Source organism: Dyadobacter sp. BE31 (assembly GCF_031457695.1).
Taxonomy (GTDB): domain Bacteria; phylum Bacteroidota; class Bacteroidia; order Cytophagales; family Spirosomataceae; genus Dyadobacter.
Genome location: NZ_JAVDXA010000005.1, coordinates 1 through 115,343, shown reverse-complemented (window position 1 = coordinate 115,343; position 115,343 = coordinate 1). Strand labels below are relative to the sequence as shown.

Sequence of the window (115,343 nt, the reverse complement as noted above, 5' to 3'; positions counted from 1 at the left end):
ATATCGCTTTCAGCTCCCTTGCCTGCCACCAATGCGGGACCGTTTTCACCGCCTTTCATCAGTAATGCGAGCTCATCCATGCGCAAATCGCCCTTTTTCTTGCTTGCATTATGGCATTGTGTACAGCGCGCTTCGAGGATCGGCTGGACAATATCTTTATAAACAACAGCCTGCTGCACATCGGTAATAGGCTTGATTTCCTTCGCTTTTTCTTCGATAGGATCCATTCCCGCGAGGCTGCGGAAGGGTTCGGGCGTGTACTGCGTGAGGTAACCGCCTCCGTGCGTCAGCGAACCGCCGTCGTGGCCGGCTGTCATGGTCAGCAACACCGACACAGCGAATGCAGGCAGGTAAACGACTTTCCCAAACGATATCTTCCCGGCTAGCCGGTCCGATTTGACAAGCCACGCTACCCAGGCAAATACCGCTACACCAATGCCTTTCCACATATGTGCACCAAGCAGATCTTCGTCATAGCCACCGCCCAGCGACAGCAAGTAACCCGCAATGCAGGCAAAAGTGGCGCTCACCGCCGACCAGAACAGCACAAAAACTACGGTGGATTCACTCACGGAAATCTTGCCGGTCCTGCGGCCGATCTCGATAAGGGCCGCGATCAGCAAAAAACCAATGGGTAAATGCACCAACACAGGATGAAACCGCCCGATAAACAGTGCCCAGGGCGATGCTTGAAGAAGAGGAATGAGCATACCGGAAATCAACATTAAGGGATTAGGATTATTCAAAAATCAATGTATTACAACCTGAAAACCTCCGGGCATGGAACCGCCACGGGAGAGTTATCAGCGTTTACTTCCATGATGTCGGCCATATGATCCCACCATTTTTTCATGATGGGGAGCGCGGGGAGGCTGGCGGTTGTGTCGTTGGCGCCCAGTTTTTGAAATGCAAAAAGTGCAAGTGTGGCTTCGTCGAGGAAAATATAGTATTCCGCAATTCCGGCTTCTTTCAAAAGCTGGCTCAGTTCCGGCCATATTTCGTCGTGCCTCTTCTTGTATTCTGCTTCAAATCCGGGTTTGAGCTGCATCCGGAATGCCTTAACTGTTTCCTCCGCCATAGTTTGTTTTAAATACTGCTAAAAAAATGCGACTAGTTATGCGATCACTTGTTTCACAACTTTACCTTCGGTGTCTGTCAGCCTGAAATTCCTTCCCTGGAACGGATAGGTGAATTTCTCGTGGTCGAAGCCCATTAAATGCAGGATGGTTGCCTGCAAATCATGCACGTGGACGCGATCTTTCACGCCATAATAGCCCAGTTCATCGGTCTCGCCATGGCTGTAACCTTGCTTCACGCCGCCGCCCGCCATCCACATCGTGTAGGCTTCCAGGTGATGGTCGCGGCCCATATAGGGCATTACCACACCATTACGGTTCTCCTGCATGGGCGTCCTACCGAATTCCGCGCCGAATATGACCAGCGTTTCTTCCAGTAATCCGCGCATTTTCAGGTCTTTGATCAATGCCGCAATGGGCTTATCGGAAATCTGGCATTTGGAACGCAGCCCGCCCTCTACATTATCGGTCGCGTTGGTTCCGTGTCCGTCCCAGCCCCAGTCGAAAAGCTGCACAAATCGCACGTCGTTTTCAATGAGTTTCCGGGCAAGCAGACAGTTCATACCAAAGCTTCCTTCTCCGGCTTTTACTCCATACATATCCAGAATAAATTGCGGCTCCTTGGCCACATCCATTACCTCGGGCACCGACATCTGCATTCGGAACGCCATTTCATACTGGCTGATCCTCGTCAAGATCTCCGGATCCTGTACTTCCTCGTAAGTTTGCCGGTTAATTTCGTTGATCGCGTCGATCGTTTTCTTACGGATGTTACGGTTCATTCCGTTCGGATCGGTCACGTACAGAACCGGGTCGCCGCCAGTACGGCATTGCACACCCTGGTAAACCGAGGGCAGGAATCCGCTCCCGTACACACTTTTTCCCGCATCGGGCTGACGCCCCCCGGAAGCCAGCACGATAAAACCAGGCAAATTCCGGTTTTCGGAACCCAGGCCATACACCGCCCATGCACCCAGACTCGGGCGCCCCAACCGCGGACTACCCGTATGCAGGAGCAGCTGCGCAGGCGCGTGGTTGAACTGGTCGGTGTGCATCGCTTTCAGGAAGGTGATCTCGTCGGCGACGGTCTGCAAATAGGGCAGATAATCCGACAGCCAGGCGCCGGATTGGCCATATTGTGCAAATTTCCCCTGCGGCCCGAGCATTTTAGGCACTCCCTGGATGAATGCAAACTTCTTGCCTTCCAGAAATTCGGCAGGGCAGTCTTTCCCGTGGTATTTGACAAGCTCGGGCTTGTAGTCGAAAAGTTCGAGCTGCGACGGCGCGCCGGCCATGTGGATGTAAATCACCCGCTTGGCTTTCGGAGCAAATTGCGGAATACCGCTCCCTGCGATCGATTCCGAAGCCCCTGCCGCATCACCGGCCTTCGACGAGCCGCAGGAGCCCAGCAGCGAGCCCAGCCCCAATGCACCCAACCCAAAGCCAGCCGATTGCAAAAAGTGGCGGCGCGTCTGCCGCTGCACGTCGGCATATTGTAGTTCTTTCAGTAGTTTCTCCATTGCAAACTTGGTTACCTTGCCCCCCAGGGTTGAAACCCTGGGTTAGGAATATGGTTACGGGCCGATGGCCCTTTCTTTGCTTTTTTTTAACTTTTTTCTTTTTAAGCCGTCGACTGAAGTCGACGGTAGTAGATAGGTTCTTCCTGTACCCTTCTCGTCAGGCGAATCGCCTGCTTTCCTTTTATTCAATTCGCCTAAGGTACCTCCCCTGACTCTCAATCTAATACCGTTGACTTCAGTCAACGGAAAAAGGCCGAGTCCGAAGTCGGGCCCTAGGCCGGTCCGAAGTCGGTCCTAACGCCGGAGCCGAACCCGTACCGGGTACCGTCTACGCAGTTCTACTCTTTCGTCACTACGTTATCCAGATTCAGCAATACGTTCGCTGAAACCGTCAAGGCGGCCAGTTCAGGGGACTTTTCTTTTCCGTAAACTAAAATACTGTCCACTTCCGAAGGCTTTTGCCGGTACTCCTTGAGTGCATCTTGGTATACTTTCATGAGCACATTCAGGCTCTTCTGTTCAATGGGTTTGAATGTGAGCAAACGGTAACCCTCTTTGAGCTGCTGCTCGGGCGTCTTACCGCGAGTCTTCATTTTAGAAGCCAGTTTTTCAGCCGCTTCCAGGTATACCGGGTCATTCAGCGTTACCAATGCCTGCAATGGGGTGTTGGTGATGATTCGTCTCGACTGGCAAAATTCCCGGCTCGGCGCGTCGAAGGTCGTCATCGATGGATATGGGGCCGTTCTTTTCCAATAAGTATAGACTCCCCGGCGGTACTTGTCTTCTCCTTCGCTTACTACCCAGCTCTCGCCGCTGTATGGCGACTGCCAGATTTTGTCAGGCTGCGGCGGCATTACGCTCGGGCCGTACATTTTACCGGAAATAAGTCCGCTGCACGCAAGGGCCTGATCGCGCACCTGTTCGGCGCTCAGGCGTACGCGAGGCCCGCGCGAGAGCCACACGTTGTAAGGGTCTTTCTCTTTCCGGTGTCCATCGGAACGGGAATCCTGCCGGTAGGTGGCCGACATTACAATTGTTTTCAGCAATTTTTTGACACTCCATTTATAATCATCCATAAATGAAACCGCCAGCCAGTCGAGCAACTCGGGGTGAGAAGGTTCAGCGCCTTGCGAGCCGAAATCCTCCACCGTTTCCACAATTCCTCTCCCGAAAAGTTGCTCCCAGAAGCGGTTCACGATAACGCGCCCGGTCAATGCATTATCTCGGCTCACGATCCATTTGGCGAGGCCAAGCCGGTCGCGGGAAGCGTCTTTGGGCAACGGCGAGAGCAGTTTAGGCACATCGGGTTTCACTTCGGGCCCTTTCACCATCCAGTTACCCCGGACAAATACATTGGTTTTCCGTGCAAAATCGCCTTTCCCTTCCCAAAGTACGGGCATACTTTCGGTCGGTCGCGTCAATGCGGTGGCGTAGTCGGCCACAATCTGCTCATAGCCGGGCTGGCCCGCTCCCGGTAACGCTTTCTGAAATGCCGCCCACGATATGCGTACCCATTCTTCGGGTGCCTTGGAGCTATTTAGTGAAAGGTAAATATCATGTTTTCCACTCGTTTTCAGAATCGGAGCTACGATTACGGTGTCGCGGGTCGGCACTTTGATCGTCGAAAGTACCGGACCATCGAGCTTATCCAAATGCAAAGTCAATACCGCATTTTCGGCCCTTGTACCGATATTCATCAGTACATTGTCGGCGCCGGTAAGGTTTACTTGCGGAATGCGCGCATTGCCTTTGTCTTTCACACCATAATAGGAAATCACCAGCACGGTGGACTGGTCGCCTTTCACGAAGTTGTGTGCATTGATTTTCGGCTCCACCACCTTCATGAACTGTGTTTTGGCTTCCAGGTCTTTCGGATCGTATTTCCGCACCCATTCTTTCACCCGTTCGAAACGGAGGGAATCTTCTCCTTTATAAAACCGCAGCTTAGGCCATTCGTCCCACACATCCTCGTCGCGGGAGTTGTTGAAGAACGCCGCGTATTTGTAATATTCGTCGTGCGGAATGGGGTCATAAGGGTGGCTGTGGCATTGTATACAGGCAAATGTAGTCCCCTGCCAGACCTCCCAGGTAGTATTCACCCGGTCGATCAATGCAGCTGTACGAAACTCTTCGTCGTCGGTTCCGCCCTCATTGTTCGTCATCGTATTCCGGTGAAAACCGGTAGCTATCACGTTTTGCTCCACGGGAAAGCCGTCTTTCTTTTCCGGCAACAGATCCCCAGCCAACTGTTCGATCGTGAAGCGGTCGAATGGCTTGTCCTCATTGAAGGATTTGACTACGTAATCGCGGTAACGCCACATGGTGCGCCCGCCGTCGCTTTCGTAGCCCTTCGTGTCGGCATAACGTGCGAGGTCCATCCACATCGACGTCCATTTCTCTCCGTAAGCCGGAGATTTGAGCAACCTATCCACCACCTTTTCGTAAGCGTCGGGCGATTTGTCGTTCTCGAAATCCCGCACTTCTTTTTCTGTCGGGGGCAAGCCGGTGATATCGAGGCTTACACGCCGAAGTAACGTGGCGCGGTCGGCCTCCGGGGAGGTTTTCAGGCCTTCATCTTTCAGCTTTCTGGCAACGAAATGGTCGATTTCGTTCTTGGCCCATGCCTTATCCCCTGTATTCAGTAAGCCAAACAGGTTCGAAAAGGTATTCAGGGACGGCACATCCGGCCTTTCTATCTTTTTATAGGCCCAATGCGTTTCCCATTTCGCGCCCTCATTGATCCATTGTTTCAGAATACCGATTTCCTTTTCATTCAGCGGCGTGCCGTTTTTCGGCATTTTCTCGTCGGGATCGTCCGTCAGGATGCGCCGGATCATCTCGCTGGCATCCGCATCGCCGCGCACGACGGGTATTTTACCCGATTTCCCCGGTTCCAGCATTTCGTGCTCGAACAGAAAACTCACGTCACCGGCCTTTTTCACGCCGCCGTGACAGCCCATGCAATGCTTGTTAAGGATCGGCTTTACATCCGCATTGTAATCCACCTTCCCGCCCCACGGAACGCCGCCCGACAAAAAGTACATTACCGGCGCAGCTACCACCACTAAACCGATCAAAAATCTGGTATGCATTGGTTTAACTTTAAATAATTATTTCAACAAGAATTACAAAAATACCAAGAGGTTTATCAATACGATAATAATTGTTTATACAAACTTGAAAAGATGTTTATACAAACTCGGAAAAAGATTGATACGCCATTCAAAATGAACACTAAATATAACCCAAAAACCCCGTCGCGACACGACTTAATGAACAGGCAGCATATTTGAGTTATCCTGCTGATTTCATGGCTAAAAGACTGAATTTAATCAAAATTACCCACTAAATCAGGCCGGCGACAGGGCATTGGTTACTGCCAAATGGCGTTCTGCTTCACATTGGGGTTGCCCAGCAGTTCTTTTTGCGGCAGCGGCAGTACGTAGTCACGTTCCTTGGGCACGCGGTCGAGCTTGTATTTCTCTGCAAAATGCTTGATTTCCTTGCCCAGGTAATCTACCGGACCTCCGAGTTTGCTTTTCCGGCGCAGCTCCGGATACATTACCTGCTCAAAAACAAACTCCTGCATACGCTCGTGAATGATCGCATCGCGCAAGGCCGATTGGTTGAGGCCTTTCAATGCGGCCAGTCCGGCACGGGTACGCACCTTGTTGATCGACGCGAATGCATCGCCCTGCCCGCTTTCATTGCAGGCTTCCGAGTGCCCGAGCAGAATATCCGCCAAACGAATGTAAATCGTGTTTTTCTCCGTGGAAGCATTGCTTTTGTCGAGCTCGACGATCTTTGCCGCCCATGCCTTTCCAAAGATCATCTGCGCCGGGTCGTTAGGATTCGCGTCCGATTTCACTACCCCGCCGAAGCGCGACAGGTTATAATCGGCCTTTTCGCTCCAATGCACGATCGGATAGGCGCCGTTGATTTTCCCGAAACGGCCCGTTGGGTAACTTTCGATAAACGTTCCGGCAATGCGTTTATCTTTTGGATCATAGCTCGCGCGGAATTCCTGCGTAGCGCTGATCCAGCTCCATCCTGATCCGCCCAGTTCGCTCGGGAAATCTTCCGGGTTAAAGTGCATCGAATGTACATTGTATTCGCTTGGGTTGGCTGTGGCCGAAACCTGCGCTTCGAAGATCCTTTCTCCCTGGTTTTCATGGGCAAGATCAAAATTGTGGGAGAAATCGGTAAACAGCGTGAGGCCACTGTTGTTAATGATATCCTCGCCCGTAGCCTTCGCCTCCGCCCATTTTTCATCCCAAAGCTGGGTTTTCATGAGAATCGATTTCGCAGCCCATTTGGTTGCGCGGCCAATATCTGCGCCGGTGTAGCTGGCCGGCAACAATTCTGCCGCCGCCTTGGAATCCGCATAAATCTGTGCGATCACAGCAGCCTTTCCTCCCGAATTAGAGGGCAATTCCGAGATATTCTGCGTCGATTTAGTCGTCAGCGGCACATTGTCGAAATAGCTCAGCAGGCTGTAATAATAGAATGCTCGCAAAAACAATGCTTCCCCTTTCACTCGCTTGATCAACGCTTCGTTCGCCGGATCTTGCATAGCATCAGCTATTTCGATGATCGCATTTGCCCGGTTAATGGACCGGTAGCAAGTTCCCCAGTAAGCCTCGATGTATTCGTCGGCCGGGCTTACGTTGCCCAATTGGTATTGCAGCGGCCCTTTCTCCCATCCAACCTGGTAACCCACCAGACATTCAAATACATAACGGTCGTAAAAGAATCCGAAACCTCCCGAATTCAGGTCGTCGTAAACCGCATTCACACCCAATACCAATTCCGCCGCTGATTTGTAAAACGTATCGGGATTGATGAAATCGGGTTTCTCCTTCAAATCCGAGCAGCCTGCCACAGCGAAAAATATTGCGGAAAGACCCGTCAATCTGATTTTATATAAAAATGACTTTTTCATAACAAACTGATTTTCAATTTGAAATATTAAATACCAAGATTAACGCCCACTGTGAACATGCGCGATCGCGGATAGGCATCGTAATCGTCGCCACGGTTCAGGTTGTTCTGGCCCTGGTTGTTCACTTCGGGGTCGAAACCTTTGTATTTCGTGATCAGGAAGAGGTTCTGCCCGCTCACATACACACGCGCGCTGCGTATGTAGGCGCTCTTGACCGGGACCGTATACCCGAGCGAGAGATTCTGCAGGCGCACGAACGAACCGTCCTGAATGAAGAATGACGACCGGCGGAAAGAAATGAAATCGCGGCGGCCATCAATTACCGGGCGCGGCGCATTCGGGTTTTCAGGTGTCCAGGAGTCTGTCAGGATATTTCCGATCTGGTTAATTTTCTGCACGCCGTCACCCATTTCGGATTGTTGCAGGTTGCGGACCTTGTTGCCATGCACGCCGCGAAAGAACACCGCGAGGTCAAAGCCCTTGTATTTCAGGGTGGTATTGAATCCCCAGGTCAGTTTCGGATTCGGATCGCCGATGATCTTGAAATCGTCGGTAGTGTATTTACCATCACCGTTTACGTCTTCATATTTGGGATAACCCGCTTTGGCTGAATAGCTTTTGCCTTCCTCGTCGGATTGGAACAGACCGATGTAATTGTATCCGCTCCAAACGCCGATCGGGTTGCCGCCCTGCACCCAGCTGCCGAGCACACCAAGGTGCCCGCTGGTGCTGTTGGAAAAGAATGGTGTACTCATGCCCAAATCGAGGATCTTGTTGCGCAGGACAGATACATTACCACTCACATCCCAGGTGAATGCACTGGTACTGATTAGCTTATAATTAGCCGAAAATTCAAGTCCCTTGTTACTCAGCGAACCGGAATTGAGCATAATGGTGCTGAAACCCGTGCTTTGCGGAATGGAAACGTCGAGCAGCAGGTCGGTGGTTTTGTTTTTAAATGCGTCGATTGTCAGGCTGAGGCGGTTGTTCAGCAATGCGAAATCCAGACCGACATTGAGCATCGAGGTGCTCTCCCATTTCAAATCCGAGTTCGGAATGCGGTTTGGTGCATAGCCCGAAACGAGCGCGGGTACTCCTCCGAAAACGTAATTGTAAGGCACCAATCCAGCTACCGAACGGTAAACGGGGATTTGCGAATTACCCGTCAGACCATAGCTCGCGCGGATTTTGAAATCGTCAAAAACCTTCCCTAACCCCGAATTTTTGAAAAAATCCTCATTCACTACACGCCAACCGATCGCCGCCGATGGGAAGGTAGCCCATTTATTATTCGGCCCGAATTTGGACGAGCCATCGCGACGGAGCGTCACCGTAAACAGGTAGCGGTCTTTCAAATTGTAATTCACCCGTCCCAGCATCGACATCAACTCCCATTCAACCCGACCCGAAGTGGGTACCAGCGGCCGGCTGCCGTTTTGCATATTCACCGCGTCGATATCGTCGGAAGGAAGCCCGCGGGTAGCATTAGCTTCGAAATAATTGATTTCCTTTTGGTAGGTATAACCCAAGGTCACATCGAGGTAATGTCCTTTGGCAATTTCTTTATTGTAGGTTAAAATATTCTCATTCAGGATGTTATTGGAATTTCGGTTCGCTTTCTGCAACTCGCGTCCGTTCTGGCGTCCGATGTAAGTGAAGTTGTTATAGAAAGTCGTACGGCGTGCATTCACGATGTCGAGTCCGAGACTCGTGCGGAATTTCAAACCTTCCAGAATGTTCACGTTCAGCGCCGAAGTACCGAAAAGGCGGTTGGTAAAATCCTTGTCATAACCCTCCACGGCTTCGGCCAATGGGTTGGTCATGAAACGCTGGTCGTAGCTTGCATACTGGTAACCGCCGTTCTGATCGTAAACCGGGCCGGTAGGATCGAGGCCCAATGCCGTAATAACGATACCGCCCGGTCCGCCGCGGTCGGTAGGTACATTGCTGCTGCCCGACCGGTTGAACGACCAACTGTTGCTCAGCGTAGCCTTCCCTTTGAGGAAATCGTTATCCAGGTTCATCCGGAAACCGTATCGGTTGAAGTCCGTATTTTTAATGATCCCCTTGTTATTCAAATAATTACCTACAAATGCATACCGCATTCCCTTAGTGCCGCCGGTAAACGAAAGCTGGTGGTTGGACAGCCCGCCGGTACGCGAAATTACGTCCCACCAGTCGGTACCTTGGCCGATTTGCGCGATCTGCGCGTCGGTATAGCGCGGGTTACCGCCCTGGCTGCGTTCCAGCATATTAATGTAACGTGCATAATCGGCTCCGTTGAGCACATCCACCTGGCGCGCGATGGTCTGGAATGAGTACGAACCGTCATAATCCACACGGCTCTGGCCTTCCTTACCGCGTTTGGTCGTAATCAAAATTACGCCATTCGCCCCGCGGGAACCGTAAATGGAGGTCGCCGAGGCGTCTTTTAGTATTTCAATGGATTCAATTTCGTTGGGGTTAATCGTCGCCATCGCGTTGGTAGGCTGACGGTTGCCGCTGGTGCCCAATGCGCCGTTGTCGGGATAAATGGGGAAGCCATCGATCACATAAAGTGGCTCGCTACCACTGTTGATGGAGTTGGCACCACGCACACGGATGGAAATACCCCCACCCGGCGCGCCCGAGGTTTGCGTTACTTGCACGCCTGGCGCCCGCGACTGGATCGCCTGATCCACCGACGTAACCGGCATTTCGCGGATCGCATCGCCCTTAATGCTCGCCACCGAGCCCGTCAGATCGCTTTTGCGCACCGAACCATAACCCACCACCACCACTTCTTCAAGCGATTGGTTGTCGGGCAGCAATGTCACATTCAGGGTTGTTTGACCACCCAGAGCCACCTCCTGCGGCTTGTAGCCCACAAAACTGAAAACCAGCACGGCGCTCTGTTCGGCCACATCGATGGCAAATGCACCGTCCTGATCGGTAGTAGTACCTTTTTGCGTGCCTTTGATGATCACGCTCACGCCGGGCAGGCCCGCATTGTTCTCATCGATCACCTTGCCTTTGACCTGCGCTACGGCCGGGCTGGCAATTTTTTCAGCCGCCTCGGGCTGCTGCGGTTCGGTTACAGCGCCGGTTTCGGCCGTCAGCAAAATGCGGCCTGCCGTTAGTTCATAAGCAATATGCAGTGGATCGAGCAGTGTACTCAGCGCAGTCGACAGCTTCTGCCGGTTGATATGCACATCGATGGTCCGCTCGGCGCGGATATTCTTCTGGCTGTACGCAAACTTCACGTCGGCCTGTCCCTCGATCTCACGCAGGACATTTCTCAGTTCGGCATTCTGTGCATGAATCGTCACCATTCTCTCCATGATCTCCTGCGCCCGCCCCTCGCTCGCAGCGTGGGTGAGCGTCGTGAAAACCACTGCAAAAAGGATTTGGGCAAATGTTATTTTCATGACCATGCATAGTGATGCACACCATTTTAACTGTTGGGTTTTTTGCATATTTTTGAAGGTTCTATTTGTGAAAAACAGGACATCCGCCAGCTTACCGTCTGTCCAGGATCTCGTAAGCAGGCATTTCCGAAGCCGGTAGTGGTGGTACACTATCGGTTTCTTTGTTTTAGGTCGGTGGGGTAGCTTTTATAGTTCCATAGTTAAGGGTTTAGGATTAGGAAAGACTTAGTCACAGCCGCGGCCGTTGATCAGAATGCGTGTTCCTTTCACTTCGTAATCGGCGCCATTGGATTTGCAAACGAGCGCCAGCTTGTCGTACAGCTGCATGTCGGTGAGGTCTCCGGTGAAAGAGCAATGGGCGATGCGGTCATTCGCGAAGACGATCTCTATCCCATAGGTTTCCTGCAATGCGGCTGCTATTTTTTCCAGTTTTTCGTCATTGAAAATCATTTTTGCCTCCTCAGCAACTTGCGACGTTTTCACGGGTTCGGGCACGAGACCGGTCATCAGGTGGCGGCTTTCGGCAAAATAGGTTACCCGTTGGTTCGGCGTGAGCACCACACCATTATCCTGATTGTCAACAGAATCCCCCTCGCTGAATGCCTCCCGGTTTTCAAATACCGACACTTTCCCGGTCACAACTTCCACTTCCAGCGCCTTGTCCTTCGCATTGTTTTTGATCCTGAAACTGGTTCCAAGCACGCGGGTGATGATTTTGCCGCTGTATACGAGGAAAGGCTGGTCGGGATTGCGGGTAATCTCAAAGAATGCATTACCTGTAAGCTGCACCGTGCGCTTGTCGCCTGCGAATGACGCCGGGAACACGATTTTTGCCCCCGGTTCGAGGGTTACTGTACTGCGGTCGCTCAGTGTAAGGCGCTTCGGAACGTCGGTCGTGTTTTCTTCGGTGATCAGACGGCTTTGGGGCGCTTGTACAAACATTTTTTCCTGCATCATACCCGGCTTACGGGCATCCTTACCCAGAAATGCCCAGAAACCGATCACCAGCAGCACCGCCGCAGCCGTGGCGATATATACCGTAGCCCTGCGCCACCACTGCCTCACCACAGCCGGCTCTGCATAATCCAGGGCGGACGGTCCCGCGCCGGATGTTTCCATGGCCAGTTTAGCCAGCATTCGCTCCTCCATTTCACGTTTTTCCTGGTCGCTGAGCACCGCCATTCCGTCGGCGTTGAGGCTTTCATACCACCGGTGAATTTTCAGCTTTTCTTCTTTCGTGCAGTTCCCTTCCCGGTATTTCAGGAGCAGGGCTTGCCATTCCTTGTTGTTCATTGATGTTTCAATCAGGTCTTCGAAATGATAAGCCGAAGAAATGGCACCATTCCCTAAATAGATTCAGAAAATATTTGAATTATACAATTAGAAATGCGCTCCGGATGGAAAGTCCTTGGAAAAAGATAATGAGGGGAGGATGGAGGAAAGGGAAAATGGAGGAAGGGGAACTTTGCTTTCTATGCGCGGGGTACTAGATCAATCCGGAGGCGGCGAGGAGCAGGACCATCACTTCTTTCAAATGCGTCCGCACTACCCGTACCGATTTGGTAAGATGGTATTCGACCGCCTTCTCGGATAGCCCGAAACGGGTGGCGATGCGGGCTACGGGCCAATATTCAAGCTTATGGAGGCGAAAGATCTCTCGGGTCTTTTCCGGTAAAATGTGCAGGCACTCGTCGATTACCCGCAGCAGCTCATCCAATGCAAGCTGGTTTTCAGTATTCAAATCCTGCATGCCTTCGAATGGGCCGTAGTCGTCGAGGTACTCGAACGTCCGGCCTTTGGTGCGGATGTAGTCGATAACCTCATAGCGAACAGCGGAAAAGAGGTAGTAATTGAGATTTTCGATCCGCAGGGTATCCCGTTCCCGCCAGAGCCGCAGAAAAATGTCCTGCACGATCTCTTCGGCCGCTTCCTTGTTGCGGAGCTTGCGGTATGCAACCAGGAACATATCGTACCAATAGGCCTTGTAAACCGCCGTAAATGCTTCCGCATCCCCATTTTGCAATGCGAGAAGCAGGTGGCCGGCCTTGTCGTTATCCACCATTACAGCTTGTTTTTGTTTGGGATCGGGAAACAGGAATCTGGCAAAGTTATATTATTTGTTTTTATTATCCAGTAAAACAAATTTTCACTTTGCAGGCCCCGCATTGTACTTTCACTTGAAATTCAACAAATATCCCGTCAAATCCGCCAGATCCTGCTCATTCAGGCCCAATGCGGTGGGCTCGGGCATCAACGACGAAGGCATTTTTTCACGCGTTTTGATCTGATCCGCCTTAATCGTGTGCTGCTGGCCAGCTGCGTCTTTTAACACGACATTCGCGCCGTCACTCATGAGGAAGCCGAAGTAGGTATCACCCTTTTTGGTCACGATCGTATAGCTTTCATAACCGAAAACCATGCTCGCCGACGGATTCACTATGGCATCGAGCAGCCCGGCTTTATCGAATTTTTTGTGAATGGTGGTCAAATCCGGCCCGATTTCGGCACCGGTTTTCCCATGCTTATGACAGGCGGCACAAGTTGTCGAGAAGATTTTCTCGCCGTGTGCCGGATCCGCATGCATTCTCGATATAAAATCCGTTTTCAAAACTTTACCATTTCTCGGGAAAAACTGGCTCGCGACCACACGCACGTTCTGATCGGGGTTTTTGAAAATAATCTCGCTCACCGATTTGGCAATCGTGTCGGGCAACTGGCCCTGCACGCGCATATCCACGAGGATATTGCCTCCATCTTTGTCCTGGGCCATCTGTCGGGCCGTTTCAATGCGTTGTGGCATCGGCTGCGTTTTGTCGGTGACAGTCTTTTTCAGGTCGATCATGCGCTTGTAGGCTGGTGTCATTACCTGTGCCGTGGCTTGTTCCCAGTTCATCAGATCGGCCCAGTCGTTGCTTTTGCGGAAGTTGATCCAGTAGGAAGCCTGCGAAGCCACATCCGGCAAAGTGGATTTGGATAGTGCGATCATCGCCTCGGCCGCTTTTTTGTCTTTGATAAAGCCTATGGCCGTCAATGCCCTGCGCCGTTCGGACTCCGAAACTTTGGCCGAACCCGCCCGTACTTTCAATTCCCCCACCGCTGAAACCGGGTGCAGGCGCCATGCGAGGCCCGCGCGCTGCGGTTTCCAGTTCGTCGGATCGGCTTTGAATGCCTCCCGCACATAGGCGTACACCTGAGCCTCCTTTCCGTCTGCCGCAGTCCCGATCGCTTCCAGCATCCAGGGGTCTTTGCCGTCGTAGTTTTTAATGAGGTTTGAAATACTGCCCATTGCCTGGTCATAGGGAACATCCCGCAATGCTATTCCCACTTCACGGCGTACCGACGGGTCGGCGTCTTTGGACATTTGTTCCAAATAAGGACGCACCTTGCCGGTCGATTTTAATGCACGAAAAGCCGTCAGCCGGTGCATGGCATTGGCGGAGCTAAGCAATTTGACTACCTCTGCATTGCCCTGCTCCCCCAACTGCGCCAAAAGCCAGATCGCCCGCGCCTGATGATATGGATTTTCGGATGCCAGCAATGGTTTAACTTCCGGCACTGCTTCTGCGCCTTTTGTCCTTAATCCTTCAAATCCTAATGCACGAACATTGATAGCAGGGTTTTTCAATGCGTTAACAAGGCCCGTGGTCGTCGTGAAATCCAGCTTTGGGGTAGTTAATTTCTTGCCTTTCGGCGTAATGCGGTAAATGCGCCCATAGCCCTTTTTATCCTTCATGGCATGGCCGCCTACGACGGGATCATACCAGTCGGCGATGTAAATGGCCCCATCCGGCCCCACGGCCACATCCGACGGCCTGAACCATTTGCGGTAATCCTGGTCGGTTTCATACCATTCGTACCGCTCCGAAACTTTCGGGAAAGAGCTGATCAGATCCTGGCGTTTCAATTCAAAACCAGCTCCGTGCGGCTTAGGCTGGTAGGCAAATATCACATTGCGCCCCGCTTCGCAGCTTAACAATGTGCCGCGATAGTTTTTACCTAATTCATCTCCTTCATAAAACACGATTCCCGTGGGGGAACCTGCGCCTGAATTGTCTCCGGCCGGCATTACACCCGGGTCCTCCTGGTGCCAATGCGTGGCGAAAATATCCTGTCCGGGGCGGCGATCTGCCTGCCAGTAGCGGGTACCATCAGCCGAAAAATAGCCTGCATTGCCATTTTCCTGCAAAAACGAAACCCGGCAGGTGATTACCTGGTCGTCGTTATCGTTCTGCCACATATTGCCGTAGCTGTCCAGGCAGACCTCGTAGCTGTTGCGGAAGTTGTGACCAAGTACTTTCAAGCCGGTACCATCCGGATTTATGCGTAATGCAAGCCCTCCGACCCAAATCCGGCCGTCGTCCGACTTCTGGTTGCCTTCGTTCTTCTTGTTATAGGGCGTCCCGCCAACGTAAAGGCTTCCGCTCCGCAATGTCCAGCCACTCTTGTCGGTGACGTTATGCGGTCCTGCATTACCGGTATTGAAATAATACATCCCATCCGGCCCGACGATCAGCGAATGCAACGAATGGTCGTGGTCGAAACCGCCGAAGCCCGTCAGGAAAACCTCTCGCTTGTCTGGTTTATCGTCACCATTCGTGTCTGTGTAAACGAGCAGGTTAGGCGCGCAGGAGACGATGGTTTTGTTGCCAATGACCGCAATGCCCAGAGGCGCCGTCAGCAACGAATCTTCCACATATACTTTGGAAGATTCCGCCTTACCGTCTCCGTCCTTGTCTTCCAGGATCATCACCCGGTCACCTTTTTGCTTATGGCTGAGACGCTCGGCGGGTTTGGTATTGAAATCCCTGTAATTGACCGCCTCCGTGATCCATACGCGGCCCTTGGCGTCGATATCCATGTTGGTCGGGTTGTAGAACATCGGCGCTTCGGCCCACAATGTGGCTTCCAGATCATCGGGCACGTACAGGCGCGAGGAATCATCAGCCACAGCAACTGGCGAGACAGACTGTCTCGGCGAGTTCTGTCCGCTTGGGATTAGAACAATGCTGAAAGCGGAAGCCAACAGGGCACTTCCTGCTAAAATAGTTGCCCTGCGGAGCGGTAATGCACTGGTAATGTACATAGTATTGAAATAAAGGGAGCAAAGGGACAAAAGGGAGGAAGGAGGATGGAGGAAAGGGAGGAGGAAAGAAATCGTCCTCCTCCCTTTCCTCCTTTACTCCCAACTTCTAGGTTAGAAATAGCTTTTTGAGGTAACTGAGATTATGCTGGTAACATGGGATAATCTCAGCGCCTTGCGGCGTGGCACCTTCGATCTGCATCCAGCCTTCATACCCGATGTCCTTCACCGCTTTGGCAACACGCGGCCAGTCGAGCGGGCCCTCGCCGAGGCGCTGGCCGTTTTCTTTCATATGGATTTCGCAGATCAGGTCCCTACCAAGCATCGGTATTTCCCTGAAAATATCATGACCGGCGTCGGTCGAATTGCGGAAATCGTAATACACCTTCACTGCCTTCGAGCCGACTGCATGGATAATATCCAAGTGCTCCTGCCCGCTCAGCCACGACTCGATACCCAGGGTTATGCCCTGTTTTTCGGCGTGTGGGGCTACTTTTTTCAGTCGCTCAATCACCGCTTTTTTACCGGTATCGTCATTTCGCAAATCGCCCTCTGAAAAGAATGCCAGCAAAATCACCTTTACGCCCAATGCCTTTGCCGCGTCGACGCTGTTCCAGACCCATTCTTCCGTTTTCGGCTGCGATTTATATGGCACGCGGTTCAGCTCGCCGATCGCCAGGCTCGACACCTTCACACCCGTGCGTGCGGACGCGTCGCGGATCGTCTGCAAGGTTTCCGGCACCGAGAGGCCCTTTTCATCCTTTCCGGTGTTATAGCTCACCTGAATCCCCTGCAAACCGATCTGCTTCGCCCGTTCGAATGCTTCCGGGCTCAGCAGCCGTCCTACCGACCAGTCACAAGCGCCGATCTGGAATTTCGGTGCCGTCACATAGCCGGTTTTTAGCGCATTATTCTCGTCAAATGCCGCCGATGCCAGCAGCAGCGCACTGCTTTTGAGCATTTCCCGCCGGTTAAGCACCAAACCATCTATCATTACAGTCAGATTTTGAAATACTTAAAGAATATCTTCAAAAATGTCTGTGATTTGGTTTCTACTTATACTGCGGGTAACGTTACCGGCTGAATGCGTCCTCAATATGCCGGATGTCCGTCGAACCATCGGGTAATCTGAGGATCGAAACAATGTCGAAACGAACGTCATTTTCCCAATCGGCGTCGAAAATATACTGCTCGGCGGCGCGCATGATCAGCTTTGCCTTGGTCGCATTCACAAACTCTTCGGGCATCCCGAATGCTGTGCCAGTGCGTGTTTTTACCTCGACGAAAATCAGCAGATCGTCTTTTGAGACTATCAGATCGATCTCGGACTGCCAGCTGCGGTAATTTTTAGCAATGATTTTAAAGCCCTTTTCGAGCAGGAAGGATGCCGCGGTGGTTTCACCCCAGCGGCCGAGGTCGTTGTGTTGTGCCATAGTGTGTTTTAGTGTATATTATAATTCTGGTCAAGCTCGGTCAGGAGCTGTTTCAACGCTGCAATTTGAATGGAATCCTGTTCACTTTTGTCATAAATTGTCAGAAGATCCACCGATTTATTCGTTACGTGAACATACGTGATAACACGCGCTCCGCCCGACTTTCCTTTTCCTTTTGATTTGATGGAAAGCCTTAATTTGTAACAACCCTGGCCCAGTGGAATCCCCTGCGTCGGATTTAATTCTAAAGAGTGTATTAACTGAAAAACCTCTTTTGACAGAGAAGGGTACTTTTTCAAAAGTCGTTTAACCTCTGATTCAAACCTTCGCGTCGTTCTGACAAAGTAACTCATCCAGGAACTCTTTTGCGTCCCTGGTTTCCAATTTTCCCTGTTCGATTAATTCTATATCGTCAACAACCTCAATTGCTTCGTCCAAAATTTTGAAGTGGATCGGCAAAAGTGGCTTGAATTTGACATACGGAAGTTTTCGAAGCATCTTCATGAAGAGTTCCGCTTTTTCGTCCTTAATATCCAGTAAAACCTTCATAACCACAGAATTTAGTTGCACTAACAAATTTAACGAACATTTAGCTAATAAATTAGCGTTGTGAAACCAGGACATGTGTGTACAATATGTTTCATGAACCGGGTCCTGCCGGTCTGAACATTTAGACGTCACAAATACGAATTGGTAACACCCTCGTCCCCAAAATTTTTTCAACATTGAAATGAATACCCTGATCAATAAAAAAGTACGGTTCCGGGATCTCGGCCTGATCGACTACCAGGAGGCATGGGATTACCAGGAGAAAATTTTTGCCGAGACGCTGGCGATTAAGACACAAAACCGGGGCCTGGATGTGGATAACCAGCAACTGACGCCAAATTTCCTGCTTTTTTGCCAACACCCTCATGTGTATACGTTGGGGAAAAGCGGCAAGCCGGACCATTTATTGCTGGCGGAGGATGATTTGGCCGCCAAGCAGGCGAAATACTACAAAATCAACCGGGGTGGAGATATTACTTACCACGGACCGGGCCAAATCGTAGGCTATCCGATCCTGGATCTCGACAATTTCTTTACGGACATCCATGTGTACATGCGTACGCTCGAAGAGGCGATTATTCTTACATTAGCGGAATACGATGTGCAAGCGGGACGCATTGCCGGATTAACAGGCGTTTGGATTGATTTTGAGGAGCAGAAAAATCCGAGAAAGATCTGCGCGCTGGGCGTGAAGGCGAGCCGCTGGGTGACAATGCACGGTTTTGCGCTGAACGTCAATACAGATTTGTCGTATTTCGGGAATATCGTGCCGTGCGGGATCGATGATAAGGCCGTGACGTCGCTGGCCGCGGAGCTTGGTAGGGAAATAGATTTGGAAGAAGTTTCAGTAAAATTAAAAAACCATCTGGCGCATTTGTTCAGCATGGAATGGGAAGTAGCGTAATGAAGAAGGATATTATTTTTCACCCTGTGAAGGGAATACAAGTTGCGATTGTGCGGAGTACCAACGACTTGAACGCCGAGGAATGGAACGTGATCGTGATTAACCGCAACGACGAACCGGTAACTAGCGTTTTTGTAACTTCAAAAGGTTATAGCAACAGCGAGTCAGGGACCAATACCGACCAACGGACGTCCACATTAAGGCATTTCTTCCCGGAGATTCCTTCCGGCGGTCACGTGGTGGTGGAGCCGATTATGCCTGATGTTTTTCATTTGAATAATGAATTCTGGGTAAGTTATTTTATTGGCAGTCAGATTTTTGACAAGAAATTCATTTTCGTCCCCGACAGCATCGTCGAGGAGAACATGATGACGATCGATCCACTTGGACTTGAAGGCGTTTTGCACGAATAACGCCTGGGTTGAGTTGTGACGTTTGTGCCTCAGGTCAGGGAGTCAAGTGTTGTCACGGAGTCAGGTATTGTTAGGAAGTTAAGTCTGTTGGTGAGCCGGGTGTTGTTCCTTGATTGCCGGGTTCGGCAATTAGATAAGTAAAGGGGTCTGTTTGGTAAAAGACATAGGAATAGCGGAATAGCGAATTGCAAGTCTTGATATTTTCAATCATCTTGAAAATCAATATAGAACCGCTCCTTCTTAATTCTTACTGGCAAGCCCTGACTACAAATGACAACTCTTGACCAAAAATGACCATTCCTGACAATAGCTGACACCTCCAAACATCACACACTATGACCGAAGATTTTAAACGCCGCGCCAAAAATTTACTGCTCCTCGACATTGAAACCGTTTGTTCGCACCTGAGCTATGACGAACTTCCTGAGCGAATGCAGAAACTTTGGGACAAGAAGGCGCTGACGCTCAAAAAAGGCGAGGATACGACCACGAATGCCGCGTTTTTTTATGACCGCGGTGCCATTTACGCCGAGTTTGGAAAGATCATCTGCATTGCGTTCGGCGCATACTATTGGAACGAAAAAGATGAGATTGCGTTTAAGATGAGTAGCTTCGCCGGAGACGACGAAGTACAGTTGCTGCTGCAATTCAAGGCGCTGATTGAAAAATACCCCGCCGAACAGTTGATCCTCTGCGCCCACAACGGCAAAGAATTCGACTTCCCGTTCATTTGCCGACGGATGCTGATCCACCGCATCGAAATCCCCAAAGCATTACAGATTACGGGTAAAAAGCCCTGGGAACTTCTCCACCAGGACACGATGGATCTGTGGAAATTCGGTGACTACAAAAGCTACACCTCGCTCGATTTGCTCGCCGCCGTTTTTGATATTCCCGGAAGTAAAAACGAAATGAGTGGCGACCAGGTAACAAAGGTTTACTACGAAGAAAATGATCTGGCTAAAATTTCGCGATATTGCAGAGAGGACGTAGTAGTGCTGGCACAATTGTATTTGCGGCTGCATTGCCTTGACCAAGTGCCGGAACAAAATATTGTACGACCAGAATAGTCGGCGGTCGGCGGTCGGCGGTCGGCGGTCGGCGGTCAAAAACAGCAGCCCGACACAGGCGTTCCGCATAGCGCGGGACATTTTTATACATTGAATACATGAGAGATAAAAAAAGTAAAAAGAAACCGCAACCCGAAAGAAGAGAGGCCGCTACGCCTCATCATATCGTTTCTTACATAGATAATTTAAAGGCCGATATAGCCGCGTTCTTCGATTTGAATGCCGAGCATGCATTCCGGCCATTTGATGTGCACGACCATTTCGGGGTGCACGACAAAAAAGTCCGGATACTTTTCAACGAGATCCTGCACGAGCTGGAACAGGATGGCCGGCTGGTTTACCATAAAAATGGCACCTACACCGCCGTTCCGCTCAAAACGAAACCGACCGGGCTCACAGGTCGTGTCGACCGCGTCAATAAGGGCTTCGCGTTCGTCGTGATCGATGGTCGCGACGACGACATCTATGTGGACGTGGAATTGCTGAATGGTGCCTGGGACGGTGATATCGTGCAGATACAGCCGCTTTCGCGTAACACGCGTAATTCGCGCTCCCGCGGCGACTCCGGCCGCAACCGGACTGAGGGGCGTGTTACCGAAATCGTCGAGCGCTCGAATGCGGAGATTGTCGGTATTATTGAAATTAATCCGCGCTTCGCGGTCGTACAGCCCGATAACAAGAAACTTTTCGACCCGATTTTCCTGGAACCTGACGAAGTAGGCGAGGCACGCCACGGTGACAAGGTTATTGTAAAAGTGAAAGAATGGCCCACGCGCAGGAGCCAGGCGGAGGGAGAAATCGTGTCCGTGCTCGGAAAAGCAGGTAACAACGACGTTGAAATGCACGCGATCCTGGCCGAGTTTGGATTGCCTTACCATTTCCCTGAAATGGTGGAAGCCGAGGCACAGAAAATCCCCGATAAAATTGCCAAAAAGGATATCGCCAAACGCCGAGACATCCGCGATGTACTCACGTTCACGATCGACCCTGTCGATGCGAAGGACTTTGATGATGCATTGTCGGTTCGCTACCTCGATGAAGACGTGGTGGAAGTAGGCGTGCATATTGCCGATGTTTCGCATTATGTATTGCCCGGCACCGAGCTTGAAAAAGAGGCATTTCGCCGCGCCACTTCCGTCTACCTGGTAGACAGGACGGTGCCGATGCTACCCGAAAAGTTGTCGAATAACCTTTGCTCGCTGCGCCCGAATGAGGATAGGCTGGCGTTTTCGGCCATTTTTGAGATTACTTCAAAAGGTAAGTTGCTGAAAGAATGGTTTGGAAGAACCGTCATCCATTCCGACCGGCGCTTTACCTACGAAGAAGCACAAGCGGTACTTGATTCCGGCGAAGGCGATTTTCCGAAAGAGCTGGATACGCTGAACAAACTGGCGAAAGTTTTCCGGAAAGAACGTTTCAAAAAGGGCGCTATCAATTTCGAAACACCGGAAGTACGCTTCCGCCTCGACCCGGAAGGCCGTCCGCTAGGCATTTATACCAAGGAACGCCACGATTCGAATAAGCTGATCGAGGAATTTATGCTGCTCGCTAACAAGCGCGTGGCAGAATATGTGTACTCGCTGTCGAAAGGTGAAGACAAAAACACGATGGTGTACCGCATTCACGAAGCGCCCGACCCCGATCGCTTGCAAACCTTCGCCAATTTCGTAGCCAAACTGGGCCTGAAACTGGAAGTGGAAGAAGAAAGCAAGATCGCCAAATCGATGAACGCGATGCTGGCGAAAGTGGAAGGGAAGCCTGAGCAAAATCTGATCGAATCGCTCGCGGTGCGTACGATGGCCAAAGCCCGGTACAGCACCGCAGACCTTGGGCACTTTGGGTTGGCGTTCAGGCGGTATTCGCATTTCACCTCGCCCATTCGACGTTATCCCGACGTGATGGCGCACAGGCTGTTGCAGCATTATCTCGACGGCGGCAGCAACGTCGATAGTGAGCAATATGAGCTTGCCTCGAAGCATTCTTCCGAACGCGAACGACTTGCTGCCGAAGCAGAAAGGGCTTCGATCAAATACAAGCAGGTCGAGTTTATGAGTATGATGGATCCGGAGAAGGAATTTGATGGCATCATTACCGGGGTAACGGAGTTCGGTATTTTCGTGGAGATCACAGAGACTGCTTCCGAAGGATTAATCCGCATGACCGACCTTGGCGACGATTACTACGAGCTCGATAAGGATAACTACCGCATTATCGGCCAGCATACCAAGAAGATTTACACATTTGGCGACGCCGTGAAGGTGAAAGTGAAAGAGACTAACCTCGCGCGCCGGAGTATGGATTTGTACCTCGCCGGAACCAAGCCGGGTCGTCGGAGCGAATTCAGCCGCCCAAGTTTTGACCGGGATAACGATCGCCGACCGCGGGAGCGCAAGCCGAAGGAGCCGAGGGGTTCCGGGCGCGTGAAGCGGGGCAGTGGCGGTACCGGGGGTGGAAGCTCGGCTAAGGTGAAGCGGCGGAGGCGGTAGCTGTTACTTTTTTGATTTTTTACGTCTAAATGGGATAACCAATCCTATTTCAGATGGAAATCGTTTATAAAGAGGAATCTTACACCGTTGTTGGCAAATGCATTGAGGTGCATAAAGAGCTAGGCCATGGCTTTCTTGAAATTGTTTACAAGGATGCGCTGGAAATACTTTTTCGGCAAGGAGGCATTTTTTACGAACGGGAGAAAGAATACCCGGTGTTTTTCAGAGGGATTCTACTACCGCACAAGTTCTTCGCCGACTTCGTTGTATTTGACAAAATTATTCTTGAAGTCAAATGTGTGTCCTGCCTTACCGATGAACACATTGCTCAAACTTTGAATTATCTGAAAGTCTCCGGAAACAAGCTGGGGCTTTTGGTGAATTTTGGACGCGGGAAATTAGAATACAAGCGACTTTTGCTTTAATAGAATGCCACGAAGGCACGAATATCCACGAATGCGCTTCGTGTTTAATTCGTGCCTTCGTGGCATTCAAAATAAACGAAGCTACCGATGACCCCAAAACTAAGTATTCTACTACTCACATTGTTAATTTCATTTTCAACCTTCGCCCAAAAACCCGCCGACAAAGAAGAATGGCAATCGCTCTTCAACGGCAAGGACCTCACGGGCTGGGATGTGAAGATCGCAGGGCACAAGGTGAATGATAATTACAAAAACACGTTTCTGGTAGAGGATAATATGATCCGCGTGAATTACAAGGAGTATGACAAGTTCACGACTGAATACGGCCATATGTACTACAACAAGCCCTATTCACACTATAAAATCAGACTTCAATACCGCTTCACCGGCAACCAGGTACCTGGCGGAGCGTCCTGGAATGTGCGGAATAGCGGCATTATGCTGCATTCGCAGTCCGCAGCCAGCCTGGGCCTCGACCAGGATTTCCCAATTTCGTTGGAAATGCAGTACCTCGGCGGCCTCAATGCAGGCGAACGTAACACGGGTAACCTCTGCACGCCCGGCACTATCGTCGATATCGACGGCAAACTAGCCGAAGCGCATTGCATTGATTCCAACTCCAAAACCTATAATGGCGACCAATGGGTGGATGCTGAGGCTATCGTGCTTGGCGATTCGATCGTTTACCATATGATCGGCGGCGATACGGTGCTGGTTTACACCAATCCGCGCATTGGTGGCGGTTATGTCGGCAAAAATCACACGTTCAAGGACGGTAAAGTGGGTAACGAGGCCGAATGGATCAAAAAGGATGGTACGAAGCTTGGCAGCGGCTATATTGCATTGCAAGCGGAAAGCCACCCGATCGATTTCCGGAATATCGAATTGCTCAACCTGAAAGGCTGTATGGACCCGAAAGCGACGAACTATAAGTCGTATTACGTAGCAGCCGACAACTCAACTTGTAAGTATAAAAAGAAATAACCGGCGTCACGAGGGCAATAAAACCTGATTGATTTTCGGTTTTTTATATTTTTGCAGGAATGGACGGTTCGTCTGAATCGTCCATTCTTCGTTTATAAATCAGCCTTTGTGCTAATGAAAAACACCATTACCCGGTTTGTACTGCTCGTGGTTGTCCTGGCCGGGATCAACTGGCTGGCTTCGTCTTTCTTTTTTCGGTGGGACCTTACCGAGGATAAGCGGTATAGCATTTCCGACGCTACGAAACAGCTTTTGGGAAGTCTGGAACGAGACGTGATCGTGAATGTGTACCTCTCCGGCGACTTTCCAGCGGGCTTCGAACGCCTCGAAAGCGCCACGCGGGAGACGTTGGAAGAGTTTAAAACCTACGCCAACGGCCACCTGATCGTCAACTACTCCGACCCATCCGACGCTACCAGCGAAGAGCAGCGCCAGAAGCAATACATGAGCCTGATTGACCGCGGGCTGAATCCTACCAATGTTTTCGCGAACGAGGATGGCAAACGCACCGAAAAAATCATTTTTCCTGGTGTGATCGTGCAGGCGGATACGCTGTCGGTGCCGGTGCAGCTCTTGAAAGGGAATAAAGCAAGTACCCCGGAGGAACAATTGAACCAATCCTACGAGGGCGTCGAGTTTGAACTGGCGTCGGCGATACGCGTACTGGCGAACCCGCAGCGCAAAAAAGTAGGGTTTGTCGTAAGCCATACGAAAATTTCCCCCGCCCGTTTGAGCGATATTATCGCGACGATTCAGCAGAGCTACGATGTATTTCTAGACATGAACAACCCGGAATCCTATGAAGGGCTCGACGCATTGATCGTTATGAAACCCGACAGCGCGTTTTCCGAGGATGAAAAATACAAGCTCGATCAATATGTGGTTGGCGGTGGCAAAGCGTTGTTTTTTGTAGATGGAGCCAAGGTCGACAGCGTGAGCCTCGACGGCAATTACGCCCAGCCGCTCGATCTGAACCTTGGTGATTTGTTTTTCAAATGGGGTATCAGACTGAATACCAATCTTGTAAAAGACCTGAACTGCGCGCAAATCCTGCTGAATGTGGGTAATGTAGGTGACAATCCTGAGATTCGCCCGATGCCCTGGCGCTTTTTTCCGCTGCTGAATAATTTCGGAACGCATACCGTAACCCGTAACCTGAATGCGGTTTACACAAGGTTTTTGAGCTCGATCGACACCGTCGGCGGGGCGAATACTATTGCCAAAACGCCTTTGCTAATGACCTCGCCTTACACGCAGCTCGTGAATGCGCCTGCACTCGTGGGTTATAACGAAGCACGTAAGGATCCACAGCCTTCGGAATACCGTTCGGGTATCAAACTGGCTGGGATATTGCTCGAAGGATCATTCAATTCGCTGTTTCAAAACCGCATTCTGCCCGGTGATCCGCGCGCTGCAAAGTTCAAGGCCAGTGGTAGTGCCGGTAAGGTGATTATCTGCTCCGATGGCGACCTCATCGTGAACGATTATGATTATAAAAGGAATGCTCCCCTACCGCTCGGTTACGACCGTGTGACTAAGCAGACGTTCGGCAACAAGGATTTCGTGCTCCACGCGCTGGATTATATGACCGACGCCAATGGTTTGATCAATGCACGCGGTAAACAGATCGCGATCCGGGCTTTGGATAAAATCCAGATTCAGGAAAACAGGAAGTTCTGGCAGGCGCTCAATTTGATGCTGCCGGTAGTACTAATCGGCCTTTTCGGCGCCGCGAGGTATTACCTTCGAATCAGAAAATTTGGGTGACAACGCGGCTGGCGCTTCCGTAATTTTTTATACTTTTGTTCCCTACAAAAAAGTTTTTCCGGAATCTTCCGCATATAAATCTATCAACTAAACACTTACGTCACGAATTATGAAGTTTGTCGTTTCGTCATCAGTTCTACTCAAACAGCTGTCAGCTATAAACGGTGTCGTTTCAACGAACCCAATTGTGCCAATTCTTGAAAATTTCCTCCTTACGTTGGAAGGAAATTCACTGACCGTGACTGCATCCGACCTTCAAACCGTAATGATTACGGAAATTGAAGTAGAATCATCTGAAAAAGGAGCTATTGCCATTCCCGCAAAGTTGCTGCTCGACACCCTCCGTGGCCTGCCCGAGCAACCGATTACCTTGCAGGTGAATGCTGAAACATTTGGTACCGAAATTATCTCAGACAACGGCCGTTACAAGCTTTCGGGCGAAAACCCGATCGATTTCCCCAAGACACCGGTTGTGAATCGCGGCCAATCCGTGGATTTCTCTTCCGTCGCGTTGGGATCGGCTATTTCTAACACATTATTCGCGACCAGCACCGACGATCTTCGCCCGGCTATGACGGGGGTATTCGTGCAAATGGGAGCCGAAAGCGCGACATTCGTTGCTACCGACGGCCACCGCCTCGTGCGCTACCGTCGTACCGATATCAAATCGGACATCGATACGTCGATGATTATCCAACGCAAGGCGTTGAACCTGCTGAAAAGCTGTCTGCCTTCGGACGATGTTCCTGTGAAGGCGGAGTTCACATCTTCGAATGCGTTTTTCAGCTTCGGCAATATCCGTATGATTTGCCGGTTGATCGATGAGCGTTTCCCCGATTACGAAAACGCGATCCCGACCAACAACCCGAATACGCTTACCATTAACCGTCTGGAAATTCTCAGCTCGCTGAGACGTATTTCGATCTATTCCAACAGGACTACCCACCAGGTGCGCATGAAAATGGCGCTGAACGACCTGGTCATCTCCGCGGAAGACCTCGACTATTCGAACGAAGCGAACGAACGCCTGATGTGCGAATACAATGGCGATGATATGGAGATCGGTTTCAATGCGAAGTTCCTGATCGAAGTACTCGGTAACCTTTCGAGCAAAACCATCACCTTCGAACTCTCCGCTCCAAACCGCGCCGGACTCATTATTCCGGTAGATCAGGAGGAAAACGAAGATATCCTGATGCTGGTAATGCCGGTAATGCTGAACACCTACGTTTAGGAATCAACCAAATACGATATTTCAAAGTCCGACGAATGCCGGACTTTTTTTTGTTTTACAATCTCCTCAAAAACAATATATTAGTCGCCACTTAGCGTTTATTACGAAAAAAATCGTAGTAAGGACTTGCAAGTACGATTTTTTTCGTAGACATTTGGTACGAAGATTATCGTAATTAACTAATAGCATGTATATCAAGCCCACCGACTCCGAACTCGAGATCCTGAACTACCTCTGGCAGGCAGGCCCAAGTACCGTCCGTGCCGTGCATGATGCCCTTTCCGAAACCAAGGACGTTGGCTACACCACCACCTTGAAACTCATGCAGATCATGCATGACAAAGGGCTGCTCTACCGCACGGAGCAAGGACGGTCGCACATTTACGTTGCACTTCTCGGCAAAGAGGAGACGCAGCAGAATTTGGTAGGTAAAATGGTTGAGACCCTCTTTCAGGGCTCCGCTGCGCAAATGGTGATGCAGGCGCTGGGGAATCACACCACCTCCAAGGAAGAACTGGATGAAATTCGCGAGTTATTAAATAACCTGGAAAACAATCGTTAGCCATGAAATTCTTCTCAAATCTGTTACCTGGTCCGGCCGTCTCCGCATTTGGCTGGACACTCATCCACTCCATCTGGCAGGGAACACTGCTGATGCTGGTCGCTGTTGCCGCATTCTATTTTTTGAGAAAAAAATCAGCCAACACGCGCTACGTGGCGGGTGTTGGCTTCCTTTTCGCACAGGTGGTCGCATCTGTTGGCACATTCATTTACTATTATCCTAAAACCACCAGCGCGGTTTCCAATGCAAAGGCGTTGGCGCGTTACACCGCATTATCCGCATCCCGCACGTGGGCGGAGGTCTCCCGCGACCTGCCGATCACATTTAAAATACAAATGTGGCTGACCGCCCATTTGCATGAACTGGTCATTTGCTGGCTCATCGGCTCGGGTATTCTCCTGCTGCGCTTCGCCGGTGGCTGGATATTCACCGAAAGGCTTCGGATCAACGCCAAAATCGTCATGGACAAAGAGTGGCGGGCGAGATTTGGGGTGATCACTGCCAAAATGAATATCTCCAAAGCCGTAGAGTTCCGCGAAACCGCCAAAGTACTCACACCGATGGTGATAGGTACATTCAGCCCGGTAGTACTGATCCCCATCGGCCTACTTTCAGGATTTTCCACCGCGCAGGTCGAGGCGATCCTCGCACACGAGCTTGCGCACATCCGCAGGAACGACTACCTGATTAATATGCTGCAATCGTTCGTGGAAGTGATCTTTTTCTTCCATCCGGCGATCTGGTGGCTGTCCGAAAAAGTGCGCGCCGAACGCGAGCATTGCTGCGACGACATTGCATTAGCCGTTTGCGGCGACAAAATGTCCCTCGCCCATGCTCTGGTGAAAGTGGCCGAATGGCAGGCAACGCCTGGATTAGCTATGGCTTTTGCTTCTAAAAAACCCTTGCTACTGCATCGTGTACAGCGTGTTTTAGGTTTAAATCCAAAACCTGTGCGCACATTTTCGAGCCTTCCTGCCATGATTTTCGCTATCGGACTGGTAATCGGCATTTCAGCTTATGCTGTGGCCCAAAAGGTTGAAAAGGATAAAGAAAGGAAGGCCGCCAAACACATGACCGTGAAAAAGCGGAAACCGTCGAAAACAGATATCCGCATGGAGCATGAAATGGACGAAATGGCGGAAGTAACTGTCGACGAAGACATTCTGGAAGATGTTCAAGCAGAACTGGCCGATGTGCGTATCGATATCGAAGCCCCTGAAATGGAGGAATTCGGGCAGACAGGTAATGATACTTTGGACAAAAAGCTCTGGGATCTTAGTCACAAAATCAGGGCAATGGAGGACGATTTGAAACCCTACCATGCCAGATTGCAGGAACTACACCGCGAGAGAGAAAAATACCTGTTTGAAATAGAACGTTTTCAACGCGAAATCGAGAAAATTGAGTGGAAAAAACGCCGTGCGGAAGAATTGAGATCCGATTTGATGGAAAAAAGGTCCGTCATTTTCAATCAGGATGGAAAGGAATCGAAGCTCAGCGATGCGGAGTTAGACAAGCAGCTTGCCGATTTTGAACAACAAATTAAAACTCAGGAACAAGCTATTTCGGAGTTCAATAACCAGATTTCCAACACGACAAAAGAAGTGCTGAAAGCAGAAGAACCCGAGCGGAAAGTTCAAAGTGAAATCGAGGAGGTTAATTACAAAATCAGCGAGCTCGGGATGAGTATCGGGCGAGAAAACGCGATGTATATGAAAATGCGAGGCCTGGAAGAGCCTCCGCGTGCGCCGCGCGTCGCACGCAGCAGTCGTCTACGACGTGGAGGAACGCCCCCTCCTCCCCCACCTGCTCCAATTGCAGCACCGGCCAAGGTAGTTCCAGCCGTCCCTGCGAAACCCGCACCAGCTCCTAAGCCACCGCTTCCGCCGAAGAAGGCGCTCAAAGATTAGGCAAAAAGGGCAGCGACTGAATCGCTGCCCTTTTCATTTGTATATATCGAAATCGTTACTCCACTTCAATCACGACATCGTCGCTCATCGGATGCGTCACGCAGGTGAGGATAAACCCTTCCTTAATCTCCGCTTCCGACAGCGCATCCTCCTCATCCATTTGTACTTTCCCGGACGTGCACCGGCCCATACACGCGGTACACATGCCCGCCTGGCACGAATAGGGTAAGTCGATATCCATATTTAATGCGGCTTCGAGCACGGTTTCATGCGGTTTTACGGGTAGCTTATATTCTGTTCCTTCATAAAAGAGCGTGATTTCTCGCGTTTTGGGTGAATCGTCGTCTTCCGCTTCCGGCTCCACAGTCACCTCGCCGGGTTTCGCGGTAGTGGCCGTCGCAAAACTCTCCTTCCGGATCTTGCTTTCCGGCACCGCCAGAATCGATAGTGCACGATGCGCTTCTTCCATCATATCCTCAGGCCCGCACAGGAAATACTCCGCTTCCTTTTTATCAAGTGTAGGAAGCTTTTCAATGATTTTGAGGACATGGCTTTTGTTCAACCGGCCCGTTTCACCTTCCCAACCTTCATTTGGCTGGCTTAATGTATGTACAACCGTGAAGCGCTTGCCGTATTTAGCCTCCAAAGCCGCGATTTTGTCTTTGAAAATTATGCTGTCCTCTTTCCGGCTTCCGTAAATCAGGAAAACCTCGCTTTCCGGTTCCACCATCAACACGGATTTCAGAATTGAAAACAGCGGCGTAATGCCACTGCCGGCACCGATAAATACAACCTGGCGCGTCTGATCATCGGCTTGTTTCGGAAAGAAATGGCCCATGGGCTCCAAGGCCTCCACAACATCGCCCTCTTTCAATGTGTCGAGCAGCAAATTCGAGGCATAGCCGCCCGGTACCCGCTTAATCGTAATCGCCAGCGATACATCGGTGTAAGGCGAACTCGACATCGAATACGACCTTCTGACTTTTTTATCCTCAAAAGGCAGCAACAAAGTCAGGAACTGCCCCGGCCGGTACTGAACGACTTCATTGATCGGGTGCCAGAAATGGATGGTCGCAGCTTCCTCCGTCTCTTTTTCTATTTCCTTTACTTTTAAAAAATAATATTTGCTCATTGTCGGCGGTCGGCCGTCAGCGGTCAGCTTTCGGCCCGTTTACTTAAATTTTAATGGTGTGCGTTGTCGATTATCTGCAACACAAAAGCCTCACAGGTAACACCCATGAGGCTTTTATGATTTCATTTTGATATTATTTCAAAGTCGCAACCGCGTCTTTGATACGTTTTACGGCTTCTTCCAGTGCTTCGTCAGCTGCGGCGGTCGAGATACGGATACAGTTTGGAGCACCGAAACCTGAACCTGCTACGGTTGAAACATAAGATTTGTTCAAAATCCAGTTAGCGAAATCATCGGAATCCTTGATTAGCGTCTCGCCATCCGATTTTCCGAAGTAATAGCTCACATCCGGGAATGCGTAGAATGCGCCTTGTGGTACATTCACTTTGAAACCCGGAATGTCTTTCAGCAAACCTACCACGAGGTCACGACGACGGTGGTATGCTTTCGCCATTTCGATAGAAGGCTCTTTCGGGCCGTTGAATGCAGCCGTTGCCGCCTTCTGCGCGATAGAGTTGGTTCCCGAAGTAACCTGGCCTTGCAGTTTTTCAACGCCGTCAGCGATCCATTTAGCCGCCGCGATGAAACCGATCCGCCAGCCTGTCATGGCATAACCTTTCGCAACACCGTTCACAGTGATCACGCGGTCTTTCAATGCAGGAATAGAACCGATGCTGAAATGGCCTTCCTCGGTAAAGTTGATGTATTCGTAGATTTCGTCAGCCAGCACGTAAACACCTTCGTGTTTTTCGAGCACCGCCGCGATTTCTCTCAATTCTTTTTCTGAATAAACAGCGCCGGTCGGGTTGTTCGGCGAAGCGTACATGACCACTTTCGTGCGTGGTGTGATAGCAGCCTCCAATTGTGCGGCAGTTACTTTGAAATCGTTTTCGAAAGCACCGTCAACGATCACCGACTTACCTTCCGCGAGCTTCACCATTTCGGAATAGCTCACCCAGTAAGGCGCGAAAATCACCACCTCGTCGCCCGGATTAACCAGAACCTGGATCACGTTCGCGAGTGAATGCTTGGCACCGGTCGAAACCACGATATTTTCGGGTTTCCAATCTATATTATTGTCGCGCTTTAACTTATCAGCAATGGCCTTTCGCAGATCAGGGTAACCTGCTACGGGTGAGTAACCATGAAAACCATCGTCGATGGCTTTTTTAGCGGCCTCGCAAATGTGTGCGGGCGTCTTAAAATCTGGCTCGCCAACGCTCAGACTGATCACTTTATGGCCTTGTGCGGCCAGTTCACGGGCCATTTTGGTCATCGCCAGCGTCGAAGATTCTTCGAGGGCGTTGATCCGGTCGGCCAACCGGGTTTGCTCTGCTACTGCGGACATTGCAACGTTTTAATTAAGTTAAAGAAGGTACTGCGAACTGTATCAACAAATTGCCCGCAAAGGTACGGCTTTTTTAACAGTTGCATTGTATTATGTTGAGAAAGATTTATCGGCAATGCATTACTTAGCAGTCGGCGCGCCATATTTACTTGAAATCACCTCATCAACAACGATATTTGTTTATGGACACACCAATTACCATTGAAGAAATCATTTTCCTGGCCAATGTGCCGGAAAATCTGCATGCCGCATTCCTGCGTATAGCAAACGGCCTGCACGAGCGCGCCAAATACCCGAAAGAGAAGGTATTGCTGATGCTCGTCAAAATGCTGAATGACCCTAAGAAATATGCCTATTCTAAAAATAAAGTCACTAATCTGGCCAAGACCGTTTTTGACCTCAGAAAAGCCGGTACTGAAATTTCCCTGACAGAAGACGGCAAGGAATTGCTTGTAAATGAAGAAGCTCTACTGACTTTGGATGAAAAAGAACCGCAGCAAAAGAACACCTTCAACCTGCGGGAGGATAAGCTGCATTACGCCGTTTTCGGGAAAGAGCACATTGAAGAAGCCGCATTACTGCAAATGGAAACAGCCGTTAGCTTACCCATATCGGTCGCTGGCGCATTAATGCCCGACGCGCACCAGGGCTACGGATTACCCATCGGCGGCGTGCTCGCCACGGAAGCCGACAAAGTGATCCCTTACGCCGTAGGGGTCGACATTGCGTGCCGCATGTGCATGTCCGTTTTCGACATTCCCACCGATTACCTGAAACGCGAGCCGCATTTCCTGAAAAAGATCCTGACTGAAAACACCAAATTCGGCATGGGTGGTGAAACCGTGCGGAAATACGACGAAAGCATTATGGACCAGCCCGAATGGGAAGCCACCAAAACGATCCGGTCTTTGAAAGACAAGGCCTACCGGCAGCTGGGCACTTCCGGCACCGGTAACCACTTTGTGGAATGGGGCATTGTAGAAGTATTTGAAAACGACCCGCTTTTGAATTTACCCAAAGGCGAATACCTTTCGCTACTCTCGCATTCCGGCTCCCGCGGCTTCGGCGGGACCGTCGCCAATTACTACTCCAAACTGGCCATGCAAAAGACGGTGCTTCCCAAGCAAGCCGCACACCTCGCCTGGCTGGACCTCAACACCGAAGAAGGCCAGGAGTACTGGATCGCGATGAACCTCGCAGGCGATTACGCCTCAGCCAACCACCACGAAATCCACAACAAAATGGCCAAATCGCTGGGTGAAAAGCCGCTGAAAATCATCGAAAACCACCACAATTTCGCCTGGAAAGAGCAATTGGCAGACGGCCGTGAAGTAATCGTCCACCGCAAAGGCGCCACGCCCGCCGGCACCGACGAACTCGGTATTATCCCCGGCTCGATGAGTCAGCCGGGCTACGTAATCCGCGGTAAAGCCAATGCTGAGTCCCTCAACTCCGCCTCACACGGTGCCGGGCGTGTGATGTCGCGCACGAAGGCATTCTCCACCACCACGCGGAGCCAGATGAACAAAATCCTCCAAGACAATGGTATTCAGCTCATTGGTGGAGACCTGGACGAATCGCCAATGGTTTACAAGAATATTGATGATGTGATTGCGGCGCAATCGGAGCTCGTAACGGTACTGGCTAAGTTTTCGCCTAAGATTGTGCGGATGGCGGATGCGAATCGGAAGGAAGGGCGGGAGGATTGAGAGAATAATTTGTTATCTTTCGTAAAAGAAGATCAGTATGAATGTGCTGAGATTGATTGAAAAACCTCAAAATGGACAATTAAAAATATCTTTACCGGAAACATTTTCAGATGATCCGGTAGAGGTAATTATACGCCCATTGGTGCAGCCTGAAATTGACGCGGAATCAAGACTCAAAATTGCTCAACAATACCTCAAAAGATCAAAACCAACCAATTTTGACTTAGGAGATTTGGACCCACATGAGCAATAACCATCGAAAAATTTTCATCGACAGTTCCATTCTGGTAGAATTTGAAAAGCAAACCAAAACCGATTTGCTCCTCCAACTTATGAGCGATAAGGCTTTAAATCTATTCGTGAATTGTACAGTTCTTAGCGAGTACACTTACTACCTACTCGCAATCGAAGGAGGAAAATCGCCCAGAGCGATAAAAGAGGATGAAAATATTGGAGCCATATTAATAAGGAACAATCCGGAACCGTTTCTTTCAACTTTTCAAATGGTCGCTTTGAGGCCCGAAGTAACGACAACTTTCTTGGAGATGATGTCGAAATATAACCTGCTGCCAAACGACGCATTGATTCTCGCTGACTGTAAATTGAATTCCATCGATACACTTGCCACCTACGACATAGAGGATTTTTCACTGGCTTGCGATCAAGAGGGTATTCAGCTTGTCAGCTCGATATCAGATTTATCTCTTAGTTAAAACACCTCCCCCAAATTCACAAACAACCCCCTGGACCCATCCATTCCGAACCCATAATCAATCGCAATATTAGCCCCCGAGGTCTTATTCACCTTAATGCGAATGCCTAATCCTCCGGCAGGTGCAATGCGCCGGAAGCTTTTCGAAGGCCAGTCGGAAACACTCTGGGCATTGGCGAATAGCACCCCTCCGAAAAGCCCGTTTTTGGTTAATGCAAAACGGTATTCGGATTCAAAATAGAGCAAGTTGGTACTACGGAAGCGGCCCTGGATGTAGCCCCGGCCAATATTGGTGGTAGGGTCCCAACCGGTGGCAGGGAGGTCGAGGTAGGGAGGCTTACCGATAGTGAGCCAGTTGTAATTCCAGAATGCGAGCGTGTTCTGGCTGCCTTGCGGAAAGTTGAAATAGCGACGGACGTCGATCACTACGGCTTGCCAGTTGTTGGTGCTGCCCAGCGCAGTCATATTCGGGCGGAACTGTACATTGCTGTAAAAGCCTTTCAGTGGGTTAATGGAGTTCGTCCGGCTGTCGTAGGCAACCGTCACCAGCGGTCCCACCGACGACGATTTGTGGCCCAATCCATAATCCTTAATATCCTGGTTCAGCTTCTCCTCCTTGTTTGTCTGCATGATTTGCCACCTTTTATCGTAGGCAAAACCCAGCCCGACGAAAAACGACTTGCCTATTTTCTTCAAAACTGTCTGATGCAATCGCAAATGTTTGTATTTCAGGCCCGTAGCATCGCTTATTTTGGAATCCATACCCAATCCATAGGTGTCTTGCGGATATTTGAAAAAACGCCAGTCGACCACAAAGTTGTAGTTGTTATGCCGTGTCCAGATGTTGGCCTGGACAGGGATCGTCATTTGTTTGTATTCGGTGTAAATGAAATTGGTGGTAATGCTTGAAATGTTGGTCGTTTTGGGGTTGCTGGTGTAGAATGCGATGTTCGCATTGAGCGAGCCTGTGAGCCCGGACGAGAGCGTGTACCCACCCGCAGGCACGAGCGAGAAAATCGGCTTGCCGGAGCGGATCTTCGGAACGCGTACCGAATCCGACTTGTCCTTCGATTTCCACTTTCTGAGCACGTCGATCAGGTCCTTTTGCACCACCTTTTGGGCTGAATCGGCAGTGGCCACGGTATCCAGGCCAGCGGCCTGGGTTGCAATTACATAATTTCCGGCTTGCAAACCATTCACGGTCAGCATAATGAGCGCAGTTATTATGTAAAAAGCCTTAATCACTGGGTCGGGTTTGTTAAGTACATTCCTAGTAATATATATTAAAATAGTACCCGCCACAAAAAAAGCCACCGGCTTCTCGCGAAACCGGTGGCTTTGTACCACTAAATGTGGTTATTATGCCAAAGCAGCTTTCAAATTTTCGTCGATAGCTTCCAGGAACTCTTCTGTGTACAGGTAGTGCTCACCGTGTTTCACATCGTTTCCGTAGATACCCACAGCCAAATCCTTGGTCATTTTTCCGCTTTCCACAGTCTCAATACACACTTTTTCAAGCGCTTCCGAGAAGTCGATCAACGGCTGGTTGTTATCCAGTTTACCACGGAACGCCAAACCACGGGTCCATGCGAAGATGGAAGCGATTGGGTTCGTCGAAGTTGGCTTCCCTTTCTGGTGCTCGCGGTAGTGACGGGTTACTGTTCCGTGTGCAGCCTCGGCCTCCATGGTTTTGCCATCCGGTGTAACCAATGTAGAGGTCATCAGACCCAATGAACCGAAACCTTGCGCAACGGTATCCGACTGAACGTCACCGTCGTAGTTTTTACAAGCCCACACGAAGTTACCTTCCCATTTCAATGCAGAAGCTACCATGTCGTCGATCAGACGGTGCTCGTAATGTACTTTTCCTTTGTATTCGTTTTCGTACACTTCCTGGAAGATGTCCTTGAAGCGGCCGTCGTATTTTTTAAGGATTGTATTTTTGGTAGAAAGGTACAGAGGCCATCCTTTGTCCAAAGCCACGTTGAAGCATGAACGTGCAAAGCCGCGGATCGACTCGTCGATGTTGTACATACCCATCGCTACACCGGCACCTTTGAATTGGTACACTTCGTGCTCGATTACCTGTCCGTCTTCACCTTCGAATTTGATGGTCAGTTTACCTTTTCCAGGTACTACAAAGTCGGTAGCGCGGTATTGGTCACCAAATGCGTGACGACCTACGATAATTGGCGCCGTCCAGTTAGTAACCAGGCGAGGCACATTGCTCATTACGATCGGCTCACGGAACACGGTACCATCAAGGATGTTACGGATCGTTCCGTTTGGCGATTTCCACATTTGTTTCAGACCGAATTCTTCAACACGTGCTTCGTCAGGTGTGATAGTCGCACATTTGATACCCACGCCGTACTCTTTGATAGCGTTGGCAGCATCGATAGTCACCTGGTCATTGGTCTCGTCGCGGTACTCGATACCCAAGTCGTAGTATTTGATATCTACGTCAATGTAAGGGAGGATCAGTTTTTCCTTGATAAATTTCCAGATGATGCGGGTCATTTCATCGCCATCCAGTTCTACGACGGGATTGTCAACTTTAATTTTGCTCATGTCTTAAATTCTATACAATAGTTAAAGATTTTGAAATCAGACCGTGAAAGTACGAACAATAGAATAAAAAGGCGAAATTTCCTCCGATTACATCCCCAAAAAGAAGACAGTACCCGATGAAAAAGGCCGCATTGCGCAAGGAATTTTTACAAAGAAGAAAGGATGCCGACGAGCGCCGGCTGATCGAAAAAAACGCCCTGATCGTGCTGAATCTTGAAAAATATCTCCACAGCAAGGCTTTCGGAACTCTGCATACCTTCCTACCGCAGCTCAATGCACGCGAGACCGATACGTTCGGGATTATCGATATGTTAAGAAAATCGTTTCCCGCAATGTGCATCGCCGCGCCATACATTATCCCCGGCACGCGTGAAATGGAGCATTATCTGCTGACACCACACACACATTTAGTGATTAATCAATGGCGGATCCCAGAGCCTGATCCTTTGACCTCCGAAAAAATTCTCCCGGACTCAATCGACATTGTGCTGGTCCCGCTCCTTGCGTTTGATCGTCGAGGTTACCGCGTGGGTTATGGCGGCGGCTATTATGACCGTTTCTTACCTCAAACGCGCCCTGATTGCATCAAGATGGGTCTTTCGCTATTCGAGGAGGTGGATGAAATAGAGGATACTGATGAATACGACATCCCCCTTGATGCATGCATTACGCCTGGGCGAGTGTACAATTTCCGTGATCAATAGGCAAAAGTATTAGAGCCTGAAAAGCCTAGTAAGCAACTCTGAAATGTGGGCTTTGATCGTTCCTTCCTGAATTTTAATGCATTAATGCTTGATTTTCCGGTATCATTCTAAAAAACTGCGTAAATTTGCGGCACTTTTCGCGAAGCGGCGTGAGTCGTTCGCAAGGAGTAAATCATATTCTATCCATTTTTAATCTTAATGCAAGAATGAAAATCGCAGTAGTAGGCGCTACCGGTCTGGTGGGCGGCGAAATCCTCAAAGTGCTCGAAGAGCGTAATTTCCCGGTGACGGAGCTTTTGGCCGTCGCATCTGAAAGGTCTGTTGGTAAGGAAGTTACATTCAAGGGTAAACAGATAAAGGTGATCGGCTTCGAGGATGCGATTGCTGCCAAACCGGAGATCGCGATCTTCTCGGCCGGCGGTAGCACTTCATTGGAACTCGCACCAAGATTCGCGGAAGCAGGTATCACAGTTGTGGATAACTCTTCGGCCTGGCGTATGGACCCAACCAAAAAACTGGTTGTTCCGGAAATCAATGCAGGTGAATTGACGAAAGAAGACAAAATCATCGCCAACCCGAACTGCTCGACTATCCAAATGGTAGTGGTTCTGAACCCGTTGCACAAAAAATATAAAATTAAGCGTGTGGTTGTTTCCACTTACCAATCGGTAACAGGAACTGGTAAAGCAGCCGTAGACCAATTGTTCTCGGAGCGCGCCGGCGATCACAGCAAAGGCAAAGTGTACCCGCACCAGATCGACCTGAACGTGCTTCCGCACATCGACGTGTTCCTCGATAACGGTTATACCAAAGAGGAGATGAAGATGACCAACGAAACGAAGAAGATCATGAGCGACGACAGCATTGCGGTAACCGCAACCACCGTTCGTATCCCAACGATCGGCGGTCACTCTGAGGCTGTTAACATCGAGTTCGAAAACGAATACGACCTCGACGAAGTACGCCAGATCCTGAGCGAAACCGAAGGCGTAATCGTACAGGACGATCCAAAAAATGCATTGTACCCAATGCCGTTGACGGCTCACGGCAAAGACGAGACTTTCGTAGGCCGTATCCGTCGCGACGAATCTCAGCCTAAAACACTGAATCTGTGGATCGTAGCGGATAACTTGCGTAAAGGAGCTGCTACCAATGCAGTTCAAATCGCGGAGTTCCTGGCGAAACACGACCTCGTAGGTGTAGCTGCGGAAGCCTAGTAATAAAAATGAAAAGAGCCGCGACGCGGCTCTTTTCATTTTTATACTAATCCAAAAGTCCCTACCTGTCAACCTCTCCCATTACGACATCAATAGAACCAATCACAGCGACAAGGTCCGCGAGCAACGCGCCTTTTGATATTTCACCAATTACCGAAAGGTTATTGAATGAGCAAGCCCGTGCCTTGCAGCGAACGGGGATATCGGAGCGGCCGTCGGTACGGAAATAGAAGCCTAGCTCACCCTTCGGATTCTCCGCGCGAACGTAGAAGTCCATCGCTTTGGGCCGTATTTTCTTGGGAACAATGGCTTGCGGGTCGAAATCGCGGGTTCTTTTATGATCCCCCTGCAATTGTACGAGGCTCTGCTCAATGATTTTCACCGACTCCCAGCATTCCACAACTCGCACCCAGGTACGATCCCAGCAATCGCCTGTTTTACCCAGTTTTCCTTCGCCGATAGGTATTTCAAAGTCCAGCTCCGGATAAACGGAGTAGCCATCTACTTTTCTCAAATCATATCTCAAACCCGAACCGCGGAGCATTGGGCCGGTGCAACCATAATTAATGGCCACGTCCAGCGGCAGCACGCCTACATTGGCAGTTCTTTGAATAAATATTTTGTTGTCCACCACGAGCTGCTGCAATTCCGTCAACTTAGGTTTCAAATATTTAACAAACTCCCCGCAACGCTCTTCGAAACCGACCGGTAAATCGTAAAACAATCCCCCTATCCATATATAATTGTACAACATCCGCGCTCCGCACGTCCATTCGAGCAAGCGCAGAATTTGTTCGCGGTCACGCATCATCCACAGGAAGGGTGTATATGCGCCTATGTCCATCGCATACGTGCCCAGCGCGACGAAGTGCGAGGCCAGGCGGTTCAGCTCAGCCACCACGACGCGGATGTATTCGATACGTTTGGGAATATCGTTTTCAATGCCCAGCATTCGCTCCACTCCCATTACGTAGGCATGCTCCGAGTTCATCGCAGCCACGTAATCCATGCGGTCTACATATGGAATGATCTGATTGAATGGCAATGACTCGGCGTGCTTCTCAAAGCACCGGTGCAAATAGCCCAAATGCGGCACTACATCGATCACCACCTCGCCATCGGTCACCACTTCGAGTCGCAATACACCGTGCGTCGACGGGTGCTGCGGTCCCATATTGAGCACCATCTCCTCCGTACGAAGATTTTCGGAGTTGTATTTCGTAGGCGCCGAAGCAATAAAATGCTCGGGTTTATATTCGTATTGGATAGAATTGCTCATACCTAAAACCTGACTAGCTTCTGATCGTGTACTTCCACACGCAACGGACCGATCGGCCGGCCTTCGTTGTGCAGCCGATCCACCGCCGTAACATAATAAACATATCTTTTGCCCGATTCGGCCGTCATATCCACGAATTTCTCTCCTTCGTAGCACATGCCGAGAATGCGGCGCGGGTCATGGGCAGTCGCTTTTTCGTCGGGCGGGAAGCGGTAAATGACGTAGTACCAAGCCTTGTCGCCATCGGCAGCTTCATCAGGCTGCTCCCAGGTGAGTTCGATACCCCGCGAAAGCAACGTGGCTTTCAGGCTTTTCGGAGACAATGGAGGAACTTTATCCTTCCATGGCATCGTCGGGATCAATGCAGGATATTTGAAAAGGTCCCTTCTCAACGAATCCACAAAACCGAGGCTGTTGGCCCGTAACGATCTAGAACTGAAAAAAATCGACCCATCGGCCTCGCTATCGCGGAAGTAGCGGACCTGGTTAGGTATTTCGGCAGGATTCGACCAATGCGAGTCCCTATCCTTATACCCGACGCGGTAGGCGCCCATGCCTATATATAAATGTCTGTCGAATCGGTTTTCGGTCCACCAGTCTACGAGGTTTTTATAAGGTACCCTGTTGAAGCCCGATGAGAAGTATACCTGGGGCGCAATGTAATCGATCCAGCCTTCCTTCACCCAGCGGCGGCTGTCGGCAAAAAGGTCATCATAGGATGCCAGCGCCCCGAAAGTTTTCGAGCCCTCCGCATCGCGGTCCTTATTACGCCACACGCCAAACGGGCTGATCCCGAATTTAAGCCGTGGATTCAATGCTTCCAGTGCTTCATGAATCTGTTTTACCAACAAATCCACATTATGGCGGCGCCAGTCGGCCTTGTTGGTGTAGCCGTCGGAGTATTTCCGGAACGTAGCGTCGTCCTGGATCACCTGGCCGGGCGCGGCGTATGGATAAAAATAGTCGTCGAAATGAATGCCGTCGACATCATAGTTCTTTGCGACGTTGACGGTCATGTCGGTAATGAACTTCCGGACTTCGGGAATGCCGAAATCGAAGAGCTTATAGCCGTCGTATGTCAGAATCCACTCAGGATGCAGCCGGCTGATATTCTCGGCCGAAACACTTTTCGAAGATTTATGTACCAGGCGGTTGAGGTTCAGCCAGGCATGAAATTCGAGGCCTCGCTTGTGCGCCTCGGTGATCATGAAGTCGAGCGGGTCCCACATAGGCTCGGGTTTGCGCCCCTGCACGCCCGTGAGCCACTCCGACCACGGTTCGGGGCTTTTGGCATAGAATGCATCCCCTGCTGCGCGTACCTGCACGAACACCGCATTCATTCCTACCCGCTTGTGAAAATCAAGCAGCTCGGAGAATTCCTCCTGCTGCTCCTCGGGGAGAAGGGTCTTACTGCTTGGCCAATCAATATTGTCGACAGTGGCAATCCAGACCGCTCTAAATTCTCTCTTCGGGGGCAGATTACTCTCTGTTTCCGCGCTCTGAGCCATGCAACTTTCCAGCAAAAACGTGATAATAACGAAGGAAAGCGCAACAATTTTAATTTTTTTCACTATCTGACCAATGCAAAATGTTAATCCAACCAAAGTAACGTATTTTGGAACAAAGTTAGCCGACAACCGTCTTAATTTCGAGCAATAACGCTTTGATTTGGATCGGTATATGAAAATAGGGGCCAACGCCCTTTTCTTGACTTAGTTATATTTTGACGCTGGAATGATGTTTTAAACCGGCTTTTCGGTTGTGTGCGCAAACATTCAAGTGTTGTAATTCTGAATTATTTTTCTGCATATTTATTGTGTAATAACAAGGATTTTTGTGACATAACCGGAAGCAGAATCTCTTTAAAATACCCTAGTAACGCTTAAACTGTACCCTAATTGGAACCATTTGTCAAAACCACTAAGAAAAACGTCCTGTTCGAAGTTGCATGGGAGGTTTGTAATCAAGTTGGAGGGATATATACCGTAATAAGGACCAAGGTGCCCGCCATGGTTGAGAAATGGGAAGAGAACTATTTTCTCCTTGGGCCTTATTTCGAAAAGAAAGCGTCTTCCGAATTTGAAATGATTCACGATCTCGAAGATTCGCCGGCCGGGCGCGTCGTCAAGAGAATGCGTGATATGGGTTTCGCGGTGTATTATGGCTACTGGCTCGTAACCGGGAAGCCCCGGGTGGTGCTGTTCGATGTCGACAGCATTATGAACCAGCTCGATGCGATCAAATTTAACCTTTGGGAAAAAAACCGGATCCCGACGATCAATGTCGAACACCTTGTCAACCAGACGCTTTGCTTCGGCGAGCTGGTACGTATATTCCTGAAAGAATACGCGGAAGAGAATGCCAAACGGGAAGAGATCTCGGCGCAATTCCACGAGTGGATGGCAAGTACCGGGCTCCCGGAACTGAAACGGGAGAATGTCAAAATCGCCATGACGTTCACGACGCACGCGACCATGCTGGGCCGTTACCTGGCGCAGAATGTATCTGGTTTTTATAACAAGCTACCTTTCTTCGACTGGGAGCAGGAAGCTAAAAACTACGGTATCCTCGCGCAATGCTCGATCGAGCGCCAGGCCGCGTTGAATGCGCATGTGCTCACGACCGTAAGCGACGTCACCGCCCGCGAATGCGAGGTGTTCCTCGGCCGCATGCCCGACCTCGTTACCCCGAACGGCCTCAACGTAGTGCGTTTCCAGGCCGTGCACGAGTTCCAAAACCTGCACTTGAAGCATAAGGAGCGCATTCACGAGTTTGTAATGGGGCATTTCTTTCCCAGCTACTCTTTCGATCTCGACAAGACGCTGTATTTCTTCACGTCGGGCCGTTATGAGTATTCCAACAAAGGTTACGACCTCACGCTGGAAGCCCTCGCTCGCCTAAACTGGAAAATGGTGCAGGCCAATATGGACATGACGGTGGTGATGTTCATTGTAACCAAACAACCCTATACGTCGGTCAATCCGGATGTTTTGCAATCGCGCGCGGTGCTGAATGAGTTACAGGAAACTTGTACGGCCATTGAGAAAGAAGTCGGGGAAAAGCTTTTCCTCGCCACCGCATCCGGGGCCGATCACAAAATGCCCGATTTGAACGAGTTTGTGGATGAGTACTGGCGCTTGCGTTTGAGAAGGACTATCCAAAGCTGGAAAACCGACAAACTCCCGGCATTTGTCACGCACGACCTCAAACAGGAAGACGGTATTACCGATTTCTGCAAGCGTGCGAACCTGGTCAACAACGAGCGCGACCGCGTCAAAATCGTCTACCACCCGGATTTCATCGCTTCGACCAACCCACTATTTGGTCTCGATTACGGGCAATTTGTTCGTGGTTGCCATTTGGGTGTCTTCCCGAGCTACTACGAGCCATGGGGCTACACTCCGCTCGAATGCGTTGTCCGTGGCGTTCCGACAGTCACCAGCGACCTGTCAGGCTTCGGCGACTACATCATGCAAATCATGCGTGACTACGAAAACCGGGGCATTTACGTCATCAACCGCAAATCCCAGACCTTCTCGCAAGCCGCCGATCAGCTCGCCGATATTCTTTTCAAATTCGTGAGAATGCAGCGCCGCGACCGCATTATGCAGCGCAACCGCGTCGAGAACATCTCAGATGTGTTTGACTGGATGAATCTGCGATCGTATTATGACACGGCGCATGATCTGGCCGCGAAGCGGCGGAAGCCTTAAGTTGGAGACATTTAACAATATAGCCCATCGAAAAAATCGGTGGGCTTTTTACTTTAACAGCCTTTTCAAGTGTTCCGTCAACGTACCAATGCTACAAACCATTACATTCTCCCGCATGTTATAATCCTCCGCGGATGGTGTTACTACCAGCAATGGCGGGCTACCGAGGTCGTCCTGAGCCAACGTATTGCCTCTGCTCAATACCGGGCTGTTGGTGTATTTGATCTCGACCGCGACTTTGACATTATTACCTTTTACCAATACCAAATCCAGTTCGGCGCCATCTTGCGTGCGGTAGAAATAGGGCTGAATATTGTACGGCAGGCCGGCAATCACTTGTTGTATGACATAACCTTCCCACGAGTTGCCCAACAGTATATTCCCTGCCAATTCTTCCGGGTCCGTAATTCCGGCCAGAGAATGAAGCATTCCGCTGTCGCGAATGTACAGCTTTGGTGTTTTGACCAGTCTTTTACTGATATTCACAAACCATGGTTGCAGCCTTCGGATTAAAAAAGCATTTTCAAGGTAACCCAGGTAGTTTTGAACCGTTGGAACACTTAATTTGAGCGAATTGCCCAGCTGCGACACATTCAGTAGACTCCCATGCACGCTTACGAGCATGTTCATGAGCAGGCGCATACCACGAGGGTTTGCCGGAATGCCCAATAGCGGTAGGTCTCTTTCGAGATAAGTACTAATGAAGTCCCCCATTTTTCGAAAAGCGGAATTGTCAGACACTGCTTGCAACACATCGGGAAAGCCGCCACGCAGCCAATGTTCACGATAAGAAACCTGTTCTTTCACTTCCTCGAACATCAACGGGTGTAATTCCAGGTAAGATATGCGCCCGGCCAATGTTTCCGAGCTGTTTTTAAGTAAGTCGGGCGAGGCAGAGCCAAGTAAAACGAATCTCCCCGGAACGCGCTTTTTATCGATCAATGATCTTAGCAAGGGAAAAAGGGAAGGCATGCGCTGAATTTCATCGATAATGATGGTAGATTCCTCCCTTTCTCCAAGATATAGTTCGGCATCCCGTAATCTGTTGAGGTCGGTGTCCGATTCCAAGTCAAGGTAAATGCTGGGATGGGGAAAGTGAGTAGCTAGCTGTCTGACAAGCGTTGTTTTGCCAACCTGCCTGGGGCCGAGCAAGGCTATCGCCGGCGTATCCGACACTAACTCTACTACTTCCTTTTCGATGGTCCTGGGGAACATAATTCAAAATTAATCCCGTTATTTTAAAGCTCGATTTAAAAATACCGGTATTAATTGGAAAATCCTAGTGTTGATTTACCTGATAAAACAATCCTTAACCACCACCTCCTTGCATTCCTGAAATTTTTCAACACCTTCACCTCGCAATTTTTACCAATAACCAATTACAATGAATTACATCGAACTGGATTTGAAAGTGGATCCCGAGTTTTCGGAGATATTAATGGCAGAGCTGGGCGAGGCGGGGTTTGAATCGTTTGTCGAAACCGACGAAGGATTACTCGCCTATATTCAGGAGGCGGATTTTGACGAGCAGGCAATCCACGATTTAACAGCCAAATACCTGGATTTAACGACAATAGCCGCAACCTGGAAATCGTTAGAAAGGAGAAACTGGAACGAGGAATGGGAGAAAAGCTACGAGCCGATCGAGGTAGGTGACCAGGTACGCGTGCGGGCGACATTTCACGAGCCCGATCCCTCTTTTACATACGATTTGCTGATCCAACCCAAAATGTCGTTCGGCACAGGGCATCACGAAACGACGTGGCTGGTCATGAATGAGCAACTTCGCCTGCCGCATGAGCGTCTTTCGATCATGGATGTGGGTTGCGGGACGGGAATCCTGGCAATTCTGGCGCACAAGCTGGGCGCTTCGCACCTGCTGGGCTTCGATATCGACGAATGGGCCGTGGAGAACACCCGCGAGAATTTCGCAATGAATGGGCTTCCCGCCGAGTCGGAGGTATTTCAGGGGACAATCCAGGATGTACCGGATGAGAAAATTTTCGGAGGTGTCCTGGCCAATATCAACCGGAATATCCTGCTGGCGGAAATTCCAACCTATGTAAAGCATCTGGAACCAGGCGGCTGGCTTGTCACCAGCGGATTTTATGAAACAGATCAGGCTGATATTGAAAAATGTGCCGCGGAAAACGGCTTGAAAAAGCTCCGCTCCAATACGCGCAACCAATGGGCAACCGTTGTTTTTGAAAAAATTAAATAGTCCACTAGCTAATTGCTGAAAGCTAACAGCTACAAACCATGAAGATATTTCGCTTTGCTATACTGCTTTACCTGCTGACTTTTATCGGAAAAAACGCAACTGCACAAGGTGTCAAACTGTCGGACGACCCCGCACAGTTTATGCCGCAGCTCCGGAAAATCATGGATGGCAGCCGGAACCCGCAATTCATTCGGTCGGCGGCCCAGCTGGATAGCGTCTGGATGTCGGGGATTAATGCACAACAGCAGGCGAAATTCATCGGGATTGTCAAGACGCAGGTGGCAAAAGGACAAAAAGGAGGGCCGCTGTTGGCATTGCTTATCCGAAATACACATGCGCTGGCCAAAAAATCGCCGGATAAGCTGGATGGTTTCCTGGATGTAGCAACCAATGCCGGGGAGCAATACGACGCGAAAACCTTCCAAAAGGTACTTCAAACCAGCCTTCCGATTACCGAAAGCAACAAATTGTACGCCAGCAATTATAATACGCTCTATTTACTGGGCGGGAATTTCAAATACAGGTTCGATACGAAAGCCGACACGACCGTAGCCAAGGAAACACAGGCCGCCAACGACGGCTGGGATACGCCCGTGGATTCCAACTTCGTGATCGCACCTACGAAACCTGCCCCGCTGCCGGTGATCGCAGGACCGCTGATGGATCTTGAAAATGCCACTTTTGCGATGGTTGCCGGCGGTGATTCGGTCGTTTTCGGACCGGCAAATGGTAGCGTCTCGCTCCGCGATGGCGTGTTTGTGGGTAAAAGCGGCAAATTTACCTGGCAAACCGCAGGTGATTCGACTATTTATGCAGACCTCGACGCCTTTTCTTTCAATATAAACCATCCTAAACTGGTTGCCGAAAACAGTACCCTGCATTCGGACAATTACCTGGCGGCACCGGTGAAAGGAACGGTGGAGTACCGGGGAGTGAAACGCATCAAAGGGCAACCGGCACAATATCCGCGCTTCGTTTCGAATGATATCGATGCCAAGCTGAAAGAAGTCCGCAAGAATATCGAATATAAAGGCGGTTATTCCCTCATTGGTTTGGACCGGTATAGCTCCGCTCTGAACGACAAATACTCTACCATTAAAGTCAAATACCAGGAGAAACCTGCATTCACAGCGCGCAGCAAGCGTTTTGCGCTCAAAGACTCCGTTTTTACGGCCAATTTTGCGTTGTATTCCATGCCGCTGGGTGGTGATTCACTAATCCACCCGGGCGTTACATTCAAATATAATGATGACGAAGGGCTGGTAAGGCTCGGCCGCATGGACAAAACCGACTACGGTCCGCTTCCCTACCGCGATTCGTACCACAAAATGAACATCTGGTCGCAGGCCATGCGCTGGCGTTTCCCGACCGATAAGGTAGAATTTTTGCGGATTAATGGTAAAACAGAGGTGCCGGTCCGACTCGAATCTTTCGATTATTTCAAAAAAGAACGTTTCAGGGAAATCAATAAGGAGTTTGGCTTTCAGCCGCTGATTATGGCCGCGAATTATGCCCAAACAACCAAAAAAACGTCATTCCTTCCGGAAGAACTGGCAACAAAATTCAAGCAGAACCCGACGATCATCCGCAATGCATTGCAGAGGCTCACGCTCGACGACTATTTCATTTACAATAAGGAAACAGACGAATACGCATTGAGTAAAAAGGGCGTGATGTACGTCCTGGCAAACTTGGACAAAGCCGATTATGACAATTTTCAGGTAAGCGGCCAATTTGCAGCCAACGACGAAGTTGCCAACGCGACGATTTACCTGCCCGATACCATGCTCACAGTGCTGGGCGTTTCGAGATTCATCGTCAGCGATTCGTTGAAAATATATGCTGTTCCTTCCGACAAGAAGGTGGTCATCGGTAAGAACCGCAATTTTACGCTCAACGGGCAAATGGTGGCATCCAACTACCAGTTCCGCGGCCAGAATATCAAATTCGACTATAACCAGTTTTTCGTGAATGTAGCACCATCCGATTCAATCACGTTTACGCCGCGCGATAAGTTTGCGAAAGGCCAGAAAGGCGAAGTCGGCGGGCATGTGAAGTACGAAAAAGGCGGTACATTCTACCTCAGCGACCCGAAAAACAAATCGGGGATCCAGAAAGGCATTAAAAAATCACCGAGACTCGTCGTGCCCGACGGTATGATCGTGTACTTCGACCAGCCCGAACGAGGGACGGTACTCTACCCACGGGAAGTTTTTTTCAAGATTCCCAAGATCGACATGGATGGCCTCGACCAGCGCGACGTGATTTTCGAGGGGACATTTAATTCCAACGGCATTATTCCGCCTATCCAGACCATCCTGAAAAGCATGCCGGATAACTCGCTCGGTTTCGACTACAAACCGCCGGTTACCGACATGAAACTGTACGAAGGCAAAGCATTGGCCAAGTTTACGGATACGCTCACAATGGATAACTCCGGCTTGCATTCGAAGGCTATTTTGAAATACCTCTCGGCCACAATGCCCGCTAAAAATGTACTACTAACCGCTGATTCATTGATGGCTACCGGAGAAACAGCGAGCATTAAGGAAGCCACCATCGGCAAGGGTTATTTCCCTGCCGTTGCGCTGAAAGATTATGCGCTGAAATGGTACCCAAATGCAGATAGCATGTTTATCAGCACCACCGGCAAGTCTTTTGCATTCCACCAGGGTACTACCAACCTCGAAGGAAGTTTACTCCTTCGCTCGACGGGTTTGTACGGTAATGGAAAATTGAAACGCGCTGATTCAGAGCTTACTTCTCCTGATATCAAGTTTAATAAGGACGGGTTTCTGGCTAACAAATCCGCATTTGCAATCAATAGCGCGGATGTGAAGTCGACTAAAAAGCTGCTCACCGGCAACAATGTCAACGTCGATTTCAACTTCAAAACCGGCATTGCCAACTTCGTGACCGATGAATCGGGCTTTGGAAATGACTCTTCGGGTATGCAAATCCCAACCGCTTCCTACCAGACCCTCATCGGAAGCGCGAAATGGGATATGACCAAAAAGACGATCCTGATGAAAGGTTTGGGTGAAACCTCCTCTTACACCTCCACCGATCCCGATCAGGAGGGCCTGACTTTTAACGGCTCCGAGGCCATCTACGACATTGAAAAAGTGACTTTGAATATCCGGGGCGTCCCTTTCATTCAAACTGCCGACGTGAAAATTATCCCGGACCGCGGCATGGTGGCCGTGGATAGCAAAGGTAAAATCGTTCCGCTCAAAAAGGCCCGCATTGAGATCGATACGCTGAATGTCTCGCACCACCTGCGCGACGCCGACATCCGTATCGACTCCCGCAACCACTTTGAAGGCTCGGCCACTTACCAGTACATTACCGCCCGAAAGGATACATTCAATATCAAAATGCAGAATTTCGAGCTCGTGGAAGTGGGGGCGGGCGAGGAAGGCAAGCGCAAACCGAAGGATAAGGCAACCACGCCCGGCATTAAGTACTACACCACCGCCCGCGCAGACATTAAGGAGGCCGAAAATCTCTTCCTTTCGCCTCGCATTCAATACAAAGGAGCGATTAATCTCGTCGCTTATGAGCCTTCGCTGAAACTGGATGGTTTTGTAAAACCGGTGATCAAGTTCCGGAAGGACTTCCAGAGCTCGTGGATCGTGTACCAGGATTCTCCGGGCGAATCGGTCTCCATTAAAATCAATAAAGACCTTAAGAACGAGCACGAGATCCCGCTTTCGGTCGGGTTGCATTATAATGAAGCGAAGGGTATGTACATGAGCTTTCTGTCTCCGAAGGATTCGGACGGGGACGAGGACATTTACCAGGCACAGGGTAACCTGAGCTACGACGAGGACAAAAAAGCTTTCCGCGTGAACCCGCCGCCGGGTGCCGACGGCCTCATCGACGAGGGCAATGCACTGACTTTCGATGACAAAACCGGCCTCGCTACTTTCGCAGGGCCTTTTAAATTGATGCAGGCCAACTGGCTGCAAACCGTCGGCAGTGCCGAAGTGCAGGTGGATAGCTCAAAATTCCGTTTCAACACGATGTTGCTTTTTAACGCGCCTGCATTGACGCCGATCGCACCAACGCTTGCCGCTAAAATTGTGGAAACGAATCTCGCAGAATCCAACAGCACAGCGGCTGATGACGACCCTGATCAGCTGAACCGTAAACTGTCCGCATTGATCGGCCCAAAGGGTGTCGATGCTTATATGAAGCTGACAGCCGGCGGCTATAAGCCGATTTTCGAAGCCTCGCCGTTGCTGGATATGCCAATGGTGCTTTCAAATGTGAACCTGCATTGGTCGCCTGTACATAACGCGTACTACTCGCAGGGGCCTATCGGCGTGTCGCATTTCGGGCGCAACAATATTAATGCGCAAATGACCGGCGTGCTGGAACTTCGCCGTGGCGTGGAAGGCGACGAGTTTAGTCTTTATTTGGAAGCGTCCCCGGACGTATGGTATTATTTTGACCTAAAAGCAGGTGAGCTGGGAGTCGTTTCTTCGATGCTGGATTTCAATGACGAGATCGTCGCGAAGTCTAAGAATGTGAAATCCAAGGACATGACGCTCGTGAGCATTGGAACTGAAGAGAAGGAAATGTTTGTTAACCGCTTCGACGATTTCTATCAGCCTGCCCTTAAGAAAGCGAAGCTCGTGAAAACTGCGAAGAAGAAGGCAGCACCATCCCAAGCCGAAGAAAAGAAGAAAAAAGCAGAACCGACAGAAGGATTCTGATGTGATTGGCAGCATTCACAATAGTTTCTGCTAATTTTTGAAAAATAGTATACTGAAATGTAGTTTTACACCACATTCGCTTGTAAAATCCTCCAACTATCGTATTTTTGAGAAAAACTTTTTGTAATTTAAATTTATCTTTGAATAGTACAAAATGAGTGTTGCCTTATTAATAGTTGCGATTGTTGCTGCTTATTTGCTGGGTTCCATCCCAAGTTCAGTCTGGTACGGCATTGGGTATTTTGGAATAGATGTCAGGAAACACGGCAGCGGTAACGCGGGTGCCACCAACACGTTCCGGGTATTAGGCAAACGCGCTGGGACTGTTGTAATGCTCATTGACGTACTGAAAGGCTGGACGGCCACTTGCCTCGCTTCCATGCTTTTTTATATGAACGAAATCGGCGAAACCGAGCTCCTGATGTACAAGATCATCTTCGGAATCATCGCTATTATCGGCCATATCTTCCCTATTTTCGTGAATTTCAAAGGCGGTAAAGGCATTGCCACGCTGCTCGGAATGGTACTCGCCATTCACCCCGAGCTGGCTTCCGTTTGTATTACCATATTTATTCTGACACTAATAGCATCTCAGTACGTATCGCTGAGCTCGATCCTCGCGACGCTGGCGTTCCCGGTACTTTCCTGGACAGGCGCCTTCGGGCACCCTGAGCCATTGCTGGTTGTTTTCGGATTTACGATGTTTATCCTGGTTGTTTTTACACACCAGAAAAACATTGTCCGCCTGCTCAACGGCAATGAGAACCGCGTCAACATTTTCGCGAGATCGAAAGCGCGCAGCTGATATTCGTAATCTAACCCTTGTTAATCCTAACCCCTGAGGCATAACCTTAGGGGTTATTTTTTTAACTTGACCGCCGATTCAGTAAAGACTAAAAACAACCATTCAATGCAAGAATATATTGAAAAGAACCGCGACCGTTTTTTGAACGAATTGCTCGATTTGCTTCGTATTCCATCGGTAAGCGCCGATTCGAAGTTTAAACCCGACATGCTCAAAGCCGCGGAATATGTACGCGACCGCATTGCCGAAGCCGGTGCCGACCGTGCTGAAATTTACGAAACCGAGGGCCATCCGGTCGTTTACGGTGAAAAAATAGTCGATCCTGCATTACCGACGGTGCTCGTTTACGGGCATTACGATGTGCAGCCGGCAGATCCCTACGAACTCTGGAACTCGCCCCCATTCGAGCCGGTGATCAAGAACGACCGCATTTACGCGCGCGGGGCTTGCGACGACAAGGGGCAGTTTTATATGCATATTAAAGCGCTGGAAATTATGCTTGCCACGGGCACGCTCGCGTGTAATGTGAAGGTGATGATTGAAGGAGAAGAAGAAATTGGGTCTTCGAATCTTGGGACATTTGTCCGAAAATACAAGGAAATGCTGCAATGCGATACGATCCTTATTTCCGACACAAGTATCATCGCCAACGACGTTCCATCCATTGAAACCGGTCTGCGTGGGCTGACATATGTCGAAGTAGAAGTGGTAGGTGCCAATCGTGACCTGCATTCGGGTGTGTATGGGGGTGGCGTAGCGAATCCGATCAATGTCCTTTGCGAAATGATCGCATCGCTAAAAGACGAGCACGGCCACATTACCATTCCGGGCTTCTACGATAAAGTGCAGGAATTGAGCGCCTCTGAGCGCGCGGCACTGAACGCGGCACCATTTGATCTGGAAGAATATAAAAAAGACCTCGCTATCGACGATGTCGCTGGCGAAAGAGGTTACACGACCATCGAAAGAACCTCCGTACGCCCTACTTTGGATGTAAACGGCATCTGGGGCGGCTATATCGGCGAAGGCGCCAAAACTGTGCTGCCATCGAAAGCGCACGCTAAGATCTCCATGCGCCTCGTGCCTCACCAGAACGACGACGAGATTTGTGAAATTTTCACGAAACATTTCGAGTCGATCGCGCCGGCATCTGTGAAAGTAAAAGTAGTGCCGCACCACGGCGGTTTGCCCTACGTAACACCAACCGACTCGGTAGAGTACCGCGCGGCTGAACTGGCCATGGAGGAATCATTTGGCAAGAAACCAATCCCTACCCGCGGCGGCGGCAGTATTCCTATTGTCGCGCTTTTCGAGCAGGAATTGGGCTGCAAGAGCATTCTGATGGGCTTCGGGCTGGATATCGACGCGCTGCATTCGCCGAACGAGAGCTATGGGCTGTTTAATTATTATAAAGGTATCGAAACGATTCCCCTGTTTTTCAAACATTATGCGGAATTGAAAAAACCGATATAGATTTCTTACGGTGCGCTGCACCTACAAATCTCGCGGCGCTCTGCGCCTTAACGTAGAGGTGCAGAGCACCGTAAGATTTGTAGTAGGTGCAGCGCACCGTAAGATTTGTCGTTAATATTACCGTTTTCTCCGCTGCTCCCGCTTCATCTTCTTTAAATTCGCGATCGCGGCCTTCGCTTCCTTATCCTGGCTCGACTTTTTATCGGCCCGGTCGTCGGCGAGCTTATAATAGCGGAGGGCCTCATCGTAATCCTTTTTATGCTCAGCGATTTTGCCCAAACCGAGCAGCGAGGAAACATAATATCCTGCATTCAGCGAATTGGTCTGCGTTGAATAGTCTATCGCCTTCTTGTAATACTCACTGGCCGCGTCATAATTGCGGTGGTAATTCATATTATAGTAAGCCAACACATAAGCCGCATTCCGCCCGCTCACGCCTTCATAGCCCGGCATTCCCTGACTGATTTTTGTAATGATATTTTGCGCAGCCTGCTCTGCTTCGGCCATTTTGCCGGTCACAAATGCCGTTCGGCAAAAATACCGCTCGAAATAGGGATTGTTCGGGAACGTCTGCCACATGTATTTGGCCATTTCGTACGCCTTGCTGTACTCGTTTTCCATGCTATAAATCTGCAAAAGGAAATAACGTGCCTCGACCCGCGTGTAAAATGCATTGTTGCCCACCTTTTCCAGCTGCTGCTCGCCCAGCTTCTTGTTGCCTTTCGGGAAAAGCGCCAGGATCGGTTTCAGGATCGGGTATTCCTTGGGAACCCATTCGGCATAATAGTTATAAAGGCCGTCGCCGAACAGCAATTCCGGCGAGAGGTCACCATTACCCTTGCATTGTTCGAAATATTTCAATGATTTTTTCCCTGCAAAAGCTGCTTTTGCCCAACTCTCACGCTCGGCATAGAGCCTTCCTTTGAATGCGTAGGCGGCGGCGAGGAAGAATGCAGGTTCAATTTTATTTTCCTGATCGTCGTACAACTCTTCTGCGAGCGTAATGGTCGAATCCATCTGCGCGAGAAAGGTCTTATCGTACGCTTCGTTTTCTGTGTTCGGTACAATTTTCCACCATTCGGCCAGGCCCATCAAAAAATGAGGCATAGGATGTTTGGGGTACCGGTATTTGAGCCACCGGAACTCTACATCCGCTTCGTAGAACTGATAATTGTACAATTTATTGATCGCCTCGGTCGACTCAATCTGCACCCCGGGATTTTGGAGGACCATCGCATACTTCTTGTCCAGCTCGGCCGAAGAATATAATTGCGCGGTCGCAATGTGGCTTGTAATTACAGTTAAGCAGCAGAATATGATTATGTTAACAACTGATCTTCTCATAGCAGGGGTAAATCTGTCCTATTAACGCCGGATTTATATTTTGCGTTTGTCAGCGGCCCGGTTTTTAAAAAAAGAGTTAATATTGATCCTCAGAGTATTTAACACGCTCCGGCGCCCGGATTCCAATAAACATTTTGTCATCTGTTGGAACTTGATTCGCAGTTCAAAATTATGATTAACATTCTGGATAAAACATTTGTCCCTTTTATTTCGCGTGAAACGATCGAAAAACGCATTGCTGAGTTAGCCGCCGGCATTAATTCCGATTACGCGGATTCGTGTCCTGTATTTATCATCGTCCTGAACGGGGCGTTTTTGTTCGCAAGCGAGCTGGTCAAAAATGTTTCGCTGTCCTGCGAGATCAATTTCATACGACTTTCTTCCTATTCCCAAACCTCCTCCACGGGCTCGGTGCGGGAGATTATCGGGATGGACGCCAGCATTGCGGGTCGCGATGTGATCATCATCGAAGATATCGTCGATACGGGCCTTACCATGTCGCAGCTGATCACAAAAGTGAGGACTATGTCGCCCAAATCCGTTGAAATCGCTACTTTGCTGCACAAGCCCGAAGCATTGAAAACGCCGGTAGACATGCGTTATGTAGGCTTCGAAATCGAAAATAAATTTGTGGTTGGCTACGGCCTCGACTACGACGGCATCGGGCGTAATCTCGACGCGATCTACGTTCTCGCCTGATCCCTCTTTTTTCAACAACGTTCTAAATTTCCACCCTTTATGCTTATCCAATTCTTTGGCGCCGCACGCACCGTAACCGGAAGCAAGCACCTCATTACCACCGAAAAAGGAACGAAAATATTACTCGACTGCGGCCTTTTCCAGGGCATCCAGACCGACGAATTCAACCAGGAGTTTGGTTTCAAACCCGCCGATGTCGATTACGTGATCCTTTCGCACGCGCACATCGACCACTCGGGCCTGCTCCCGCGCCTGGTGCGCAAGGGCTTCAAGGGGCCTATTTACTGTACCGCCGCCACCGCCGACCTTTGCCGCATTATGCTGCTCGACAGTGCCCATATTCAGGAAAAGGACTTGGAACGCATCAACAAGCGTCGCAAAAAGCAGGGTCGGCCGCTGCTTGAAGAGCTGTACAACGCCGAGGATGCCGCGCACGCATTGTCACTTTTCAAAACCGTGCGGTACGGGCAGACGTTCTTTTTGGGAGAAGACAACGAAGTATCCGTAATCCTGACCGACGCCGCGCATTTGCTAGGCAGCGCCGCCGTACATTTGAGCATTCCCGACGGGGGCACATTCAAACAGGTGACGTTTACCGGCGACATTGGCCGCCCCGAGGACCGCATACTGCGCAAGCCCGAAGAGTTTCCGCAGGCCGATTATATCATCTGCGAATCGACTTACGGCGACCGGCTCCACGAAAAGGAGATCGATATGCACGCCCATTTGCTGCGTATCGTGCAGGAGACGTGCATTCACCGCCGCGGCAAGCTCATTATACCCGCCTTCGCGATCGACCGCACGCAGGAGCTTATTTACGCCCTTGATCAGCTTTCGAGCGCCGGACAGCTCCCGCAAATCCCGGTTTACATCGACAGCCCGCTCGCGATCCGTGCCACAGCCATTATGAAGGAACACGACGAATGTTTCAATCCCGAAATCCTCGAATACATTGAAAAGGACGGCGACGCATTCGCATTCCCGTATCTCAATTATATATCCGACGTGCAGGATTCCATCGCGCTCAACGAGCGCCACGAGCCCTGCATTATCATTTCAGCCTCTGGAATGGCCGAAGCCGGGCGCATTAAGCACCATATCGCCAACAATATCGGCGATCCTAACTCGACCATCCTCCTCGTAGGTTATGCATCCGCGAACACCCTTGCCGGCGCATTGAAGCGGGGCGACAAGCAAGTGAACATTTTCGGCGAGCGCTTCGAAGTCAAATGCCGCGTCGAAACCATGGACTCTTTCTCCGGCCACGGCGATTACAACGAAATGCTGGAATTTCTTTCCTGCCAGAAGCCCGAACGCGTGAAGGAAGTGTTCCTTGTCCATGGCGAGTACGAGACGCAAGTCGCATTCAAATTGAAGCTGGAAAAGGCCGGATACCGCAAAATCCACATTCCGGCGCTATATGAAGGGGTAAAAATTTAAATTTTTCAGATTTTTTCGCCTTTTGAAACCCGAAACGCTTGTAAAGTCCAAAACAAGATTACTATCTTTGCGCACCGATTTCAGGCCGAAGTGGTGAAACTGGTAGACACGCACGTTTCAGGGGCGTGAGGGAGCAATCCTGTGCGGGTTCGAGTCCCGCCTTCGGCACAAAACGCTGTTTCTGCTATCAGGAACGGCGTTTTTGCTTTTCGGGACAAAAAAGTCTCGGGGGAGCGTTTAATTTATTGGATCAAAATATCCCTGCATTTAAAATAATCCATTCTTTCTACTGGCAATTTTCCCCGTTTTGCCTTCACTGCCGAGATAAACTCATCGCATTGTATCCGTGACATTTTCCCAGATTTAAGCGCTTGGCATAAAAAATCCATCGTGGTAAGATAAGTAATCTTGAAGGCCTCACAGTAATCCTTGATGTCACGAAGGTTACTGCTTGCCAGAATATTATTTCTGTATCGGGCGACCGCCATACAAGCGCTTTCACCTACGCCCCTGTTTCTACGTAACCTAAAAAATTCTTTCTTGATATTAACATCTGATTCCGGAAAGGCCATTTTTCCGATTAGTTTGAGGTTAAGTAGATTATCCACTTCCCGCTTCCGATTTGGAAACCTCTCCAATTCGGCATAAACCTGGTCCAGAACTCTAATCGGGTAAGGAAAAATGTGCGGAAGTGTGAGAATGTACCCCCCTACCAAAAAATGGGACACAACATCCGCATCGATCAGGATCAACTTTTCATTCCGCTTCATCTCCTTGTAAGTCGATGTCTGAAAGGTTGAAGCCTAAATCTTCCATAACTGAGTAATAATGGCTTTCCGAGATTAATTCATTATCAAAGAGCTCGTTAGCAAGCGAAGCATAATCCCCTACCACGGATTCGGCGGCACTTTTAGTATACAAATAGGGAGAATAACCATAGCGGTGCGCAGTGGCCTTCACCGATTTTTGGAATTGCTCCTTCTCTTCCTCATGCATGAAACCGAGTTCTTGCAACCGGATAAGCAGAAATTCCCGCGAACATTCAAACAAGTTCTCAATACGCAAAATCGTGGCTAAACTCACATTTCGGTGCTCCAATTCCTGCAACGGTATCCTTGTCTTCAACGCTTCGGCCGGAAGCAGAAAATGCGCCGCAAATATATCTGCATTGTACTCCTCGGGATCTTTTTTGTCGAAACTCCCAACTTTGCAAACGCGCGTCTCGAAATGCTCCTGAACATAAAGATGGTAGAGTTCGTGGCAAATCGTGAAGTTCTGCCGACCAACTGGCATGTCTGAATTGACCATCATAAACCGAAAGACCTCATTATCATTCTGAATCTTGATGGCCATTCCCGAAAACTTTGCACTCATTGGCCTGAACAACGCCACGACGCCCATTTCGAACAGGAGCTTTTTTAATGGAATAGGTTCAAAACTCTGGTAATTCCAAAGCTTTCTCAGCAACAATGCTCGCTGTTCAAGAACCTGAATTTTCTCCCTTTTTTGCTTCATTGGCTTGGGCGAGGTTTTTCATGCTGATGTAATTTTTAACAATCTTCCTAAACTGCGCAATTTGCTCCAAGTCGGTGTTAAGCAGGTCGTCCGCTCTAAAAGCAAAGGCGGTGTTGGCCGTATGATGTGAAGCATTTTCTTCAAACAAATCATATGCATCCACCCCGAAGAGCGATGCCAGTTTCTCGATAGTAAGCACGGGTACCGCCCGGCCTCCTCCTTCATAATAGCTAATCAACGGAGTAGTAACACCCAGAAAATCAGCTAACTCTTGCTGGCTCATAGATAGCCGCTCCCGAAATTGCCGGATGTTACCTCCTACGATGCGATCTTCGTCCGCCATATCTTTTTTGTTACAAAAATATAGCAAATAATCTCGTTTGTCAAAAATGTTAACAATGTGCATCGCTGAAATTTCGAATGTTAGACACTGGCCTTTGCATGCCACGAATGTTAAGATATCAGCAATATCAAAGCCATGAAAGTCATTTGACAGACTAGTTATCAATGGTCCGGTATCATTTATCAACGAACAGAATATTTTGAAATTCACCTCTCAATATTCCCCAATACTGGCAGTGTGCGCCACAACGATCCGTTTACTAACACTAATATTGAATTATGCGGTAAACACAAGTAGAATCGAAGCTCAACCTCCTTAAAAAATATCATTGATAAAAACCCTTCATTATCATGGACTTTAAAGATCAGATCAAACAATTTAGCGAGCGTGTATCTAAATTAAAGGATAACATCCACACCGAAGAGGCCACAAAGAATGCCTTTATTATGCCATTCTTACAGATTTTAGGATACGACGTATTTAATCCAATGGAAGTTGTTCCGGAATTTATATGCGATATCGGAATTAAAAAAGGGGAAAAAATAGATTATGCAATATTCCGGGATGGTGCTCCAATTGTCCTCGTAGAATGTAAGCATTGGAAACAAAAACTGGATGTCCACGACGGACAACTACTCCGCTATTTCCATGTGTCGAAAGCAAAGTTCTCCATGTTAACCAATGGATTGATTTTCAGATTCTACACTGATCTTGTTGAGCCCAACAAGATGGATGAAAAGCCTTTTCTGGAATTCAACATTGAAGAAATAAAGGACGGGCAAATAGAACAACTGAAGGAGTTTCATAAGGCATATTTCGATGTAGACAATATTTATCAATCAGCAAGTGAACTGAAATACATCAATGAGATTCGGCAATTAGTAAATCAGGAATTTCATGAACCCAACGATGAGTTTGTGAAATATTTTGCCAGACAGGTCTATCCATCTGTCGTAACATCCAAAGTTCTTGAAGCATTTCGCGTTTTAGTTAAACGGACAATTACAAACATCATAAACGACACCATTAACGATCGCTTGAAATCGGCTATCAGCAAGCCCGACTCTCCAATTCAAGAAGAACCGACACCTGTTGTTCTTTCTGCCGGAGCTAATACACAGGAGCGAGAAATTGTTACGACACAGGAAGAGCTCGAAGGATTTTATATAGTAAGATCACTATTACGCCAAAAAGTACCTTCCAGCCGCATTACTCACCGAGACGCACTCTCTTATTTTGCGATTTTCTTGGATGACAATAACAGGAAACCGCTTTGCCGCCTCTACCTCAACAATTCGAAAAAATACATTGGGATATTTGATTCCGAAAAAAAGGAATCAAAAGTTGAGATCCAGACAATCGATGATATCTATAAGTTCGGAAGCGAGCTAGATAGTACCATTGAAATATATTTAGATACTAAGAAGTAACTGTGAAAAAACAGGGCTAAAAGCCGTTTGGAAGTTTCAATTTGTATTTCAAACATCGAATTAAACACTTTGGAAAGTGCTAATCTATACGGTTGCATTCATCCAAAAATCCTGGGAATATTCGTATTCCTTTTAATCCGATGTAATATGAAAAAGCTTGGAAGATTTACCCTGTTATGGCGCGGGTGCGGCGAAAGTCCCCCGGACGCACACATCGTGAGCGTAAGGACGCCTTAGACAGGGCTCCACTTCAATCCTTTTAATTACGATGTACACACCTATCACCAACGAATCCCCGGATTCGTCACGCCTGGTGCATTACGGCCAGTTAGTTCAGGATTTACTTTCTCAAACCAGCCCGGATGAATGGATCGGCGACCTTTGGTCTATTTACAGCGGGTATTTTGTCCTGATTACACAGCAAATCCGTCGCTAATAACCCTCCCGGTTTTGCCAGGGCTCAGCTACTTTTACAACAGTAATGGCACCTGCCATCATCCTCGGTTGAGTAGCCCGTTTTCATCTTAAATAACACAATCACCATGGAAACCATCAAACAAATCACGCTCGATAGCGAATGCGCGGTCATCACGGCGAATCGTGTAATGCTCTCGGATTCGACATTCAACGACGTAAATATGAGTAACATATCGATTACCGACGCCAACCTGAGCGATTTGAAGATCGAAGGGGCGCAGTTGGGCGGGGCGGTGTTTGAGAACATCGGTATGTGCCCGCCGGATCACCCGATGTACGACCCGGATGCGGAACAGCGCCCTTTGCATTTCGAACACTGCGATCTCCACAAGAGCAAATTTGTGAATTGCGACCTCCGCGGTGTGGAGCTTTCAGGTTGTAATATAGAAGGGTTACGGATTAACGGGATACTCATTTCGGAATTACTGACAAGCAGGAGCTAGTCAAACCAGCTCCTGCCTGGTACACCGGAATCAGCGTGTGCGGATTATTTTAAACTGCCGCCGCTCTCCGCCGAGATCCAGTTGAATGATGTAATGACCTTCTTCAAGCAGCGATTTTTTCAAATCCATGCTTGCTTCGCCGTTTTTCACGTTGAACGCTTCACTGCGCAGTACTTTACCGGATGCATTTACGAGCGTCATTTTACCCGCTTTGCCTTCATAACCCGGCAGTGAAATTTTGAAGTGGTCCACCACCGGGTTTGGATATACGTAAGCCACATTTCCGCCGTCCAATTGTACACTTAGGATTTTACTGAATGCATAGCTTCCGTCCTCATCCACCATTTTCAACCGGTAATAGGTTTGTCCGTCGTTACTGGTCGATGGGTGACCGTCGGTGAGCGTGTAGCTATCAATACCTTCTTCAAAATCCACTTTCCCGAAAGCACCAAACTGCTTCGCATCGGCCGCTCGCTCGATTTCGAAATGGCTGAAATTGACTGCATCGGCGATTTGCCAATCGAGTTTTACAGCTTTTCCTTCGGGTTTAGCATTGAATGCGACCAGGCGAACAGGCAACGGCACATCAACCGTTTGCAGGACAAAGCCACTGAAACCCTGGGTATCGAAGCTCACTTCCCAACGTTTGAAGATGTCGTTCCAGACAATGTCATTATCGGCAGGATCTATGATTGTGGAGACAGCTGACGGATAGCTTCCCGGCAAACCGGTGCCGTCACTGCTGGTACCTGCATATTTCCCCACGCGGAGGTTCGCCTTGCCGGAAGCGTCACCTGCATTGGCAGGGAGGTTCAGCGCACTGCCGGGCGCGGCATTGAATACACTAAAATCATCTTGCGAAAAATACAACGTTATGCGTCCTGTGGCAGTTGCGGCATTCTGCTGCGGCGTAATTTCGTAATGGCGCGCCACAAATGCGTTGCCGCCATACGTGGGAACACTGGTTTCCAACCACGCTTTGGCGCTCACGTTCCCGGTAAGCGGGCTCGCACCTTTCGATTCGACGGTAGCGATAATGCGGCAGCCGGTCCCGCCCATGATCGAGGCAGTCTGCGAAGGATTGATTGCCGCGGAGCCGGTGTCGGAGTTTTTGGAAAGGAAAGGCGCTCCCGTAGGATAGTACAGCACTATTTTCCCGGAAAATACTACGATGAGATAATCATACACGTCATTGTATTCGCTTCGCCAGCTGCCAATAACGCTGTTACAATCATTGATTTCTCCCGCGACGCCAGTCAGGCCATTTCCCCATGTCACCGCACCCGCCTGGCTGTACTCTCGCGAATTAACGTAGTAATCACCATTTGGAAGTTTCACTATCCCGTCGATACCGATGCGGTCGCTGGCATAAGTCCCAACCAGGGAATTCGCGCTGCTCACAGCACCACTAATCCCGGTTGTCCCGTTTGCAAACGTAAGTGCGCCGGCATACTGGGCTGTACCGTTCCATGCGTTGCTGCTTACCACATAATTGCCATTCGCGAGAGGAAATACATAATTACCCACGAAGTCATTGGGATGAGTCCCGTAAAGAGAATTACCGGCATCAGGGCTTCCTGTTCGTCCCGTTGTTCCATCCGCCCAGGTTGCCAGGCCAGCCATTTCCACTCCATTAAAATTGTTGACATGACTTTGTATCACATAATTGCCGTTCGTCAATGCGGTCGTATAGAATGAGGCTATGTTATCGTCCTGTTTCGTCCCAATGAATGAATTGGCCGCAGTTACTTCCCCCACCCGGCCGGTAGCTCCATCACACCACGTCGCGGCACCTACTCTTAGTTTAGCTCCATCACTCCAAAGCGGACTGGTCACCACATAATTGCCATTCGTAAGCGCCCTCGCTCCCAAATGCCCCACGCGGTCCATCGCAACTGTTCCTACCAATGAATTAGCCGGGCTTACTGCTCCTGTGATTCCGGTAGCCCCATTGCCCCAGGTAACCGCCCCGGCCCATTTCAGGCCATTCCGGTTCCAGTTATGGCTTATTACCACATAATTGCCATTCGTAAGTGGCACCACAGTTTCCAGCGGCCCCATACTTTCCAGTGAGAAGATCTGCCAGGTAACCGGCTGCGATCCTCCGACATAATCGGTACCGTCGGTCCCCACGAGTGAGTTCGAACTGCTTACCAGTCCGAAAGTACCAGTCGAGCCGTTGCCCCAGGTTACGGCACCCGCATTCTCGGCTGCGCCATTTTTCCAGAACGGGCTGCTTGTCACATAGTTTCCATTCGAAAGTGCGACGGGTTTGAAAATCCCTACCTTATCCTTGGCACTACCCCCTATCAACGAATTGGCGGCACTGGCCACCCCTACACGCCCGGTTGTGCCACTGCACCAGGTTATGGCGCCCGCGCTGTCGAGAGCCGCATTCTTCCAGGCCGGGCTGCTCACTACATAATTGCCGTTAGTGAGGGCTGTCAGCCGCGGGGTATCATCATCCAAACCGCCGCCGCCCAGCCGCTCGTTGGCCGTGGCACCCACGAGCGAATTGGCCGTTCCCACCACGCCTGTACGCCCCGTGGAGCCGTCACACCAGGTAACTGCGCCCACATTTTGCACCCCGCCATTGTCCCACGAGGGAGACGGGACTACGTAATTACCATTGGGCAAAGCCAATACCGGGCTCCATCCCACATAATCCCCGGTACTGTTGCCTACCAGTGAGTTGGCGGCGCTCACGACGCCTACGAGGCCGGTGTTGCCATTACACCATGTAACAGCACCCAATGTGTTCTTTCCTGCATTCCGCCAGCTGTATGTTCTAACCACGTAATGCCCGTTGGATAATATGGTAATCCCATTGACTCCCACCTGGTCCGAGGCCGTATTTCCGATTAGCGAATTTGAAGCATTGACCACCCCGTTGAGGCCGGTAACACCGTTTACCCAGGTTACTGCCCCTACATACGCCTTGCCGCCATCGCTCCAATTGTCGCTCACCACCACGAAATTTCCGTTGGGTAATGCAAAAATCTTCCGTCCGATCAGGTCTCCGGCTTTTTCACCTTTGAGTGTGCTGATCACCTCCAAAGTATTCCCGTCGTAAAGCAATACAATCCCAATATTGGATTTCCCTGGCTCGTCGTAACCCTGGCTGGATATCACAAAATTCCCATTGGTAAGAACCGTCGTAACAAACGAACTGACTCCTGTGGGAAGCTGAATTTCCCTGGTCTGGGCGTGGGCTTGAATGGAAATAGTTCCGGCAAGAAGGCCCGAAAGGGCGAAACTTAACAATTTTCTCATACAGCGTCGTTGATCAGTATTGGGTATTTGCGAGAATGGAAGTTGGCCGGTCAGCAGGAGCGCAACCAGCGGGATGAATCGCAGATTAATTTTCATAGCGTCGTGTATCAAGTTTTAAAAGCAGGTACATAAACGATATGTAACTGCTTAATGCCTTGACGAAGATATGATAATTCCGCTCAGTTCCCTCAGTTGTAAAACGATAGGTTCTGCCGATAATTTAACGGTAACGTCCGGCACTATTTACACAAATTTACCAAGCTCAAAACCGTACGCTCAATCCACCACTAAATACCCCTTTATACCCATAACCCAACTCCATATATACACCCACCTTATCACCTATCCGCAATCCGGCGGGCGTCACCTGGAACGTGTAGCCGAATTCGGTTTCGGTCTGTACTTCATAAAAGCTTTTACGTTTGACAAAAAAACCGACACCCGCCGTGCCATAAAATTGAAATGCACGCTGTTTTGCCCAGTATACAGTTGCCTCACCAGCGCTGGTTAGCGAACGTCGTTTCCAGCGGTCGTTAATGGCAAAATCGGGTATCCATCGGTCCGGCGACGGGTTGTATACCGAAGTTCCGCCTACTGCCAGCCTTTCCGAAAGATTGTACTTATAGCTCAGCGACCAGGCTGCACCCGGGACCGTCACTTCTTCTGGATCGTTGATCAACGCACTGATTAAAAGTATAATAGCATCCGAAAAAGCATTTTCCGAAGCCATCATCCCGCCTCCGGCATTTAGTTCGCTTTTTCCTTTATCCTGTGATTCTGCCGGCGTGGGCACGCAGCATAATATTCCTGACAAAATGAACATTTTAATCAAAGGGGTTTTCATAGCGAGTAGTTTTTTGTCCTGCTCAAATTAACTTCACGACTATTATTTTATACCTTGTCCAAAGACATCAATTAGGCATGTCGTACGACAAGATTTCGCATTGTCGTATAACATGCATCGGCATCCATTTTCATTTCAATTATACAAATGCGACTCTCCGAAGAATTAAAACCGTTATATCATTTACTGGAAGCCTCCAAATTCATGGTTTCGGAGGAAATCAGGGAGAAGTTTCAGCGAAACCTGAAAAGGTTTATGATTCCAAAAGGACGCGTGCTGGTCGATTTGGGACAGGTTAGTCCGTCTTTGTATTTTATTGAAAAAGGGATCATGCGTACGTATTATCTGCGCGGGTCCGAGGATATTACTTCGCTGCTGGTCTCGGAAGGCGATATCGTTTGCATTGCGGAAAGTTTTTTATTGCAAAAGCTTTCAAACGAAGTTTTGGAAACCCTGGAAGACACTACCGTTTATGCGATTTCCTATGATTCATACCGGAAACTGGTGGAAGAAGATGCTTACATGGGCAAGCTGGCGGTGAAGCTCCTGGAACAACACCTCATTAATTTTACGGATAAGGTGAAAGTCTTCAAATATCTGTCGGTTGAAGAGCGCATCGCGTATTATATTGCTCAGCCGTCGTCACTTTTCCGCCGCATTCCCGATCATTACATTGCAACTTACCTCGGCACTACGCCGGCCACATTCAGCCGCTGCCTGAAAACCATGCAATTCGACAAAACCCGCCCTTGACACCACCGCTGTGAGTGCGTATTTTGCATAAAGTTTGCATCCACAACTCCCCCAAAAACCTACCGCCATGGCCGATTATTCCGTCAAACTGCTCGCCAAAAAGCCTGTTACACATAATGTAAATGCCTATACGGTGGAGAAGCCGGCGGGTTTCACCTATACGCCCGGCCAGGCGACGGATTTCTCGATACAAAAAGACCCGTGGACGACAGAAAAGCGGCCCTTCACTTTTACATCGCTGCCTTCCGCGGATACGCTCGAATTCACGATCAAGTCTTATACCGACCATGATGGCGTAACGAATGCATTGACGAAAGTCCAGCCGGGCGACCATTTCGAGATCAGCGACGCCTGGGGCGCCATCGAATACAAGGGCGAAGGCGTATTTCTCGCGGGAGGTGCCGGCATCACGCCGTTTCTGGCGATTTTCAGGGATTTGTATTCCAAAGGAGAGGTCGGGGCGAACCAACTTTTCTTCTCCAACCGTACTACGGCCGACATTATCCTCAAAGAAGAGCTTGAAAAGATGCTGGGCGACCATTTCTTTAACCTTATCTCAGGCGAAAATGCAGAAGGTTACTACCACGGCCGCATCGACAAGGCTTTCCTGCAAAAACACATCACCCATTTCGACCAGCCGTTCTACGTCTGCGGGCCGGATGCATTCACGGAATCGATACTGAAAGCATTAGAAGAACTGGGTGCGAAGGCTGAGACATTGGTATTTGAAAAGTAAACCCTGCCCGTAGTCAGATATAACCGAATGTTTCCAGTTCGGCATAGGTGTCTTTGAGCAGCACGCTCCGTCCTACGGGCACGATCAGGTACGTTTCATCCGCGAGGCCGAGTACTTCTTCATAGGCATGGTCTGAAATGAGAATGCCTTTCCGGGCCTTTTGTTCCAGAATTACCTTTTCCATTTGCTCTACATTGATGGGTGAGAGCGCCGCAAAAGGCTCATCCAGCAATGTAAATGCGACTGGCATCAGCAAAACGAGCAACGTTCCGACCAGCCGACGGCTACCGGTCGATAAATCACCTATCCGGGTGCGTCCATATTGTTCGAGGCTTTCAAAATGGTGGCATAATGCCATAAAATCGACATCATACAACCTACACACGTCGCTCACGCGCAGGCTCGCGGGTAGAAACGGATGCTGAGGCAGGTAGCTGATTAGTCCGGGATGTTGGTACGGATGTGAAAAATAGTCACGATCAACCCTCACGGACTGGCTCTGTCCGCGGAGCGTTCCAAACATCATCTGCATCAGGCTGGATTTCCCGGTCCCGTTACGGCCCAACAACCCGGTAATATGGCCGGTTTGCAGCTTAATGTAAATATTTTGAAGAATTTTTTGTCCCTCATATTCCAGCCACATGCTGTCCGCTTCGAGAATACGGCTGTTCATCTTACTAATCGGCAGATAATTGGATGGCAGCCATTGACAAAGCGAAGAGGACAAAATCTGTGATGAAAGCCGAGGTGAAAAGCTGTCGTCCGGAAAGATTTGCGTTAGCATAAAAGAAAAACAGATGTGCATACCGGCGACGCAAAACGTAAATGGTGATGCCTTGCAGGAAACATTTGAAAAGGATCAGCGCAGGTATTAATACGTACAGATCACGGCCTGTCGGCCGCCGTAATGCAAACCACGCGATCATTGGAATAGCCCACAGATAGAATCCAAACGAACGGTAAAAGATGGCTAACAGATGCAGTTTTGTCTTCATTCAGAGCACCTTAACGATTGATATTCGCTAAAATAATAGCCGACTTTCCAATTCATTCGGGTTTAAGGATTTTTAACAACTTCCCTAGCAAGTGATTTTCAAAATCACCGGTTTTTCCATACAACCATTTCAACGCAAAAATGCCTCTTTAAGCACCAGGCCCATTACTTCTGTCTGCATGAAATACCTTTTACCGCTGCTTCTGATCCTGCTGAAAATGTCAGCTGCGGCTGCGCAGGACACGATTCGCGTGACTTACAGCGAAGAATTTGACACACTGACTGTCCGCCAGAAGTTTATCGACCGCTATGATAATGTATTCATGACACGCGTTCCTACGAAACACATTGTCAAGGCGGGGTACCGCACTTCCGACATCAGGGGTATTGGCATCGGAATCGATATCAGTTATGAATATAAGCTGTTCCCTGCCCTTTCTCTGGAAGCCACCTTGCGTGGCCAGACGAATGCACCGAACGATGCCATTTATAGCCACACATTTGTCAAACCATGGCGCGGTTACACATGGCTCGGCGCAAAAGCCCGCTGGTATTACACCATGCCCGGGAGGATTCGAAAAGGGCTCAATGCAAACAATTTCAGCGGGGCTTACCTGGCAATGTCTTACGAACAACCGTTGAAATCGACACGCAAGTGGGAGATTAATCCATACAAGCGGGTGATAGGAATTACACCTGGCTTTCAGAGCCGCTTTCTGAATTGGGGACATATCGATGTTTCGTTCGGGGCCTATTACATCGAGCCGGGGCCGAGCCAGGCATCGAGGCACCCTCTGTTTCCAGACGAAAGCAAGTCCGACTTCAAACAAAATGTTATTTTTTCAACTCAAATGACTGTTGGAATTGCACTCGGGGACTGGAAACGCTCCCGGCCGTCACAATTATGTGAAATGCTGCTGTGCGATGAAGAGGTTCACAATCAATGGAAGGTACGCTTTCCGGAATTAAGCATTGGCTTAAATCACAGGTCATTACGTGCAGGCATTGCACGGGAAGCCAAGTTTGGCAAAAGCCCCTTTTCCCTGGACATAAATGCTAATGCCGAATTTTACGATAAGTCGCCGGACGGCATACGTGGATTTTCAATCAGAGCGGGCCTGCAAGCGCGGTACTATTTTTTACAGCGTATGCAAATCCGACATGGCAGGTCAGGCGATAATCTCTCCGGCTTCTACGTCGCATTCGAAGCCGCAAGTGTTCGTACGAAGTATAAAAGTTATGCGTACGGCCACCAAATGAATAAACGATACTGGTCATTTTCACCATCGATTGGTTTTCAGCAACGACTGTTTAAGCATATTTATGTAGATACAAACGTCGGTTATAATGTAATCCCGACGGCCGTAGAATACCCTTATGATGCACTTCACCGGCGCTATTCTGCAAAACTCGCGCTCGGCTTCTCATTCTAATTATCCGAATTGACATCGTCAGTACCATTTTCAAATATTTTAACGAAATATAAGTTTGATAACTAAATTTTAGTTATACCTTTGGATCATGGAACCGATTACCCATTCTGAAGAAAACATCATGCGCATTCTCTGGGAGCTTGGAGAAGGCGTTGTCCATGACATTATTGAAAAATTGCCTGAGCCGAAGCCGCCTTATACCACGGTGTCGTCGATTGTACGGTTACTGGAAAAGAAGGGCTTTATTGATCACAAGGCTTACGGGAAGACTTATGTATACTTCCCTGCCATTACCCGCGAACAGTATGCACGGCGGTCGTTTTCCGATTTAATGAAGCATTATTTCCAGGGGTCCCCAAAGAATGTCGTTTCGTTTATGATGGAGGAAAACAACTTGAAACCGGACGAAATCGATGATTTGAAGCAACTGATAGATTCCTACTACCTCAAATCCTGATCATGATGGCCGGTATCTATTTGTTGGAAGTAAACCTGTGCCTCGCACTTGCCATCCTGCTTTACAGAATCGCATTTCAAGGCCTGACCTTCTTTACAGCCAACCGGTTATACCTTCTTTTCGCGGTCGTATTCAGCATCGTTGCACCCGCGTTGAAACTGCCACTCTTCTCCGGTCATTGGGAGGTGCCTTCGAACGTGTCTATGCGTTTCATTCCCAAACATGCATTGCCCGAAGTCATTGCGGGACATACTTCGCAATGGCACTTGCCGGATGTTTCGTACATCCTTTGGATAATTTATGGCTGCGTTACGGCCTGGCATTTGTACAAATTGTTAGCAGACATTCTCTCAGTCGCCCGGCTAATCAGGAAATATCCTTCCCGAAAACTGGGTAAGGTACGTCTGGTATTTGTCGGGAATGAAATGCCCGTCTCTTCTTTTTTCAATTACATTTTTATCAACCAAAAACTGCGCGACAGCGAATCATTACACACCTGCCTCGCGCATGAGCTGGTACATTGCAGGCAAGCGCACACGGGCGACTGGCTGCTCATTCGCTTCCTGAGTGCTTGCTGTTGGTTCAACCCGCTGATGCGTTTCTGGCGCCAGGCGATCACCATCAACCACGAATTTATCGCCGACGAACAGGCCGCCCGGCAAGCCGGGAGATTTCGCTATACACATTTACTCCTGGACCTGTCATCATCTACGCAAATCTCAACCCTGCATTACTTTTCATATTATGGTCAAATCAAATCACGGATTACCATGTTACATCAAACTCCATCCGGGGCCCTTAGCCGGCTCCGCTTTCTGGTAATATTGCCAGTGGCCGCATTAATGCTCTTCCTTTTCTCTTGCGAAAGACCGGCCAACGAAGCAAACAGCATTTCAGAATATCTCAACAAAGACCTCGTCGGCATTTGGGAAAATATGAATCGCATTACGATCAACGACAACGACGGCAAAACGCCCCGCGATTTCCCCGAACGCCCGGGCAATGTGCAAGTGTGCCTGTCGAAGCTCGAACTTAGGGCTGACGGCCATTTCGAAATGCAGGATGCTACGAATAACCACAAACTCACCGGAACGTGGCAAAGCAACAGCGCGGGCAACGAAGTGCAGCTTTTCTGCAATAAGGAGAAGTCAGGAACGTCTGTTATTGCCTTGCAGCTCGAAGGCGACGGAAATGGCGCTATGGAAGCCTGGCAGCATTACGCGGCCGACGAGAAGCTTTCTGCCGGCCGCGTGTTTTACGAATACAGAAAACTTTAAAATTTTTTGTTCTTAATAACTAAATTTTAGTTACAAAACGAAACAACAGTAATGCGAGTTGAGATTCATGAAGCAAAAAGCCCTTCGGACCACACATCCGAAGGGCTTCCTCTATTTTATTGATATCGAGTGCTACACTCCCGCCCTTTTCTCCCGCATTCGTTTCACGATGCGTACCGCGGTCATGATCACGATCGCGAATGCAATCAGTCCAAGCACGCCCCAGAGCCAGTCGACTGTATTCTTTAACACCACCAAAAACACGATGGAGAACAGGAATATCGTAGCTACCTCATTAAATAACCGCAATTGGAACGAACTATACCGAAACTTACCGGCACGGAGTTCCAGTAATATCTTCCGGGTAATGGAATGGTACGCTAACAGGCCAACTACGAACAAGAGTTTCAGCTTCATCCAGCCCTGATCGAGCCAGGCGGGCGTAATATAAAGCATGGCGGTGCCGCATAGCAATGCGAGCCAGCAGGCGGGGGTCATGATCGCATTGAACAGCAATTTCTCCATTTTGGTAAATTGCGCAAGGAGGATTTCGCGCTCGGGGCTAGGCTTATCGTTGGCTTCGGTGTGGTACACAAACAGCCTGGGCATATAGAAAAGCCCTGCAAACCAGCTCACTACGAAAATAATATGGAGCGCTTTGAAATGAAGATAGGTCATAAACTACCGCAGATTTGGTGCCGCCGGGATTTGACTCTTCCCCGATCTTTTGGCCTTCAAATTTCGTAAATATTATAGGATTACGGTGATAAAACTTTATTGACGCCGTAATCGTTACCGAAACAGTGATAACCCGTATTTCATGATGAGAACCACCATCCCGATTTTCACGTTTATATTTTTGTGCTGCGCGGCCCTCGTGTCGTGCGCGCAAACGGACAAAAAACACAAAAGCAAAATGGACAAAGAAACAGCCTCAACCGCACTCGACGAAAGCAACGTTGATACCGCGAACACACAAGTCGCAACATTTGGTACGGGATGTTTCTGGTGCACCGAGGCCGTGATGGAATCGCTGGAAGGCGTCAAAAAAGTGGTTTCCGGCTATTCGGGCGGGCATGACCCCAATCCCAACTATAAAGCCGTATGCACGGGTACCACCGGCCACGCGGAGTGTGTGGAAGTGACGTACGATCCCAAGGTGATCAGCTACGCCGACCTGCTGGAAGCATTCTTCCGCAGCCACGACCCTACCACGCTGAACCGCCAGGGAAATGATGTAGGAACGCAATACCGTTCAGTCATTTTTTACCATACCGACGAGCAGAAGCAGCTTGCGGAAACAGCTAAGGCTGAACTGGACAAATCGGGCGCTTACGCGAATCCGATTGTAACCGAAATCACCAAATTCCAGAAGTTTTACCCGGCCGAAGACTACCACCAGAATTATTTTGCCAACAATCCCGAGCAAGGCTACTGCGCCTTCGTGATTGCACCAAAACTGGACAAATTCAAAAAGGTCTTTAAGGATAAGCTCAGGAAGCACATCTGATTTTGGATTAAATAAAGATGGCGAAACCACTTATAAAGTGGGAAACTCCGGTTAATAACTATAAATGGCACAAGTTTTGAAGCATTGAAATAAAGGCTTTAATTTGTGCCATTATTCTTTAACAATAACTAATCTATTACGATGAAAAAGACTCTATTCATGCTGGTTGTTGCCGCTCTTTTCAGCGCAGCTTCCGAGAAGGCGTTCGCCCAATTTGAGAAAGGAGATAAATTATTGAATGCTGGTATCAACCTTGGTGGTACGTACGGCGGCGGTGGCGTCGGTGTAGGTGCTTCGTTCGAAGGTGGTATCCACGACTTCATCAGCGTTGGTGGCCAGTTCGACTACATGCACTGGGGATACGGCGGTGGTATTTATGGATATGGATGGAGTTATAACTTTATCAACATCGCTGCCAGAGGTTCTTACCACTATGGCAAGCATTTCCTGAAATTGGATAACCTTGACCTCTACGCTGGCCCTGCATTGGGTTACCGTGTTGCGAGCTCTTCTTATGATGGACTTGGTCACGATGCATATGGCAGCGGCGTTTTCGTTGGTGCATTTGCAGGTGCGAGATACTACTTTAAGCCAAATTTGGGTGTGTTTGCAGAGGTCGGCTACAATGCAGCCGCTTTGAAAGCAGGTATCGCCTTCAAATTCTAAGAAGTTCAAATCATAAAAAAGCGGGCTCCGAGGTATTCGGAGCCCGCTTTTTGTTTTCGGTAGTATATCAGAAATTCAATGCTAATGTCAGACTTCCCGCCCGCTGCTTTGGACTGAACGAGGGCCTGATACTAATCGTCAAAGGCTCTCCGCGACGGATCAGTTCCCGACGGATCCTGCTGGCCTTGGCGCCGTTCTTGCCGCCTTTCACAAACCCGACAGTACCGAATGTGATCGCGCCCGCAAAGCCTCCGAGCATCATGTATGCGCCCTTACGCGCACGCAGCTCATCCTGGTAGCTCTTATAATTGCCGTTGTCGTCCATAGCACTGACCACAATGCCCGTGCCGATCGCCGCCACAATGACGCCCACCGAAGTACCCGCAATACCCATTACCATCCCCGCTTTTGAACGCGTTTTGTAATAGGTATACATGCTCCGCAAATGCTCGGGTGAAGAATTTCTGACATCCTCTGCAAACTGCACCGATGGCTTTACCGGCCCATTAACAGGCTTGCGAGCCGCCGGACGCAGTTCCTGCGGCTTTGCGGCCGGAGCTGGTTTTGTAGGAGAATAGTAATTCTGCACTTCCAGCGTGGCTTCAAACGTTTCCTCTTCCCCGTTCCCATAGAGGATCGAGGCGATTTCGGACTTCTTAACGGAAAAAAGCGGCCCCTCGGGGTCGCTTATCTTCTTGTATTTCACAACCTGATCGTCCACTTCCTGGATATATACTTCCAGTTTGGACTCGTCGCGCAGCCTGATCACATCCGCCTTTCGTGGCGTCTGCGCATTTGCCTGGACGATAAATAATAGCATTAACATGGCTAGAAGCTGATTTTTCAGCTGTGGTAAAATTACTTTCATGTGGGAAGGACTTTTTGTAACTGATTTAACCCTATGAAAGTAATCAATTTACCGCAATCAGAACGTCAACCTCAGCCCGAGTTGTGCCGATTTATTGAACGGATCGACGCGCGGCGTAATGCTGAAAGTCGTCAACGGCTGGTTCCTACGTTGCAGTTCGTTCTTGATCTTTTCGGCCTTCTTGCTATGAATTTTATAATTCTTAAACCCGATTAACCCAAAAACGACACCTACCGCAGGCCCCGCAATCGCGAGCGAAGTTCCGATCGTCTTGTTATCCGGACTGTCGCCAGTGCTGGCTACGATAATGCCGGATACCAATGTTGCCACGGCCACCGAAGTAAATACGATGGCGCCTTGCTTGCCATCCATTGCGCGGTTATGGTGATACTCATATTTATCCCGTAGCTGATCTGAATTAGCCATCACCACGCTTTTCTCGAACGGGTCGGTGGGCAAATTGTTCATATCCGCATACTGTCCGACGCTATCGGGCGGAATACGGCCTGGGGGAATGGAGTCTTTGACATTGATTGTCTTGCCATTTTTCAGCAGCACCCGCGCCACCTGGTCCAGGTAAATGTAGGTTGCTGCGCTATCGGCCTTGCCCAGGTCACGATAGTTAATCTTTTCGTAGCTCATTTGCGTGATGAGCGCCTGGATGCGCGAACTGTCGCGCTTGATGATCACGTCGTTTTTCCGGCCGGTTTGCGCCATGGCGGCGAAGCTTACCAATGCAAACAGCAGTGGCAGGAAAGAGGTAGGTCGTAACGTGTGTGCCCGCATAGTTTTAGGTTTTTTGAATGAAAAAAGATGAATAAACGTACACAACTTTTAACATTCAACAAAAACCGTGCTATTACACCCCAAATTTATTGAGCTGCTTCACCAGCACTTCAAAATCCTTGGGGTAAGGCGCCTCCACGCGTATATCCTCGCCGTTCATAACCGCAAAGGAAAGCGATCGCGCATGCAATGCAACCCGCTGAATAAGAGGCTGTTCCTCAGTGTCTTTTTTGAGATTGAACTTCCTTTTCAGGCTTGAAAGGAAAATAGGCTCGCCGCCATATTGCGGATCGTTCACGATCGGCGCTTTGAGGCACGACAAATGTACCCGGATCTGGTGCATACGCCCTGTAATGGGGATACATTCCACTAAAGTATAGCCGCGATATACCTGCAAAGTATTGAATATCGTCTCCGCTTCCTTTCCTTCCGCCCGGTCGATCTTCACCGCGGTTCCGTTCTTCAATGGCAGGATCGGCAGATAAACCGACACGCCTTCCAGGTCGTGGATACCGTTCACTACCGCGTGGTACCGCTTGGTAACTTCGCGATGCTCGAACTGCATTGCCAGATGCCGATAAGCAGCCGGATTTTTGGCGAATGCCAATGCACCGGAAGTCTCCTTATCGAGGCGGTGGGCGGCTTGTAATTCGGGATTATATTCTTTGGCAAGTCTCAGCACGCTACCACCGCGGTCGGCCGTACGCTCATCCAGCGTTGCCAGATGCGGCGGTTTGTTCACCACTAAAAAATCCTCGTCCTCGAATATGATAATGTCTTTGAAATTGATCTTCATGATATTGCTATAAAAATAATCCGGATGATGCGCCTCATCGGGCCATTCATCCGGATTCTCTCGGCCACTGGCCTTTATCCGTTACAAAGATAATTATACTATTTGTTTCTGTAAACTTCTTTGGGTCGCATCTAAACCAACGCACTCACCTTCGTAGGGTTCGGGTTGATGGTGTCCGACTCTACGAGCCCGTCGCGGAGGCGCACGATGCGGTGTGCATAATGCGCGATGTCTTCTTCGTGGGTTACCATCACGATCGTGTTGCCTTTGCTGTAAAGCTGGTCGAACAGGTCCATGATTTCGTAAGAAGTTTTGGAGTCAAGGTTACCGGTCGGTTCGTCGGCAAGCAGGATACTCGGTTCGTTTACGAGCGCACGCGCAATGGCGACGCGCTGGCGCTGACCACCCGAGAGTTCATTCGGCTTATGCCCTGCCCGATTCTCCAATCCTACGTTTTTGAGGGACTGCATCGCCTTTTCCGTCCTGTCGGCCTTACTCAACCCTGCGTAAATGAGCGGCAATGCCACATTATCCAGCGACGACATCCTCGGAAGCAGGTTAAATGTCTGGAATACAAACCCGATTTCCTTATTACGGATCTCCGCCAACTCGTTTTCCGTCATGTCGCTCACGTCTTTGTTATTCAGGACATATCTTCCGGTCGTAGGCGTATCGAGGCAGCCGATAATGTTCATCAAAGTCGATTTCCCCGAGCCCGACGGCCCCATAAACGCCACATATTCCCCCTTGTTAACCGAAATTGTAACGGATTTGAGCGCCTGGATAATCTCGCTACCCATTATGTAGCGTTTGGCGATCTCGCTGGTTTCTATGATTTTCATGAAGACGATTTTTCAGTAGGAATATAGCTGTTATGAGTCAGGATGCAGATGAAATTTTATGAAAAAACCCATGCACAAAAAATGAAGCCAGGATCACCGGCGGGGGAATGTCCTCATTAATCACTTGTCCTTCCCGCTTCCAGAACCCCGCAGACTCAAACCGCGCTTCGGATTTGCCATCGCTCACTGCCCATTTGCCGCGCAGCCACGAATCGAGCCTCCAGTAGTAATGCACGCCATCGTAGGTAATCTGCGCTTTGCTCCGAAAAACGTTGTAATCGATGGTACCCAGCACATTTTTCCCTTCGATGTCGCATATTTCGGTGCGCGATTGGAAAAATCCTTTACTCTTGAATGTGAGCATGTAGCCGTCCAGCTCACCGCGGCCGTCGTATTTCCAAAGGGTCGTTTTCAGTATCCCGGCGATAACTTTACCCCGGAAAATCCGGCATTCCGTTTCAGTGAAATTGGATTTCCAGGACAAAGCCGCCATTGATGAAGAGTAATTTTGAGATGGCTAAAATATTAAATCATCAAAATTCCGCTCTTTGTTTTTCGATAAGTGCCCGCATGGGCTGATAGCGCGTCAGAAAACGCTGATAACCGGCAGGCAATGCATACTGCTTTACCTTCGCTTCCCCCTCCGCCGCCTGCCCCAGCAAGCCTTGTTCAAGGTTCAGCAATGCGTATTGTTCCCAAAGTTCGGGGGCATATTCATTGTATCGCAATGCATCCAGCACCAGTTGATAAGCCTGCTTCACTTGCTTTTTGCCACGGTAATATTCCGACGCCGCCGACACAATGCGCGCATCGAACGGATTAGCACGCACGGCACTTTGAATGTTTTGCGGAGAAGGCGATTTTGAAACCACGGCAAACAATGAATCTGTTACCGATTTCGGTCTGACACCGGCGAATAATGACTGTTTCAGCTGCTCTATCGCCGCATTTTGCTGCTTATCCTGGATTTTATCGAGCAATACCACGGCCACCTCCTTTTTATCGGACAATGCATTCGCTACCGCCATCCCGATCGTCCCTTCGATCCCTTCCACAGGAGATAATGCTTCGATCGCCTTATCGTACAGCCCGAGTTGCAGGAGCCAGTGCCCTAATATTTTATGGTACAAATCACTCTTTTCTCCTTCCTCCGCCGCCCAGCCGGTGAGCGTTTCCAGTGCTTTTAATTTGTTCCCGCTATAAAATTCCGGGTACAATGCCGCGAGGGACAAATCCTGCGATAGTACCGGATTTTTTACCGCCAGTTTCGGTAACAATGCAGCCGGTAAGGAATCAAATGCAGCCTGATTTGTGGCATAATTGAGTAAATAAGCGAGAGATGAGACGCTCAAAAGCGAATCTTTCGGGACCGCATTCTTGTTAAAATCCTCTTTATGAAACTGCTGTCTCATATTCTGAACTGCCAGCCAGTTGGCATGCCAGGAAAGGTAATCGTGCTTAGCGGAACCCGCAGCAAGGGAATCCAGCAGGCCCGCATCGGTACTTTTAGCGAGGATTGCGAGCAGGTTCGTCGCCGGGATTTCCGGGCGGGCTGCGTTCGCCTTTGCCAAATCCAGGTAATAGTAAGCCGAATCGGCGACATTGGTTTTAGAATAAAGCATTCCAAGGTTGTTCAGCAACTCGCCATTGGCCGGGAAGCGGCGGAGGCCTTCCTGTAAGCTGTATACGGCGTCAAAAAACAGGCTTTCCTGGACTAGGATGCCGCTCAGGCCCGCGTACGCCTGCGGCGAAGGGTTTTTCAATAACGACTGCCTAAAATAGTACGCCGCCGCATTACGGTCACCCTGTTTCAATGCGATCGACGCCAACGCATAGTTCGATTTATGGTTTTGAAACTCCTGCTGCAATGCAAGTTTATAGTACTGTTCGGCAAGGGTAAACTCCTCTGTGGTGGCATGCAAATCCCCCAATCCATTGAAATAACCGGCAATCGCCTGATTGAGAGGAAGGAGCCGTTGCATGGAGAACAATATCACTACCCCCGCAAAACCGAAAAGCCGTGTTTGCGTCAGCCCGAAACGGAGTGGTTTGTACAAAACCTTATAAACAGCCAGTCTCTGCTGAAACAGCTCGTAGAAATTGATCAACACATAAAACAGGAAAAGCAGGCCCATCGCCAGCTGCCCCTGCACAATGGTATCTTCCAGCGTTTCGAGCACGGGGTCGTTTGCGGTACCAGCCATTAACCCGCCAAATGAAGCCGCAACAATAAACAACCCGATGTAAAGCCAGAAACCCGTAGTCCTGAATGGAAGCAGCCCCTGGGTAGAGTCCGCCCGACGCCGGAACCCCCATATACCGAGTACGCCCGATACTAATGCGAGGTAAAAAGGATTGATCAAAGTCACATTCCAGTCTATTTGCCGGGTATTTTGGAGGTATATCAACAATAATAGCAGCAGATACAGCACGCTGATCACGACGAACTGCACCAATCCCGAGCGCCCTTTGCCGGACTGTCCGCTAGTGCTAAGCCAAACAAGGCCCGCCATTATTTCAGTCGCGGAAACCAGCAGGAAGAGCATGGTAGCAACGAGCCACAACGGAAAGGAATAGGCGGCTGCCGTGAGCGCAGGAACCGGCGATACCGACCCGAATGCAACCACTACTGCTAACAACAATGAAACACCGGCAATGCCCGCAATGCGTGTACCGATGCCCAGATCGGGCCGGAATGCATGAAAATAGTAGGAAACACCTCCGTACAAAACAGTAGCCGAAAGGAACAAAAGGCGGTTTTCAGCCCCGAAAACACGTAATGTTTCCAATCTCGCGAATGCGAGGAATAAAATGAAAAGGATCGTTCCTGCCAGGTACCAGAACCTCGACAAGGTCGTCAACGCAGCGAGCACGAGCGAAAGGCCGAGCAATGCACCGATCCAGAACAGATAAACCGTCACCGGATTGACCTCCATCACCGATGACATAAAGCTCTCTGTCACCAGGTGCGTGGGCGTCGAAATACCATATTGCCATTGTCCGAGTTGCAGCACATCCACCACGGCCGTCGTTTCCGACAGCTCGCTTACCACATTCCACCGCACCACATTTCCCAGCGGATCGATGCATTGCCAAACGAGGAAAGCCAGGCCTAAAATCAAAACCAGGAAAGCACCGACAGCCATCCGCCGCTCGGACGGCGACCATACCTTCCAGAAAAGTAAATCGTTCATATTAAGTATTTTAAATCAGAAACCAGTCAGAAACCGGTTATCTCCACCAGATCGTTCGTTTCGAGCAAAGTCAATGCTGACGCCAAATTTGCCTCGAAAATTTCTTTCAATCTATTTTTGGATGTACTTCCGCAGGTCAGCCAAATGACTTTCGGTGGACTGCCAAAGCGGTTTAGCAACGAAACAAAATCGTCGTCCTTGGTGATGACAATCGCATTTTTTGTTTTGGAAAAAGCAAATATCTCTTCATCCTCAGCATGACGGAGATTGAGAAACTGCGCAGAAAAGCATGGAATTTCGAATATCTCGGTGATCCAGACAGCGAGCGCCGGAGGCAGTTGGGCGTCTAGTATGATCATCAGGCCGCTTGCAGAACGGGGTGATTAAGTTTGGCGGCTGCATAAAGGAGGCAAGCCGTAATATCTTCCGGTTCGAGGTCGGGCAGCTCTTCTTTCACAATCTGTTCCGGCGTAAGACCGGCTGCCAACAACTCGATCACATCGGTCACGCGGATACGCATATTCCTGATGCAAGGTTTGCCCCCGCATTGTTTAGGATTAAATGTAATACGTTCCAAAAGTTGCGTGTTCATCTGCATTTTGTCGGTGTTCAATTCAAATTTAGGCGATTTTAGCAACTATCTCAAACCGTTGAGTGGTTCCGGGTATGGTCAAAAAGTTCCCGCTTCACCCCTCTCAAACCCACTTTCCGGAAATATTAAACACAGTTTTCGGGAAAAACGGGTGATTTTCTAAAAAATATCCAAATTTTCGCCTCGTCTGCTATTGGTACTGACCAAATTATCTCCTACTTTTGCGGTCTGAAAAAAACCTCATCCGAGATAATCAAAATTATATAATGGCAAACGCAGCAAACGTAGGAAAAATTACGCAGGTAATTGGCCCGGTTGTAGACGTATCATTTGAGGACAGCGGACGTATCCCTGCGATCCTTGATGCGTTGGAAGTCATCAAACCAAACGGTCAGAAAGTAGTTCTTGAGTGCCAGCAGCACCTGGGCGAAGACCGTATCCGTACTATCGCGATGGATAGTACAGAAGGTATGCAACGCGGCATGCAGGTTACTCCGCTTGGAGCGCCTATCAAAATGCCAATCGGCGAAGGCATCAAAGGACGTCTGTTCAACGTAATCGGTGAAGCGATCGACGGTCTTACTCCGTTGGATTCTTCAAATGGTATCTCCATTCACCGCGCGGCTCCCAAATTCGAAGAGCTGGCAACCGCTACCGAGGTACTTTTCACAGGTATCAAGGTAATCGACCTTCTTGCTCCTTACGTAAAAGGTGGTAAGATCGGTTTGTTCGGTGGTGCGGGTGTAGGTAAAACCGTATTGATCCAGGAGCTGATCAACAACATCGCGAAAGCATATTCCGGTCTTTCGGTATTCGCCGGTGTGGGTGAGCGTACACGTGAAGGTAATGACCTGATGCGTGAGATGATCGAAGCGGGTATCATCAAATACGGCGAGGATTTCAAGCACAGCATGGAAGAAGGCGGCTGGGATATCTCCAAAGTTGATTATAATACACTGAAAGATTCGCAGGCGACATTCGTGTTCGGCCAGATGAACGAACCTCCTGGCGCACGTGCTCGTGTAGCTTTGTCAGGTTTGACCATGGCTGAGTATTTCCGTGACGGAGATGGCGAAGGTCAAGGCCGCGATATCCTTTTCTTTATCGATAACATTTTCCGTTTTACACAAGCTGGTTCAGAGGTATCCGCTCTTTTGGGACGTATGCCATCTGCGGTAGGTTACCAGCCTACGCTTGCTACTGAAATGGGCCAGATGCAGGAGCGTATCACCTCTACAAAACGTGGTTCAATCACTTCCGTACAAGCGGTTTACGTACCTGCGGATGACTTGACTGACCCTGCGCCTGCAACAACATTTGCCCACTTGGATGCTACGACCGTATTGAGCCGTAAAGTATCTGAGAAAGGTATCTACCCTGCTGTGGATCCGCTTGACTCCGCTTCACGTATCTTGAATGCTGAAACACTCGGTGCAGCTCACTACGACTGTGCACAACGTGTGAAAAACATTCTTCAGCGTTACAAAGAATTGCAGGATATCATCGCGATCCTTGGTATGGAAGAACTTTCCGAAGAGGACAAACTGGTTGTATCACGTGCACGTCGCGTAGAGCGCTTCCTTTCGCAGCCATTCTTCGTTGCTGAGCAGTTCACAGGTTTGAAAGGTGTATTGGTAGATATCAATGATACTATCAAAGGCTTCAACCTGATCATGGACGGTGCTTACGATCACCTTCCTGAAATGGCTTTCAACCTCGTTGGAACCATCGAAGACGCTCAGGCGAAAGGAGAAAAAATGCTGGCGGAAGCAGGCCGGTAAGTTATAGAGTTCATGAGTTTATGAGTCCATGAGTATAGTCTCATAAACTCTAAACTCATAGGCTCATAAGCTCATAAACTTTCTAATCATGCATTTAGAAATCATTACCCCAGATAAAAAGGTATTTGCCGGCGAGGCGAATGCCGTAACATTACCGGGTACAGAAGGACAGTTTCAGGTTCTGAACCGTCACGCGCCGCTGGTCAGCACGCTGGGCAAAGGTGATGTGGTAGTCGATACCGGCGCTGCAAAGCAAAACTTCGTCATCGACGGTGGTGTTGTGGAAGTGCTGAATAACAAAGTATTGGTTCTCGCCGAAGCAGTTCTTTAAGAATATACATTTAATGCAAAACCGCGGATGCTGTGAAAACGGCATCCGCGGTTTTTGTGTTTTATGGTAAGGTCAAAATGTCTAAAAAGGCTTGCAGACGAACAATTGGAATTTCTTCGAAAGATCCTAGTTCCAACAAGCCCCGCTTATCACCGGTTACAATATATTCTGCCTTGCCGTCTCTGGCTAATGCGAGAATGAAATTGTCCTCAGGATCCGGGCTGGCATCGATAACGGATGTTACGACAACAGGTTTTAGGCGCCGTTTTAACGAACTGATAAACTCATCGGCATCCTCAATTGTAATGTATTTCCGGAACTTCTCACGATAAGCGACTTCGGAGATCTCTTCTAAAAGGGTGATATCAGCCAATATCTGAATATTCTCATTCAAGAAAATGCGCTCCAACTTAGCCCGGTGCGTTTTTCCGATGAGAGCACTGATATAGTCTGTGGTGTCAATGACTATATGCACTACTTCGCATTTCTAGCCGCCCGAACTGCTTTTATCTCGGCAAGAATTTCGTCTTCTGTGATATCTGGATCCGTTTGTGGTAAACGGCTAGAAAGCTTCGCCCATTCACTACGAAAGTCTGCAAATGAATTTTGCGGCTCAGCCTTTCTGATTGTCAAAAATTTCAAGTTCTTCAATAGCTCCAACACGAATGGAGCTTCATTCTCTGGGATATCGATCGTTATTTCCATAGTTATGTGTATTTACCTTAACACGAATATAACATGGAAACCTCAATTTTGATTGTGTTGAAAGATAAGTCCAAGTCCAACAATAGCAAAATTTGCCGTTGCGGAGAACCTGCATAGGATCTATCCACCTCCTGATCATCCAGTACGGCTGTTCACACATTTATCAATTTCCTTATGTCTTTTCAGCTTATTTTTAATTTATCAACCCAACCACTGCTAACCATGAAAGTGATTTTGAAAAAAGGTCAAATGCTAAATGAGGTATTTTCCCCTACTGCACATTCGAAGGTTTTTCCGCCTGCCGCATTCAGCGCAAACGGGAAAAAACTTAATGCTCAAAAATTTGTAGGCGTAATCAAATTTAATGACGACATCCAGAAAACCGATCGAGAAAATGAGTGGAACCAAGATCCTGATTGACACAGATATTGCGATCAACATCTTTAGAGGCGATCAACATCTGGCTGTACTTTTGCAAGACACAGAAGCTTACATTTCCATTGTTGGCGAATTGGAATTATTGGGTTATCGAGCAATACCCGTCGAGGAAGGGCCTTGGGTTGAAAAGTTTTTGAATGAATGCATAGTCATCGGCCTGATTGATGGAATCAAGGAAATTGCCATTTACATCCAGCGTCAATACAATCTCACACTCCCCGACGCCATAATTGCTGCTACATCCATTTTCCTGGGTATTCCACTTTTGTCGACAGACGATCACTTCGAAAGAGTTAAAGAGCTGATTTTCATATTTTATCAGCCCTAATCTCCAATATCAATCACCAACAAAATCGCCCTATTCGACAACGCCTCGAATTCTATCGCTTCCGCATTACCCAAGGCCAATCCATCCCGCCGTTCCAGCAGCCGGTTCTGCACTTCAAATGCCCCTTCGATCACGAAAATGAATGCGTTATGACCCGCATTCCCGCTGGCGAAAATACCTTCTTCCCGACCGTCGTATTGGCCTATAAACAGCTGCGTGGCACTTCCGTTATGCCCACCTACCGGAAGAAGGACATTTTTCTCACTTAAATCAAATTGAACAGTGATGCCTGATAATGGCATCGGGGTGCTTAAAAACGAACTGTCATTGATCCTGATCTGCAAATAGTTGATCGCCTCATCAGGATATGGATTGGTAATAGTATAGACTCCATCGGGCGACGCAGGCAAAAACAACGCCTCTCCGGAGTTGACGAACCTCGGCTCCCTACCCTTTTCCCCGACCTCGATCGCCCCCACCACCGGCAACAAAATGATCTGACAAAACCGCTCCACCCGCAATGCATGACTGCATTCCGGCATCAGCGTCTCATCATTCAGGACTTCCAGCGTGCCGAACGGCCCGCGATCGGCAGCATGGTATTCCTCAAAATTGAAAGTCCTGAAACTCCGGAAGCCATCCGCCAGAAACTGCCCGCGAAAGCTTTCGAGATATATTTGAGCTTGGGTTGTTGGGAACATAGATGTATACTTCGGCTTTCGGCCGTCGGCTGTCGGCTTGACTAGTATTTCAGCGGTCGGCGGTCCAAAATCCTGCATTAAACAAAAAAGTCCGACTGCCGAAAGCCGACAGCCGAAGTCAAATTAAGCACTTACCACAATTGCGTGGGTCAATACATACCCTGCGGAAACGCTGCCGGTAACAGTCGACAGCTCGGTGCTTACGCCGTCGCCGAAGACGTTATCTCTCGCATTCGTGGTGTCGGCCTGGCCGTGGCTCGCGTACACGCCCTGCGCAAATACAACCTTGCTGATTTCTTCCGGAAATGCGATTTGAGTCACCAGCAACGATTTTCCGCTCGCATTATACACGTGTACATGAATGTGCACCGCGCGACCCGAGTACCAACCCGGATAAATGCTCGTGAAAGTCACAAGGCCATTGGCATCGGTCGTCTGGCGACCGCGGAGGAAATGCACGCTCGTGTAGTTTGTCGACTGCATACCTGTGCCGCCGTACTCAGAGTAATTACCTGCCGCATCACAATGCCAGATATCCACCAATGCACCTGCCAGGCCTTCACAGCTGTTGTTTTTATTCTGAATAGTGATGTTGACCGTCAGCTTGGTTCCGGTGCGGTCGGAAGTAATGTCGTTCGAAACCAGGCTCGCGGGCGATTTCGTCGGGAATGGCCCTTCTGTTTCGGAGGCCGTCGTGGTGCAGGTTCCGGAGGTAGAGCCCGAAGTACTACCGGACGTTGTACCGGTTGTGTCAGTTGAGGTTTCTACGGGATCCACAGTATCATTGGAGCAGCTGATCACGGGTATGATCGCCGCCAGTCCCAATGCCGAAAATCCTTTTTTCAAAAATTCTTTGCGTTCCATAATTGCAGCAGTTCTGTGAGTTCAAATACATTATCGTATCTGTTTCTCCCTTTGTTGCGGAACAAGCGGATTGTATCGGTCAATGGCCCGATTTTACCGGTGAATCGGCAGGCTTGCTGAAATCAGGTTTGCTGGTTCTTCCATTTTTCGATGAAGTCGACATAGCTGTCGCTTACGGGTAACTCAGCGCCCGACAAAAGCTTAACTTTCTTATTCTGAATAGATTTCACCTGTAAATTGGGCACGATATAGCTCCGGTGAATTCTGCTGAAGCCGTTTTCGGGTAAAATTTCAAGAATCCCTTTCAGCGACATGAGCGTCATGACCGGGTGACGGGAACTCAGCAAATGGATTTTAATATAATCTTCCATTCCCTCGATATAGGCAATGTCATTCGATGCAATCTTGATCGCCCTGTACTCCGAACGGACCACGATAGACTCCCCCTTTTCTCTCGCTTTTTTCAGTTCGAAACGTTCGGCAGCCTTTTGCACCGCCTTTTCGAAACGTTCAATTGAAATCGGTTTCAAAAGGTAATCCACCGCTTCGAGTTCAAAACCCTCATAGGCGAATTTCTTATGAGCAGTCGTAAAAACGACCATCGGCCTGTTGTCCAGCCTGGCAACCAGCTCCAATCCCGACAAGTCGGGCATATTGATGTCTATGAAAAGCAAATCCACCACATTGGCTTTCAGAAACCGGCCACCTTCAATCGCATCGTCGAACATTGCGGTTAATTCCAGCACCGGAAATGCGGCAATGTATTTTTCGAGTACGCTCAACGCCAGCGGCTCGTCGTCAATGATCACGCATTTCATCGTCCCAAGAGTTTTAAATGCACAGTAAAAAGCTCCCCGTCATTACGTATATCGAGGTCGTACGATCCGCTATAAAGTAAATCGAGCCGTTTCCGGGTATTCAAAATACCTACCCCTGTACGCTCCTCATCCTTGCTCCGTTCAATAATCCGGTTTTGGCAAAAGAATCGAACAGAGTCCCCCAGAATCTCGACGGCAATGCGTATCACCGATTCCCGGTGATTACTTACACCGTATTTAAATGCATTTTCCACGAAAGTCATCAGGATCAGGGGCGCAATTTTAATGCCTTCCGCCTGGCCTTTTACGCTGAAATCCAGACTGGTTTTGGCATTCAACCGCAACTTTTGCAACTCCACATAGTTTTCGAGGCAAGCAAGCTCATCTTCCAGCGGAACGTAGTTTTCGGTCGCCTCCTCGGTAATGTACCGCATCATTTGCGACAATTTGAGAATGCTCGGCGCCGTATGCGCGCTGCTGCTCACGGCCAGGGCATAAATGTTGTTGAGGGTATTGAAAAGAAAATGCGGGTTGATCTGCGCCTTGAAAAACGAAAGCTCGGCATGAGCCTTCTCGGCCTCGTAAAGAATCGCCCGCCGCTCCGACTGCCGCCATTCCTGCGAAAGGCGAATCGCCATGGCTATCGCCCAAACGACCATGAAAAGCGTCAGACTCACGAAATCGACGGCCCTTTCCTGTCCAGGCCGCGGCATCCGGCGGGGTTTGGGACCTTGCGGCGGACCGGGCGGGCGGCCCTCACCGAATCCATCCCGCGGCGGCTCGGGCATCACTTCCCTACCCCGCTGCTCCTCCTGAAACTTCCTGAATATGAGCTTCTCAAAGGGCTGCGAAAAATAAATCGATATAAATAGCCCCACAAATACGCCTCCATAGGCCACATAATGCTGTTTCAGATACAGCTTAGGGATCAACACCCGCAAATTGCCGTAAAACAATATCGCATATACCAGGAAAAACAGCCAGAACCAGCCCGATTGCAGCACCTGCACGGGAAAATCAGCACGAGGCGCACGCGAAACAATCGTGAGCGGCAGGCTCATAAACAGTACCCATCCCAACAAATGAATGATCCAAAGGTTCTTAGCCCTAAACATGGCGGCGTGATGGAAATTGGCGATTGCGCGGTATTTGATGACGAAGATAGGAGTTACATTCAGAAAAAGTTTTCTATTTTCGAAAAGCACATTTTCACTCCCACCCATGCAGCAACCTTCTACCCGAAACGAACTTTTCAAGATCCTGGGCGTCGGATTCGGCGTCGCCGTGACCGTCGGCGGCACCATCGGCACCGGCATTCTACGGAAGCCGGGCCCTATTGCGGCGCAGCTGGGCGATCCAGGGCTGATCATGGCGCTGTGGGTCGGAGTGAGCCTCTACGCATTTCTTGGAACGTTATGTACGATCGAACTCGGCACGTCGGTCCCGCGGGCGGGGGCGTGGTACGTGTATGCACAGCGTGCGTTCGGGAATTACGCAGGCTTCGTGGTCGGGATCAACAGCTGGCTGGGCACCTGTTCGGCGCTGGGTTTCGGGGTATATACGATGAGCGAATACCTGGCACTGCTGCTTCCCTCCCTGGCCGGTTTTGAATCGTATGTGGCAGCGGCTATCCTGCTCGCACTCACGGTCATACACTGGATCGGGCTGGCATTGGCGAGCAGTTTTCAGAACATCATGAGCTTGCTGAAAGGTATCGGGCTCTTCGCATTCGTGGCGGTTTGTTATTTGTATGGCAATGAGGTTACTGTGGAAGAAGCGCAGGTCACCACGAGCAAAATCATCGAAACGGGCTCCTGGATAGCGCCCGTGGTTTTCTCTTTACAAGCCATATTTTACACCTACGACGGCTGGCATACTGCGGCCTATTTTTCCGAAGAAGACCGTGATCCTTCCAAAAACCTGCCCAAATCGATGATCGGGGGGGTTTTAGTCATCATTGCCATTTACCTGCTCTGCAATCTTGCCATTCTCCACGTGTTGCCAATGGACCGGCTCGCACAATCGAAACTGGCCGCGGCCGATGCAATTACCCTGATTTTCGGCGAAGGTTCCGGCAAAATTGTGACCCTGTTCCTGATGATTTCAATTCTCGGCATCGTCAATGCGCAGCTGTTGTTCAATCCCCGCGTGCTCTACTCCATGAGCCGCGACGGACTGTTCCTCAGATCCGGCGTTACCGTGAACCAGGGCGGCACGCCGGCAGTGGCAATGCTCATTACCTCCGCAGTGGCTATCACATTGATTCTCACCGGAAAAGACGCGACAGAAAAACTATCCGACATCGCGACGTTCTTTTTTGTTCTCGGCTACACCTCCGGATTTGCCTCGCTGCTCGCATTACGAAAAAAAGAACCCGATTTGCCCAGGCCATGGAAAGTCCCCGCCTACCCTTTTCTGCCTGTATTAATGCTGATTCTGTCCATCGCTTTTCTGGTCGGCGCCATCATTCAGGACCTTCCGAGCAGCCAGTATGCACTGCTATTCCTTGTGATAAGCTATCCCGTTTATTTGCTGGTTAGTAAGCTGAATCAGTAGAATTATTTTGCAAGTTTATTTTAGGTAAATTGCATATATAACAAATCTTGATCAACGATATGCCGTGGAAAAAAACCTTCATCAACAGTGCATTACTTGCCGCCATTACATTACTTATCACAGCATTCCAATGGTCGGAAGAAGACTTCACTCAATTCATTTCCAACAAATTAAATAAATACCGTGGCGCGCGGCCCGTCGAAAAGGCCTACCTCCACCTCGACAAGCCCTATTACGTAACCGGCGATACGCTCTGGTTCAAAGCATATCTTACCGAGGGGTCGCTGCATCTCGCGGATAGTGCCAGTAACCTGCTCTACGTGGACCTGATCGAGCAGCGCTCGGGAAGGAATGCGGCTTTGAAACGTGTACAAATGACCGGAGGCGTTGGCCACGGCGAGTTCGTCCTCGCCGATTCGCTGGCGCCCGGCGCTTACACGATCCGCGCATACACCAATTGGATGCGCAACTCCTCCGAAGACTTTTTCTTCCAAAAAAATGTGTATGTATTTGATTACGAAGAATCTAACACGCCAAACACGGCTGGCAGTAAAATAGACCTGCAATTTTTTCCGGAGGGAGGGCAGCTGGTCGCGGACATCAACACCCGCGTCGCGTTCAAGGCTGTGAATGAAGCCGGACTTGCCCAGGATGTAACAGGTTTCGTTTTGGCCCAAAGTGGCGACACCGTTGCTTCATTCAAAAGCGAACATTTGGGAATGGGGCGGTTTCAGTTTGCACCTAAAACGGGGGAGTCGTACCAGGCATTTGTAAAGGAAAGCAATGGAAAAGTAACGCCGGTAGCATTTCCGAAATTACACGACACCGGCTTTACTATGCTGGTCGACAACCTGTCAAATCCATTCAAAATGAGGGTGATAGCCTATGCTAAAATTCCCGGAAAAGCAGAAATACCTGTCCACGTGGTGGGGCACGCGCGGGGCATTGTGGCATTTGTGGCAAAAGGAAAAGTCACTAACCGTGGATTAATGATGCAGCTCCCGACCACCGAGTTTCCCGACGGTATTACCCATCTCACGCTTTTCGACGACGCCGGTAAGCCCGTTTGCGAAAGGCTGGTGTTCGTGGACCATTCGAGGAGTTTGCGTGTCAATGTCAAGCCATCGAAGGCAGAGTACAAGCCGCGTGAAAAAGTCGATGTAGAGGTAACCGTCACCGACTCGGCAGGCAAACCCGTTGAGGCAAACATCTCGCTGGCGGTAACCGACGTCGGTCAGATATTACAGCAGCCGTTCGATCAGAATATCGCCTCCTATTTGCTATTATCTTCTGATTTAAAAGGGCTTATAGAACAACCTGCCTATTATCTGGACCCGACAAAACCACAGCGCAAAATCCACCTCGACTACCTCATGATGACGCACGGCTGGACGCGTTTCAAATGGGAAGACGTACTGAGTGACTCCATTCCGCCGACTAAAAGATATGTCGAGCAGGGTATCACACTCGAAGGCGATACCAAACGGAACAATAAAAAATTGACCGAAAAAACTGTGCTGTCGCTCTTTGTCAGCAACGATAGCCTCAGCAATTTCATGACCGCGGAAACCGACGAAAACGGTCATTTCACAATCTACAACCTGGCTTTCAGCGATTCTCTGCAACTTCGTTTGCAAGGGATGAACAAAAAAGGCAACCAGAACCTGTCTTTCACCCTTAATCCGTTCGATCCGCCACGCGCTTCTGTGGTGAAAATTCCTTTCAAACCCGTAACCGTCGATGCACAACGGCTGGCCGACTTTCTCAAAAATGCGGCCAGGGACCAGGAGATTTCTACAAAAATCCGGGAAAACCGCGAGCGGCTACTTCGGGAAGTTACCATTAAGGCCAAAAAAGAAGTACCCCGCGACTCCCGTAAACTTTACAGTTCGGCCGATGCGACCTTGAAAGTGACGCCTCAGATGTCTTCCGGCTATACAAGTATACTCGATATGCTCCAAGGCCGGGTTGCGGGCGTGTCGGTCATGGGATCGGGGATGAATGCGGTGGTGTCGATAAGAGGCAACAGAGGGGAGCCGCTTTTCGTACTGGATGGTATGCCGGTGGATAAGCAGCTGATTACCTCGCTGAGCGTGTATGATGTGGAGTCCATTGATGTGCTGAAAGGGGCGTCGGCTGCGATATACGGAAGCAGGGGCGGAAACGGGGTTATTTCGGTACTTACCAGGCGTGGAAATGAGAATTACGACTATTCGCAGGACATTGTACCGGGTGTGCTGGTGACTAAAATCGCCGGTTTTCACACCCCGCGTGAGTTTTATACACCTCAATACGGGCCTGCCAGTCCTCCCGCTCCGAATCCGGATTACCGGTCGACCGTTTTCTGGGCACCTATGCTCAAAACCGGTAGCGACGGCAAGGCCCGGGTAAGCTACTATCATTCCGATGCCGTCGGCGCCGCGGACATACACGTGGAAGCGCTAAGCCCCAGCGGGCTGCCCGGTTTCGGAAAATCGGCCTATCCGGTGCGATAACCATGCAATGGAGGCCGATTCAGGCATAAGATTATATGTATTTCCACGTTAGTATACTTATTTGCCAAGACATTTGGGCAGAGCATACTGACAAAATTTGGTAACTTTGTTATTTACACTGAAATAGCCGGTCATGACCACGATCTGATGGCGCACGATTCATATATGAGGACCGAATATTTGAAAATAACCCTTCTTATTTGCCTCGTATCGGCCTCCTGGCTGATGACGCCGGCCCACGCCCAGCGTCGGAAAGATCGTGACAAGCAGGAAGTTAAAGAGGATGGCGTCCTTACAAGGCTGGAAGGGGAGTCGATGGCCGCCGAGGGGATGAAATTCATGATGAAGGACGAGCCCGACCGCGCATTACCGGTGTTTGAAAAGCTGGCGCTCCTCAGCCCGCAGGACGCGACCGCGCATTACCTGGTGGCTACGGCGCTGGTCAAGCTCGAAAAATACGACGACGCGGTCAACGCCTCCAAAAAGGCGCATGATCTCGATAAAGAAAATATTTTCTATTCCCAGCAGCTCGCAGAACTCTACGCGAAACGCCGCAAATACTCCGAAGCCGCCCAGATTTATGAGACGCTGGTGGCCAAAAACCCGGAGAATATCGAGTATGGGATAGAATTGGCGGCCGTGTATGTTTTTGCCGACCAGTTCGACAAGGCGATCGAAACTTACAACAAGCTGGAAAAATCAATGGGTGTGACCGAAGAGATCACACACCAGAAACAGCAGCTCTATCTTCGCCAGAACAATCTTGACAAAGCATTAGAGGAAGGCAAAAAACTGATTGCGGCGGAGCCCGGGGAGGTTAGCTACCGCGTGGAGCTGGCCGAAATGCTGATCGCCAACGACCGCATTGTAGAAGCAGTTACGCCACTGGAAGAAGCATTGAAAATTAACCCGGACGAGGCGCAGGCGCACGTATTGCTGGCGGATATCTACCGCAGAAACGGCGATGTGCAGAAATGCAACCAGGAGCTGAAACAGGTTTTTGCCAACCCTAACCTCGACGCCGATCCAAAAATCCGGGTGCTATCGGGCTACCTGACGATGCTGAAAACCGAAAACGAGGTGAACGAGGCCGTTTCACTGGCACGCCAGCTCTCGGAAACACACCCGAACGAATCCAAAGCGACTGTTATTTACGCCGATTTGCTGACACGGCAGGGCAAATATCCCGAAGCACGGCAGCTGTACCTCAGGGCAGCAACAGCAGATCCCAATGTATTTCAGGTTTGGATCGCCATTATGCAGCTCGACGGCCAGCTCAATCAGCCCGACAGCATGCTGGTGCATTCGGAAAAAGCATTGGAATTGTTCCCGAATCAGGGCATGTTCTGGTATTTCAATGGGACGGCGAATCTGATGAAGAAAAATTATAAGGAAGCCACTTCATCTCTCGAAGAAAGCCTGAAAATGATCGGCGAAAATCCCCAGTTGCTGCCTTTGATACACGCACAACTCGGCGACGCATTCAACGGAATAGGCGATCACGATAAATCCGACGCCGCCTATGAACTCGCATTGAAAGCTGACCCGGACAACGATCACGTCCTGAACAATTACAGCTACTTTCTTTCTTTGAGAAAGGAAAAGCTCGATCTGGCCCTCAAAATGTCGGAAAGGCTGGTGCAGCAGCATCAAAACAACCCCACTTACCTGGACACCTACGCCTGGGTATTATACATTCGTAAAGACTACAAAAAAGCCAAGGAGTACCTCGAAAAGGCAATGCTCGACAGCAACGGTGTGAGTGGCACAATTGTTGAGCACTACGGGGACGTCCTGTTCAAACTGGGAGAACGGGACAATGCGGTGGCCCAATGGAAAAAAGCCAAGAGAATGGGAGAAACCACCGAACTTCTTGACAAAAAAATAGCAACAGGTGCATTACATGAGCAGTAAAATTACGGTCGGGCTGGTAGCCATATCTCTGATGTGGTTCACAGCCTGTCACAAACCACGTTCTTCCAAAAGTGTTTCCCAAAAGCCGGATATCGATACAACCCTGATTACCAGGGGGCCGGAGCCAAAAGATACCATAGCCGCAGATACCGCCGCAGCGGATACGGTGGCGGTAGTGCCCGATGCGGGCGAGCCGATGCCGGCGGTAAAAGTCGCCGAAGTCGATTTCGATTACCTGACAGCCAAATCCAAGTTTTCTTTCAAAAGCGCGAAGCAGGATTTCGATAATACTAATGTGAATATCCGGATGAAAAAAGACAGCATTATCTGGCTGTCGGTGACCGGTGTGGGACTGGAAGTGGCGCGCGGCATTATTACGCGGGATTCCATTGTATTTATGGACAAAATTCACCGCGATTACTTCGTTTTCAATTACGACCAGCTTAGCAAGCAATATAATTTCGACCTGAATTTTGATCTTCTGCAATCGGTGATCATCGGCAATATGCCATTCGAAATGCAGGAAAATGGCCGTTTTGTAAAGGAAAATGACTTTTATGTCCTCAAACAGGCCGTCGACAGGCTGGAAGTGGACAACTACATTGCCGAAAAAAATCAAAAGCTCTCACGCCTGAAAGCAACGGAAGTGCCTACACAGAACACTTTTACGCTGGATTACGAGGATTTCCGGGCGGTGGGCAGCTTCCTTTTCCCGTTCATTAGTCATATCAACCTGAACGTGCTTTCCAAAGAACAGCAGAAACTCGAAACAACCATGCGCCTCAAACACAGCAAGGTGGAATTGGTAAACCAAAGTCCCGGTTTTCCGTTTAATGTTCCTTCGAGCTACAAGCGTAAAAGGTAAAATACAGAAAGTCTGCTTAACTTTGCCCGCCGTGAGATGTATTTTTGGCCGCAAGAATCAATATTATGCCCTTTCGTACCCCTGGTAGCCGTCGTTTTTGGTTAGTGCTTACATTCGTGCTTTGTGCATGCGCAGGTGCATTTGCGCAGAAGACCCGTGAGCAATTGGAGCGGGAAAAAGCTGAAAACCAGGGCAAGATCAGGGAGATTCAGAGCATCTTGAAACAGACTTCTTCCCAAAAGAACGTCAACCTAGGCCAACTGAAAGCCCTGAACCAGCAGATTAACACCTACAAAAAGCAGATAGACCTCCTTACCGACGACCTGGAAATCCTTGACAGGGAACTAAGAGTGCTCGAAAAACGGCGCCAGTCGCTGGATAGCAGCCTTGCGGTGCTGAAACAGGAGTACGGTCATATGATTTATGAGGCGTCGAAACGGAACGCCTATTTCAATCAACTTGTTTTCCTGTTCTCGGCGGGCACTTTCAACCAGTTTGTGCTCCGGTACAAATACTTGAAACAATATACCGAGGCACGTCAGGGCCGGGCCAAAGAGATTGATGCTTTGCAAAAACAAGTAATGGCTGAACGTCAGCGCATTACTTCCAAGAAGAATCAGCAGAAAAACGTGCTGGACACACGTGTTACCGAAAATACCAAGCTGGAAGGCCTGAAAGTGAAACAGAACGAGGTGATCCAGGAACTCTCGTTGAAAGAAGTTGAGCTGAGGAAGCAAATTGCTGAAAATAAACGCGCTACCGACCTTTTGGAAGCCAGTATCCGCCGCATTGCCGAGCGGGAACGCAAAGAACGCCTCGAAAGGGAACGTCGCGAGCGCGAGGAGCGTGAGGCGCGCAGGAAGGCTGAACGCGAAAGAATTGCCCGCGAGAATGCCGAACGGGAGAAAAAAGGAGAAGCAGCAGTAGAAGCGCCGAAAGAAGTAGAAGAGGAGCCGGTCGTTTCGAGTGGTATGAGCGAAGAAGAAACCACATTGGCCTCGTCGTTCACGGCTTCGCAGAATCGCCTTCCGTGGCCGGTAAAGGGCTTTGTATCCAGCCATTTCGGCCAGCGCCCCCATGCCGTTTTGAAGGGTGTGATGGTGGATAACCTTGGAATTGACATTCAAACGACCGCCGGGGAGTCGGTGAGGTCGGTTTATGACGGAACGGTGCTTGACGTAACCGAGCTGCCCGGAATGGGAAGCGTGGTAGCGATCCAGCATGGGAATTATATGACGATTTACGCCAAAATGGCCGGTGTGGCTGTACGTGCCGGACAAAAGGTAAAAGCACGTGAAAATATCGGCCGGGTAGCCACCGACAGCGACGGCACCTCGGAATTACAATTCCAGATCTGGAAAAATACCTCACGACTGAACCCCGAAAACTGGCTGATACACCGGTAGCGTTTCTACTTGGCTGTGACGTCTTGGGAAGGAGAGTCAAGAATAGTCAGGCGTTGTCAGGAATAGTAGAACAGGTAATTTGTAGTCAGGAATAGTCATTTATTGTTAGGGGTGTAATTTACCATACCTGCAAATTCTCCTCCCAATTACACATGACAGCATCTGACCATAAATGACCACACTTGGCCACTCCTGACAATACCTGACTACAATGACCACACTAGACTTAACGATTTTCGATTACCATTACCGATAACCACCATGTCTGTACATACTGCTGATATCAAGCGCATTACGACCCACGTGATTCAGGAAATGAAGAACCGTGGCGAAAAAATAACCTGTCTTACCGCCTATGACTATTCCATGGCGGGAATCGTGGATGCAGCCGGCGTTGAGCTGATCCTGGTGGGCGATTCTGCTTCCAATGTCATGGCTGGTCACGAAACGACTTTGCCGATCACGATCGATCAGATGATCTATCACGCATCTTCCGTAGTGCGTGCTGTGAAACGTGCATTGGTTGTCGTGGATTTGCCGTTTGGCTCGTACCAGGGCAATTCCCGCGAGGCATTGAACTCTGCGATCCGTATTATGAAAGAATCCGGCGCACACGCTGTGAAGCTCGAAGGCGGGTTGGAGATTAAAGACTCAGTGACGCGCATACTAAGTGCGGGAGTGCCTGTAATGGGGCATTTAGGGCTTACACCGCAATCTATTTACAAGTTCGGGACTTACACCGTCCGCGCGAAACAGGAAGCCGAGGCGCAAAAACTGATCGAGGATGCCAAAATGCTCGAAGAAGTGGGTTGCTTCTCGGTAGTACTCGAAAAAATCCCGGCGAAACTGACCAAACAAGTCTCTGAAAGCATTCAAATCCCGACGATCGGGATCGGTGCGGGGCCTCATGCCGATGGCCAGGTGCTCGTGATCCACGATTTGCTGGGTATCAACAAGGAGTTCAAACCGCGCTTTTTGCGCCATTATGCCGATTTGAATGGCGTTATGACCAACGCCATCACCAATTATATTTCAGATGTAAAAGGAAGGTCATTCCCGAACGAATCGGAATCATACTGACCTTTTAAAAAGTATTAAACTAATAATATGGCTAAAAAACCTTTTCGGGTTGTTTACGAAGATAATCACCTGATCATCGTCAATAAGGAGCCGGGTATTCTGGTTCAGGCCGATGTTACCGGCGATACGTGCCTGCTCGATATGGTCAAAGACTATATTAAGGAGGAATATAACAAGCCGGGAGCCGTGTTTCTCGGCACTGTACACCGCCTGGATCGCCCCGTGAGCGGGCTTGTGGTGTTCGCACGCACCTCTAAGGCGCTCGAACGCATGAACGAGATTTTCCGCAAACGTGACGTTCAGAAGACCTATTGGGCCGTTGTGAAAAACAAGCCTGCCGAGAAGAAGGGCAAGCTCGTGCATTGGCTTACCAAAAACGAGGCCCGCAATGTGACTACCGCCCACGACCAGGAAGTACCCGGCTCGCAGCGTGCAGAGCTTTCATACCGCTGGATCGGCGAGATCAACAAGTTCCATTTGCTGGAAGTAATGCCCGTCACCGGCAGGCCGCACCAGATCCGCGTACAGCTGGCATCGATGAACTGCCCGATCCGCGGGGATGTGAAGTATGGTTATCCCAAAGGCAATCCGGACGGCAGCATCAATTTGCACGCAAGGAGGCTTTATTTTGAGCATCCGGTTAAAAAAGAGCCGGTTATCTGCCGCGCGGGCGTTCCAAACGATGCCTTTTGGGAAGAATTCTTAACTTTGGATAAAGAGGTGATCAAACCCGAGCACCTGGATTTCTTTCATGAATAATAGCCGATGATCGAAAAACTGAAACAGCGCTGGAACGTCCGGAATGGGTGGGATGTACTCATTATTCTGGTCGTTTTCGCCTGTACCGGTTTTTCGGTCCTCTACGTCAAACGCTGGCTTTTCGAGCTGATCGGGCTGACCGAAAATTCCCCGGCCTGGCTCCGCTGGTCGGTGAATATCCTCATCATCCTGCCGCTGTACCAGGTCATATTACTAGCCTGGGGCTGGATCTGGGGCAAATTCAACTTCTTCTGGGAGTTTGAAAAACGGATGTTCAGCCGCATAGGCGGGTTATTCCGCTCCAAAAAGGCCGAAACTACGCCTGAATAACCTTCCTATTTGCTTCCGCCGGCTATTAGCCCGCGATATACTTTCCGCGCCTTCTCATAAGCCTCAGCGGCTGCTTTTCGCTCTTCAACGCGGATATTCGGCTCCTTCATTTTCCAGCACTGCTCCAATGCCGCCAGGCACCATTCCGCACTCTGCTTTTCGGCGATAGCCTGGTTATCGATTTTTATAAAAACCGGATTTGAATGCGAGCTGGGGTAAATGCGCACCGCCAGCCACCCCGACCGGGCTATTTTGGGCGAAAAACTAATGTCCGTCAATTTTCCATCTGCCTGTACCTCAACGGTGTCAACAGGCACTCCATTAAAAATCAGTTCCGCCCTCACCGTCCGTGATTGGCGTATCCGCGACCGCTCGATGTCCCAGTAAGGCTTTTCCGTAATGGGCGACTTGGCTATTTTCTCTCCCGCGCCATCCTGTTTTTCGGGCAAATAGGCGGCGATTTTGGCCGATACTTTCACATTACCCGGTGCTTTCATCAGTACTTCGCTATCGCCCGTGCCTGCCTCCATACCATTGACGTTAAAATCCATAATGTGCGATTTCCCGTCGGAAACGTAGCTTCGGCCCAGTTGCAGGGCCTCCACGTATCCGTTGTAATCCATCGCATTCTTAGGTTTGAAATAGCTCCGCGCCTGGCCCACGCGCGCGTCGGTGATGCACGGGAAGTCGGTTTCTCCGCTTAGCCTCGTTTTAAAGCCGCAATTGAGCGTGTGGTAGTACATATTGAGCTCCCAGGGTGCGGGAGTATCGCCAGCGCTGAAAAAGTCGATCAGACCGTCGGTAACCGTCACCACGTATTCATTCGCACCGATCCCGTCCATCTTGGGCGTGATGTAGTTGGGAAGTTTGTTTGTCGCTTCCATCGGCTCCAATCCCCAGCCTGAGTGCGCATAGCCCACTACGCCGCCTTGCGATTTGGCCCAGGAAAGTACCGGCGCGGTCCAGCTGGGCCATTGCTCAATGGTGGTCGTACCGGGATAATCATCCTCCTTAATCCTCAGCAATACGATATGCCCCGCATGTGACGACGGAAAGCCCGAAACCTCCACATCGTTACGCATGACCGTTTTGGGGGCCGACAGCGGGTGGTCCTTACCCGTAAAAAACGTTTTCTGATGGTACCAGCTCGGTCCCCAGGCCAGATTCGCCGCCATATTTAAATCCTCCCCCAGCACCTGCCGGAACATATCTTTCGGATCGACGCCCTCGGTGGGGCTATCGTAATGGCTGCAACCGGCGGCATGAATGTGGTGGTCAGCACTAAACCAGCCGAGTTGGGCAAGCTTGATCCACCTTTTCAGCTGAAAATCTACCTTAATGGCCTCCCTGCCTTCCGGAACGACGATTTCCTTCGTCTGCGGAATGTACTCGGGCCCGCGCGTGTACGTGACCTTGTATTGGCCGGGCGGCAATGTCACATGCTCGCCGCTTTTTCGGTAAATCTGAGGTTGGAAAAAGAAATCGGGATATTCGTCGAAGGCGGCCACACGACGGGATGGCAGCGGGTAAATACCTTTAAATTTGCCGGATGCATGCTCTTGCCCGTCGGTGATCAGGAAGGAAGCCATAGCAGGCGTTCCATCGTCGTCTTTTACATCAAAACTGACTTTTACGGCAGGCTTCGCATCAAACAAAATATGAGTGGAATTACGGAAACCAATGTCCTGCGAGCCCTGGCCGGCGTTGTAGGCGATTTCGGCTTCCCGCTTGCCCGCATCTTTGGAATAGATCTGAACCACGGCATATTCAAGCTTCAAACCCGACAAATTTGCCTGCAAAGGCCGTCCGGCATAAATCTGAATATCCAGAAACCGATTAGCAACCTGCCCCTCGGTCAATTCATGCTCTTTTTTGACCCTGTGCTCGAAGGAAGGAGAATGAAAAGGCTTCTGTGCGTTCGGGCTTGTGGCTTCGAATTTGGCCGTAATACCCGCCTCATTATGGATTTTAACCAGAAAAGCCGTCCAGCCGCCCTGTACCAACACCGCTTTCGCAGCTCCGCGGTCAACTTTTACACGCCCTTCCGGGTTGATATGGACCACATTCAGGCAATAGGGATCAAGAATGGCCTGGATCTGCGTGACGGTTTCTTGCGACAACGGGCCGCGTTCCAATGCTTTCAGCTTCGCGGCATCGGCAGCTTGCAGCGCATTGCCCGAAAACGAAAGGGCTTCCTGCAAACGCATCGCCTGCGCCAGCAAGGGCTGCGGCTCCACATCGGCGGCGACAGGCTGATGGGTGTGCTGATCGTGCTGCCCGAGCAGCATCAGTGGGAAGAAAACTGCTAAAAGGAGTAGGGCAGACGATGTTTTCATATCAATCCTTGTCTTTTTTACGAGATGCCTTCCACGCGGTGAACCCGATGTACATCATACTCCCGCGTGCCCCGCCGCTTTTCATCAGGCCATTTACATTGCTGAAACCGAGGAATACCGGCCCAAAATGCCCGGCAAGACCGATTGAAGGCCTATTATTTCCCTGAATGAAAGAAATCGGGAACGAAAGGCCGGAATCTTCATCTTCGAAGCGTGGCGTAATGATAAAAGTATTGGGCACGTACATATCTAATGACTGCCGACCATCAGACAGGCTGCCAGTTGATTGCTTACCACCTCCGCTAAGACGGCTCGTATGCGAAATGTTCAGGAAGAAACCGTGGAAAACCTGCAAATCAGCTTCGAGATTGAGGGCTTGGGGCAATTTCGCCTTCTGGGCCAGTATGGAGCTGGTATCGCTCGGGAAAAGGCTCATAAACCCCTCAGGACCACGGTCGCTGATCGTTTCCAATTGCGTTTGGCCCACAACGACATCGCTATGCGTCCCTTTCACAACCCTCGAATCGCCCGTTTTGTATTTTACAGAGCCAATATCCGTCAATGAGCCCGCAAGCCGGATCAGATAATCGGGGCTATCGTTATAAACTTCCTTGCGGTCCTTCCAAACCGAGCCGATTTCATAAGAAAAACCAAGATCATACCCCCAGCCGGAGCCATATTTGCCCGAATCGAACAGGTTTCCGACACTCATTTTGCGATTGGGCGTGCTATATCCGCTTTCATAGGTCAAATTATCGATTTCAAGCTGACTCACATCCGGATTGCTGCTGCTGACAGGATTAATGCTATACCGATCCGCATTTCCTTTCAGATAAGCGACACGCGCCCCAAAGACGCGTTTTACCGTCACGCCGACGCGGAATTTATGCCCTTCGATATCCAGTAGCTGGGCCCCGTAAGAAAAGCTCAGGTCGGAAAAACTCTGCTGGACGAGGCTGAAATCGCCCCAGGCTTCATCGGAAACCGACGGTATACTGCCCGTATCGAGCCTTTTCGTGTACAAATTATCGATGGCCGAGGGGATATTCCGCCCGACCACAAAGCCGCGCGTGCGCAGCTGCACGGCCACACCGTGGTATTTACCCAATGCAAATGATACCGACGGCCAGCGGATCTCACCGGCCAGGAAAATAGGGTCCTTATAGGTAAGCGAGCCCATCGTACGCGAGCGCCCGTAAAGCTCTTTCGTGGAATGCGGTGCCAGAAGGGGATACAGGAATGAGTTTTCCCCTATGAAACGGAAATAGCGGTATTTGATGCTGCCGCCGAGCGTAAGGACATTGATCTGAAACTTATGCCGTGGCCCGCCGAGCACCGACGGGTTGTAGGTCGACCGGTACAAGCCGCCGTAGTTACTGAATTGCAGGCCTGGAATCTGTTGAGCGACAGCGCATTGCACAGCCATCAGACCGCATAGTGTTGTGGTAAGTAATGAGGTTTTCAAGGTTGAGTTTTGTTAGTCGGGGTCAGCATTCCCTGTTCGTTGTAATGGATCGCCTCCTCCTGGATTAGTTCTTGTAATGCTTTCAGGAACATATCGCCGGGCAAATTTTCAAATGCCTGGCTAAGTTCCGCGGGCAGCATTGGCCCCTCACGATGCAATTGCGCGATGATCCGCTCGGCCAAATCGGCGTCACCGATGGCATCGCGCATCGTCTCATTCTTTCGGTTTTGGATGCATATATCGCACACATCGCATTCCTCCGCATCGTATTCATGAAAATATTCCAGCAAAAGCAACGTACGACACCGTTTGGTATGCGACGCGTACCGGATCACGGCCTGCGCCTTTTGCAGGTCGCGGTCTTTTTTCTTTTGTATTTCAAAAACATTCAGCGGCAGTAAAGAAGAATCATAGCGCGGTGTCAGAAATGTGAGCTGGGGCTTGTCTCTCCTTGGCTCGTAGTCGATGATTTCGCGTTCGGCCAGGAATTTCAGTTTCCTCAGGATCTCGGGTACATTGGCAAAATGGATCTGCGCCAGTTCCGTTTCGGAAATGCGCACGTACTCGGTAAAAAGCTCCCCGCCGTACATCCGCAAGATCAGTTTGATAAACGAATCCATCTCCTGATAGCGTATCTGAAAATCGTACAATTCCCGGTTATCGACCAGGAAATGGATTTTGGAAGAATCGCCGAAACTCTCGCTGAGCTGCACAAAGCCTTCTTCTTCAAGCAGTTTCAATGCATAATGGGTCTCATTCACCGGCAACCCGAATATTCCGGCGAATTCCTGAATATCAAAATCAAAACCTGATAACTCGCCGGCACCGATCGCTATCTTGTAGTAGTTCGCCAGCGCCTGGTATACCCGCCGAAGCATTTCCACCGGCGGATATTTCCGCTCGATGCTGTCCATGAGCTCTTCCAGGTCGATTTTATTAAAAAGCGCCACGGCATAGGCTTTCTTTTCGTCCCTTCCGGCACGGCCTGCTTCCTGGTAATAGGCTTCGAGGTTATCGGGCAAATCGAAATGGATCACCGCGCGCACGTCCGGCTTATCAATACCCATCCCGAATGCATTGGTGGCCACCACAGTGCGAATGCGGTTCTGTATCCAGGCCGTCTGCCGCTCCGAACGGTCCTTGAAAGGCAGGCCTGCGTGGTAGCTTGTGGCCGAAATTCCCTGGCGGTTCAGCCAGTCGGCAAGCTCTTTTGTACGCTTGCGTGTGCGAACGTATACTACCCCCGTTCCCTGCACGTTCCGTAAAATTTGCAATAATTTGCGCTCTTTGCTTTCCTCCGCGAATGCCGAATAGGAGAGGTTGGCCCGCGCGAACGACTGCTTGAACACCCGCGCATTGCGCATTTCGAGCTTGTCGAGAATATCGGCCCTTACCTCCTCGGTAGCGGTGGCCGTCAGCGCCATCACCGGCACTTTGGGCAAAAGCTTACGGAAATCGGCGATGAGCAGGTAGGAGGGGCGGAAGTCGTAGCCCCAGGCCGAAATACAATGTGCCTCGTCGATCGCGAGCAGGCACACCTTCATACGCTTAGTGCGCGCAATCATGATGTCCGTACGCAAGCGCTCGGGCGACACGTACAGGAACTTCGTATTGCCATGAACGCAATTATCCAGCGTAATATCGATTTCCGTCTTGCTCATCCCCGAATGGATCGCAGCGGCGGGTATATGTCTGCGTTTGAGCTGCTCTACCTGGTCCTTCATCAGGGCAATGAGCGGTGTTACCACAATGCAAACACCTTCCGAAGCCATAACCGGCACCTGAAAACAAATGGACTTCCCACCGCCCGTAGGAAGTAGCACCAGCGCATCCATACCATTCAGGACTGCCTGGATGGCATCCTCCTGAAACGGCCTGAAAGCGTCGTAACCCCAATATTGTTTCAGGACAGACCGGATATCAGTCATCAGAATGCATTTTGCGGTGTGGTAATCAGATTTTGCAAAGTAATTGCATTAGGCGCGTTATCGAAAGCGGAAAACCGCACGTTTGGTAAAAAGAAACGCCAGGCAGGTATTCTATCAGGCACAAAACCCGTTATTTAGCGACAGAATTTCACTCCGCATCATGATTTTTTCTTCCGGCAAAAAAGAAAGCTATGCCACATTGCTTCCCTGGCTTTTTACGCTGAGCTTCATTCTGATCACTTTTCTGCCGCGTTCTGTGGACGACACGATGTTTATGGACGGCGTAACCTACGCGGCCATCGCCCGCAATATGTCTGAGGGTATCGGCTCATTCTGGCAGCCGTTTTTCGCGCATTCATTTTGGTTACCCTATGACAACGGCCCTTACTTTTCCGGGCATCCGCCGCTGCAATTCGGGCTGCAGTCCGTTCTTTTCAGAATTTTCGGCGACACGCCCGCCGTCGAAAACGGCTATAACTTGCTGATTTTGACCGGATACATTCTCCTCGTCGCCAAAATCTGGCAAAAATTGCTCGACCCTGCGAGTCCATTCCGTGCATTTGACTGGTTACCTGTCTTGTGTTGGTACACTGTCGCCATTGTCTATTATAGTATTCCAAACAACTTTCTGGACAGTACCATGGGGCTATTTTGCCTGGCCTCCTGCTATTTTCAATTATCATATCTGAAAGAAGAATCTGCTCAAAAGCAACGTACATTGTGGCCGCTCCTGGCCGGCATTTGTATTGTGCTGGCGTTCTTAACCAAAGGCCCGGTAGGGCTCTATCCGCTCGCATTTTCGGCGATTTATGCTGTTTCCACACCTTCTTACGGGTTTTCAAAGGCCTTCCGGCCGACCTTCATCATGCTAACGGCGATCGCGTTGGGCATCGCAGGCATACTCGCGTACACACCGGCTCGCGAGTTCATGACGACCTATTTCAATGGTCAAGTGGTGCAGGCATTGCTGCAAAAACGCGAAAAAGCCGGCATCGGCTGGGCAGCCCATTTCACATTGGTGTGGGAACTCCTTCGAAATCTGTTGCCGCATTTGATCGCATGTGCAATTTTGTACGTATTATCCTTCGGTTTTAAATGGAGCATTCCCCGTGACAAGGCTGTCTCCGAAAATGTCCTCCTGACCGCACTCGTAGCTGCGTCAGGCATTGTACCTATGCTGGTGAGTATCAAGCAATATCCGCATTATCTTTTGCCGGCGCTGCCTTTCGTGGCGCTGCTGTTTGCACTCCTGCTGGTGCAGCGCATCGCTTTCATTATGGCACACAAAAAGCAATTGATAACCATCGCGTTGAGCATCGGCGTGTTGGTATGCTGGGGTGCTACATTCCGGAAATTGGCCACCATTCCGCCTGATGTTCATTCGGCCAATGCGAAACAGCTACGTACACTGGTACCGTCAGCAACTACAATCGGAATTTGCCACGATTTATTCCAGCGAGCCGACATTCACGCCAACTTTCAGCGCTATCATCATTTATCGCTTTCCACCGGAATCGACTCCCTGAAGTACGTCCTTGCCGACTCTGCATGCTTGTCGCAATTTGACCTGAAACACGACAGCATCGTGCCATTGCATGGCGGCTACCTGCTGATTGTTCAAAACCCTTGACCGGCGATCTTGCCAATACAGCGAAAATATTATCTTTGTTTAAAGTTCATTTTAAACTGTTTCCATGCGCACGCTGCTCTTCTTCATCAGTATTGTTGCTCTGTCGGGCTGTTCGGCCTCCCACTATCTGAAACGCGAAATCGACCGCTCGGCGGTTCTCAGCCAGCAACATACGGGCGTTTCCATTGCACGCATCGGCGATCAGGAGTCGCTGGCCTCGTATCAGGACAATAAGTATTTCGTTCCGGCATCCAACACCAAATTATTCAGCTTTTACGCGGGCCTGTCGGCACTCGGCGACTCCATTCCCGGCCTCGAATACCTCGAATGGGGCGAGCTGCTTATCATTCGCGGCACCGGCGACCCTTCGCTATTACATCCCGATTTGCCGCACAGCAAGGTTTTCGACTTTCTGAAAGGCCGCAAAGACCAGATATTTTTTACACCGTTCCATTTCGAAAATAAACGTTTCGGCCCCGGTTGGGCATGGAGCGATTACAACGACTACTACCAGCCCGAAGTGACCGCCATGCCGATCTACGGCAATATTGCGCGTTTCAAAAGCACGCCTGCTGGGCAATACCGGGCCTATCCGCGTTTCTGGCAGAAGGCAATGGTGCAGGATACGGCCGTTTCAGGGATTGAGAGAGAGGAATTGCAAAATGTCTTTCATCACTCAAAACTATCAGGCTCACAAGGCGTTACCAGGGACGTTCCCGTTCACATGACCGACCAGGTAATGTTGCAGCTATTGAGTGATACGTTGAAAAAGGAGATCAAACTGATCAACATCCCGCTGGAAATTGAATTGCAGACGGTCAATAGCATTCCTTCGGACTCGCTGTACGCACGTATGATGCAGGTGAGCGACAATATGCTTGCTGAGCAGCTCATGCTGCTTTACGCCACTGCTAACAAGCTGCCGTTGAGCACCGAAAAAGCCATTGCACATACCATAGAGCATCATTTGTCCGATTTGCCCGATAAGCCGGTTTGGAAAGATGGCTCAGGATTGAGCCGCTATAACCTTTTCACCCCACGAACAATGGTGGCTTTGCTGCAAAAGATCTATGCGAAAGTACCGCAGGAAAGATTATTCCAAATATTGCCGGCGGGAGGGAAGAGCGGGACATTAAAGAACCTTTTCAAAGAGGAACCTCCTTTTATTTTTGCTAAAACGGGCAGTTTGAGCAATGTATATAACCTAAGTGGGTATTTGATCACAAAAAAAGGTAAAATACTGGCTTTCAGCTTCATGAACAACAATTTCACCAAGCCTACCGCCGATGTGCGCAAGGAGGTGGAACGCATTCTGACCGGCGTCCGCAACAAATACTGATCATTCTTTTTCCTCCCAGGTACTCCCGGTGCAGTAAATGGTATTGCGCCCGTTTTTACGGACGAGGAGGAAAATCTGATAGAGACCAGGCTCGACATTAGCCTTGTGAAAACTCGCGTTTACACCTTTATTGAAATACATCCCGCGACGGATAGTCGTTTTCAGCGGCACGGAAGCCTGGTTGGGCTGCGCTGCGTATACGTGCTCCGTTGATTTCAGAATCACATATGCACCATCCGAATAGTCTTTTTCGGGTTTGAAAAATTCCTGGTGAAAGCCTACCACAATGTGATCTCCAAGCTGCCCGACTTCATCCGGCGGATAAGTTTTGGCGCAGGAAACCGAATCTGCCCGCGGGTTCCAGTTTTCAGCCAGCGGGTCGGCGGAACGGTAATAGGAGCGGATTTTTTCAAAATGCTGCTGGTCCATCGAAAACATGCGGAGACCCAGCCAATCGACATTGTAACGCGCATTGAACTCCTGCGCAATAGCTGCCCGACGGCCATTTACCGCTTCGGCGAAGTTGCCGTGCAGCAATACGAGGTTTATTATAATGGCGGCCAGCAGCATTCCCGGAGCCAGTTTTCTTCGAGTCGCGTTTTGTACGACAGCCAAAAATCCGAAGTATAAGGCAATGCACCAGAGCGTCGAATACATCCGGTAGCGTCCTTTAAACATCCCTTCAAACGTGTCCGTAGGAATGCGTTTGTATGTGAGGGCGAGGGCCGTAATACCCGTAAAAATCGCAATAGCAAGCGCAAAAAGGGCTGTTGGATTGGTGTAGCGCCCTTTCAGCCAGGTCGAATTCCAGAGTGGAATGTATTGTTTGCGGTATAAAAAAAGCAATGCGGCGATCATCAGCATTCCCATCGCCACGGCAATGTACAATCCGGATGTGGGCGTTCCGTAAGCTGTAAGCGTTGCCCACGAGCCGATAAACCCGAAGAACCCGAAGAAGCCTTCCTTTACCTGCTGCGGGTTCGAGAAATCAAGGTTTTGAGTGATCGGGGTGAAGTCGATGAAATAAATGACTGCGATAACAAGTGTCGTCGCCAGAGTGATAAAGAATTGTTTGCGGTAACCTCCGAACAAAAATAGCAGCCCGATCACAGGGAAAACCATCAATCCATTGCCGTAAGTAAACGTGGCCGCAACGGCGAAAAGCAGCGAAACGGCAATCCGCTCCGGCTTGTAAACTGCAAAATAGAGCGCAGAAAGCACAAACAGGATCACCCCGAAATTGCAAAGCGAACTTACGCCCCAGAAGATGTTTTCAAATGACTGGATATTGAACCACAGCCACATAACCGGCACAAAATACCATATGGAAAGCCGTAAATGCCTGAATGCGCAATAGAATACCCATGCGCAAAGCGCCCAGCAGGTGTTTGCGATCATCATCGGCCAAACCAGGTTGACCGTACCGAATGTGTTTTCCAGTAACAGGATTACCGAGCGGGAGAATACCAGCCGGTGCTCGGGAAAAAGCGTCGTCAGCAGCTTCCATTTACCTGCCAGATCCGCTTTCGAAAATTCGGGAATAATGCCCAGGATAAGGATATCGTCGAATGCCACGTAGTTGACATTCAACGCAATGACTTTGAATACCCAAATATAAATCAGAACGGGTACCAGGCCCAACAAGCATGCCAGCCAGCTTTTTTCTCTGACAAAACGGAGGAAGGATGAAAACATGCGTGCTAATTAAGCAGGTGAGGCGTGATTTTCAACCATGCGCTGCCTAATTTTCGGTTTCCTCCTCTTCAGCGGAGGCGCGGGGATCTTTGGTATGATCGTATACCAGTTTGCCTTTGTCGTCCCATTCTCTGAGAATAAACGGCTCAAAATCCTCGTCCCAGGCAGTTTTCGGATATTGAATTTCTTTCTTGCGCTGGCGGCGAAACTGGTAGTATTCCACCCAACGGCCTACTTTTTTACCCGAATCATATTTCCCATTCGCAGCAAGCTGGCCTTCCTTATAAAATTGCAGATACTCGCCTTCCACCTCTCCAAATGCGACCGGCATTACCTCTTTCACTTGCGTGTGCGCGGAGTCGTAGTAAGTAATGCGCGATTCGGCGGGGAATCCCCGGTTCCAGACAGCCTTGTCGATCAGGTTATATTTGGTATCATATTTCACCCAGCGGCCGTCTTTCACACCCATATAGTAGTAGCCTTCCTCGATCAGGTTTTCGCCGCTATACTTTTTATAGGAGCCGTGGAGTGGTAATGCCTGCGTCTTGTCTTTAATCACCGAAGAGCTCAGTTTTCTGGATTTCTTGTCATACCATCGCGTTTCGGTAGCCCGCACGTACTCATTCAAGGGCTTATATTCTTTCAATACATGGAAATTCTCCACCGTAGCGCGGTCGCCGCTGCCGTATTTGACGGACATGCTCTGCATTGGAATACCCTCATATTGTACTTTGGCAAGACGCGCCTTTTCCTTTTTCGCCTTGCGGTCTTTTTTCTGGCTCTTATATTCTTTTACCCGAAGCCCCAGGTCGGGGATCGTTTCGCCGAACAGGGTGGAAAGGTTGGTGGACTTGCCCTTACCGCCCGGCACCGAGGCGCCAACCACCGGATCCAGGCCCGAAACGAACGATTTCAGATCATTGGAACGTGCTGCTGTATCTTTTTTCACCTGCTCTTTGGGTAGCCACGACGGGGTAGAGGCGTCCTTCTGGCCATTCTGGGCCGAAACGGAAACCGACAGACAGATTGAAAAAAAGCCGCAGACCAGTGCTACTCTTTGCATGTATATAGAATTTTTCTTCAGGGCAAGATTGTTACTTTTGTAACGAATTGGTTTTTTCTATATTGATTTCCAAGACAAATTTAAAAAAACACCGTGGAAAAAAGCGCTAAAATTTATATTGCCGGGCATAGGGGAATGGTTGGATCCGCTATTCTCAGAAAATTGGAAAAAGAAGGTTTCCACAACATTATCACCAGAACTTCATCAGAGCTTGATCTCCGCAATCAGGCCGACGTGCGGGCATTTTTTGAAGCGGAACGCCCTGAATATATCTTTCTGGCCGCTGCCAAGGTAGGCGGCATTATGGCAAACAATATTTATCGCGCAGAGTTCCTGAACGATAACCTGCTCATCCAGAACAACGTAATCGACAGCGCGTACCGCACCGACGCCAAAAAGCTCATGTTCCTCGGATCGAGCTGCATTTACCCCAAACTGGCGCCGCAGCCTTTGCAGGAAGATTCGCTGCTCACTGGCCTTTTGGAGCCCACCAATGAACCTTACGCAATCGCAAAGATTGCGGGTATTAAAATGTGTGAGGCTTACCGCTCGCAATATGGATGCAATTTCATTTCGGTGATGCCTACCAATTTGTACGGACCGAATGATAATTACGATCTGAATAATTCGCACGTGTTACCGGCGATGATCCGCAAATTTCACGAGGCAAAAGAAGAAGGAAAGCCGTTTGTAGAGCTCTGGGGTACAGGATCGCCGCTCCGCGAGTTCCTGCACGCCGACGATCTGGCTGCTGCTTGTTATTACCTGATGCAAAATTACAATGAGGCCGGCTTCCTGAATGTAGGTGTAGGCGCGGATGTTACCATTAAGCATCTGGCAGAAATGATCCGGCAAGTGGTCGGATATGAAGGGGAAATCAAATGGAATACCGATAAACCGGACGGTACGCCACGGAAACTGATGGACGTAAGCAAGCTGCACGCATTGGGCTGGAAGCACACCATCGACCTCGAAGAAGGTATTACCCGGACTTACCAGGATTTTCTCGAAAAAATAGAAACATATGCTGTGTAACCAGTATGGTTGAAGCGGGTTACATTTGGTATAGCCTAATATTTCAATACTAAAATCCTATTTCACCCACGATAATTCTATTTTTAGACAAAATTTCAGTATAATATTACAAGAATCTTCGGGAAACTAATTAGTTTTGCGCCGTACCCTAAATGGGCACGTCATATAAACCTTAGTCATAGAGAAATGTCGGCCATTATTAAGTTAGATCAGATAGACCGCAAAGTACTGGAGATTTTACAAACGAACGCGAAGATAACCAACGCTCAACTTTCCAAAGAAATAGGGCTTTCACCCGCTCCGACGCTGGAACGTGTGAAAAAACTGGAACAATCGGGGATCATCAAAAGCTACCACGCACAGCTTGAACCTGAGAAGGTTGGATTGGGCGTAAGCACTTTTGTTCAGATTTCACTGGTTGGGCACCGTAAGGCAGTTACGGAGTCATTTGTTGAGAAAATTCACGCGATTCCCGAAGTCATTGAATGTCACCACATTACAGGAACGGGCGATTTTCTGCTTCGTGTAATTTCCAAAGACATCAGCACTTACCAGAAGCTGATGCTCGAAAAAATCAATGAGATCGAAGAGGTTGCCAGCACACAAACGATGGTGATCCTGTCGACTTTCAAAGAGAGCAAAGTATTACCGATACCTTGATGCTAGGAGTTTAAGGTTCAGAGTCTAAGGTTGAAAGCTCTTATAAACTTTAAGCTCATGAGCTCAAATAAAAAATGGTCGGAAGTGATTCCGACCATTTTTTATTTGGTATGCATTCAAACCTATTGATGTTGCTCGCGAAGCAGATCGTTCACCGTTTTCACGGGGTTGAAAGTAATCAGCGGCACTTCTACGAAAAGCGTATTCCAGTCGGCCATAGAGCCATTCCACAAGCCTGGGAGCTCCTGTGCTTTCAGTTCCTTTCCGTCTTTAGATTTGCCTGTAATAAAGCCGGTTAGCGGATCACGGAATTTTTTCAGGTCGTATAGCTCGCCTTTTTTGTTCTTCACAGCACACACGAGATCCACCGGGTTGAAATGCGTCGAATTCTTGAAAATGCTGTTCTGGTCGGCATTATCTACATCCACCTGCGCCGATTCCACGATTTGCAGCGACGAAGAACCATCGGCATTCTCAGCCCAGAAAGGTCCGCCGCCCGGCTCTCCTTGGTTTTTCACCATCCCGCATGCACGCAACGGGCGATCGAGCTTTCCTACAAAATATTCTTTCTTCTTTTCGTCGCTCCACGATTCAAAACCGGCCGGTGGGATCACGCAAAGTTCATTGCGGAAAAAGCCATCGAGTTCTGCGAGCAATGCCGCATCCGTGCTTTCGGCGAGCTTATCGAGGTAACCGAAGATTCTCTTCTGATATCTCAAAACGATACCCGCCAACGCCTTTTTATAAGTAATGGTGTCGCCTTTAATGCGGTCAGGAACGACGTTATCGATGTTTTTAATGAAGATAATGTCGGCATCGAGCTGCCCGAGGTTTTCGAGCAATGCACCGTGACCGGCAGGGCGGAACAATAACGAATCGTCTTTTTCGCGGAAAGGCGTGTTATCGAGATTCACCGCGATGGTGTCCGTCGAGCTTTTTTGTTCTGAGAAAGAAACAATGTAGCGAACGCCGTATTGCGTCTGATAGCTTGGCAGCACTTCCACTACGAGCTTTTCAAACTTATCGCGGTGCTCCGGAGAAACCGTGAAGTGGATCTGCACATTGCTGCCTGCATTCGCATATTTGGCGCCTTCCACCAAATGCTCTTCCAGCGGTGTGCGTGAGCGCTCGGTATAATTATGGAATTTCAGCAAGCCTTTCGGCAACTCTCCGTAGCCTAATCCCTTGGCAGTAAGAAAGTAAGAAGCTATCGTCTTTTCATCGGCAGACTCGATTTCGTAACCATCTGCCTCCAGAGAAGTTTTCAGGTCTTCGTAGAATGCAAAATCTTTCAGCTTAGCAAAGAACTCGTCTACCGATTTGTCCTTCTTATCTTCCTGCAAAAAGCCGAAAAGCGATTTGAACATCCGCGTAGCCGCACCCGAAGCCGGTACGAATTTTAAAAGTGCAATTTCCCCATCGGCGGCACTTTTATCGAACTCACTGATTACCTGTGCGATCTCTTCATCCGTAAGCCTGATAATACCGTCGCCCACCGTGGCCGCCTTTGACAATTGCAAAAACGGAAAGCCCTTTTCAAAATAGCGGACTTGCTCTTCCACCACGCGTAAATCGCTTCCTCTTTCCTTTATTTGTTGAATATCGTTTTCAATAAACATAATGTATGGTTTTAATCAGTGAAGTTTAGGGTAAGATTTATTACAAAAAAGCTTGGAATTTTAACAACTTCGTCAATTTTTCCCGCATTTATTTCAGCACCCGCAACTTGGCGAAGCTGAGAAGCAGCGTTTTTTCACCCACGAGGTCGAACTTGACCGTCGCTTTTCTATCGGTACCATTGACGTCCATTTTGGTCACCACCCCGAAACCGAATTTCAAATGCTCTACCTTATCACCTTCGGCGAGATCGAACGTGTCGGTCGGTACGAAATCGGCGGACGGCACGTGGCTGGTAGCAGCGGTCGCAACCGGCCTGGCCTCTGTTTTCCGTTGTACCAGGTTGCGCGCGAAAGTCGTTACTGGAGGTGTTGTATCGCGCTCCAGCGCGCTCTGCACCATTCTGTTCACATTCAGATACTTCTGATCTACTTCCAGCAGAAAACGGCTCGGTTCGCACATTTTCAGGCGGCCCCACTGGTAACGGCTCTCGGCGTAAGAGAATGACAATTTCTTTTCCGCGCGCGTGATGGCCACGTAGAAAAGCCTTCTTTCTTCCTCCAAATCCTGCCGGCTTTCCAGCATCATCTGGCTCGGGAAGAGGTCTTCTTCCAGCCCCACAATAAATACATTTCTGAATTCCAAACCTTTCGCCGAGTGGATCGTCATCATCGTCACCCGGTCGTGGTCGTTATTATCGTCCGGCTCGTCGGCATTCGTCAGAAGCGAAACGGATTGAAGGAACGCACTAAGCGATTTATCCTCCGTTTCGTCACTATCGACAAATTCCTTGATACCATTCAGCAATTCCTGCACGTTTTCGTAGCGCGAAAAACCTTCTACGGTCTTATCTTCATATAATTCACGCAGAATTCCGGAGGCTTTGGCAATGTGGGAAGAAATTTCGTAGGCATCCTTGCCTTCTTCAACGAGGATTTTGAAGCTCTTGATCAGCGTAGCGAACCCTTCGATAGGAGCAATAGAGCGCCCGGAACCAAACTGGTTGATATTCGCCACGACATCCCAGATGGCCACATTATTTTCCGAAGCTGTTACCGCAATTTTGGCCACGGTCGTATCACCAATGCCTCTTTTGGGTAAATTAATGATCCGTTTGAAAGCTTCTTCGTCCCGCTGGTTCACTGTAAACCGGAGATATGCGAGCAAATCCTTGATTTCTTTCCTTTGGTAGAATGATTGACCGCCGACAATGCGGTATTTAATGCCCAGTTTCCGGAGCGCTTCTTCAAATGAGCGGGACTGGGCATTGGTGCGGTACAAAATCGCAAAGTTCTCGTTACGAAGCGATTTCTGCATTTTCTCTTCAAAAATCGCCGTTGCCACCAACCGGCCTTCCTCATTATCCGAGCCGGCTTTGATCACATCGATCAGCGAGCCTTCCTCATTAGAAGTGAAAGTATGCTTTTCGAGCTGCGACTTGTTCCGGGCAATCACCGAGTTGGCCGCGTTCACGATCGTGCTTGTGGAGCGGTAGTTCTGTTCCAGCTTAATCACGCGCACATCGGGGAAGTCCTTTTCAAAATTGAGGATATTCTCGATGTTCGCGCCGCGGAATGCGTAAATACTCTGCGCATCGTCACCCACCACGACGATGTTCCGGTGAACCGCCGATAACTTCCTGGTAATGAGGTATTGGGAAACGTTCGTATCCTGAAACTCATCCACCATCACGTGCTGGAACTTATGCTGGTACTTATATAATACGTCGGGGAAATCGCGGAAAAGGACATTGGTATTGAAAAGCAGGTCGTCGAAGTCCATGGCATTGGCCTGGAAGCAACGTGTTGCGTACGTTTTGTACAGCCTGCCGATCTCCTTCATTTTGGCGGCATCGTCGTCGGCCTGGATCACTGCATTATTAATGTAATCATCCGGGGAAATAAGCCGGTTCTTCGCTCCGGAGATGCGGTTGAAAACCACATTGGCCTTGTAAACCTTGTCGTCGAGGTTATATTCTTTAATGATACTTCTTAATAATGACTTCGAATCGTCGGTATCATATATAGAGAAATCGCTGGTATAGCCCAGGTAGCGGGCCTCGATGCGGAGTATTTTGGCAAAAACGGAGTGGAAAGTACCCATCCAGATGTTCCGTGCCTCGGTACCGACAGCGCCTTCGATCCGGCTGCGCATTTCGCCGGAAGCTTTATTGGTAAATGTGAGGGACAAAATACGGAACGGATCGACACCCGTCTCGATCAACCGCGCAATGCGGTAGGTAAGTACCCTGGTTTTCCCTGAACCCGCGCCCGCAATGATCATCAAGGGGCCATTTCCGTGCAGCACAGCCTCCCGTTGGGGCTCATTCAAGGTCGAGAGATAATCGTTGTGGTTCAAAGTTGTATGCTTTTCCAATTACTTATAATATATAGCAAAAGCCAAAGTTAGGAAAAACCGTCAAAAGCATCCTGAATCTCTGGGCTTGTAAGAGAGGCCCTTTCTAAATATTATTCCGCGATCAGAACATAAGGTGTGCATTGTTGGTTAATTAGCAACAATTTCAGATTTCATCATATATATAGGGCATCGCCCGCATGCGCACAGACTAATGAGTACAATGAATATAGAAGACCAACCACTGGAAGTACAATGGGAACACCTGCTGGGGCAGCTGGAAGAAATGGTAGGCAAGCGCCCCGGCGATTTGAACGGCGTCCTATTTTTGATAGGTGTGCAGGAGTTGGGGCAGGGTGCGAAGCGATTTTCGAAGGAACAGAAGCAAGACCTGATGCATATAGGTATATGCAAAGTGCTAAGCCTGTCGTCCTATTATAGTCTTGAATACACCGACAAAGATGGCTGGCCTCATTACAAACTGGAACGCGCACTGCCTCCTGGCAATCTTTTGAAGCAAGAAGCGCTTTTGAAGATGCACGTGATCGAGTACTTCAAAAATTTGTGAAAAAATTACGGACCGGTAATTTCTGGTTATCAATCGGTTGCCGAAAAGTGAAAAAGTTTTTTTACAATTTTTTGCTGTCTGCGCTTGCATCTTAAAAAAGAACCTGCCACTTTTGCACTCCCAATCGGGAATAACGGTAGCGAAAACGGTCGCTGCCACGAGTTCTGGGAAGCCGGAGCAAGGTTCTTTGACATGATGAAGA

At 49.6% G+C, this 115,343-nt stretch carries 98 protein-coding genes and 1 tRNA gene (1 of these 99 running past the window's edge); 50 read left to right on the top strand and 49 right to left on the bottom strand.

The features are described from left to right. From J2Y43_RS23715 to J2Y43_RS23660, 12 genes are all read right to left on the bottom strand, one after another. Positions 1-710, bottom strand: the 5' portion of a protein-coding gene (locus J2Y43_RS23715) for a c-type cytochrome domain-containing protein (protein WP_309988695.1). The gene continues 799 nt to the left of window position 1, outside the view; 710 of the gene's 1,509 nt are visible here — the first part of the coding sequence; the start codon lies at positions 708-710; its stop codon lies off the left edge, out of view. Positions 711-757: 47 nt separating this feature from the next. Beyond that, positions 758-1,078, bottom strand: a complete 321-nt coding sequence (rhaM, locus tag J2Y43_RS23710) for an L-rhamnose mutarotase (protein WP_309988698.1) — start codon at positions 1,076-1,078, stop codon at positions 758-760. Positions 1,079-1,114: 36 nt separating this feature from the next. Then, on the bottom strand, positions 1,115-2,596 hold the full coding sequence (locus J2Y43_RS23705; protein WP_309988700.1) for a DUF1501 domain-containing protein: 1,482 nt from the start codon (positions 2,594-2,596) through the stop codon (positions 1,115-1,117). A 338-nt stretch (positions 2,597-2,934) separates the two neighbouring features. After that, positions 2,935-5,688, bottom strand: coding sequence for a DUF1553 domain-containing protein (locus tag J2Y43_RS23700; protein WP_309988703.1), 2,754 nt, complete (start codon positions 5,686-5,688; stop codon positions 2,935-2,937). 281 nt (positions 5,689-5,969) lie between these two features. Beyond that, on the bottom strand, positions 5,970-7,538 hold the full coding sequence (locus J2Y43_RS23695; RefSeq protein WP_309988705.1) for a RagB/SusD family nutrient uptake outer membrane protein: 1,569 nt from the start codon (positions 7,536-7,538) through the stop codon (positions 5,970-5,972). A gap of 26 nt (positions 7,539-7,564) precedes the next feature. Then, complete coding sequence (locus J2Y43_RS23690; protein WP_309988708.1) at positions 7,565-10,945, bottom strand: TonB-dependent receptor; 3,381 nt, start codon at positions 10,943-10,945, stop codon at positions 7,565-7,567. A 225-nt stretch (positions 10,946-11,170) separates the two neighbouring features. Continuing rightward, complete coding sequence (locus J2Y43_RS23685; protein WP_309988711.1) at positions 11,171-12,238, bottom strand: FecR domain-containing protein; 1,068 nt, start codon at positions 12,236-12,238, stop codon at positions 11,171-11,173. A gap of 193 nt (positions 12,239-12,431) precedes the next feature. After that, positions 12,432-13,007, bottom strand: coding sequence for a sigma-70 family RNA polymerase sigma factor (locus tag J2Y43_RS23680; RefSeq protein WP_309988714.1), 576 nt, complete (start codon positions 13,005-13,007; stop codon positions 12,432-12,434). Between the two features lie 111 nt (positions 13,008-13,118). Next, on the bottom strand, positions 13,119-16,028 hold the full coding sequence (locus J2Y43_RS23675; protein ID WP_309988717.1) for a PVC-type heme-binding CxxCH protein: 2,910 nt from the start codon (positions 16,026-16,028) through the stop codon (positions 13,119-13,121). Between the two features lie 106 nt (positions 16,029-16,134). After that, positions 16,135-16,986, bottom strand: coding sequence for a sugar phosphate isomerase/epimerase family protein (locus J2Y43_RS23670; protein ID WP_309988720.1), 852 nt, complete (start codon positions 16,984-16,986; stop codon positions 16,135-16,137). A 112-nt stretch (positions 16,987-17,098) separates the two neighbouring features. Then, positions 17,099-17,458 (bottom strand): YraN family protein, encoded by a 360-nt coding sequence (locus tag J2Y43_RS23665; protein WP_309988723.1) that lies wholly within the window; start codon positions 17,456-17,458, stop codon positions 17,099-17,101. A 318-nt stretch (positions 17,459-17,776) separates the two neighbouring features. Then, positions 17,777-18,007 carry a hypothetical protein gene (locus tag J2Y43_RS23660; RefSeq protein ID WP_309988726.1) on the bottom strand — a complete coding sequence of 77 codons (231 nt, stop codon included), beginning with the start codon at positions 18,005-18,007 and terminating at the stop codon, positions 17,777-17,779. Between the two features lie 181 nt (positions 18,008-18,188). Here J2Y43_RS23660 and lipB point away from each other — a divergent pair, with 181 nt between their 5' ends. The 10 genes from lipB (at position 18,189) to J2Y43_RS23610 (ending at position 29,762) form a co-directional block, all read left to right on the top strand. Next, entirely contained in the window at positions 18,189-18,911 is a 723-nt protein-coding gene (gene lipB / locus J2Y43_RS23655) for a lipoyl(octanoyl) transferase LipB (RefSeq protein ID WP_309988729.1), read from the top strand. Then, on the top strand, positions 18,911-19,324 hold the full coding sequence (locus J2Y43_RS23650) for a hypothetical protein (protein ID WP_309988964.1): 414 nt from the start codon (positions 18,911-18,913) through the stop codon (positions 19,322-19,324). Before lipB ends, J2Y43_RS23650 begins: the two co-directional genes overlap by 1 nt. 335 nt (positions 19,325-19,659) lie before the next feature. After that, the gene (locus tag J2Y43_RS23645) at positions 19,660-20,394 is read left to right on the top strand and encodes a 3'-5' exonuclease (RefSeq protein WP_309988732.1); all 735 of its coding nucleotides are present in this window, start codon (positions 19,660-19,662) and stop codon (positions 20,392-20,394) included. A 98-nt stretch (positions 20,395-20,492) separates the two neighbouring features. Then, complete coding sequence (rnr, locus tag J2Y43_RS23640; RefSeq protein ID WP_309988734.1) at positions 20,493-22,880, top strand: ribonuclease R; 2,388 nt, start codon at positions 20,493-20,495, stop codon at positions 22,878-22,880. A 53-nt stretch (positions 22,881-22,933) separates the two neighbouring features. After that, the gene (locus tag J2Y43_RS23635) at positions 22,934-23,305 is read left to right on the top strand and encodes a GxxExxY protein (RefSeq protein WP_309988736.1); all 372 of its coding nucleotides are present in this window, start codon (positions 22,934-22,936) and stop codon (positions 23,303-23,305) included. 87 nt (positions 23,306-23,392) lie between these two features. Continuing rightward, positions 23,393-24,289: a DUF1080 domain-containing protein gene (locus J2Y43_RS23630; RefSeq protein ID WP_309988738.1), complete on the top strand. Its 897-nt coding sequence runs from the start codon at positions 23,393-23,395 to the stop codon at positions 24,287-24,289. 114 nt (positions 24,290-24,403) lie between these two features. After that, positions 24,404-26,056 carry a gliding motility-associated ABC transporter substrate-binding protein GldG gene (gene gldG / locus J2Y43_RS23625; RefSeq protein WP_309988741.1) on the top strand — a complete coding sequence of 551 codons (1,653 nt, stop codon included), beginning with the start codon at positions 24,404-24,406 and terminating at the stop codon, positions 26,054-26,056. A gap of 109 nt (positions 26,057-26,165) precedes the next feature. Next, positions 26,166-27,290 carry a DNA polymerase III subunit beta gene (gene dnaN / locus J2Y43_RS23620; RefSeq protein ID WP_223406009.1) on the top strand — a complete coding sequence of 375 codons (1,125 nt, stop codon included), beginning with the start codon at positions 26,166-26,168 and terminating at the stop codon, positions 27,288-27,290. A 187-nt stretch (positions 27,291-27,477) separates the two neighbouring features. Then, positions 27,478-27,852, top strand: coding sequence for a BlaI/MecI/CopY family transcriptional regulator (locus tag J2Y43_RS23615; protein WP_015813170.1), 375 nt, complete (start codon positions 27,478-27,480; stop codon positions 27,850-27,852). A gap of 2 nt (positions 27,853-27,854) precedes the next feature. Continuing rightward, positions 27,855-29,762 (top strand): M56 family metallopeptidase, encoded by a 1,908-nt coding sequence (locus J2Y43_RS23610; RefSeq protein ID WP_309988746.1) that lies wholly within the window; start codon positions 27,855-27,857, stop codon positions 29,760-29,762. A gap of 55 nt (positions 29,763-29,817) precedes the next feature. Here J2Y43_RS23610 and J2Y43_RS23605 read toward each other — a convergent pair whose 3' ends face one another. Next, on the bottom strand, positions 29,818-30,894 hold the full coding sequence (locus J2Y43_RS23605) for a ferredoxin--NADP reductase (RefSeq protein WP_309988748.1): 1,077 nt from the start codon (positions 30,892-30,894) through the stop codon (positions 29,818-29,820). 133 nt (positions 30,895-31,027) lie between these two features. Further along, positions 31,028-32,242, bottom strand: a complete 1,215-nt coding sequence (locus J2Y43_RS23600) for a pyridoxal phosphate-dependent aminotransferase (RefSeq protein ID WP_309988751.1) — start codon at positions 32,240-32,242, stop codon at positions 31,028-31,030. Positions 32,243-32,424: 182 nt separating this feature from the next. Between J2Y43_RS23600 and J2Y43_RS23595 the strand changes: the two genes are divergently transcribed. Genes J2Y43_RS23595 through J2Y43_RS23585 form a run of 3 tightly spaced genes read left to right on the top strand, consistent with a single transcriptional unit; the run spans position 32,425 to position 34,664 of the window. Beyond that, positions 32,425-33,951, top strand: a complete 1,527-nt coding sequence (locus J2Y43_RS23595) for an RtcB family protein (RefSeq protein WP_309988754.1) — start codon at positions 32,425-32,427, stop codon at positions 33,949-33,951. A gap of 37 nt (positions 33,952-33,988) precedes the next feature. After that, positions 33,989-34,204 carry a hypothetical protein gene (locus J2Y43_RS23590; protein ID WP_309988757.1) on the top strand — a complete coding sequence of 72 codons (216 nt, stop codon included), beginning with the start codon at positions 33,989-33,991 and terminating at the stop codon, positions 34,202-34,204. Continuing rightward, positions 34,194-34,664 carry a PIN domain-containing protein gene (locus J2Y43_RS23585; protein WP_309988758.1) on the top strand — a complete coding sequence of 157 codons (471 nt, stop codon included), beginning with the start codon at positions 34,194-34,196 and terminating at the stop codon, positions 34,662-34,664. Before J2Y43_RS23590 ends, J2Y43_RS23585 begins: the two co-directional genes overlap by 11 nt. Here the strand turns inward: J2Y43_RS23585 and J2Y43_RS23580 are convergent. Both J2Y43_RS23580 and J2Y43_RS23575 read right to left on the bottom strand, forming a co-directional pair. Continuing rightward, positions 34,661-35,872 (bottom strand): hypothetical protein, encoded by a 1,212-nt coding sequence (locus J2Y43_RS23580; RefSeq protein ID WP_310226658.1) that lies wholly within the window; start codon positions 35,870-35,872, stop codon positions 34,661-34,663. The genes J2Y43_RS23585 and J2Y43_RS23580 overlap by 4 nt on opposite strands. Before the next feature lie 150 nt (positions 35,873-36,022). Then, positions 36,023-37,234: an NADP-dependent isocitrate dehydrogenase gene (locus J2Y43_RS23575; protein WP_309988764.1), complete on the bottom strand. Its 1,212-nt coding sequence runs from the start codon at positions 37,232-37,234 to the stop codon at positions 36,023-36,025. A gap of 116 nt (positions 37,235-37,350) precedes the next feature. On the opposite strand from J2Y43_RS23575, the gene J2Y43_RS23570 reads away from it, so the two are divergent. Both J2Y43_RS23570 and J2Y43_RS23565 read left to right on the top strand, forming a co-directional pair. Beyond that, the gene (locus J2Y43_RS23570; protein WP_309988767.1) at positions 37,351-37,938 is read left to right on the top strand and encodes a 5-formyltetrahydrofolate cyclo-ligase; all 588 of its coding nucleotides are present in this window, start codon (positions 37,351-37,353) and stop codon (positions 37,936-37,938) included. A gap of 206 nt (positions 37,939-38,144) precedes the next feature. Continuing rightward, positions 38,145-39,155 carry an aspartate-semialdehyde dehydrogenase gene (locus J2Y43_RS23565; RefSeq protein ID WP_309988770.1) on the top strand — a complete coding sequence of 337 codons (1,011 nt, stop codon included), beginning with the start codon at positions 38,145-38,147 and terminating at the stop codon, positions 39,153-39,155. A 61-nt stretch (positions 39,156-39,216) separates the two neighbouring features. Here J2Y43_RS23565 and J2Y43_RS23560 read toward each other — a convergent pair whose 3' ends face one another. Continuing rightward, positions 39,217-40,434, bottom strand: coding sequence for an NADH-quinone oxidoreductase subunit D (locus tag J2Y43_RS23560; protein WP_309988774.1), 1,218 nt, complete (start codon positions 40,432-40,434; stop codon positions 39,217-39,219). Between the two features lie 2 nt (positions 40,435-40,436). Further along, on the bottom strand, positions 40,437-42,005 hold the full coding sequence (locus J2Y43_RS23555; RefSeq protein WP_309988779.1) for a family 10 glycosylhydrolase: 1,569 nt from the start codon (positions 42,003-42,005) through the stop codon (positions 40,437-40,439). A 327-nt stretch (positions 42,006-42,332) separates the two neighbouring features. Here J2Y43_RS23555 and J2Y43_RS23550 point away from each other — a divergent pair, with 327 nt between their 5' ends. Then, complete coding sequence (locus tag J2Y43_RS23550) at positions 42,333-44,147, top strand: glycosyltransferase (protein WP_309988783.1); 1,815 nt, start codon at positions 42,333-42,335, stop codon at positions 44,145-44,147. Between the two features lie 48 nt (positions 44,148-44,195). Here J2Y43_RS23550 and J2Y43_RS23545 read toward each other — a convergent pair whose 3' ends face one another. Next, a complete protein-coding gene (locus J2Y43_RS23545; RefSeq protein ID WP_309988785.1) occupies positions 44,196-45,362 on the bottom strand; it encodes an ATP-binding protein in 1,167 nt (388 codons plus the stop codon). Positions 45,363-45,531: 169 nt separating this feature from the next. Between J2Y43_RS23545 and prmA the strand changes: the two genes are divergently transcribed. The 4 genes from prmA (at position 45,532) to J2Y43_RS23525 (ending at position 53,367) form a co-directional block, all read left to right on the top strand. Continuing rightward, the gene (gene prmA / locus J2Y43_RS23540; RefSeq protein WP_309988787.1) at positions 45,532-46,368 is read left to right on the top strand and encodes a 50S ribosomal protein L11 methyltransferase; all 837 of its coding nucleotides are present in this window, start codon (positions 45,532-45,534) and stop codon (positions 46,366-46,368) included. A 38-nt stretch (positions 46,369-46,406) separates the two neighbouring features. Then, positions 46,407-51,089, top strand: a complete 4,683-nt coding sequence (locus tag J2Y43_RS23535; protein WP_309988789.1) for a hypothetical protein — start codon at positions 46,407-46,409, stop codon at positions 51,087-51,089. 154 nt (positions 51,090-51,243) lie between these two features. Further along, complete coding sequence (gene plsY / locus J2Y43_RS23530; protein WP_309988791.1) at positions 51,244-51,894, top strand: glycerol-3-phosphate 1-O-acyltransferase PlsY; 651 nt, start codon at positions 51,244-51,246, stop codon at positions 51,892-51,894. 66 nt (positions 51,895-51,960) lie between these two features. Then, positions 51,961-53,367 carry a dipeptidase gene (locus J2Y43_RS23525; RefSeq protein ID WP_309988792.1) on the top strand — a complete coding sequence of 469 codons (1,407 nt, stop codon included), beginning with the start codon at positions 51,961-51,963 and terminating at the stop codon, positions 53,365-53,367. A gap of 117 nt (positions 53,368-53,484) precedes the next feature. On the opposite strand, the gene J2Y43_RS23520 is transcribed toward J2Y43_RS23525, so the two are convergent. After that, on the bottom strand, positions 53,485-54,711 hold the full coding sequence (locus J2Y43_RS23520; RefSeq protein ID WP_223406050.1) for a lipopolysaccharide assembly protein LapB: 1,227 nt from the start codon (positions 54,709-54,711) through the stop codon (positions 53,485-53,487). A 171-nt stretch (positions 54,712-54,882) separates the two neighbouring features. Between J2Y43_RS23520 and hpt the strand changes: the two genes are divergently transcribed. The 3 genes from hpt (at position 54,883) to J2Y43_RS23505 (ending at position 57,018) form a co-directional block, all read left to right on the top strand. Further along, complete coding sequence (gene hpt, locus J2Y43_RS23515) at positions 54,883-55,410, top strand: hypoxanthine phosphoribosyltransferase (protein WP_309988799.1); 528 nt, start codon at positions 54,883-54,885, stop codon at positions 55,408-55,410. Positions 55,411-55,449: 39 nt separating this feature from the next. Beyond that, positions 55,450-56,850 carry an MBL fold metallo-hydrolase gene (locus tag J2Y43_RS23510; protein ID WP_309988802.1) on the top strand — a complete coding sequence of 467 codons (1,401 nt, stop codon included), beginning with the start codon at positions 55,450-55,452 and terminating at the stop codon, positions 56,848-56,850. An 84-nt stretch (positions 56,851-56,934) separates the two neighbouring features. Continuing rightward, positions 56,935-57,018: transfer RNA gene (locus J2Y43_RS23505), tRNA-Leu, on the top strand. A 74-nt stretch (positions 57,019-57,092) separates the two neighbouring features. On the opposite strand, the gene J2Y43_RS23500 is transcribed toward J2Y43_RS23505, so the two are convergent. From J2Y43_RS23500 to J2Y43_RS23490, 3 genes are read right to left on the bottom strand one after another with little or no spacing between them, the layout of a single operon-like run. Continuing rightward, a complete protein-coding gene (locus tag J2Y43_RS23500) occupies positions 57,093-57,620 on the bottom strand; it encodes a hypothetical protein (protein WP_309988805.1) in 528 nt (175 codons plus the stop codon). After that, positions 57,607-58,365: an ImmA/IrrE family metallo-endopeptidase gene (locus J2Y43_RS23495; protein ID WP_309988807.1), complete on the bottom strand. Its 759-nt coding sequence runs from the start codon at positions 58,363-58,365 to the stop codon at positions 57,607-57,609. Before J2Y43_RS23495 ends, J2Y43_RS23500 begins: the two co-directional genes overlap by 14 nt. After that, positions 58,331-58,708, bottom strand: a complete 378-nt coding sequence (locus tag J2Y43_RS23490; RefSeq protein WP_309988811.1) for a helix-turn-helix transcriptional regulator — start codon at positions 58,706-58,708, stop codon at positions 58,331-58,333. The genes J2Y43_RS23495 and J2Y43_RS23490 overlap by 35 nt, the downstream gene beginning before the upstream one ends. A gap of 350 nt (positions 58,709-59,058) precedes the next feature. Here J2Y43_RS23490 and J2Y43_RS23485 point away from each other — a divergent pair, with 350 nt between their 5' ends. From J2Y43_RS23485 to J2Y43_RS23475, 3 genes are all read left to right on the top strand, one after another. Continuing rightward, positions 59,059-60,138: a type I restriction endonuclease gene (locus tag J2Y43_RS23485; protein ID WP_309988814.1), complete on the top strand. Its 1,080-nt coding sequence runs from the start codon at positions 59,059-59,061 to the stop codon at positions 60,136-60,138. 268 nt (positions 60,139-60,406) lie between these two features. Then, positions 60,407-60,574 carry a hypothetical protein gene (locus J2Y43_RS23480; protein ID WP_309988817.1) on the top strand — a complete coding sequence of 56 codons (168 nt, stop codon included), beginning with the start codon at positions 60,407-60,409 and terminating at the stop codon, positions 60,572-60,574. A gap of 106 nt (positions 60,575-60,680) precedes the next feature. Further along, complete coding sequence (locus J2Y43_RS23475; RefSeq protein WP_309988820.1) at positions 60,681-61,058, top strand: pentapeptide repeat-containing protein; 378 nt, start codon at positions 60,681-60,683, stop codon at positions 61,056-61,058. Between the two features lie 30 nt (positions 61,059-61,088). On the opposite strand, the gene J2Y43_RS23470 is transcribed toward J2Y43_RS23475, so the two are convergent. Both J2Y43_RS23470 and J2Y43_RS23465 read right to left on the bottom strand, forming a co-directional pair. Next, positions 61,089-64,331: a T9SS type A sorting domain-containing protein gene (locus J2Y43_RS23470; RefSeq protein ID WP_309988822.1), complete on the bottom strand. Its 3,243-nt coding sequence runs from the start codon at positions 64,329-64,331 to the stop codon at positions 61,089-61,091. Positions 64,332-64,593: 262 nt separating this feature from the next. After that, complete coding sequence (locus tag J2Y43_RS23465) at positions 64,594-65,175, bottom strand: hypothetical protein (RefSeq protein WP_309988825.1); 582 nt, start codon at positions 65,173-65,175, stop codon at positions 64,594-64,596. Positions 65,176-65,322: 147 nt separating this feature from the next. Here J2Y43_RS23465 and J2Y43_RS23460 point away from each other — a divergent pair, with 147 nt between their 5' ends. Then, entirely contained in the window at positions 65,323-65,928 is a 606-nt protein-coding gene (locus tag J2Y43_RS23460; RefSeq protein WP_309988827.1) for a Crp/Fnr family transcriptional regulator, read from the top strand. A 67-nt stretch (positions 65,929-65,995) separates the two neighbouring features. Further along, the gene (locus J2Y43_RS23455) at positions 65,996-66,664 is read left to right on the top strand and encodes an FAD-binding oxidoreductase (RefSeq protein WP_309988830.1); all 669 of its coding nucleotides are present in this window, start codon (positions 65,996-65,998) and stop codon (positions 66,662-66,664) included. A 13-nt stretch (positions 66,665-66,677) separates the two neighbouring features. Here J2Y43_RS23455 and J2Y43_RS23450 read toward each other — a convergent pair whose 3' ends face one another. Both J2Y43_RS23450 and J2Y43_RS23445 read right to left on the bottom strand, forming a co-directional pair. Further along, positions 66,678-67,337, bottom strand: coding sequence for an ATP-binding cassette domain-containing protein (locus J2Y43_RS23450; protein WP_309988833.1), 660 nt, complete (start codon positions 67,335-67,337; stop codon positions 66,678-66,680). Positions 67,338-67,341: 4 nt separating this feature from the next. Beyond that, a complete protein-coding gene (locus tag J2Y43_RS23445) occupies positions 67,342-67,659 on the bottom strand; it encodes a hypothetical protein (protein ID WP_309988836.1) in 318 nt (105 codons plus the stop codon). Positions 67,660-67,837: 178 nt separating this feature from the next. Between J2Y43_RS23445 and J2Y43_RS23440 the strand changes: the two genes are divergently transcribed. From J2Y43_RS23440 to J2Y43_RS23430, 3 genes are all read left to right on the top strand, one after another. After that, positions 67,838-69,091, top strand: coding sequence for a hypothetical protein (locus tag J2Y43_RS23440; protein ID WP_309988839.1), 1,254 nt, complete (start codon positions 67,838-67,840; stop codon positions 69,089-69,091). An 88-nt stretch (positions 69,092-69,179) separates the two neighbouring features. Further along, complete coding sequence (locus J2Y43_RS23435) at positions 69,180-69,548, top strand: BlaI/MecI/CopY family transcriptional regulator (RefSeq protein WP_309988841.1); 369 nt, start codon at positions 69,180-69,182, stop codon at positions 69,546-69,548. A 2-nt stretch (positions 69,549-69,550) separates the two neighbouring features. After that, positions 69,551-70,825 carry a M56 family metallopeptidase gene (locus tag J2Y43_RS23430; protein ID WP_309988843.1) on the top strand — a complete coding sequence of 425 codons (1,275 nt, stop codon included), beginning with the start codon at positions 69,551-69,553 and terminating at the stop codon, positions 70,823-70,825. 132 nt (positions 70,826-70,957) lie between these two features. Here J2Y43_RS23430 and J2Y43_RS23425 read toward each other — a convergent pair whose 3' ends face one another. Continuing rightward, positions 70,958-71,503, bottom strand: coding sequence for a CopD family protein (locus tag J2Y43_RS23425; protein WP_309988845.1), 546 nt, complete (start codon positions 71,501-71,503; stop codon positions 70,958-70,960). A gap of 145 nt (positions 71,504-71,648) precedes the next feature. Between J2Y43_RS23425 and msrA the strand changes: the two genes are divergently transcribed. After that, positions 71,649-72,335, top strand: a complete 687-nt coding sequence (msrA, locus tag J2Y43_RS23420) for a peptide-methionine (S)-S-oxide reductase MsrA (protein ID WP_309988967.1) — start codon at positions 71,649-71,651, stop codon at positions 72,333-72,335. 141 nt (positions 72,336-72,476) lie between these two features. Next, complete coding sequence (locus J2Y43_RS23415) at positions 72,477-73,001, top strand: hypothetical protein (RefSeq protein WP_309988848.1); 525 nt, start codon at positions 72,477-72,479, stop codon at positions 72,999-73,001. A 67-nt stretch (positions 73,002-73,068) separates the two neighbouring features. Here the strand turns inward: J2Y43_RS23415 and J2Y43_RS23410 are convergent, their stop codons facing one another. The 8 genes from J2Y43_RS23410 to J2Y43_RS23375 form a co-directional block, all read right to left on the bottom strand. Further along, complete coding sequence (locus tag J2Y43_RS23410) at positions 73,069-73,869, bottom strand: hypothetical protein (protein WP_309988851.1); 801 nt, start codon at positions 73,867-73,869, stop codon at positions 73,069-73,071. A gap of 57 nt (positions 73,870-73,926) precedes the next feature. After that, a complete protein-coding gene (locus J2Y43_RS23405; RefSeq protein WP_309988855.1) occupies positions 73,927-74,655 on the bottom strand; it encodes a hypothetical protein in 729 nt (242 codons plus the stop codon). 73 nt (positions 74,656-74,728) lie between these two features. Further along, positions 74,729-75,451, bottom strand: coding sequence for an RluA family pseudouridine synthase (locus tag J2Y43_RS23400; RefSeq protein ID WP_223406091.1), 723 nt, complete (start codon positions 75,449-75,451; stop codon positions 74,729-74,731). Positions 75,452-75,582: 131 nt separating this feature from the next. Next, positions 75,583-76,293, bottom strand: a complete 711-nt coding sequence (locus tag J2Y43_RS23395) for an ABC transporter ATP-binding protein (protein WP_223406093.1) — start codon at positions 76,291-76,293, stop codon at positions 75,583-75,585. A 37-nt stretch (positions 76,294-76,330) separates the two neighbouring features. Beyond that, entirely contained in the window at positions 76,331-76,786 is a 456-nt protein-coding gene (locus J2Y43_RS23390; RefSeq protein WP_309988858.1) for a hypothetical protein, read from the bottom strand. Between the two features lie 40 nt (positions 76,787-76,826). Then, a complete protein-coding gene (locus tag J2Y43_RS23385) occupies positions 76,827-79,487 on the bottom strand; it encodes a hypothetical protein (protein ID WP_309988861.1) in 2,661 nt (886 codons plus the stop codon). A gap of 26 nt (positions 79,488-79,513) precedes the next feature. Next, positions 79,514-79,846, bottom strand: coding sequence for a DUF5615 family PIN-like protein (locus tag J2Y43_RS23380; protein ID WP_309988864.1), 333 nt, complete (start codon positions 79,844-79,846; stop codon positions 79,514-79,516). Then, the gene (locus J2Y43_RS23375; protein ID WP_309988867.1) at positions 79,846-80,079 is read right to left on the bottom strand and encodes a DUF433 domain-containing protein; all 234 of its coding nucleotides are present in this window, start codon (positions 80,077-80,079) and stop codon (positions 79,846-79,848) included. The genes J2Y43_RS23380 and J2Y43_RS23375 overlap by 1 nt, the downstream gene beginning before the upstream one ends. Positions 80,080-80,345: 266 nt before the next feature. Between J2Y43_RS23375 and atpD the strand changes: the two genes are divergently transcribed. Together atpD and atpC are read left to right on the top strand one after the other, a co-directional pair. Next, on the top strand, positions 80,346-81,860 hold the full coding sequence (gene atpD, locus J2Y43_RS23370) for a F0F1 ATP synthase subunit beta (protein ID WP_223406103.1): 1,515 nt from the start codon (positions 80,346-80,348) through the stop codon (positions 81,858-81,860). Positions 81,861-81,948: 88 nt separating this feature from the next. After that, entirely contained in the window at positions 81,949-82,191 is a 243-nt protein-coding gene (atpC, locus tag J2Y43_RS23365; RefSeq protein ID WP_223406105.1) for an ATP synthase F1 subunit epsilon, read from the top strand. 61 nt (positions 82,192-82,252) lie between these two features. Here atpC and J2Y43_RS23360 read toward each other — a convergent pair whose 3' ends face one another. Together J2Y43_RS23360 and J2Y43_RS23355 are read right to left on the bottom strand one after the other, a co-directional pair. Next, positions 82,253-82,666: a putative toxin-antitoxin system toxin component, PIN family gene (locus tag J2Y43_RS23360; protein ID WP_309988871.1), complete on the bottom strand. Its 414-nt coding sequence runs from the start codon at positions 82,664-82,666 to the stop codon at positions 82,253-82,255. After that, complete coding sequence (locus J2Y43_RS23355) at positions 82,666-82,896, bottom strand: hypothetical protein (RefSeq protein ID WP_309988874.1); 231 nt, start codon at positions 82,894-82,896, stop codon at positions 82,666-82,668. The genes J2Y43_RS23360 and J2Y43_RS23355 overlap by 1 nt, the downstream gene beginning before the upstream one ends. Positions 82,897-83,118: 222 nt before the next feature. Here J2Y43_RS23355 and J2Y43_RS23350 point away from each other — a divergent pair, with 222 nt between their 5' ends. Further along, positions 83,119-83,316 carry a hypothetical protein gene (locus J2Y43_RS23350; RefSeq protein WP_309988877.1) on the top strand — a complete coding sequence of 66 codons (198 nt, stop codon included), beginning with the start codon at positions 83,119-83,121 and terminating at the stop codon, positions 83,314-83,316. Beyond that, positions 83,291-83,662 (top strand): PIN domain-containing protein, encoded by a 372-nt coding sequence (locus J2Y43_RS23345; protein ID WP_309988880.1) that lies wholly within the window; start codon positions 83,291-83,293, stop codon positions 83,660-83,662. The genes J2Y43_RS23350 and J2Y43_RS23345 overlap by 26 nt, the downstream gene beginning before the upstream one ends. Here the strand turns inward: J2Y43_RS23345 and J2Y43_RS23340 are convergent. The 4 genes from J2Y43_RS23340 to J2Y43_RS23325 all read right to left on the bottom strand — a co-directional run bounded on the left by J2Y43_RS23340 (position 83,659) and on the right by J2Y43_RS23325 (position 87,301). Continuing rightward, a complete protein-coding gene (locus J2Y43_RS23340) occupies positions 83,659-84,363 on the bottom strand; it encodes a hypothetical protein (RefSeq protein ID WP_309988883.1) in 705 nt (234 codons plus the stop codon). The genes J2Y43_RS23345 and J2Y43_RS23340 overlap by 4 nt on opposite strands. 123 nt (positions 84,364-84,486) lie before the next feature. Further along, complete coding sequence (locus tag J2Y43_RS23335) at positions 84,487-85,227, bottom strand: intradiol ring-cleavage dioxygenase (RefSeq protein WP_309988886.1); 741 nt, start codon at positions 85,225-85,227, stop codon at positions 84,487-84,489. 122 nt (positions 85,228-85,349) lie between these two features. Then, positions 85,350-86,045: a LytTR family DNA-binding domain-containing protein gene (locus J2Y43_RS23330; RefSeq protein ID WP_309988887.1), complete on the bottom strand. Its 696-nt coding sequence runs from the start codon at positions 86,043-86,045 to the stop codon at positions 85,350-85,352. Next, positions 86,042-87,301 carry a sensor histidine kinase gene (locus J2Y43_RS23325; protein WP_310226653.1) on the bottom strand — a complete coding sequence of 420 codons (1,260 nt, stop codon included), beginning with the start codon at positions 87,299-87,301 and terminating at the stop codon, positions 86,042-86,044. The genes J2Y43_RS23330 and J2Y43_RS23325 overlap by 4 nt, the downstream gene beginning before the upstream one ends. Between J2Y43_RS23325 and J2Y43_RS23320 the strand changes: the two genes are divergently transcribed. The 8 genes from J2Y43_RS23320 to J2Y43_RS23285 all read left to right on the top strand — a co-directional run bounded on the left by J2Y43_RS23320 (position 87,267) and on the right by J2Y43_RS23285 (position 97,450). Continuing rightward, on the top strand, positions 87,267-88,601 hold the full coding sequence (locus tag J2Y43_RS23320; protein ID WP_309988892.1) for an APC family permease: 1,335 nt from the start codon (positions 87,267-87,269) through the stop codon (positions 88,599-88,601). The two genes, J2Y43_RS23325 and J2Y43_RS23320, sit on opposite strands and share 35 nt — an antisense overlap. A 59-nt stretch (positions 88,602-88,660) precedes the next feature. Continuing rightward, the gene (locus tag J2Y43_RS23315; RefSeq protein ID WP_309988894.1) at positions 88,661-91,096 is read left to right on the top strand and encodes a TonB-dependent receptor plug domain-containing protein; all 2,436 of its coding nucleotides are present in this window, start codon (positions 88,661-88,663) and stop codon (positions 91,094-91,096) included. Between the two features lie 165 nt (positions 91,097-91,261). Then, complete coding sequence (locus J2Y43_RS23310) at positions 91,262-93,010, top strand: tetratricopeptide repeat protein (RefSeq protein ID WP_309988898.1); 1,749 nt, start codon at positions 91,262-91,264, stop codon at positions 93,008-93,010. After that, on the top strand, positions 93,000-93,875 hold the full coding sequence (locus J2Y43_RS23305; protein ID WP_309988901.1) for a DUF4292 domain-containing protein: 876 nt from the start codon (positions 93,000-93,002) through the stop codon (positions 93,873-93,875). Before J2Y43_RS23310 ends, J2Y43_RS23305 begins: the two co-directional genes overlap by 11 nt. Before the next feature lie 65 nt (positions 93,876-93,940). Further along, entirely contained in the window at positions 93,941-95,281 is a 1,341-nt protein-coding gene (locus tag J2Y43_RS23300; protein ID WP_223406127.1) for a murein hydrolase activator EnvC, read from the top strand. A 261-nt stretch (positions 95,282-95,542) separates the two neighbouring features. Next, on the top strand, positions 95,543-96,361 hold the full coding sequence (gene panB / locus J2Y43_RS23295) for a 3-methyl-2-oxobutanoate hydroxymethyltransferase (RefSeq protein WP_106599455.1): 819 nt from the start codon (positions 95,543-95,545) through the stop codon (positions 96,359-96,361). A gap of 27 nt (positions 96,362-96,388) precedes the next feature. Beyond that, positions 96,389-97,120, top strand: coding sequence for an RluA family pseudouridine synthase (locus tag J2Y43_RS23290; RefSeq protein ID WP_223406131.1), 732 nt, complete (start codon positions 96,389-96,391; stop codon positions 97,118-97,120). 6 nt (positions 97,121-97,126) lie between these two features. Continuing rightward, positions 97,127-97,450 carry a DUF6787 family protein gene (locus J2Y43_RS23285; RefSeq protein ID WP_309988907.1) on the top strand — a complete coding sequence of 108 codons (324 nt, stop codon included), beginning with the start codon at positions 97,127-97,129 and terminating at the stop codon, positions 97,448-97,450. Between the two features lie 5 nt (positions 97,451-97,455). Here J2Y43_RS23285 and J2Y43_RS23280 read toward each other — a convergent pair whose 3' ends face one another. Genes J2Y43_RS23280 through J2Y43_RS23270 form a run of 3 tightly spaced genes read right to left on the bottom strand, consistent with a single transcriptional unit; the run spans position 97,456 to position 103,179 of the window. Next, on the bottom strand, positions 97,456-99,786 hold the full coding sequence (locus J2Y43_RS23280) for a CehA/McbA family metallohydrolase (RefSeq protein ID WP_309988909.1): 2,331 nt from the start codon (positions 99,784-99,786) through the stop codon (positions 97,456-97,458). Position 99,787: 1 nt separating this feature from the next. Further along, the gene (locus J2Y43_RS23275; protein ID WP_309988911.1) at positions 99,788-101,251 is read right to left on the bottom strand and encodes a DUF5723 family protein; all 1,464 of its coding nucleotides are present in this window, start codon (positions 101,249-101,251) and stop codon (positions 99,788-99,790) included. Continuing rightward, on the bottom strand, positions 101,248-103,179 hold the full coding sequence (locus J2Y43_RS23270) for an ATP-dependent DNA helicase RecQ (protein ID WP_309988914.1): 1,932 nt from the start codon (positions 103,177-103,179) through the stop codon (positions 101,248-101,250). The genes J2Y43_RS23275 and J2Y43_RS23270 overlap by 4 nt, the downstream gene beginning before the upstream one ends. A 160-nt stretch (positions 103,180-103,339) precedes the next feature. On the opposite strand from J2Y43_RS23270, the gene J2Y43_RS23265 reads away from it, so the two are divergent. Next, a complete protein-coding gene (locus tag J2Y43_RS23265) occupies positions 103,340-104,809 on the top strand; it encodes a glycosyltransferase family 39 protein (RefSeq protein ID WP_309988917.1) in 1,470 nt (489 codons plus the stop codon). A gap of 64 nt (positions 104,810-104,873) precedes the next feature. Next, positions 104,874-106,148: a D-alanyl-D-alanine carboxypeptidase/D-alanyl-D-alanine-endopeptidase gene (dacB, locus tag J2Y43_RS23260; RefSeq protein ID WP_309988919.1), complete on the top strand. Its 1,275-nt coding sequence runs from the start codon at positions 104,874-104,876 to the stop codon at positions 106,146-106,148. On the opposite strand, the gene J2Y43_RS23255 is transcribed toward dacB, so the two are convergent. Both J2Y43_RS23255 and J2Y43_RS23250 read right to left on the bottom strand, forming a co-directional pair. Next, positions 106,149-107,843, bottom strand: coding sequence for a hypothetical protein (locus tag J2Y43_RS23255; RefSeq protein ID WP_309988923.1), 1,695 nt, complete (start codon positions 107,841-107,843; stop codon positions 106,149-106,151). A gap of 46 nt (positions 107,844-107,889) precedes the next feature. Then, positions 107,890-108,906 (bottom strand): hypothetical protein, encoded by a 1,017-nt coding sequence (locus J2Y43_RS23250; protein WP_309988926.1) that lies wholly within the window; start codon positions 108,904-108,906, stop codon positions 107,890-107,892. A 93-nt stretch (positions 108,907-108,999) separates the two neighbouring features. Between J2Y43_RS23250 and J2Y43_RS23245 the strand changes: the two genes are divergently transcribed. Further along, on the top strand, positions 109,000-109,941 hold the full coding sequence (locus tag J2Y43_RS23245) for a GDP-L-fucose synthase (RefSeq protein WP_309988928.1): 942 nt from the start codon (positions 109,000-109,002) through the stop codon (positions 109,939-109,941). Positions 109,942-110,127: 186 nt separating this feature from the next. Next, positions 110,128-110,601, top strand: a complete 474-nt coding sequence (locus tag J2Y43_RS23240) for an Lrp/AsnC family transcriptional regulator (protein WP_015813234.1) — start codon at positions 110,128-110,130, stop codon at positions 110,599-110,601. Between the two features lie 122 nt (positions 110,602-110,723). Here J2Y43_RS23240 and J2Y43_RS23235 read toward each other — a convergent pair whose 3' ends face one another. Together J2Y43_RS23235 and J2Y43_RS23230 are read right to left on the bottom strand one after the other, a co-directional pair. Next, the gene (locus tag J2Y43_RS23235; protein ID WP_309988938.1) at positions 110,724-112,220 is read right to left on the bottom strand and encodes a DUF4301 family protein; all 1,497 of its coding nucleotides are present in this window, start codon (positions 112,218-112,220) and stop codon (positions 110,724-110,726) included. 88 nt (positions 112,221-112,308) lie between these two features. Continuing rightward, positions 112,309-114,594: a UvrD-helicase domain-containing protein gene (locus J2Y43_RS23230; protein ID WP_309988942.1), complete on the bottom strand. Its 2,286-nt coding sequence runs from the start codon at positions 114,592-114,594 to the stop codon at positions 112,309-112,311. Positions 114,595-114,796: 202 nt separating this feature from the next. Here J2Y43_RS23230 and J2Y43_RS23225 point away from each other — a divergent pair, with 202 nt between their 5' ends. Next, a complete protein-coding gene (locus J2Y43_RS23225; RefSeq protein ID WP_309988946.1) occupies positions 114,797-115,141 on the top strand; it encodes a hypothetical protein in 345 nt (114 codons plus the stop codon). Positions 115,142-115,343: the final 202 nt, after the last annotated feature.

Bases quoted from the DNA above. Each gene is read 5' to 3' on its own strand.
- J2Y43_RS23395 (WP_223406093.1), bottom strand. From the start codon at position 76,293: ATGAAAATCATAGAAACCAGCGAGATCGCCAAACGCTACATAATGGGT.
- J2Y43_RS23400 (WP_223406091.1), bottom strand. From the start codon at position 75,451: ATGAAGATCAATTTCAAAGACATTATCATATTCGAGGACGAGGATTTT.
- J2Y43_RS23410 (WP_309988851.1), bottom strand. From the start codon at position 73,869: ATGAAAGTAATTTTACCACAGCTGAAAAATCAGCTTCTAGCCATGTTA.
- J2Y43_RS23600 (WP_309988751.1), bottom strand. From the start codon at position 32,242: ATGTCCGCAGTAGCAGAGCAAACCCGGTTGGCCGACCGGATCAACGCC.
- J2Y43_RS23695 (WP_309988705.1), bottom strand. From the start codon at position 7,538: ATGAAAAAGTCATTTTTATATAAAATCAGATTGACGGGTCTTTCCGCA.
- J2Y43_RS23470 (WP_309988822.1), bottom strand. From the start codon at position 64,331: ATGAGAAAATTGTTAAGTTTCGCCCTTTCGGGCCTTCTTGCCGGAACT.
- J2Y43_RS23435 (WP_309988841.1), top strand. From the start codon at position 69,180: ATGGAACCGATTACCCATTCTGAAGAAAACATCATGCGCATTCTCTGG.
- hpt (WP_309988799.1), top strand. From the start codon at position 54,883: ATGATTAACATTCTGGATAAAACATTTGTCCCTTTTATTTCGCGTGAA.
- J2Y43_RS23700 (WP_309988703.1), bottom strand. From the start codon at position 5,688: ATGCATACCAGATTTTTGATCGGTTTAGTGGTGGTAGCTGCGCCGGTA.
- J2Y43_RS23580 (WP_310226658.1), bottom strand. From the start codon at position 35,872: ATGCTGACCGTGAATGGTTTGCAAGCCGGAAATTATGTAATTGCAACC.
- J2Y43_RS23685 (WP_309988711.1), bottom strand. From the start codon at position 12,238: ATGAACAACAAGGAATGGCAAGCCCTGCTCCTGAAATACCGGGAAGGG.
- J2Y43_RS23280 (WP_309988909.1), bottom strand. From the start codon at position 99,786: ATGAAAACATCGTCTGCCCTACTCCTTTTAGCAGTTTTCTTCCCACTG.
- J2Y43_RS23595 (WP_309988754.1), top strand. From the start codon at position 32,425: ATGGACACACCAATTACCATTGAAGAAATCATTTTCCTGGCCAATGTG.
- plsY (WP_309988791.1), top strand. From the start codon at position 51,244: ATGAGTGTTGCCTTATTAATAGTTGCGATTGTTGCTGCTTATTTGCTG.
- J2Y43_RS23455 (WP_309988830.1), top strand. From the start codon at position 65,996: ATGGCCGATTATTCCGTCAAACTGCTCGCCAAAAAGCCTGTTACACAT.
- J2Y43_RS23480 (WP_309988817.1), top strand. From the start codon at position 60,407: ATGTACACACCTATCACCAACGAATCCCCGGATTCGTCACGCCTGGTG.
- J2Y43_RS23665 (WP_309988723.1), bottom strand. From the start codon at position 17,458: ATGGCACAACACAACGACCTCGGCCGCTGGGGTGAAACCACCGCGGCA.
- J2Y43_RS23270 (WP_309988914.1), bottom strand. From the start codon at position 103,179: ATGACTGATATCCGGTCTGTCCTGAAACAATATTGGGGTTACGACGCT.
- J2Y43_RS23405 (WP_309988855.1), bottom strand. From the start codon at position 74,655: ATGCGGGCACACACGTTACGACCTACCTCTTTCCTGCCACTGCTGTTT.
- J2Y43_RS23305 (WP_309988901.1), top strand. From the start codon at position 93,000: ATGAGCAGTAAAATTACGGTCGGGCTGGTAGCCATATCTCTGATGTGG.
- J2Y43_RS23460 (WP_309988827.1), top strand. From the start codon at position 65,323: ATGCGACTCTCCGAAGAATTAAAACCGTTATATCATTTACTGGAAGCC.
- J2Y43_RS23630 (WP_309988738.1), top strand. From the start codon at position 23,393: ATGACCCCAAAACTAAGTATTCTACTACTCACATTGTTAATTTCATTT.
- J2Y43_RS23265 (WP_309988917.1), top strand. From the start codon at position 103,340: ATGATTTTTTCTTCCGGCAAAAAAGAAAGCTATGCCACATTGCTTCCC.
- J2Y43_RS23250 (WP_309988926.1), bottom strand. From the start codon at position 108,906: ATGCAAAGAGTAGCACTGGTCTGCGGCTTTTTTTCAATCTGTCTGTCG.
- J2Y43_RS23650 (WP_309988964.1), top strand. From the start codon at position 18,911: ATGAAGAAGGATATTATTTTTCACCCTGTGAAGGGAATACAAGTTGCG.
- J2Y43_RS23615 (WP_015813170.1), top strand. From the start codon at position 27,478: ATGTATATCAAGCCCACCGACTCCGAACTCGAGATCCTGAACTACCTC.
- J2Y43_RS23520 (WP_223406050.1), bottom strand. From the start codon at position 54,711: ATGAGAAGATCAGTTGTTAACATAATCATATTCTGCTGCTTAACTGTA.
- J2Y43_RS23645 (WP_309988732.1), top strand. From the start codon at position 19,660: ATGACCGAAGATTTTAAACGCCGCGCCAAAAATTTACTGCTCCTCGAC.
- J2Y43_RS23500 (WP_309988805.1), bottom strand. From the start codon at position 57,620: ATGAAGCGGAATGAAAAGTTGATCCTGATCGATGCGGATGTTGTGTCC.
- J2Y43_RS23440 (WP_309988839.1), top strand. From the start codon at position 67,838: ATGAAATACCTTTTACCGCTGCTTCTGATCCTGCTGAAAATGTCAGCT.
- atpD (WP_223406103.1), top strand. From the start codon at position 80,346: ATGGCAAACGCAGCAAACGTAGGAAAAATTACGCAGGTAATTGGCCCG.
- J2Y43_RS23495 (WP_309988807.1), bottom strand. From the start codon at position 58,365: ATGAAGCAAAAAAGGGAGAAAATTCAGGTTCTTGAACAGCGAGCATTG.
- J2Y43_RS23355 (WP_309988874.1), bottom strand. From the start codon at position 82,896: ATGGAAATAACGATCGATATCCCAGAGAATGAAGCTCCATTCGTGTTG.
- J2Y43_RS23315 (WP_309988894.1), top strand. From the start codon at position 88,661: ATGCCGTGGAAAAAAACCTTCATCAACAGTGCATTACTTGCCGCCATT.
- J2Y43_RS23680 (WP_309988714.1), bottom strand. From the start codon at position 13,007: ATGGTGGATAACGACAAGGCCGGCCACCTGCTTCTCGCATTGCAAAAT.
- J2Y43_RS23690 (WP_309988708.1), bottom strand. From the start codon at position 10,945: ATGAAAATAACATTTGCCCAAATCCTTTTTGCAGTGGTTTTCACGACG.
- rnr (WP_309988734.1), top strand. From the start codon at position 20,493: ATGAGAGATAAAAAAAGTAAAAAGAAACCGCAACCCGAAAGAAGAGAG.
- J2Y43_RS23490 (WP_309988811.1), bottom strand. From the start codon at position 58,708: ATGGCGGACGAAGATCGCATCGTAGGAGGTAACATCCGGCAATTTCGG.
- J2Y43_RS23330 (WP_309988887.1), bottom strand. From the start codon at position 86,045: ATGAAATGCGTGATCATTGACGACGAGCCGCTGGCGTTGAGCGTACTC.
- J2Y43_RS23320 (WP_309988892.1), top strand. From the start codon at position 87,267: ATGCAGCAACCTTCTACCCGAAACGAACTTTTCAAGATCCTGGGCGTC.
- J2Y43_RS23570 (WP_309988767.1), top strand. From the start codon at position 37,351: ATGAAAAAGGCCGCATTGCGCAAGGAATTTTTACAAAGAAGAAAGGAT.
- J2Y43_RS23285 (WP_309988907.1), top strand. From the start codon at position 97,127: ATGATCGAAAAACTGAAACAGCGCTGGAACGTCCGGAATGGGTGGGAT.
- J2Y43_RS23235 (WP_309988938.1), bottom strand. From the start codon at position 112,220: ATGTTTATTGAAAACGATATTCAACAAATAAAGGAAAGAGGAAGCGAT.
- J2Y43_RS23345 (WP_309988880.1), top strand. From the start codon at position 83,291: ATGAGTGGAACCAAGATCCTGATTGACACAGATATTGCGATCAACATC.
- J2Y43_RS23385 (WP_309988861.1), bottom strand. From the start codon at position 79,487: ATGAACGATTTACTTTTCTGGAAGGTATGGTCGCCGTCCGAGCGGCGG.
- J2Y43_RS23705 (WP_309988700.1), bottom strand. From the start codon at position 2,596: ATGGAGAAACTACTGAAAGAACTACAATATGCCGACGTGCAGCGGCAG.
- J2Y43_RS23225 (WP_309988946.1), top strand. From the start codon at position 114,797: ATGAATATAGAAGACCAACCACTGGAAGTACAATGGGAACACCTGCTG.
- J2Y43_RS23375 (WP_309988867.1), bottom strand. From the start codon at position 80,079: ATGAACACGCAACTTTTGGAACGTATTACATTTAATCCTAAACAATGC.
- J2Y43_RS23610 (WP_309988746.1), top strand. From the start codon at position 27,855: ATGAAATTCTTCTCAAATCTGTTACCTGGTCCGGCCGTCTCCGCATTT.
- J2Y43_RS23660 (WP_309988726.1), bottom strand. From the start codon at position 18,007: ATGAAGGTTTTACTGGATATTAAGGACGAAAAAGCGGAACTCTTCATG.
- J2Y43_RS23670 (WP_309988720.1), bottom strand. From the start codon at position 16,986: ATGCTCAAAAGCAGTGCGCTGCTGCTGGCATCGGCGGCATTTGACGAG.
- gldG (WP_309988741.1), top strand. From the start codon at position 24,404: ATGAAAAACACCATTACCCGGTTTGTACTGCTCGTGGTTGTCCTGGCC.
- J2Y43_RS23510 (WP_309988802.1), top strand. From the start codon at position 55,450: ATGCTTATCCAATTCTTTGGCGCCGCACGCACCGTAACCGGAAGCAAG.
- prmA (WP_309988787.1), top strand. From the start codon at position 45,532: ATGAATTACATCGAACTGGATTTGAAAGTGGATCCCGAGTTTTCGGAG.
- J2Y43_RS23445 (WP_309988836.1), bottom strand. From the start codon at position 67,659: ATGAAGACAAAACTGCATCTGTTAGCCATCTTTTACCGTTCGTTTGGA.
- J2Y43_RS23465 (WP_309988825.1), bottom strand. From the start codon at position 65,175: ATGAAAACCCCTTTGATTAAAATGTTCATTTTGTCAGGAATATTATGC.
- J2Y43_RS23575 (WP_309988764.1), bottom strand. From the start codon at position 37,234: ATGAGCAAAATTAAAGTTGACAATCCCGTCGTAGAACTGGATGGCGAT.
- J2Y43_RS23335 (WP_309988886.1), bottom strand. From the start codon at position 85,227: ATGGAACGCAAAGAATTTTTGAAAAAAGGATTTTCGGCATTGGGACTG.
- J2Y43_RS23290 (WP_223406131.1), top strand. From the start codon at position 96,389: ATGGCTAAAAAACCTTTTCGGGTTGTTTACGAAGATAATCACCTGATC.
- J2Y43_RS23545 (WP_309988785.1), bottom strand. From the start codon at position 45,362: ATGTTCCCCAGGACCATCGAAAAGGAAGTAGTAGAGTTAGTGTCGGAT.
- J2Y43_RS23560 (WP_309988774.1), bottom strand. From the start codon at position 40,434: ATGAGCAATTCTATCCAATACGAATATAAACCCGAGCATTTTATTGCT.
- J2Y43_RS23310 (WP_309988898.1), top strand. From the start codon at position 91,262: ATGAGGACCGAATATTTGAAAATAACCCTTCTTATTTGCCTCGTATCG.
- J2Y43_RS23450 (WP_309988833.1), bottom strand. From the start codon at position 67,337: ATGAACAGCCGTATTCTCGAAGCGGACAGCATGTGGCTGGAATATGAG.
- J2Y43_RS23415 (WP_309988848.1), top strand. From the start codon at position 72,477: ATGAAAAAGACTCTATTCATGCTGGTTGTTGCCGCTCTTTTCAGCGCA.
- J2Y43_RS23585 (WP_309988758.1), top strand. From the start codon at position 34,194: ATGAGCAATAACCATCGAAAAATTTTCATCGACAGTTCCATTCTGGTA.
- rhaM (WP_309988698.1), bottom strand. From the start codon at position 1,078: ATGGCGGAGGAAACAGTTAAGGCATTCCGGATGCAGCTCAAACCCGGA.
- J2Y43_RS23535 (WP_309988789.1), top strand. From the start codon at position 46,407: ATGAAGATATTTCGCTTTGCTATACTGCTTTACCTGCTGACTTTTATC.
- dacB (WP_309988919.1), top strand. From the start codon at position 104,874: ATGCGCACGCTGCTCTTCTTCATCAGTATTGTTGCTCTGTCGGGCTGT.
- J2Y43_RS23635 (WP_309988736.1), top strand. From the start codon at position 22,934: ATGGAAATCGTTTATAAAGAGGAATCTTACACCGTTGTTGGCAAATGC.
- J2Y43_RS23390 (WP_309988858.1), bottom strand. From the start codon at position 76,786: ATGGCGGCTTTGTCCTGGAAATCCAATTTCACTGAAACGGAATGCCGG.
- J2Y43_RS23240 (WP_015813234.1), top strand. From the start codon at position 110,128: ATGTCGGCCATTATTAAGTTAGATCAGATAGACCGCAAAGTACTGGAG.
- J2Y43_RS23425 (WP_309988845.1), bottom strand. From the start codon at position 71,503: ATGACCTATCTTCATTTCAAAGCGCTCCATATTATTTTCGTAGTGAGC.
- J2Y43_RS23565 (WP_309988770.1), top strand. From the start codon at position 38,145: ATGAAAATCGCAGTAGTAGGCGCTACCGGTCTGGTGGGCGGCGAAATC.
- panB (WP_106599455.1), top strand. From the start codon at position 95,543: ATGTCTGTACATACTGCTGATATCAAGCGCATTACGACCCACGTGATT.
- J2Y43_RS23340 (WP_309988883.1), bottom strand. From the start codon at position 84,363: ATGTTCCCAACAACCCAAGCTCAAATATATCTCGAAAGCTTTCGCGGG.
- lipB (WP_309988729.1), top strand. From the start codon at position 18,189: ATGAATACCCTGATCAATAAAAAAGTACGGTTCCGGGATCTCGGCCTG.
- J2Y43_RS23255 (WP_309988923.1), bottom strand. From the start codon at position 107,843: ATGTTTTCATCCTTCCTCCGTTTTGTCAGAGAAAAAAGCTGGCTGGCA.
- J2Y43_RS23675 (WP_309988717.1), bottom strand. From the start codon at position 16,028: ATGTACATTACCAGTGCATTACCGCTCCGCAGGGCAACTATTTTAGCA.
- J2Y43_RS23350 (WP_309988877.1), top strand. From the start codon at position 83,119: ATGAAAGTGATTTTGAAAAAAGGTCAAATGCTAAATGAGGTATTTTCC.
- atpC (WP_223406105.1), top strand. From the start codon at position 81,949: ATGCATTTAGAAATCATTACCCCAGATAAAAAGGTATTTGCCGGCGAG.
- J2Y43_RS23590 (WP_309988757.1), top strand. From the start codon at position 33,989: ATGAATGTGCTGAGATTGATTGAAAAACCTCAAAATGGACAATTAAAA.
- msrA (WP_309988967.1), top strand. From the start codon at position 71,649: ATGAGAACCACCATCCCGATTTTCACGTTTATATTTTTGTGCTGCGCG.
- dnaN (WP_223406009.1), top strand. From the start codon at position 26,166: ATGAAGTTTGTCGTTTCGTCATCAGTTCTACTCAAACAGCTGTCAGCT.
- J2Y43_RS23380 (WP_309988864.1), bottom strand. From the start codon at position 79,846: ATGATCATACTAGACGCCCAACTGCCTCCGGCGCTCGCTGTCTGGATC.
- J2Y43_RS23430 (WP_309988843.1), top strand. From the start codon at position 69,551: ATGATGGCCGGTATCTATTTGTTGGAAGTAAACCTGTGCCTCGCACTT.
- J2Y43_RS23605 (WP_309988748.1), bottom strand. From the start codon at position 30,894: ATGAGCAAATATTATTTTTTAAAAGTAAAGGAAATAGAAAAAGAGACG.
- J2Y43_RS23300 (WP_223406127.1), top strand. From the start codon at position 93,941: ATGCCCTTTCGTACCCCTGGTAGCCGTCGTTTTTGGTTAGTGCTTACA.
- J2Y43_RS23485 (WP_309988814.1), top strand. From the start codon at position 59,059: ATGGACTTTAAAGATCAGATCAAACAATTTAGCGAGCGTGTATCTAAA.
- J2Y43_RS23475 (WP_309988820.1), top strand. From the start codon at position 60,681: ATGGAAACCATCAAACAAATCACGCTCGATAGCGAATGCGCGGTCATC.